Origin of the sequence: Synechococcus sp. A10-1-5-1 (assembly GCF_023115425.1) — a bacterium.
GTDB lineage: Bacteria > Cyanobacteriota > Cyanobacteriia > PCC-6307 > Cyanobiaceae > Vulcanococcus.
This window is the reverse complement of record NZ_CP096032.1, coordinates 1940614-2052627: the sequence shown is the minus strand read 5'-3', so window position 1 is coordinate 2052627 and position 112014 is coordinate 1940614. Positions and strand designations below refer to the sequence as shown.

Here is a 112014-nt window from a genome sequence, read left to right as displayed (position 1 = left end):
GGGTTCAAGCTGCAACGATCAACAACTGAGCTCAGACGCGTGTTCAGTGCTCAAGCGCCCCCTCGGGGGCGCTTTTTTATGCTCAGCCCACAGATCCCAAGCCATGGGCCTCGGCACAACTCTCGGCAGGCAGCTGCGCCAATGGCTGATCCAGAACCCTGAGGCGTTGAAGAGCGGGCGGGCAATCGCCAACCGCCTCATCGATGCCCTGGGTGCTGAGGACGGCCTTAAGGGGCCGATCCGGGACCTCGCCAACCAACCCCTGCTGCTGCAACTGCTCCATGGGGAAGGCGCCAGCCAAGCCAGTGCCCGAGCAAGCTTGGTAGCACACATTCGGCAGACCTACTCACCGGAAGTCCAGGCCGAGCTGGAGGATCTGCTCAACGCGGCCTGTGGCCAAGCTCCACCGCCAAGCGCACCCTCCTCACCACCGTCAGCGCCGAAACCTCAAGCGGTTGAGGGCAAGCTCAGGCCCACCCTGCGCCGGCTCGAACCCCTCGCTCCAGGGCTGGTCCTCTCAGCCTGCGGCGCGCTGGTGCTGAGCTGGTTTGGGCAAGAACTGGACCGGCTGATCTTCGATGGCTGGGGCTGGAGCGGGGGCATGGTCCTGGTACTCGGCCTTGCCAGCCTGAGCATCGGGCCCTGGCGCCAACCCTTGAGACATCGCTGGAGTCTCAGCAGCGAGCAAGCCACGAGGCCAAGGGAGGTCTGGCGCTGGATCAGTGCTCCTTGGGTGCATGGCAACGGCGTGGAGGCCGCGGTGAATCTGACCGTGCTGCTGATCGTTCTGGGGAACTCGCCCCTGCCCTTAGGTCAGGTGATCCTGCGCTACAGCCTCACGGCCCTGGCCTGCCTGACCCTGGCCGCGATCTGCGCCGAACGCTGGACCATCCAACGCACCTGGAGCGGATCTTCAGGTGCGGTCTGTGCCCTGATTGGTCTGGCGGCCGGCTCCAGCCTGCTGCACTGGAAGCTGTTGGTCTTTCGCCCCCTGGGCTTGAGTATTCCGGCCTGGGTGCTACTGCTGCTCGTGGGTGCCCTGCAACTGGGATGGCAACTGCCCCGCCAACAATCCGGTGAAGACAGCACGGCCCTTCAACGGTTATTGGCCTCCAGCTGCAGCTGGGGACTGATCCTGGGCCTGCTCTGGGCCCTGATCAGCCGGCTGCAGGAATGGCTCTAGCGGCACCTTGCATGTAGCGACCCCAGAGGTCCGCCACCAAACCACCGCTCGCTCCGGAGGCGGGACGGTTGTCGTCGTTCCCCATCCAGATCGCCGTCAGCAACTTCAGCGAGGGGGAGTAGCCAATGAACAGGGCATCCACGCCGTTGTTGGTGGTGCCGGTCTTGCCACGGGCGTCCGGGATCACACCGGCCGCACGGCCGGTGCCCCCCTGGACGACCCCAGCCAGCAGTTGGTCCATCGCCGCGGCCACCTCCGGCCGGAGCAGCTGGCGGGATCGCTCCCCAATCGGGGTCGTCACACCCCGGGCCGGGCAACGATCCAGGCTCTTGATCGAACGGCAAATCCCGAGGTCGTAGATGCGGCTAACCCCGTGCACCGGCACCGAGCGGCCGCCGTTGGCCACCACGGCGTAGGCCCGGGCCATCTCATAGAGGTAGGTCTCGCGGCCGCCCAGCATGGTGTTGTAGTCGGCGTCCAGCGGCGTCGTAATGCCCAGCCGGCGCGCCAGTTTGAGCACCTGGGAGAACCCTGCCCGCTCCGCCAGGCGCAAGGCCACCACGTTCTCCGAGCCGGCCAGCCCCGCCGCCACGCTCATGGCCCCCGTCCGTTGGCGGCAGCCCCCGACATAGTCCAGGGGGGCACAGGAGATGGACGCCGACGGGGAGACGCCCGCCGCGAGGGCGGCCAGGAAGGGAAAGAGCTTGAAGGTCGAACCGGGCTGGCGCAGGGCCTGCACCCGGTCAAAACTCGAGCGGCTGTAGTCCCCGCCGCCGACGTAGGCCAGGATGTCGCCCGTCTCGGTGTTCAGGCTGATCAGGGCTCCCTGGGTCAAGCCCGCCGAAGCTGCCGGTCCTTCCAGGAAACGCCTGAGCTGCTCCTGCGCCAACTGCTGGAGTTTGGGGTTGATCGTGCTCTCCACGGCGTAATTCCCTGCCGCATCCGAACCCCTGAGATTCAGGCCAAAGCGGGTGCCCTCGAGCTCCCCGATCACGTAGTCACTGAAGAAGGGATAGCTGCTAAAGCTCGACTCTCGGCAAGCCGAAGGGTCGATGTTCAGGGGCCGCCGCTGGGCATCGACCAGGCCCTGATCGCTCAGCCACCCCTGCTCATGCATCAGCTTCAGCACCAGGTTGCGGCGCTCGAGGCCCGCCCCGGGATCCTTGAGATTGCAGGGGCTGTAGCCGTTGGGGCTGGGGAGCAGTCCGACCAAAAAGGCCGACTGTCCGACGTCCAGATCGCTGGCGGACTGGCGGAAATAGAGCTGAGCGGCCTGCTCAAACCCCTCGGTCCCCAGGCCCAGATAGGCGCGATCGAGATAGAGCTTGAGGATCTGGTTTTTGCTGAAGCCCACCTCCAGCTGCAAGGCCACCGACAACTCCCGAAGCTTGCGGGTGAGGCTCAGATCCCGCCCCACCTCTGGGTAGACCATGCGGGCCACCTGTTGGGTCAGGCCGCTTCCGCCTCCGCTCCCCAGGACCGCCGAGCGCAGGGTGCCGAACAAATCAATGCCGCTGTTCCAGCCAAACCGCGCCTCCTCTGAAGCCAGCAGGGCCTGGCGCAGATGCAAGGGGTAGGACTGCAAGGACGGCAGCGCCGTGGAGGAGCCTTCCTTCGCGTCCACCTGCTGGCCATTGGCCGCAAAGATCTTGACCGGGCCTTCAATGCTCCGGATCCTCGAGCCACCGCCGATGCTGGCCGCCAGGAGCATGCCGCTCACCAAGAGGGCAGAACCCGCCAGGGCACTGATGCCCAGCAGGCGAACCGCCTGTTCCAGAGGGCTGCGGGGGTGGACGTAGCGCAGCTCAGGCGCCTGGCCCTTCAGCGGTGAGCCCAGTTGCACGACATCCCCGTCGCGCAGCTGAATCCAGCGGATGCGCCGGTCCCGGTGGAAGAGCCCATTCGAGGAACCAAAGTCCTCCAAGGCAAAGTCCCGATCGCTGGGACGCTCCTTCTCGAGGATCGCGTGAACCCGGCTCAGGGCCGGGTCGGACAGGGGCAGCTCGCAGGAGGGATCACGGCCGAGGCGATAGCGCTGAGTCTCGAGGTCGAGCTCCTGGAGCTTCTGCTCCCTCACCCAGAGCTCGAGGCGCGGCTGGTGCTGCAGCAGCGCCGGCAGGGTGCGGCGCACCGCATCGGGACGCTCGCGCCAAGGTCCGCGGAAGGCTGCCCGGGCGAATGCTGCCCACGCCTCACGAACGGCCGGCGAGGCAAGGCGATCCAAGCGAGGGGAGGTGCTCAGGCGGGTGATGCAGTCCGGCCATAGGCTAAGACCAGCCAACGTCAGCCCCCTTCGGTGCAGCGTCAACGGGACCCCTGGGAGCCCTTTCGCCTCTGGTTGGCGATCACGATCGGCCTCTATGCGCTGCGGGCCTTCTTTGCCTTCACCTGGGTTGGCGCGATCCCCGGCTGGATCCTGCTGTTGATGGTGCTCGTGGCCCTGGCCCTGGCCAGCAAAGCGGTCCTCTTCCCCGGGCGCGTCCTTCCCTATCGCGAGGGGGATGGCGGCCTCTGGAACGACCTCCGCGATGACTGGAGAATCTGGTGGGCCCGCCGGCGAGGGGAGCGATGAGCGCCCCCAAAGCCCGGCTGGTGCTCGCGAGCGATCCCAGCAAAGCCGCGCCCCTCGATTCCAAACAACCCCTGACCATCGGCAAGGCGCCGAGCAATCGGCTCTGCCTCGCCAGCCAAACCGGGGTCTCCGATCACCACGCCGTCGTCCGGTTCTCGCAAACCCAGGGCTGGTTGGTCTGCGAGTGGCAAAGCAACGACGGGACCTTCCACGAAGGGCAACGGATTCAACAGTGCCGCCAGCTCGAGGACGGTGATGAAATCCGGCTCGGACTCCAGGGCCCCGTGCTGCAGTTCGAGCTGATCGCGGCCACTCCGACCAAGCCAGCGGCCGCCCCAGCCCAACCCAAACCTGCAGCGCCCCGCCGGATCGATGTGGATGGGGAGCCGGTAGAGCTTGCCGAGATCCTCTCAGCGGGGGTGCAGAGCCTGCCCCGCCATCCCCACGTCTTCAGCTGGTGGCTGCTGCTCTGCCTTGGGGGCCTGTTGCTTCTGCCCTTCCCGCTGGTCTTCTGGCCCCTGGAGATCGGTGCCCTGGCCGGCTGGATCCTGCTGGGGTCCCGCAAGGACCACAGCCTGGTGGTGGTGCTTCGCGATGGACGCGCCCTGCGCCATGGCTTTGCCAACCGCCGCACCGCCCTGGCCCACCGCAACGGCATCCGCAAGGCCCTCGGAGCCCAGGCCCGATGAACACCCTGCTGCCGCTGGGGACCCGCCTGACCTTCGATGGCCTGGAGCAGCCCCTGGAGATCGAGCGCTGCCTGGGGGGCGGCACCCAAGGGCAGGTCTACGCCGTGCGCTGCGGCGCTGAGGCGCTCGCCCTGAAGTGGTATTTCCCCAGTTGCGTCGTCCGCGACCCGCTGTTGCGGCAGCGGCTGCAGCGAAGCATTCGCCTGGGGGCCCCCAACGGCGACTTCCTCTGGCCGATGGCCCTGCTGGAGCCCACTGCGGAGAGTCGTCCGCTGCTCCGGAGCCAAGAGCCCGGTTTCGGCTACCTGATGCCCCTACGGCCCAGTGGCTTTCAGGGGGCCCATCTCCACGCCGGCGGACGGATGGAGATCAGCCTGCAGAACATCCTGCGGGCCTGCTTCTTCCTGGCCACGGCCTTCCACGAACTCCACCTCAAGGGGCTCTGTTACAAGGACATCTCCCTGGGGAACCTCTTCCTCAGGCCCAGTGATGGGGCGATCTTGATCTGCGATAACGACAACGTCGCGGTCGACGGCCAGGGCACCGGCAGCGTGCTCGGAACCCCGGGCTTCATGGCCCCGGAGGTGCTGCTGGGCTCAGCCAAGCCCAGTGCCAGCACCGATCAATTCAGCCTGGCCGTGCTGCTCTTTCGGCTGCTCACCCGCCACGACCCCTTCCGCGGTCAACAGGAACTGGCGATCCGCTGCCTCGATGAACCCGCCCGGCGCCGGCTCTACGGCGAGGAGGCCCTGTTCATCTTTGATCCAGTGAATCCCGCGAACCGCCCGGACCCTGAGGAACACGCCGCGGCCCTGATCACCTGGCCGATTTATCCGCGAAGCCTCCAGCAACTCTTCGAGACCAGCTTCGGTGCGGGGCTACGGCAACCCAGCCAACGCCCGCTGACGGGGCAGTGGAAACAGCAGCTCGCGCGCTGCCTGGATCAACGGCAGCTCTGCCACCACTGCGGCGAAGAACGCTTCCAAGACGGCCCCTGCTGGAGCTGCGGTCAGAGCAACCCAGGGGGCTTGCAGCTGCAACTGCCCCAGGGGCGGGTGGCAGCCTGCCCGGGCAATGCCCTGCATCCCCATCACTTCGATAGACGCCGCGGCGAACGCCTCGATCAGCCCCTGGCCCTGCTTGTCGCCCACCCCACGGACGCTGCCGTGGTGGGCCTACGCAACCTCAGCGAAGCCCCCTGGCAGGGGCAGTTGCCCAATGGCCAACGGCTCGAAGTGGAGCCGGGCAAAACCTGTAATGTCGCGGCCCTGCAGCAGCTCAGCACCCCGGCCGGGCCGATCACCCCGATCCGCAGATAAGCCATGCCCTTCCCCAACGTTCGCCTCAGCAACCGCCCGCTGCACTTCATCTACCTCTGCGATTGCTCTGGCTCCATGGCCGCCCAGGGCAAGATGCAGGCCCTGAACCAGGCGATCCGCCAGTCCCTCCCTGGCATGGCGGAGGTGGCCGATCAAAACCCGGAGGCGCGGGTGCTGGTGCGGGCCCTGCGCTTTGCCGACGGCGCCGCCTGGCACCTAGCCGAACCCACCCCGGTGCAGGAGCTGCAGTGGCATGACCTGGAGGCCGGGGGCATCACGGCCATGGGGGAAGCCCTGGAGTTGGTGGCCAGCGTCCTGCAGTCCCCGCCCATGGAGGAGCGGGCCCTGCCGCCGGTCCTGGTTCTGATCTCCGATGGCCAACCCACGGACGACTTCGATGCGGGCCTGGCCAAGCTGATGCGCGAACCCTGGGCGCAGAAGGCCGTGCGCCTGGCGATCGCCATGGGCCATGACGCCGACCTGGAGGTGCTCCAGCACTTCATCGGGCCAGAGCCCAGCGGTGGCGGGAAATCCCCGCGGCGCCCGCTGCAGGCCAGCAATGCCACCACCCTGGCGCAGTACATCCAGTGGGCCTCGACCGCTGTTGTCGGAGCCGCCTCCATGCCCGCCAGCCGGCTGGATGACGCGCCAAACGAGGGAGGCAACATCCCCCTGCCGGATCTGCCCCCGACCTTGCTGGATCCCCTCGATGATGTCGGGCCCCTGGTGTGGTGATGCGCGCCTGGTCTGCCGCCCGCCATTGCAGCGTCATCGGCGCCGCCCACCGGCGTCAGAGCAAGCCCTGCCAAGACGCCTCCCAGGTCTGCGAAATCAGCCCTGACCTCCAACTGCTGCTGGTCTCCGATGGCCATGGCGGCAGCCGCTATCGCCTCAGTGACGTGGGCAGCCGACTGGCCTGTCTGGCAGCAGAGCAGGCAGTGGCGGCGGTGTCCTCAGCACTCTCTCTGAAGGACGAGCAGGGTTGGCGCCAGCAGTTGGAGCGGGAGCTGCCGGCCGCCATCGAGCAGCGCTGGCTTCGCGCGATCGAGGAGCACTGGAGTAGTCAGGCCGAGGCAGCGGAGGCGTCGTTCTCCAGCTCCCTCTACGGCTGCACCTTGGGGATGGTCCTGCTGACGCCCCAGTGGTGGGGCTGCACCGGGATCGGCGACTGGGATCTGGTGGCCATTCAAGCCGGTGGGGAGGCCAGCCTGGTGAACCAAGAGCAGCTGGCCCAAGCCTCCGGCGAAGCCACCCTCAGCCTCTGCCAGAGCCACGCCCTCAGCGCCTGGACTGCGCGGGCTCAACTCCACCCCCACCCCAGCGAAACGGCTTTGGTGCTCTGCACCGATGGGATCCGCAAGTCCTGCGCCACCGATGCGGATTTCCTGCAGCTCTGCCTCCAGATGCTGGAGATCGAAGGGGAGGCCCTGGCCCAGGGACTGAAGGAGATCACGGCCCAAGGCAGCGGGGATGACGTCTCGGTCGCCATCGCCCAGCGGAGCGTCCCAGCCAACATCCAGCGGAGCGCATCCCTGGCCACCCTGGGCGTTGCCGCGGCCGTGCTGGGCGCCGGCCTCTGGTGGTGGTGGCTGAAGCCCAGTGATCCCCTCACCCTCGAGATCCAGCAGCTCTGCGGGCATCCCGAGCGCATTGAGGCCAGCCTCAAGCAACGGCGCCAGCAATTCCAGGCGCTGCTGAGCTCACCGGCCAAGGCACGGGAGCTGTTGGATCACCCCCAGCGGGATCCCCTGGGCGCACTCATTGCCCGTAGTGCCCCAGCGACCCAATCCGCCCTGGAGGTCTGCCCAGCCCTGGAGCAAGCCCTGCGGGCGCAATGGAAGGCGGCAGGCGAGACTCAAGAGCCATCCCGCGCCCCGGCGCGACCATGAACGACTACCAGCTCGGCGTGAAGCTGCGGCGCCAAATCCTGGCGGACTTTGAGCGGGGGATCAGCAGTGATGCGCGCCGCTACCAGGCCCTGCTCAGCGACTTTTGCGGGGACAGCGAACTGCTGCTGCTGCCGGCCCTGAAGCACCTGGTGCAAACCGCCGCCTTCCAGGAGGCAGCGGCCGAGCGGCCGCCCCTTCCCGGCGAAACCCAGCTCAACCTGCGGCTGCAGCAGGAACTCGACGCCCTCTTCGCCCCGGCCCTCTGCCTGCGGATGGCCGAGGTCCTGCGGGGCCTGCTGGGCCTGGCCCCCGATGGACAGGCGATCCCCAGCATTGAGGTCCAAGACGACGTCGTTGATCAGCCGATCACGGCCGTTCCGCGCTCCAACAGCGGTCTGGTGGCGGTGCTGAGCTTCATCGCTGGGGTGCTGGTGGTGGGCGTCGTCGGCGCCCTGACTTGGCTGGTGCTGCTCAACCGATCCCTGACGCCATCCACCGCACCAGCGCCGGCGCTGGTGAGCGCGCCCGAGCCCACCACAACGGAACCGGAGCCGGCCACCACTGAACCCAAGCCGGATCCGGCCCAACTCCAGCTGAACCAGGCCATCGAGACCGTGCGTCAGCTCTATGACGACATCTCCCTGGGAAACAGCGCTGCGGCCAAGCAACTGTTCAGCCCCCAGGCCGCCGATCAATTCGACCCCGCCTTCTTCAGCCAATTCCAACGGGTGGCCGTGGACAGCCTCCAAGAAGTGAGCCGCGATGGATCCAAGATCACCCTCCAGGGGGTCGTGACCTTCGTCTATCCCGATGGCACCAGCCAGGCGGAATCACGATCCTTCACCGTGGACACCGCCACCCAACCGGGGCTCATCACGGCCAGCAGCTTTGATCAGGTGGTCAGTCCGCGCCGTTGAAGGCACAAAAAAACCCCCGCAGAGCGGGGGCTGAAACGAAAGGGGTAGCCGCGAATCAGGCGGTACCGCAGAAGGTGACGTCGGGGAACTTGAGCTTGGCCTCTTCGAGGCTCTTGCCCTTGCCTTCCTCTTGCCAGTAGTTGATCACTTCGGTGGCCTTGTTCAGGACCTCGACGCGCTCGTTATCGGTAATCCAGCTCTTGCCTTCCAGTTCGGACTTCAGGGTTTCCCACGCATCCTCACGGGGCCAGAAGAAGTAGGAGGTCAGGGGGCTGGGACCGCCACCGACAATCTGGTCAACGGCCAGGGCCACGTTGTCCGGCAACCAGAGGATCTTCAGAAGGAAGCGGCCCTCATCGGCCTTCGGGGTACGGCCGGAGGGAACGCCGTTCTCGTCGATGGTGGCGGAAGCCAGGGCAGCGCTGGCACCGCTCAGCACCGGACGGCCCTCGGTGGTCTCCGTCGAGGAACCCTCCGTCGCGGCAGTCGCCACGGCGCTTTCAGCGCTCTCGGTGCTCATGGTGTCCGCGCTCAAGGCTTAATGACAAACAACTAACCTACCAGCCGCTGTTCTCTAGACCCCTGAGTCCGCGCGCTGTTCTCCTGTTCGACATCGATGGTGTGATCCGCGATGTGGGGGGCAGCTACCGCAAGGCCATCGTGGAGACGGTGCACCACTACAGCGGCACACGCCCCCACGCCGAGAGCATCGATGCCCTCAAGGCCGAAGGCTGCTGGAACAACGACTGGGAGGCGTCCTTGGAGTTGCTGCGCCGCCAAGGCGAACAGGAGCTCCCAGCGTTTGAAGCGCTGGTGGAGGTGTTCAACGACTTCTATTTCGGCGGGGATCCAGGCGGCGACCCTGCGGCCTGGACAGGTTTCATCCGCAACGAACCCCTGCTGGTGGAGGCCGCGTTTTTTGCCGAGCTCTCGGCGGCAAATGTGTGCTGGGGTTTTGTCAGTGGGGCCGAGCCGCCCTCGGCCCGCTTCGTACTAGAGACCCGCCTGGGCCTACAGCAGCCGCCCCTGATCGCCATGGGGGATGCCCCTGACAAACCCGATCCCAGCGGCTTCCTGCGACTCGCCAGCGCACTGGCGCCGGCATCGGTACCCGTGGCCTACTTGGGGGACACCGTGGCCGACGTCACCACCGTGGTGCGGGCTCGCCAAGCAAGGTCGGGGCAGCACTTCATCAGCCTGGGAGTAGCCCCGCCGCACCTACAGGACAGCCACCGCCGTGGTGCCTATGAGGAGCAGCTGCGCGCGGCTGGCGCTGATGCGGTCATCGCCAGAACCTCTGATGTACTGGCGGCCTTAGAGCAGGCGATCGCCTAGCGCTCCAGGGCGGCCGGAGCTTTGAGGGCTGCGGCCGTCAGGTTCTCGTGACCGTGCTCGGTCACCGCCACGTCGTCTTCAATCCGGATGCCGATTCCCTTCCAGCGGGCCTCGATCTCCGGCTGCCCCTCGGGGACAGGCAGGCGGTCGCTGACGTAGAGACCGGGCTCCACGGTCAGGACCATGCCGGGCTCCAGGGCCACATGGTGCTCTCCCAAGCGATAGGCACCGACGTCATGGACATCGAGGCCCAGCCAATGGCCGGTGCGATGCATGTAGAGGTGGCGGTAGGCCCCCTGCTCGATGATCCCGTCCACCTCGCCGCGGAGCAGGCCCAGGTCGACCAACCCCTCAACCAGGACGCGAACGGCGGTGTCGTGAACCGCTTCAGCGGTCTGCCCCGGAGCCACGGCGGCCACGGCGGACTCTTGGGCGGCCAACACCAGGTCGTAGAGGGCGCGCTGCTCAGGGCTGAAGCGACCGTTGATCGGGAAGGTGCGGGTGATGTCTCCGTTGTAGTAGTCGTTTAAGGAGCAACCGGCGTCGATCAAGAGCAGATCGCCATCGCGCAGAACGGCGTTGTTCGCCGTGTAGTGCAGAACGCAGGCGTTATCCCCGCCCGCGACGATCGAGCCATAGGCCGGGCCCCGGGCACCTTGCTCGAAGAAGTGCTGCTCGATCACCCCCTGCACCTGCCGCTCGTTGAGCCCCGGGCGAGCCACCTGGCGAGCCAGTTCATGGGCCTCGGCGGAAATACGGGCCGCTTCGCGCATGCGCGCGACCTCCTCGGGGCTCTTGCGCAGCCGAAGGGCATGTAGGAGCGGGCAAGGAGCGACCAGGCCCAGGGCCGCAGCTCCGCTGCGAGGTGCCCGGTCCAGCTGGCCAGCCCAGGCCTGAAGAACGTGGGGCTCCACCTCGGGGTGTTTGCCCACCCGGAAGGCAATGCCTTCGGCTCCGCGCAGGTAATCCGCGAGCCGTTCAGCCAGCTCCTCGCGGGGGTGGGCCAGGTCGGCACCGAAGCGCTCCACGGCCCCTTCGCAGCCCCAACGGAACCCCATCCAGACCTCAGCGCTGGGTTCCTTGGGCTGCACGAACAGGACGAACCGTTCCCCCTCGGGCCGATGGGGCAAAAACAGCGCGACCGCATCGGGCTCATCGAAGCCCGTCAGGTACCAGAAGTCACTGTTCTGGCGAAAGGGCCATTCACAGTCGGCGTGGTGGGTCACCAGCACAGCAGCGGGAATCACCGCGGCGGCGCCACCAAGGGCCTCAAAGAAACGAGCACGGCGCTGGGCAAAGACGTCCGGAGCGAGCGACATGGAAGCGAGCGGTGCTGAGCGCGACGATGGCATAACCGCTTCAATGCATGGCGACCAGGCCCCTGCCCTTGCCTCAGCCCTCCACCGCTGAACGCTGCGCCCTCTTGCTCTCGCAGTGGCGGGGAGACCTGCGCCTGAGCGACCGAGAGCGCTCGCTCCTGGGGCCGGAACTGCGGACCCTGGATCAACAGTTGTTGGCCCTGAAGGAGCGCCGGCTGCGGGTAGCGGTCTTCGGCCGGGTGGGCGTTGGCAAGTCCAGCCTGCTCAACGCCCTGTTGGAGAAAAGCGTTTTTGCAACGGATGTGGCCCATGGCTGCACGCGCCGCCAACAGCGAGAAGCCTGGGGGATCAAGGTTCCCGATCTGAGCCAGGTCGAGCTGGTGGACACCCCAGGCATTGATGAGATCGCCGCCCGGGCCCGGCACCGCCTGGCGGCCCGGGTCGCCCTTGGGGCCGATCTGGTGCTGCTGGTGCTCGACAGCGATCTGACGACGCCGGAGTCCGAAGCGATCGAGCAGCTGCTCAGCGCCGGTAAACCGCTGCTGCTGGTGCTGAATCGAATCGACAATTGGCCCAGCGGCGAGCGGGCGGCACTGATCGAGAGCATCCGCTCCCGCCTCCCCCGCCAGGCGCAGCACCTCGAGATCCTGCCGGTGGCCGCCGCCCCGCGGCGGGCGGTCCTGCTGGAGGGGGGCCGGGTGCGCAGCGAACCAGAACCGGCTCGGATCGGCCCCTTGCGCACGGCCCTGCTGGAGCTACTCCAGGACCAGGGCTCCCTGCTGCTGGGCCTCAATGGGCTCAGGGCAGCGGACCGCTTTAGCCAGAGCCTGCACGCCTGGCGCCTGAAACGCGGCAAGGCCGCAGCCCAGGGACTGATTGGTCGCTATGCGGCGATGAAAGCCACGGGAGTGGCCGCCAACCCCCTGCTACTGCTGGATCTCGCCGGCGGCTTTGCCATCGACACTGCCTTGGTGCTGCAGCTCTGCAAGCTCTATGACCTGGAGATGAGCAGCAGCGGGGCCCGGGCCCTGTTGACGCGGCTCTCCGCCCAGAATGCCCTGCTGGGGGGGACGCAATTGGGCATCCAACTGCTACTGGGGGGACTGCGGCAGGTACTACTCCTGGCGGCCCCCCTGAGCGGTGGACTGAGCCTGGCCCCTGCCGCTCCGGTGGCCATGGCCCAAGCCGCCCTGGCCGTCTACAGCACCCGTCTCACCGGACGCTTGGCAGCGGCGGAGCTGTTGCGCAGCGCCCAACGGGGCCGCTTCCGGCCCGCTTCGCTGTTGCGGCGCCTGGCCGGTCAGGACCCCCAGGTGCGCGACTGGCTGCAGCAGTGGCAGCGCCTGGGTGGGGGCGCGATCGCCTCCGGCAACCTGCTGCCGTGAGCAGGCGCGAACTGGCCCTCTTTGGCACCAGTGCCGACCCACCGACCGAGGGGCATCGGGCGCTGCTGCTCGGCCTCGCCCAGCGCTACGGCCAAGTGGCGGCCTGGGCCAGCGACAACCCCTTCAAGCAGCACGGGGCTCCCCTGGAGCTCCGGGCCCAGTTGCTGGGCACCCTGATCGACAGCCTGGGCACCCCCCAGATCGAACTGGCCCAGGAGCTGAGCAGCCCCAAGGCGATTGAAACCCTGGAGCGCGCAACCAAGCGCTGGCCGGATCTGGAGCCCGTGTTTGTCGTGGGCGGGGATCTGGCCGGACAAATCCCCAGCTGGTATCGGGCCAAGGACCTGCTGCAGCGCTGCCGCCTGACGGTGGTGCCGCGGCAGGGGCAGCCCATGGCGGCCAACGCCCTCGAGCGGCTAGGGGAGCTGGGGGCCCAGGTCGAGCTGCTCGAGCTGCCTGTGCCGGCCACGGCCAGCTCCGCCATTCGAGACGGCCTGGAGAGCAGCTCGATCCCCGAGGCGCTCTGGCCCGTACTGCTCAAGCACAATCTCTATGGCCTGACCTCAAAGATCGCTCGCTAATGCGCATCGCCCTGGCCCAGATCAATCCCTTGGTGGGGGACCTGAGCGGCAATGGCGCCCAACTGCTGGAGGCCTGCCGCGGCGCCGCTGAGGGCGGAGCCGATCTGGTGGTCGCGCCGGAGCTGGCGCTTTGGGGCTATCCCCCGCGGGACCTGCTGCTGCGGCCATCCCTGCGGCAACGGCAGGACGACGTGCTCGATGACCTCGCCCGCGATCTCCCGGCTAAGCAGGCACTGCTCCTGGGGGTCAGTGAAACGGTCCGCGATGGCCAGCAGCCCGATCTGTTCAACAGCGTGGCCCTGGTGGAAGGGGGCTCCTGGCGGATCGTGGCCCGCAAACGGCTGCTGCCCAGCTACGACGTCTTCGATGAACGGCGCTACTTCCGCCCTGCCGAGGAAGCCTGCCTGCTGGAGCTGGAACGGGGCGGCCGCCGCTGGCGCCTGGGCCTGACCATCTGCGAGGACCTCTGGGTCGAAGAACAGCTGCACAACCAACGGCTCCTGGGGGGTGATCCCGTCGGGGACTTGGCGGCCCTGCGCCCGGACCTGCTGATCAACCTCTCGGCCTCCCCCTTCGGCCAAGGCAAACCCCAGCTGCGCCGGGAGCTGGCCAAGAGCGCCGCCCAGCGCTTGAGCGCTCCTGTGATCTACGTCAACCAGGTGGGAGGCAATGACGAGCTGATCTTCGATGGCGGAAGCTTCGTCACCACCGCAAACGGAGTGGTGGGCTGCCAGCTGGCCTTCGGCGCAGCGGATCTGGCCTCCTGGACAGTCGGCGCCGCCGCTGGCGAGACGGAGATCCCCCCTAACGAAGAACTGCTGCTGCGGGCCCTGGTGCTGGGGGTGCGGGATTACGCGCGCAAATGCGGCTTTGGCAAAGCCCTCTTGGGCCTGAGCGGCGGCATCGATTCCGCCCTGGTGGCTGTCCTGGCGGCGGCGGCCCTCGGCGGAGAACAAGTGCAGGCTCTACTGATGCCCTCCCCCTGGAGTTCCGAGGGATCGATCAACGACTCCCTGGACCTCGCCAAGCGGCTGGGCATCAACACCCAGACGGTGCCGATCGAGGGATTGATGGGGGGGTTTGATGCCGCCTTGAGCGATCCCTTGGGGGGAACGCCAGCGGGCGTGACAGCGGAAAACCTGCAATCGCGCATCCGGGGCACGCTGCTGATGGCGGTGGCGAATCAACAGGGGCAACTGCTGCTGACCACGGGCAACAAGAGCGAGCTGGCCGTGGGCTACTGCACCCTCTACGGCGACATGAATGGGGGGCTCGCCGTGATCGGCGACCTCTACAAATCAACCGTGTTTCATCTCTGCAACTGGATCGATTCCGAGGCCGCCCAGGCGGTGCGCCAGGAGCTGGGACTGCCGGCACAAGGGGAACTGATTGGAGCGGCGATTCGCGAGAAACCGCCCAGCGCCGAGTTGCGCCCCGATCAAAAGGACAGCGATTCGCTACCGGATTACGCCGTGCTGGATCCACTACTCAAGGCTCTGCTGGAGGAGCACCAAAGCCCTGAAGAGCTCAGCCAACAGGGCGCGGATCCTGCTCTCGCTATGCGGGTCATGGGTTTACTGCGCCGCGCAGAATTCAAGCGGAGGCAGGCACCACCGGTTTTGAAACTCAGCCAACGGGCCTTCGGGAGCGGTTGGCGAATGCCAATCGCGTCAAAGGGGTGAGCATCTAACTGTGGTGTTGAGACCGGAAGCAGAGGACATTGCCCTGGTCAGGAGCTGAAGACGACGGACGTCAAGGGTTAAAAAGCATGTGAAGCCAGCAATCAGCCCCGTGAGATCTGGCCCAGACCCCTACTGTTCACGAATACAAGTCATTCATTTCGGCCTTGACAATTCCGCAAGCGCGGAAACGCAGAAACGTCACACAAAATGAATCAAACCCACAGATATTCAGCATATGGGATGACACTTAAGAGCGATATAGCCCTGCCAGACCTCACCGAGATCAACGAAGAAACTCCGGAGATTGAGAACATAGAACTTAGAAACACTAATCACACTGCGTGGCCCTTGTTGTTGGATCCCAACCAACACAGCACTCCTTGCATCACGATGGTGCCCCAAGAATGGCGACTCGAGCTAGAGGGGATTGGCTGGTTCAGGGCAACGAACGGGCAGATTTTGGAATGGGAGCGCTGGAACGACAGCGTCAGCGATCGAGACATTCGCACCTTTCTTGTAACAAGTGGGCTTGGGGCATTAGCGATTCAGCGCGGCGAGCTGGTTGTGCATGGGACAGCCTTAGAGCGCGATGGACGCGCGATTGCATTACTTGGCCACCCAACAACCGGGAAATCGACCCTTGCATGGTGCCTTTTGCAGCAAGGCTGGAGGCTGATCAGCAGCGAAGTGACAGTGATTAAGGCAGACCGAACAATCCCCTTAGGACCACAGCACATCAAGCTTTGGCATGATGCAACTCAAAAACTCGGGATCGAAGCAGTAAACCTACCTCTCGTCCGGCGAGGCTTGAAACGCTACCGCATTACCCCAGCATCACAATCGTTGGCGACAGCCCCAACACCACTCTCCGCGATTTACATCTTAAATCGCTCAACGAACGGAGATGCAGACAACAACGACACACTCTCAGGCAAGATCAAAGTCAGCGAAGCACTAAATCAGCAAAGCGGTCTACTTGCGTTGCGCAACCAGGCTTTCCATGCCAGGTTTTATCGGGGCATGAACACCGAAGCACGACTCTTTATGCAGGCGACAGGCTGTGTTCGCTCGACTCCTGTCCATCGGTTACACCTACCGGATGACATACAGGCCATGTCAGAGGGTCTGAAGCAAATGGATTTACTCAACCCAGCTTCCCCCTCAAAGCCAGAACCAAGCGAGCAGGAGTCTTTCAATGACTAAAGATGGCTACTGGTATCTCGCCTCCTATCCCAAATCCGGGAACACATGGTGTCGAGTCTTCATTACTGAATTAAGGCGCTTATCGGGAGAGAGTGAACGCGAAGAACTTCACCTCAATCAAGACATTTCCACAGGCAGCATTGCCTCATCACGGCTATGGCTTGATGACCAACTCGGAATCAATACCTGTGATTTAAGTTTTGGAGAACTTGATCCCCTCCGAGGCAACGCCGGCACAAGTCAATGGGTTTTCGCAGAAGGTGAACGCTTCCACAAGACTCACGATGCATTTCACTCCCCAGATTCGCGTGGAAGACCGGTGGTGAGCACCCAAGGCTGCAATGGAGTCGTTTACCTGTTACGGCACCCCGAAGATGTCGCCATTTCACTCAGCAACTTCTTCTCGTGGCCCATCCAACGTTGCATTGAATTTCTCATCGATTCCGAAGCAGCACTTGTGCCGAGCATGCGCCATGGTGGACGTCAGGTCCGTCAACACATGGGGCGATGGGATCAACATGTACGGTCCTGGGCTGAGCAATCCATCCTCCCAGTCCTCACAATCCGATACGAGGATATGCTCGGCAATGGACAGGAAACGTTTTCACACTTAGCGCAGTTTCTTGGTTTACCCAGCGACTCAAACCTGATCGAACAAACAATCATCAATACATCCATAGAGAAACTCCAGACACTCGAAGCAAAGGTCGGCGGCTTTGCCGAGAAACCAAAAGGATGCAACCGATTCTTTCGATCAGGACGAAGCGGCGAAGGAGCAGAAAAACTGTCTCTTGAGCAGCGCCAAAGATTGGAAGAAAATCTGTCGGCGACCATGAAGCGCTTTGGTTACACGGGACCAACGAATCAATAAGTGACGTTCACCATTGACTACATCTTCGGAGCTATTAATGATGAGCTCAAGTCAGAACTTCGGGAGTTCTGGGATACCAATCGGGAATCCTACCGATCTGAGCTCAGGAGATTCAAAGAATCAACGGCCATCTCAACGATCAATCAAAGATCCATTATTCGACCATTAAGGATACAAGCAGCTACCACATCCCGAGATTCACTTGGCCGGATTACCGGGGTCGTTTTTGTCGCCCTTCGAACACTAGACCCAGAACTGCATCTAGGAAGCCACGCCTACTTTCAAAGAATGTACGTCCTTCCCAGCCATCGCACCCCAAGACTTAGCAATCAGCTCTATACAACATTCCTCAGAGAGTTTAAAAGCGACAACCCAAACAGAGACCATCGAGCAACACATTTATTAACAGAGAATATCAACCCAGGCTTGCGGCAAGCGTCCATGAGGCGCTATTTTGCGCGGCATGGATTCAAGATAATTGGCCAGAATAAAGCCAAGAGCGAAATATGGGCAATAGAGCTAAGAACGACATTCAACTTCTAGGCCTTATCTGCGCCTCTAGTAATAATAATTGCCGCTAGATCACCAAACGCTAGCAATAATTTCTTTTGCGATCGCGATAGAAAGCCACTCCTCTACGCTCATCCGGCACTGCTCAGGAGTGACTTCATATTCCGCCAAGAGTTTTTCACAAATCTGCTCGAGCGTCATAGGCGAATGCAATGCATCCCAGATCGCAGAGCCGGTTTCATTAAGCACTAAGTAGTCACAAGTACTGCTTTGAAATAGAGCAGTTTGACCATCAAGCTCACTGCAAACAACAAGTGGACTTCGCTTAAAGCGCTTGACAAAATCAGAAACACACTCCAACAGGCGCGACCCCCTATTGCAAAATCATGCTAAACGGACGACTGCAACAATAGTCATAAACACATGAAATTGAAAGCATGTATCGCCAGGGCAGCAGCAACTACCGTTTGCATTTGATTTGCGGCTCAATCAAATTCCAGAAGACTGGCATCAGGTGGCGGTGAGATTTAGACGAGCCAATGGCATCCGTGATGGTGATTTACGGCTATTGCTACGGTGAATAAATTGAGGAGATAAGCATATCATTAGAGATCTTGAATGCAGAGGCTGAGCTTACTTTGCCTAAATATTTAAAGTGGAATTAGTTAATATAGAAATCATCAATGGAAGAAATGCTGGCACGATATAGGTACCAGGTATTGGATGGCATTTAGGCGTGATTAGCAAGTGATTAAAGAAATAAAAAGTCCCTGCGCTAGCAAGGGCTTTGGGTGGTTAGGCTCTATCCTTTCAGCGGCACGTTACAGCGCTCACCAAAGAGTATTGAGCTAGAAAAATTTACTCTAATCCCAACAAGCGAAAAAATTTGGAGCCAACCATTCACCGCTCTCACAGTCGTTCACCCGCACATCCCTATTCTTCGCGGTCTCAGTTAATGCCTTGATCGTAGGCTTCTCCCACGCCTTCTTCTGCTTCTCACTTTGTGAAATTCCTGCTGTATTAAAACGCCACTTAATATCAGCAGAGAAGCGTGACTTAAACGCGCTGTCATAAGACAGATTGGTGCCAACCGTTACTCCCTCATTGATGCTGTAAGCCAGTCGCCCCAGCACGCCTGAGCCATCAGCTGTATTGAGGTCGCCATTCTGGTAGTAATAGCCAACGCTCAGCTTCCACTCTGGCGTGATGCTGTAGCCCGCATCAAACCCATACGTATCTAGTGCTCCTCCGTTGTAAGCACTATTCAACCTGTATTCCGTTGTTCCAGTTGGGATCAATCCATAGGCATTGAAGCTCCAGTCATCATTCACTGCCTCCAAGCCAAACGCTGCCTGCTGGAAAAAGACTGTCCGCTGACCAGAGACCGCAACACCCGTATCGGCATCACCCGTTGCCATCGGTCGGGTGTCATACCCACCGTTGACGCCAAACATCCAACTGCGATCACCATTCAGCCAGCGATACCCAAGCCTGGATGACGTGCTGATGGTGGTACCAGCCACCTTGGCATTAACGATGCTGCTGCTGTTGCCCCAGTCCGCGAAGTTCGCATTCGCCAGCACATCAGCAAAGAACACGCTGTTCTCTCCCACCACCAGCGGCATAAAGCCGCCAATGCCTGCCTCATTCGGGGTGCCAGCCGCTTGGGTTTGACCTTGAACTCCAACCTGCGGTTTCACCACATCCTTGAGGCGGATGCTCATCACTCCAAGGTCTTCCGCGCTCCCTTGCGCCACCTGAGCAGGCTTTGCGCTCACCTGAGGCATTGAGGCCAGTGCCAAAGCAGCTGCACCAGTGAGGGAGAGGCTCAGGCGTATGGACTATTGCATTGCGCTCGCGCTCAACTTCTGGCGGGAGTTTCGCCAGGAAATCCCCCATTGCCACTGGGCTTAGAGCACTTCGCTGGGTGGCAGAAAAATGAAAGAAGAGAAGCAGCCACTTCCATAGCCACCACGCTCTCCCAAACCCTGCCCCACGCCTTCTTCTGCCGTCCAGCGGAGGTCGTTGCTCCTGAACTGATTGGCTGCAAGTTGGTGAAACGCCAAACAGGCGACACCCTGCTCTGGGGTGTGGTGGTGGAAACGGAGGCGTATTCCCAGGACGACCCCGCCTGCCACGGCTACCGCCGCCGCTCCCCCAGCAACGAAACGCTCTTTGGTGAGCCAGGACGTTTTTACGTCTATGTGAGCTATGGCATTCACCACTGCGTCAAAAGGGTGGACGTTGAGAGGCATGGCCAAGTGCTGCGCTTCTCGCCAAGCTGAGGTCACCGCAAGCCTGCGACCGCTCCATGGCCGGCTCCATCGCACCCATCTCCAGCATCGGGGTGCCACGGGAAGTCAAACCCGATGAGCAGCGGGTTGCCCTCACCCCCGATGCCGTTCGCGAGCTGGTGAGCCATGGCCTCTCGGTCCGGGTCGAGCACGACGCCGGAGCTGGGGCCGGCATTGAGGACGCGGCCTATATCGCCGCCGGTGCGGAACTGGTCAGCCGCGAGGACGCCTGGGGCGCCCACCTCGTGGTCAAGGTCAAGGAACCCCAGGAAGAGGAATTTCCCTTCCTCCGCGCCGATCAGGTGCTCCTCACCTACCTGCACCTCGCCGCCTACCCCGCTGTCGGGCAAGCCCTGATCGAGGCCGGCACCACGGCCATCGCCTACGAGACCGTTCAGCTCTCCGACGGCAGCCTGCCCCTGCTGGCGCCGATGAGTGAAATAGCCGGTCGGCTCGCGGCCCAGGTCGGCGCCCACCTGCTGGAGAAACCCCATGGCGGCCGTGGGGTCTTAATGGGCGGCTGCACCGGTGTTCGTCCCGCCCGAGTAGTGGTCCTTGGCGCAGGAAGTGTCGGCTGGAATGCGGCCCGAGTCGCAGCAGCCATGGATGCGGAGGTCCTGCTGCTGGATCTCTCCCCCGAGCGGCTACGGCAACTGGAGCCGGCGCGCCAAGGGCGGATGGTGAGCCTGGTCAGCAGCGTCGGTCGCCTGGAGCGGCTCATCCCCAGCGCCGACCTGGTGATCGGTGCGGTGCTGCGACCGGGTGATCGTGCACCCACCTTGGTGAGCGAAGAGCTCGTCCAACGCATGCAGCCTGGTTCCGTCATCGTTGATGTCGCCATCGACCAGGGGGGCTGCATCGCCACCAGCCGGGAGACGACCCACACCGATCCGGTGGTCACCATCCATGGCGTACAGCACTACGCCGTCGGCAACATGCCCGGCGCCGTGCCCTACACCTCCACCGAAGCCCTGGTCAGCGTCACCCTTCCCTACATCCTGGCGATCGCTGGGCGGGGCCTGATCGAAGCCGTCACCGACCGGCCCGAACTGGTCTCAGGCCTGAACACCGTCGGCGGCTCCGTCTGCCATCCCGGTGTGGCCAAAGCTCTGGGGGTGGGCAATCGTCATCCGATGGCCTGCCTGAACTAAGACTCAGCATCCCTCCCTTTCCCGAAGAGGAGAGTTGTCCCTATTTGGGGCTATCTGGATGGCCTTGAGCAAGGCGAAAGTGACACCAACCCCGAAAGGGGGGTGCCTGAAAGACGACCCCCCGCACTTCTTTTGGATCGGGGGGTTTTTCGTATGACAGCACCAGAGAGAGAGACGCGGTTCAACGGTGGCTGGCACCTTGTTCCCTTGGACCAAAGTCCTGAGGACAGCGCCCAGCGGAAGCGCTTTATTCGTCAGTCTCATCAAAGCGAGAAGGCCCAGCCTGAAACCCAGGAGCAGGCCTGACCTCAGTTGCCCCCGCTCAGATGGCGCTGGTCGAATGCGCCTCTCTTTCAGTGATGGCGGACCGGCTTCCACTGAAATCCAACGATTACCCCCATATGGGGGTTCTGAGCTGAACGGAATCGGACGACGATGGCTGCGAAACGTCAGTCCATCCCCCCGGATACCTGCCCGGGGGGATTTTTTATGGGCTGCAGCAACGGATCGGCGACCCACTGCTTGGTGGCGAGGAGATTGGGTCGGGGGCGTCCCGACTCACCAGCCAACAAAAAGCCCCCACCTTGCGGTAGGGGCTTCTGATTCAACCGTCCTCGAGGTTCGAGTAGAAGCTGAATCGTTGGTTGGGTTCAGCCTCAGCCGATGGCGGGAGCTTGCAGAGCCACAGGAGTGGACTCAGCAGCAGCCAGGTCGAGGGGGAAGTTGTGAGCGTTGCGCTCGTGCATCACTTCCATACCGAGGTTGGCGCGGTTCAGCACGTCAGCCCAGGTGTTCAGCACACGACCCTGGGAATCCAGGATCGACTGGTTGAAGTTGAAGCCGTTCAGGTTGAACGCCATGGTGCTCACGCCCAGGGCGGTGAACCAGATGCCAACCACAGGCCAGGCAGCCAGGAAGAAGTGCAGGCTGCGGCTGTTGTTGAAGGAGGCGTATTGGAAGATCAGGCGACCGAAGTAACCGTGGGCAGCCACGATGTTGTAGGTCTCTTCCTCTTGGCCGAACTTGTAGCCGTAGTTCTGGGACTCGCTCTCGGTGGTTTCACGCACCAGGGAGGAGGTCACCAGGGAGCCGTGCATGGCGGAGAACAGGGAACCACCGAAGACACCAGCCACACCAAGCATGTGGAAGGGGTGCATCAGGATGTTGTGCTCAGCCTGGAACACCAACATGTAGTTGAAGGTGCCGGAGATGCCGAGGGGCATGGCGTCCGAGAAGGAGCCCTGACCGAAGGGATACACCAGGAACACAGCGGAAGCAGCAGCCACGGGTGCGCTGTAAGCAACGCAGATCCAGGGGCGCATGCCGAGGCGGTAGGAGAGTTCCCACTCACGACCCATGTAGGCGTAGATGCCGATGAGGAAGTGGAAAACAACCAGCTGGAAAGGACCGCCGTTGTACAGCCACTCGTCGAGGCTGGCAGCTTCCCAGATGGGATAGAAGTGCAGACCAATGGCGTTGCTGCTGGGGATGACAGCGCCAGAGATGATGTTGTTGCCGTAGATCAGGGAGCCGGCAACAGGCTCACGGATGCCGTCGATGTCGACGGGGGGTGCTGCCACGAAGGCAACGATGAAGCAGATGGTGGCGGCCAGCAGGCAGGGAATCATCAGAACGCCGAACCAACCCACATAGAGGCGGTTGTCGGTGCTGGTGACCCACTCGCAGAACTGGTTCCACGCAGAAGCGCCTTGGCGCTGCTGGATGGTGGTCGTCATGAGTACGGGAAAGAAAGGCCTCAACGGACTTGCCGTTGGAGCGGGGATGCAGAACGGCCCATGCGGGCTGTTGCACCTGAAGTTATGAGTGGTGCCCATCAGAAGGGAACCCTTTTGGTGATCGCCTCTAGCGATCACATCAATAACCAGAGCTGATCAGCCTCAGTGCCACTGGAGTCTTGAGGTCGACTTGGACTGAATTGCCCCCAAATGGGGCTATGGCGATCGTCAAGTAGGGCCGGAGAGTATCTGCAGCCCCCGGGAGGGGCACCGAAGAGCAGACGGCCCCCGTTCAACGACGGGGGCTTTTCTTTTGCCTCTGCCGATCAGGGTCTGCGATACAGAGTGGTTTGACCGTTGTGTCAATCAAGCCTCAGCGTCCAGGTAGAGCCAACGGCCCTCGAGCACCTCGCCCTGGCGGCCGAAACGGGAGCACTCCCTCAGCACATTGGTGTGCCCGACCTGGCGGTAGTGGGCCTCAAAGGTCACCGTGCCAGTGAGGTCGCCCGCCTCTCCAGCCTCGGTGGCAGTAATGCGGAGCCGAGTCCAACGCACCCCGCGGTTGCTTGCCTTCAGCGCCTGACGCCGCTGGGCCTGGGGCAGCTCCGAGGGATGGGTCTCAATCAGGTAGTCGATCAGGCCCCGGCTATAGGCGCTGTAGCGCGAGCGCATCAACTGTTCCGCGCTCACCGGACGTGCCTTGCCTAGATGGAACGGCTCACAACAGTTGGCGTAGCGCTCCCCGCCGCAGGGACAGGGCTCAGCCGGCTGGCCAAAGCCGGCCATCAGCCGAGCCGCCCCAGCGGACGCTGCAGGGCCTGGGGGTTGATCCCCTCCCGCAGGGCCAGCAGCAAACCAGCCGCCTCGCTATAGCTGGAGGCCCGGAGCACCTCGATCCCCAGGGCCTCGGCCGTCACCGAGAGGACACAAGGGTTCTCCACCGCGATCACCGGAACACCCTGCTCGGCGCAGGCCAAGACCGCCGCACCCCCCAGGGCACCGGCCGGGGCTACCACGGCGCCAATCTGATCGGGGCGAATCGATCCCGCGGGGGCCTGGGCCGCAGGCCAGAGCGCCGGAGCCCGACTCAGGCCCACCAGGACGCAGGGCAGGAAGGTGTAGCCGAGCTCTTCTCCCGCTGCCCGAGGGTCCAACTGGGGGTCAATCTCCAGGGGGCTCAGGGCTGGGGCATGGGCGCAGGGCAGGTTCAGTTGACGGCTGAGCCAGTGGCTGATCACCGCCTCAGCGCCAGCCAAGGCATCGACGCCGCCCCCTTGGCGGTAGGCCGTCAGGGCGTCGCTATCAGGGTCATCAGGGAAGCGAGCAATCACGGCGATGGCCGTGGCGCAAGCATCCCGCAGGCGTTCCCCGGCCTCCAGCAAGACATCGGGGCGCTCCAGTTGTCCCCAGCTCGCCCCGCTCTCCCCTTGGCTCAGGCTCACCCCGATCGGGGCGGAGGTGATTTCGACAGGTCCGATGCTCAGACCCAGACTGGCGCGGCAACCGTCGGCGACCTGCAGGTGGCGGAGGCGCAGCTCCTCCTCAATCCCGGCATCCAGCAGCAGGCCGATACGCTGGCTGCGAATCGGTTCAAGCGCCAGTTCACCCGAGGCAAAGCGATCCAGGCTGGATCCCTCGACGTAGTGAATGCGCGGGTCGCTCCAGTAGAGCGAGGCCCCATTCATCACGTTGGGATGGGTGATCAGACAGCCACTGGCGGCCGCCAACAGCCGGGCCGCGGGCACCGCATCACCGGCGTAGCCACCCACTTCACAGCCAATGCCCGTGGGCACCACCATCAAGGTGGGCAAGGGCTCCCCAGGACGGGTCATACGAGAAGGGCCGGCTGGTAAACCATCGCTTCGAGGGTCAGCTGGCGCCCGCCATCGGGCCGGCAGGCCGCCTCGGTAATCGCCCAGCGCAGAGGCACGCCGTGGGTCCGCAACGCGGCCTCGATCTGCGGCAACAGCGGACCAGGTTCACAGACGAGCGTGAGCGCCAGGGAGCGAAAACCAGAGAGCCCTGGACTCACTTTTGGTACTGACCGAACTGCGCTTCGTAGAGGGCATCCTCCTGGCCGGCGACCACCTTGAGGTCGCTGCGGGGGAAGGCCACACAGAGCAGCGCGAAGCCCTGTTCCTGCAGATCTGCCTTGACGCCCATGGCGTCGGGCTGATGCACAGAACCCTCTTTGACGACGGCCGCACAGGTCGTGCAGACACCGGAGCAGCAGGAGCTGGGGACAGGCACGCCGGCAGCTTCAGCAGCAGCGAGAACGGTCTGATCGGCGGCGCAGCTGAAGCTATGGCTAGCGCCGTTGAGTTCACAGACAACGGTGTAGGTCTCGCCCATGGATGGAGCTGCTCAGTCCAGAAGGTCCCCATTGTCCAGGATCACGGCTCGCTCAGCGGACTCCACTGCTGCGGATGGGGGGCCAGGTATTCAGGGGGGGCCGCCCCTGGCTGATCGCAGAGGGGAGCGCTGAGGGCCAGATCAAAGGCCAAGGACACCCTGAGGTCATCGTCGTCCTCATTGGCCGTCACGGCGTGGTCGACCTGGGCAGGGAAGAGCACCAGCAATCCAGCCCTGGGTGCCAAATCGAAATGGGGTGCGTTCCAGGTGATCGCACCGTCGAGGGGGCCGCCATGGCCCACCGCCAAGCCCGGCACCAGCTCATTGCACTGACCGGCGGGGTAAAGACGCAAGCAACCGCTCCGTCCCGATCCATCACCGTTGAGATAGACGATGGCGCTCAGGTGGGCATTGGGGTGGTGGTGCCGGCCAACCACCTGCCCGGGTTCACTGACCACCGGCCAGGCCCGCTGAATATGCAGGGCCACCTGGTCGCACTGAAAACCAAGCTGCGCCAGGTACTCCCAGGCATGCCGCCGCACCAGCTCAGTGATGGCCGCAAAGGCCGGGAGCTGGTGCACCTGCCAGACACCGTTGATGTCACCGGTCCAGGCACAGCCTGGATTGGGGTTACCGCTCTCCTCCCCGCGCAAGGCCAAGGCGTCCTGCAACAACAGGACGGAATCCATGGGATCCAAGGGCAGCTGCGCTGTGGCTAGGGCCAACGGGAACAGCGGTTGCAAGGAAAGCGTCATGACAGGCAGGCGCTGTAGTCATCCTGCGATGCCGCACTCCAGCCACAAAAAAAGCCCTCCCCGAAGGGAGGGCTTGGGAGACAACAGAGCAAAAAAGCTCAGGACATGGCGGCGGCGCCACCAACCACTTCCAGGATCTCCTGGGTAATGGCGGCCTGACGCGCCTTGTTGTAGTCCAGGGTCAGGGACTTCGCGAGGGCCTTGGCGTTGTCGCTGGCGTTGTTCATAGCGGTCATCCGGCTGGCGAGCTCGGAGGCGGCCGCTTCCTGCAGGGAACGAAGCAGCTGGTTCTGCAGATACAGAGGCAGCAGGGCGTTCAGCAGCTGATCGGGGCTCTGTTCGAACACCAGATCAGAGGGGAGCGAGGGCTGGTCATTGTTGACCTTGCCGGTTTCAACACCCAGCTGACCATCACGGGTGGTGAGACGGAAAATCTCGTCATCCGCGCTGGCGATGCCCTGGGGGTCCAGGGGCAACAACGTCTGGGAAACAGGCTTGGAGCTCACCAAGTTGATGAACTTGGTGAAGATGATCTCGACGCGATCGGTGGTGCCAGAGAGGAACTCAGCGAGCACCTCGTCGGCGATCTTGCCGGCTTCAGACGCGTTGGGCACCTGTTCGAGCCCCATGAAGGTGGCGCGAATGGTGTACTGGCTGGCGCGGTTCTGGAAGTAGGTGGCGACCTTACGGCCGATCAACACCAGATCCACGTCATAGCCCTGAGACTTCAGCTCAGCGTGACGCTGTTCCGTGCGCTTGATGATGTTGGCGTTGTAGCCACCGCACAGGCCCCGGTCGCCGGTGACGGCAAGCAGGGTGATGGTGCGGACGTCACGGTTCTCGAGCAGCGGCGCATCGGCAGTCTCGAACTGCATACGGGTCTGGAGGTTCTCCAGAACGCGTGCAAGTCGGTCAGCGAACGGACGGCTGCGCAGAACCTGTTCCTGGGCCCGGCGGACCTTGGCAGCTGCCACGAGACGCATGGCCTCGGTGATCTTCCGGGTGTTTTTAACGGAACTGATCCTGTCGCGGATCTCCTTCAGGTTGGCCATGGATTTGGACTCTCCGGATTAACCGTCAGGGATCAGGCCGCAGCCAGCATCGAAGACTTCACTTCGTTGATGGCATCCTTGAGCATGGCCTCAGCGTCTTCGCTGAGCTGCTTCTCGGTCTGGATCTTGGTGATGAACTCGGGCTTGTTGCTCTTCAGATACTCGCGGAGTTCGCGGCAGAACTGAACAACGGACTCGACGGGAACTTCGTCGATCAGACCCTTAACGCCGGCGTAAACGACAGCGACCTGCTCGGCCAGGATCAGGGGGCTGAACTGGGGCTGCTTCAGGATCTCGCGGAGACGCTTACCACGGGCCAGCTGCTGCTGGGTAGCCGCGTCCAGGTCAGAAGCGAACTGGGAGAAGGCCGCCAGTTCGTCGAACTGAGCCAGCTCGAGCTTGAGGGTACCGGCGATCTTCTTGATGGCCTTGGTCTGGGCAGCACCGCCCACCCGGCTCACGGAGATACCCACGTTGATGGCGGGGCGGAGACCGGAGTTGAACAGGTCGGAGCTCAGGAACACCTGACCGTCCGTGATCGAGATCACGTTGGTCGGGATGTAGGCCGAGACGTCACCGGCCTGGGTTTCGATGATCGGCAGGGCGGTCATGGAGCCCTTGCCCATGGCGTCGCTCAGCTTGGCGGCGCGCTCAAGCAGACGGCTGTGGCAGTAGAAGACGTCGCCGGGGTAGGCCTCACGACCGGGGGGACGACGGAGCAGCAGGGACATCTGGCGGTAAGCCTGGGCCTGCTTGGTCAGGTCGTCATAGATGACCAGGGTGGCCTTGCCCTTGTACATAAAGGACTCAGCAATGGCAGCGCCGGTGTAGGGAGCCAGGTACTGCAGAGCGGCGGACTCGGAGGCGTTCGCAGCCACGATCACGGTGTAGTCCAGGGCGCCCTTCTCACGGAGCACTTCCACGACGTTGGCCACAGAAGCAGCCTTCTGACCCACAGCGACGTAGACGCAAACAACGTCTTCGCCCTTCTGGTTGATGATCGTGTCGATCGCGATGGCGGTCTTGCCGGTCTGGCGGTCACCAATGATCAGCTCGCGCTGGCCACGACCGATGGGGATCATCGCGTCGATGGCGGTGATGCCGGTCTGCATGGGCTCATGCACCGACTTGCGCTGAATAATGCCAGGCGCCATCGATTCGATCAGGCGCGTCTCGCTGGTCGGGATGTCACCCTTGCCATCGATGGCCTGGCCCAGGGGGTTCACCACACGGCCGAGCAGGGCGTCGCCAACTGGCACCGAGGCGATCTTGCCGGTGGCCTTGACGGTGCTGCCCTCTTGAATGCCGCGACCCTCACCCATCAACACCGCGCCGACGTTGTCGTCTTCGAGGTTGAGAGCGATGCCTTCGGTGCCGTCTTCGAACTGGATCAGCTCACCGGCCATGACCTGCTCAAGGCCATAGACGCGGGCGATGCCGTCGCCGACCTGCAGCACGGTGCCGACGTTGCTGACGGAAACCGACTTGTCGTAATCAGCGATCTGTTGCTTGAGGATCGCGCTGATCTCGTCGGGGCGGATGGAAACCATGGGAGGCGTTGGGGTTGAGGACGAGGGGTGAGAAAGGGGTTCGGGTGCGGAGCTAGCTCACCTTGGCCAGCGCCAGTCCGAGGCGACGCACCTGACCCGCGAGGCTGGCGTCGATCACCTTGGAGCCGACTTTGACGACGAAACCGCCGATCAAATTGGGGTCGACACTCAGATTGATCTCCAGCTTGTCGGTACCGGCCACGGCCTGAACCTTCTTGCTGAGCTCAGCCTGTTGCTCCTCATTGAGAGCAGAGGCAGAGGTGACAGAAGCGAGAGCGATGTTGCGCTGCTCGCGGTAGAGCTCGAGCGTGCGATCCAGCACAGCGTCGAGCATGCCGATGCGCTGGCGGTCGGCCAGCAGCTTCAGCAGATTGAGGAAAGAGGGCTTGAGTTGATCAGCAAAGAGCTTCTCAATGGCTGCCTTCTTGGCGGCCACCTCCAAAACAGGAGAACCCATGGCTTCCCGGAGGTCAGGCGAGTCGTTCCAAAGGGCAAGAACAGCCTTGGCTTGTTCGATGACCTCGTCGGCTTCATTCCGACTTTCGACCACCTGAAGGAAAGCCTCGGCGTAGGGGGTCGTGACGGTGTTGAGCAGCGGCATCAGGCGTTCCCCAACGTTTTGATGGACTGATTCACCAGCTTTGCCTGACCATCAGCGTTGAGCTTGCCCGGCAGGGTGGCTAGAGCCTTCTCGATGGCCAGTCGGGCTGCCTCACGGCGGAGCTGATTGCTGACACGGGAAGCCTCAGCATCGAGATCCGCAGCAGCGCCCTGCTTAAGACGCGCCATCTCATCGATGGTGCGCTTCTCAGAGTCAAGGCGGATGGCTTCGGCGCGAGCCTTGCCGTCAACACGAATCTGATCGGCCTTCTGCTGGGCAGCGGCCAGATCCTGTTGGGCTTGGGACAAAGCTGCAGTCGCAGAACTGAGGCGCTCTTCAGCGTCCTTCAGATCAGCAAGGATGATCGCGCGTCGGCGCTCAAGAATGCCGCCAAGGAAATTAGGCAGAAACTTGTAGAGCGCGAAAATGACAATCGCGAGGTTGATGATGTTGGTCTCGAACAGGTCGAAGTTGAGACCAAAGCTGCCGTGGGAGGCGAAAAGGCTTGGAAGAGTCATTTTGCAGCCAGCAGACGATCGACGATCAGATCGCCGAGCTTGTCGGCGTCAGACTTGAGCTGACTCAGAGCTGACTCGCGTTGAGCATCAATCTCACGGCGAGCCTGCTCACGGGAAGCATTCGCATCAGCAGTCGCAGCAGCGAGTGCATCCCGGTAGAGCTTGTCGGAATCTTGCTCCGCTTCTTGAATCAGCTTCTGGCTGGCCACTCGGGCCTCCTTCAGCTGATCACGAAGATCTGCTTCCAGTCGCTCGACCTGGGCAAGCTTCTGCTTGGCCTCGGCCCGGCTGGTGATGACGTAACCCTCGCGTTCTTCGACGACACGACCGACGGGACGGAAGAACAGGGAGTTGAGGATGAAGGTGAGGAGAACCACCTGTACTGCCATCAAGGGCAGGGTGGCATCGAGGTCAAAGAGACCTCCCTCCGTTGCACCTAGCAAAAGCCAGCTGGTCATGAGGCGATGGCGCGGGCGGAAGAGAGCGGACGCAAGACAGGGGTCTGAGGCGAAGGTTGGATGGACCGGACGGCTGTCCGGTCCAATTCACCTCAGACGCGATCAGCCAGCGAAGGGGTTGGCGAACAGCAGCACCAGAGCGACCACAAGGCCGTAGATGGTGAGAGCTTCCATGAAGGCCAGGGACAGCAGCAGGGTGCCGCGGATCTTGCCGTCAGCCTCGGGCTGGCGAGCGATGCCTTCAACAGCGGAGCCGGCAGCGGTGCCCTGACCGATACCAGGGCCAATGGCGCCGAGGCCGACAGCCAGACCAGCGGCGATCACGGACGCTGCAGAGGTGATGGAATCCATGGTGGAACTAAGGATGTAGGGCGCTGGGAGAGCGCGGATTGGGACCGGGACGTTATCCCTGCGCCTGGGACATCTGGTGAGACCGAAGATGGGCCCGGATCGAGCCGGACCTGCGCGCAGAGAGTTTGGCAGATCGGGTGACCCCGAACTGACCTGAAGACTGATCAGAGATCAGTGATGTTCTTCGTGGACAGCCTCGCCGATGTAGTTGCCGGCGAGGGTCGCGAAGATCAAAGCCTGGATTGCACTGGTGAAAAGGCCAAGGAACATGGCCGGCAGGGGCACCAGGATGGGGACCAAGAACGCAAGAACTGCGACAACCAACTCGTCCGCAAGGATGTTTCCGAACAAACGGAAGGACAGGGACAGAGGTTTGGTGAAGTCCTCGATGATCTTGAAAGGAAGCATGATCGGAGTGGGCTCCACGTAGTACTCGAAGTACCGGAAACCCTTCCGACTCAGGCCTGCATAGAAGTAGGCCAGTGACACCAACAGAGCCAGAGCAACAGTGGTGTTGATGTCAGCGGTCGGAGCACCAAGCTCACCGTTCGGGAGATGGACCAACTTCCAAGGGACCAGGGCTCCACCCCAGTTGCTCACGAAGATGAACAAAAAGAGGGTGCCAACGAAGGGCAACCAATCCCGATAAGCCTTTTCACCGATCTGCTCTCTGGCGAGGTTACGGATGTAATCCCAGAGGAATTCGATGAGGTTTTGGACACCGCGTGGATCGCGCTCCATCTTGCGGGTGCCCACAAAGATGAAGGCCAGCAGGGCTCCGATCACAACCCAGGAGCTCAGGAACACCTGTCCGTGAATCTTGAGATTCCCAAGCTGCCAGTAGAGGTGTTGGCCCACCTCCAATTCGGCTAAAGGAAGAACGAGTGGCAAGGAACCCATTGGGTCAGCGTTCGGTGTCGCTTTGGCGACGTTGAAAAAGGTAGGCGCTCAAAGATCTGAGAGAGCCTGAAAAATCACGACGGGCTTGTAGAGGAGAAAGCCAAGAAAAATTGGCAGGATCTCGAGCTCAGGCAGACGAATCGCTGCCATCACAAGCACCACGGGGACAAGCAGCTGAAGCTTTCCAACCTTCTTTGAACCTTGAGCAAGCTTTCCGACGCTGCGGGCAAGAAGCCGCATGTAGAGAGCTCCACCGAGGCCGCCAATCAGCACGCTGATGGCAGTGTGAAGGTCGAAGATCAGAGCCGTGATGGGCACTGCAGAAGCAGCAACCAAAACTGTGGCCAGTATCAAGCGACGCTGAAGTCGGTCGAAGTCGTCCAGGGAAGAATCCGCTCCGACGACCATTGGGTCATCAAGAGCGCCATCAGCCTGGTTCAACTCCGTTTCCAGAGAGGTGACCTCCATCGACTGGTCCACCGTGTGCCCCAGGTTCATCGAAACCTCTCGAGGAGAGTCCGAATCGGGTTGAGGCGGTGAAAGAGCCAACAAAGGCGCCTTTGCTCTGAAAAGGCGCGCGGAATCTATCACGCTGCTCCGCCCTGGACTGGACGAAGCAGCAGAACCCGTTGCCTCTGCAGTTCCCTTGCCACAGAAGCGATCTGAGCAGTCGACCAGTCCAATGGGAGCTGACCGATGGCTGTGTCCGGAGGAGACTGCTCGAGCACTTGTAACAGGGTGAACCCCTCGGCACTCACGTCCAGGGGTGCCATGTCGGAATCCAGTAGGGCGCGGCCAGGCCACCCCCAGAGGCAGCGATTCCGGCAGCCAATGGCGGAGAGAAGGCTGCTGTCCTCGTCCCAGCGCTGTTCCCGTACTGGCCCCTTGCTGAGAAAGAACTCAAAGTGACTGATGTCGGGATCCAGATCTTCAACCAAGCGCCATTGCGCCTCCGGGGGAAGGCTCTGAGCCCTCTCCAACAACTCTCCTTGCAGGAGGCGAGCGGGGTTCCAGACCCCTGGATTGGAGAAACCAGCAAATTGCAAATCAGCTGAGGCCACAAAGGCCATCAAGCGCTCCAGGTTGTAGCTGGTCTCCTGTGGGTGGAGATACATGTCCGCGAAGTTCGCGTCGGCAGCGCAGTCGATGGCCCAGCGCTGCTCATGATTGCGACGAAGCCTGTTGTGCTCAGGAAGCTCGCTGAACAACTGACGACCAAGACGCAACCCTTCTTCCCCCGTCCCCACACCCATTGCGCTCAAGGCCCGCTGGGTGCGATGGATTTCCCAACGACCGCCATCTGCATAGAGGAACAGGTGCAGCAAAGCGCCGGGTTTGAGCAGCTGGGACAGGGCCCGTAAGCCCGCCTCCGGTTGCCGCAGGTGGTGCAACACCCCAACGGAGTTGATGTAGTCGAACGGACCCTCTCCAGCCAAGTCCAGCAAGCTCCGGTTTTCAATGCGGACCTGGGCTTGCTCAAAAGCCCCCGAGCGCCGGCAGCGCTCCCGGGCCACCTCCAAGGTGCCCGGCGAGATATCAACGGCCAGGATCTGAGCCCCTGGATTGAGGTGGGCGAGGTAATCGGTGCTGACCCCCGTCCCACAACCGGCATCGAGGATCCGCAGAGGCTCGCCCTCAGGGCGCAGCGGCGGCAGGGCACCGGTACTTGCGGAGTAAGCAGCGTCCACACACCAGCGCCAGTTGTATCCAGGCGGTGGGCCGTCTTGCAGCGGATCGCCTGGATAGGGGAAACGGTCGTAAAAGTCACTCACCACCGGGGTGGCGGCATCGGCAGGGGCCTGGGTCATGGGCTGGCAGCGGGTCTGAAGGGGGGATCCGCAGAGGCCGAGCATTTCATGTCCTGCCGTCCCAGCCGGAGGAAACCCACAACGGGCTGCAAACATTTGTTCATGGCCTGCCAGGACGCCAGAGGGGCAGCCGTAACGTGCCCAGGCCAGGTTCGCTTTCGTCCATGACTGTGACCGCCAGCAGCGGCAGCAGCAGGGTTGCTCCTCAGCGCTACGACACCCTGCCGCTTTCCAGCGTCCGTCAGGCGGAGCAGCAGGACCGCTTCCCAGATGGAGGCGAGCTCAGCAACCTGACGAACTTCTTCCAGAGCGGTCAACTCCGCGTTGAGGCAGCCCGTCGGGTTTCGGCCAACGCCGAAGCCATCGTGGCCCGAGCCGCCAACCGGATCTTTGCCGGTGGCACCCCGCTCTCCTATCTCGATGCACCACTGACCCCAGTCGCAGCGGGTTCGGAAACTCCCCTGGCAGCCGACCAAGCGGCCTTCCAGCGCTCGGTTCAGACCTTCACGGGCACCAGTGATACCTCCAAGCGCGGTAATTTCCTCACTCGACTGCTGGACGGTGGCGGGAGTGATGCCGACGTTCGGGTGATCCTGCCGACCGGCTTCAATCCAATCTCGGTGGCCATCTACGGCACCGAGCGGATGCGGAAATCCATCCGCGACATGGCCTGGTTCCTCCGCTACGTGGGCTATGCCGTCGTCGCTGGCGACCCCAGCATCCTGAGGGTCAACACGCGTGGGCTGAGGGATGTCCTTGAAAAGGGCTGCTCCCTAGCGGCCACCAACGTCGCTCTTCAAGAGATGCGCGCCGGTGCAGCAGATCTGCTCAAGGATCTTCCGGAAGCCCGCCAGCTCCTGATCGGCTGCTTCAACGTGCTGCTCGAGGAGCTGGCCGTCCCAACCCCCTCGGCCCGTCAGCGCCTGGGCAGCCCCGAAAGTCAGGGCCTCCAGCTACCAGCCATCTACGCGCTGGCGGCTCAGGGCAATGTTCAGCGCTTCAACATGAAGCCGGCCATGAGTGGCGCTCAAAAAGCCGAGGTCATCCGGGCCGCCTACCGGCAGGTCTTCGAGCGCGACATCGCGAAGGCCTACAGCCAAGATCCCTGCTCCGTCGAAACCTCCCAGGTCGCCAAGGGCGACATCAGCATGCGCGAGTACATCCGCGCGCTTGGCAAAAGCAAGGAGTACCGCACCCAGTTCTTTGGCCCCTTCTCCAACAGCCGTGCTGTTGAGCTGGCCTTCCGTCATTTCCTCGGCCGAGGCCTTAGCTCACGCGAAGAGTTCAACCGCTACTTCAGCATCGTCAGCGAGCAAGGTCTCCATGGCCTCGTGGACTCCCTGGTCAACTCGATGGAGTACGCCCAGGTCTTTGGTGAAGAGACCGTTCCCTATCTGCGTGACCTCGGCGAAGAAGCCCAAGAGAGCGCTGGCTGGGGATCCAACAGAAAGCTCTTCCGCTTCAGTGCACCGTTTGAGGGTGCACCGCAATACATCACCCTCTACGCCAGCTACCGGCAGCCCTTCGCCGACCAGCATCCCTACGGCGGCGGAAACGATCCGTTGGGCCTCAGCTATGGGGCAATCTTCCCCTCAGGTACGGCCAAGGTTGCGACGCGTCCTGCTCCGCTGAGCTACGACACCCGTCGCCTTCTTGTCGGTAACGGCATGAAGCAACCAGGGCAGATGAATAGCCCGCAATTCAGAAGCGCCACTCCAAGGCGGGTGGGCCCGAAGACCCGTCGCCTGACTCAGATCGCAACGGGTGGAAATTCCACTCCGCGCCGTGGCATCCAAGGGCGTCCCAGCGTGAGGTTCACCGAATCCAGCACCCAGTCCGTCATCAAGGCTGTCTACGTCCAGATCCTGGGCAACGCCGGTTACGCCGGTGAACGGGTGGAGACAGCCGAAAACCGGCTCGAGAACGGTGATATCGGCCTCAAAGATTTTGTGCGGGAGGTCGCACGCAGCGATGCATTCCGCCGCCGCTATTGGAGTGGTCTTTACATCTGTAAGGCCGTCGAAGTGATGCACCGCCGAATCCTCGGCCGGCCCACCTTCGGACGCTGGGAAATCGACAGCTATTTCGACGTGGCAGCACGACAGGGCTTCTATGGCGTAGTCGATGCCATGGTCAACAGCCCGGAGTATCAAGAAGCCTTCGGTCTGGACACTGTTCCCTATGAGCGCTTCATCACCCCTGGCGATCTGAACCAACGCCGCGTCCCGACCTTTAATACGGACTTCGATGCCATTGCTCAACCGGATCTGAGCCTTGGACAGCGACCCAATGCTCGGGTCAAGGACAGCTTGAGAACCACAGCGGACATCACCGCTCGCAATCTGGTTAACCGCCAGCAGACCGTGCGCGGCAGCTGGAGCGCCGAGGTCAGCACCAACGCCCCCGACACCCGTTGGGCGGGGCTGATGCGCACGCAAGGCACACGCACACCCTTCTCTGTTTCAACGCCTACGGGCGCGGGCACTCCCGGACAGGTCACCTGGAAGCCGCCGGCCTCGACTGGTAGCGAAGCTCCCATCTCAAGGATGGCCAACGCGCTTCGCACAAGTGATGCCAGCGGCTATCTCAAGCGCGGCGGTATCGCTGCCGCCACCAAACTCAGCAAAAACAGCACTGAGTCAGAGCTGACAGCAGCCATCAACGCCACCTACAAGCAGCTACTGAACAGGATCCCCCTGGAGTCTGAGCGGCTTGTCACCGCCGAGTCCCAACTGCGCAACCGGGACATCGACCTGAATGGATTCATCGAATCCGTGGCCATGGCCGAGGCGTTCCAAAACCGCCTGTCTCGAATGGCCCCTCTGCGGGCTGCATCCGCAGCGGGTCTCGCCCTTTTGGGCCGAGCAACAACTCCCGAGGAGACCACCGCTTTCCTTGAGACCCGGGCCACGTCCGGACAACCGGCGGCGATCAAGGCACTTCTTGCCGGTCGCGACTCCTCAATCCCAAGGGTCAGCGGATTGGAAACGGCGAATGGGACCACCCAGGCCACAATCCAACGGACAGCAGCTCTCTATCGAGGAAATGCTGGAATGAACCCACCCACGAGCGACAAGATTTAAAGGGATTGAAGAACTAATCCAGCCATATAAAATCCTTAAGCATCACTAAACCAGTGCCGCTCTCACAACAAATGAGGGCGGTTTTTTATGGAAATTCAATAGTCATAAAACAAGCAAGAACCACTCTCTTGCAGGGGATCTCAGGAATACCCAGGCGGCGTGAAGAACTGTTACCCGCCGCCGGCCTCGGGTCGCTTTGCAGCTGAGAATCTTTGGCGTCTCCAGAGCGGGCGCGCCACTTACAACTGTCAGTGTTGACCGTTGTAAACCTGGACGCCCAACTGACTCCGAGAGTCACCCTCAGCTCCTACCCTGAGGCACGATCCAACTTGGATCACCCCCTTCACCCACCCACCGGATACCGGTCTCCGCAAGGCGGCCGCTTGTTTCGAGGCAGAACTGCATGAGCATCGTCTCCAACTCGATCATCAACGCGGACGCCGAAGCCCGCTATCTCAGCCCTGGCGAACTTGACCAGATCAAATCGTTCGTCAGCGGTGGCCAGCGTCGTCTTCGGGTCGCTCAGGTTCTGAGCGAGAGCCGCGAGCGCATCGTCAAGACCGCCGGTAGCGCTCTGTTCCAGAAGCGCCCCGACGTCATCTCCCCCGGCGGCAATGCCTACGGCGAAGACATGACCGCAACCTGCCTGCGGGACATGGATTACTACCTCCGCCTGGTGACCTACGGCTTGATCGCAGGTGACGTGACCCCGATCGAGGAGATCGGCATCATCGGCGCCAAAGAGATGTATCGCTCCCTCGGCACCCCCCTCGAGGCTCTTGCGGAGTCCGTTCGGGAAATGAAGATTGCCGCCATGGGTCTTCTGACTGGCGAAGACGCCGAAGAAGCCGGCTTCTACTTCGACTACGTCGTTGGCGCCCTCTCCTGAGGCTGCTCACTCACTGACATAACCGCCCCTCAGCCAAGAACCCATGCAAGACGCAATCACCAACGTCATCAACCAAGCTGACGTTCAGGGCATGTACCTCGACAGCGCCTCCATGGGGCGCCTGGAGCAGTACTTCGCCAGTGGTGAGCTCCGTGTTCGCGCTGCTGCCACCATCAGCGCCAACGCCTCCGCCATCATCAAGGACGCTGTCGCCAAGGCGCTGCTCTATTCGGACATCACCCGTCCGGGCGGCAACATGTACACCACCCGTCGCTATGCAGCGTGCATCCGCGACCTGGACTACTACCTGCGCTACGCCACCTACGCCATGCTGGCCGGTGATACGTCGATCCTCGACGAGCGCGTTCTGAACGGCCTGAAGGAGACCTACAACTCCCTGGGCGTGCCCATCGGCGCCACCGTTCAGTCCATCCAAGCCATGAAGGAAGTCACAGCTTCCCTGGTTGGTCCTGACGCCGGCCGTGAGATGGGCGTCTACTTCGACTACATCAGCTCCGGCCTGGGTAACTGATCCCCGCCTCTGGCACACCTGAGGATCAAGCCATGCGCCTCTTCAAAATCACCGCCTGCATCCCTTCTCCCGAGAAGACCCGTACTCAGCGTGAGCTGCAGAACACCTTCTTCACCAAGTGGGTGCCCTATGAAAGCTGGTTCGCTGAACAGCAGCGGATCATGAAGCAAGGAGGCAAAATCCTGAAAGTTGAACTCGTTGCTGGTCGCCGTCAGGTGAATCTGGGCAACTGAGCTCTTCAGGTCCAAACCTTCTCCAAAAGCCCGGCTCTGCCGGGCTTTTTTGTTGGCAAGCGCACAAGAAATACGGGATAGTCAGTGTCTGATTTCCGCACCTCCTTGGCCGCAAAGCGACCGTTGCTCCCCGTGCCGTTTGAGCACTGGCCGGCAGAAGCGCGGTTGTTGCTGGGGATGATCGCGATCTGGTGCCTCCTCGGCCTGGCCGTTCTGGGATCCGCCAGTTGGTGGGTGGCCGCCCGGGAGATGGGTGATGCCAGCTACTACCTCAAGCGTCAGGCGCTGTGGATGCTGGTGAGTTGGGGCCTGCTCTATGCCGGCATCAGCATCAACCTGAGGCGCTGGCTACGCATGGCCGGTCCGGTCCTGCTGATCGGGACCGTTCTGGTGGCCCTCACCCTGGTCATCGGCAGCACGGTGAACGGTGCCAGCCGTTGGTTGGTCATCGGTCCGATTCAGATCCAGCCGACTGAACTGATCAAACCCTTTCTGGTCCTCCAAGGGGCCTCCCTTTTCTCCCACTGGAGGCGCATCTCCAGCGATCAAAAGCTGATCTGGCTGGGGGTCTTTGCGGTAACCCTGGGGCTGATCCTCAAGCAGCCAAACCTGAGTACCGCCTCCCTCTGCGGGATTTTGCTCTGGTTAATGGCCCTGGGATCAGGCCTTCCGCTCTGGGCCATGTTCAGCACCGCTGGCGCTGGTCTGGCGGTGGCGGTCGGAAGCATCTCCATCAACGAATACCAGCGCATTCGCGTCACCTCCTTCCTCAACCCCTGGAGCGATGCACAAGGGGATGGCTATCAGCTGGTTCAAAGCCTGCTGGCGATCGGATCCGGTGGTCTCTGGGGAGAGGGCTATGGCCTCTCCACTCAAAAGCTGCAGTACCTACCAATCCAAACGACGGACTTCATCTTTGCGGTCTTTGCCGAGGAGTTCGGCTACGTCGGCTCCCTCTTGCTCCTGGTCTTCCTACTGCTCTTTGGCTTCGTCGGTTTGCGAATCGCGCTGAGCTGCAGAAGCAACCAGCAGCGACTTGTCGCCATCGGTTGCACCACCTTGCTGGTGGGCCAATCGATCCTGAACATCGCCGTGGCCAGTGGGGCCATGCCCACCACCGGCCTGCCGCTGCCCATGATCAGCTACGGCGGCAACTCCCTGCTGTCCAGCTTGCTCACCGCTGGACTCTTGCTGCGCTGCTCACTTGAGGGGGCAGGCCTGGAGCCCAGCAAGCCCCATCGCAAGCGCCGACTTCAAGCCAAGCGGCAGAGCGTGCCGATAGGCTGACCCCCCGCGCTGCGTACCCATTGATGCTGGCTCAGGCCCTAGCGGATTGGGCCCGCAGTGGTGAGCAGCTGCTGAGCAGTTCCCTGGCCCACCCAGGACCTCTCACCGTGGGGTTGGTCTTTGCCGGCGGCTTGATCACCAGCTTGGGGCCCTGCTCGCTCTCTCTGCTACCCGTCACGCTGGCCTACCTGGCTGGGTTTGATGGCGGTGCGCAGCGTCCCTGGGCCCGCAGCCTGAGTTTCTGCAGTGGCATTGTCGGCTCCCTGGTCCTGCTGGGGCTGGGCAGCGGTGCCCTGGGCCGCATCTATGGCCAGGTGCCGGGCTTTGTGCCAACCCTCGTGGCCCTACTGGCGGTTCTGATGGGGCTGAATCTGTTGGGTCTGGTGCCCCTGCAGCTCCCAACGGGACCGGATCCAGAGCAGTGGCGGCAACGGGTCCCACCGGCCCTGGCGCCGATCGCCGCGGGCCTGGCCTTCGGGTTCGCCGCCTCCCCCTGCACCACACCCGTCCTGGCTGTCCTGCTGGCCTGGATCGCGCAATCGGCGACCCCGCTGACCGGCGCACTCCTACTGACGGCTTTTGCCGCTGGACAGGTCATGCCTCTCCTGGTGGCGGGCACCGCGGCGGCCTGGGCACCACGCCTGCTCTCCCTGCGGTCCATCGGCCAGTGGGTGCCGCCCATCAGCGGGGTGGTGTTGCTGCTCAGCGGCTGCTTGACCCTCCTGGCCCGCTGGACCTAACGCCACCTCTCCATCCGACCGGCCCTCCTGACCCCACTGATGAAGCGACTGATCGCCTGGATCTCAGACCTGCGGGTGGCCATTGGCCTCTTGATCCTGATCGCTGCGGCCAGCGGACTGGGAACCTTTGTGCCCCAGAAGGAAGCCGCTGAGCTGTACCACCGGGTCTACGACCCTGAGCCCTGGCTGGGCCTGCTGAACGGCGACGCGATCCTCTCGCTCCAGCTCGATCACGTCTATTCGAGCAGCTGGTTCCTGGCCCTGCTGGCCTGGCTCGGACTCGCCCTGATCCTCTGCAGCTGGCGGCGCCAGTGGCCGGCACTGCAGGCCGCCCTGCGTTGGATCGATTACCAGACCCCAAGGCAGCTGAGCAAACTCACCCTGGCGGAGACCATTGCCGTCAGCGATCCCAAGGCCAGCCTGGCGCGGCTCGAGGTGCTGCTCCAGGACCGTGGCTGGGAACTGCAACCCCATGGCGACCGTCTGGCCGCCCGCAAAGGGGTCCTGGGTCGGGTCGGCCCGCTGCTGGTCCATGCCGGTCTGGTCGTCCTGATGGTTGGGGCCGCCTGGGGCTCGCTTGGTGGCCAGCGCCTTGAACGGTTTCTCGCCCCGGGCAACGAACTGGAGTTGCTGAACAGCCGCGGTGAGACCCAGGTCAGCGTCAGCCTGGAGCGCTTTGGCGTGGAGAGGGACCCGGCTGGACGGCCGGAGCAGTTCCGCTCCCAGCTCAAGTTGACCCCGGGCCAAGGGCAGGCCGAGGCCCCCTCCAACGAGGAAATCAGCGTCAACCACCCGCTGCGTTACCGGGGCATGACCCTGTATCAGGCGGACTGGGCGCTCTCCGCACTGCAGGTACAACTCGGTCGAAGTCCGATCCTGGAGCTGCCGCTCCAGAGCTTTCCCCAACTGGGGGAGCAGGTCTGGGGGATCGTGCTGCCCACGCGGCCCGATGGCAGCAACCCGGTGCTGCTGGCCCTCTCCAGTGAGCTGGGCCCAGTGACGGCCTACTCCGCCGACGCTGACGTCCTGGCCACCTTGATCCCCGGTGGGGAGGCCGTTGAGGTGGAAGGGATCCCACTGCGGGTGGCTGGAGTGATCCCGGCCAGCGGAATCCTGCTCAAGCGGGACCCCGGCGTACCCCTGGTCTACGGCGGATTTGCCATCGCCCTGGCCGGTGGCGCCCTGAGCCTGATCGCGACGCGTCAGATCTGGGCGATCGCCGAGGCCGGCAACCAGAAGCTGCATGTCGCCGGTCTTTGCAACCGCAACCTGACAGCCCTGGCCAATGAGTTACCGGTACTGATCGCGGAGGTTCAGCAGGGCTGACGGGTCCCGTGGCAGGCCCGGATCACCGTATGGACATTCCCACGGGGATTGAAATCCGCCTCCAGCTGCATCCAGACCGGAGCGCAGGCGGCAACGAAGTCATCCAGGATGCGATTTGTCACCTCCTCATGGGAGATCGACTGGTCGCGGTAGCTGTTGACATAGAGCTTGATCGCCTTGAGCTCCATCACCCGCGGACCGGGTTGATAGGTCAGACGCAGTGTTGCGAAATCGGGATACCCCGAGAACGGGCACTTGCAGGTGAATTCCGGCAGGGTGATCGAGACCTCGTAGGGACGCTCAGGCCTGGGGTTGTCGAAACAGATCAGCTCCGCCTCAGCAATGGCACGTTCTCCGTAGAGAGGGGTACGGGTTGTTGCGGTCGCAGTCATCCAAGCGCTCATCCTGGCTTTGGATGCTACGCATCGCAGCCCTTCGGCCACGGCGGTATCAACGGTCACATCGTCGACGCCAGGACTGGGCCGTAATGCCTTCAGAAGGTCCTCAAAAACCTTCCCTCGTCAGATTTTCCTGAGAGAATTCCCTTACTCCAGCCCTGAGCCATGAAAAAAATCGAGGCCATCATTCGCCCCTTCAAGCTCGAAGACGTGAAGCTGGCCCTGGTGAATGCCGGCATCGTCGGTATGACCGTGAGCGAAGTGCGCGGCTTTGGTCGCCAGAAGGGCCAAGTCGAGCGCTACCGCGGTTCTGAATTCACCGTTGAGTTTTTGCAGAAGCTCAAGCTGGAGATCGTGGTGGATGACGCCCGCGTCGACACCGTTGTCAGCGCCGTCCAAGAGGCCGCCCGCACCGGCGAGATTGGCGACGGCAAGATCTTCATCAGTCCAGTGGAGTCCGTCGTCCGAATCCGCACCGGCGACAAGGACAACAGCGCCATCTGAGTTAGCTGGCCAAGGTCTGCTCCACCAACCTCCGAATGCACACCCCATCGGGAGGTGCTTCGGAGGTTTTCTCTTGGTCACTCCATTCACCGGAACGCAGCCAGAGCAGATATTCGTGGTTGCCCGCAGGCCCGGTGATCGGTGAAGCCACCACACCGCAGCCGCGCCACCCCTCGGCTGCCGCCGCTGCGATCACCCCAGCAATGGCATCGGCATGGGCCAGGGGGTCACGGACCACACCGCCTTTGCCAACACGCTCCTTCCCCACCTCGAACTGGGGCTTGACCAACAGCACCGCCTCGCGCCTCGCGCTCTGCAACAAACGACCCAGGGCCGGAAGCACCAGGGCCAGGCGGATGAAGGAGACGTCCGCCACCGCCAAATCAGGCCAAAGATCACCCTCCCCGTAGAGATCTTCAGGTTGGAGGTGGCGCAGATTGGTGCGCTCCTTCAGCACCAAGCGCTCATCGGTGCGCAGGCTCCAGGCCGTTTGGCCGTAGCCCACATCCACCCCATAGACCCGGGATGCACCGTGCTGCAGCAAACAATCGGTGAACCCGCCGGTGGAGATGCCCCCATCCAGACAAATCCTCTGTTCAAGGCCCAAAGGGAAGGCTTCAACCGCCGCCAAAAGCTTTTCGCCACCGCGGGAGACAAAGCGCTGGGGCTGCTCGACCTGGAGCTCCAGTTCCGGCACAACCTCCAGACCGGGCTTGTCGAGGATCCGATCACCACTGCGGACCTTGCCGGCACGAATCAGCTGCTGCGCCTGCTGACGTGAGGCCGCCAACCCCAGCTCCACCAGCTGCAAATCCAAGCGTCGCTTTCGACCCATCGGGCAGCGGCCCAGCACCTCTGCATCGTGCCGCACGCCCGTTTGATCACAAAGCTCAAAGCGAAACGGAATAAAAACCGGTAGTGAAAGGGTTTCCCCGGGAACACTCCTGAGGATGTTTCAAACGAGGTGGACCACCTTGGCCCGTACTCCGAACAACGTGGTCGAACTGCTGCAACCCGGCAGCTTCGTGAAACTGCGCAATCAACCCAGAGACCTACCTCCGTTCCAAGTGCTGCGCTGCCGTGGCGGCCGCTGCTGGGTCCAACAACAAGCTTGGGGCCCCCTGGTGCAGTGGGAGGTCGAGCACCACAAGCTCACCAGCGTCGCCTGAGGCCCCGAAAGGCCATTCCATACATTGGTCTTGATGTGAGCCAGGCGCGGCCTTGATCGAGCGTTACACCCTGCCCGAGATGGGCGCCATCTGGAGCGAGCAGGCGAAGTTCCAAAGCTGGCTCGATGTGGAGATCGCCGCCACCGAAGCCAACTGCGAACTGGGCCGCGTCCCGGCTGAAGCCGTCGCCACAATCAAAGAGAAAGCCAGCTTCAGCGTCGAGCGGATCCTCGAGATCGAAGCCGAGGTCCGCCATGACGTGATCGCGTTCCTCACCAACGTCAACGAGCATGTGGGTGACGCCGGGCGCCACATCCACGTGGGCATGACCAGCTCCGATGTTCTCGACACCGGGGTCGCCCTGCAGATGAAGGCGTCCGTGAAGCTGCTGCGCCAGGAACTCGACCTACTGGCCGAGGCCCTGCGGGTGCTGGCTCGGGAGCACAAGACCACGGTGATGATCGGCCGCTCCCACGCCATCCACGGTGAACCGATCACCTTTGGATTCAAGGTGGCTGGCTGGTTGGCTGAGGTGGTCCGCAACCAGGAGCGTCTGGAGCACCTGGAGGCCGCCGTCAGCGTGGGCCAGATCTCCGGCGCCATGGGCACCTACGCCAACACCGACCCCCGGGTGGAGGAAATCGCCTGCGCCAAGCTCGGCCTGGTGCCCGACACGGCCAGCACCCAGGTGATCTCCCGCGATCGCCACGCGGAATACATCCAGACCCTGGCCCTTGTGGGTGCCGCTCTGGAGCGCTTCTCGACCGAGATCCGCAACCTGCAGCGCACCGACGTGCTCGAGGTCGAAGAGAACTTCGCCAAGGGGCAGAAGGGCAGCTCCGCCATGCCCCACAAGCGCAACCCGATTCGCAGCGAACGGATCAGCGGCCTGGCACGGGTGCTGCGCAGCTATGTCGTGGCAGCACTAGAGAACTGCGCCCTCTGGCACGAGCGGGACATCAGCCACAGCTCCGTGGAGCGAATGATGCTGCCCGACTGCTCAGTCACCCTGCACTTCATGCTCCGGGAGATGACCTCAGTCGTGAAGGGTCTCGGGGTCTACCCCGGCAACATGGCCCGCAACATGAACGTCTACGGCGGTGTGGTCTTCAGCCAGCGGGTGCTGCTGGCCCTGGTGGAAACAGGCATCAGCCGCGAAGACGCTTACCGGATCGTGCAGCGCAACGCCCATACCGCTTGGAACACCGACGGCGGCAACTTCCGGGCCAATCTGGAGGCCGACGCCGATGTGACCTCGCGTCTCAATGCCGAGCAACTGGCGGAGTGCTTCTCCACTGATCTGCACCAGGCCAACCTGGATGTGATCTGGCAGCGCCTGGGGATCTAGTCCATCCCCCTAGGCCTTGTGATACGGCCCGCCCTGCTGAATCGTCATGGCCCGGTAGAGCTGCTCTAGCAGCAATAACCGGGCCAGCTCGTGGGGAAAGGTCAACGGGGAGAGGCTCAGGCGCCAACTGGCGCGGGCCTTCAACGCCGGGTCAAGGCCTTCGGCACCCCCGATGACAAACGCCAGGCGCTCCGAACCGGAGCCCTCCAGCCGCCTGGCCAGGGCCACCGAATCCAGGGTTTGACCCTCCTCCGTGAGGATCACCAAGCGCTCGTCCGGCTTTAGGGCCGCCAGGATGGCCTCTGCTTCCTTGGCCATCCCGGCATCCCGGAGCTCCAGGACCTGCAGTCCCGGTAGGCGTTTGAGGAAGGTGGAGGCCCCCTCCAGCACCCAGCTCTTGCGCAACTTGCCCACCGCCAGGATGCGGATGCGGGACGGATTCATCACGCGGCCACGCTACCGATGCCCATGACTGCAGCCTTCGCCCTGTTCTGGACCCCCTACGCCGATTGGCTCTACACGGTGGGCAGCACGGCCGGGCTCTTACTCATCGTCTGGCTGGTGCTCAGGCCACGGAATTGAGCACCGAGGGATCACCCTTGGGGTCGTTCTGGCGAGCGGTGGCGGGATTGGATCCCCCACCCTTCGCATGGCCCCCATCAATCGGTTCCTGCACTGGGAAACGGTTGATCGCCTTCAGGGCAGCGCGGGCATTGCTGCGCAGCTGCTCGCTGATGGCTTCGCAGTAGGGGATCTGGGCGAGCAGATCCACGGTGCGGCGCATGATCCGCACCACATCACCCTCATCGAGGGAGGTATTGGCAATCAGGTCGCTCCAGCTGACGCCCTTGGCCCAGGCATGGACCAGGCCCATCAACTCGCCTTCAAACCAGACCGGCATCACCACCTTGGCTGCTTCCTGTTGCCGCTGCAGTTCGCGGCGAATCCCGCGCAGGTCGTGCATCGCCTCATCGGCAGCCGGCGGGGGTGGATAGCCGCTCCAGAGGTCTGGGCGATTCACCTCCGTGGAGATGGCTTCAAGCACAGCCGCGAGGTCGGAGGGCTCCAGCTCATCGAGATGGCCGCTCATCAGCGCCATCCCCAGCCAGAGCTCGTTATCCCCCCGCAGGGCCGCCACGGTCCGGCCCACCTCGCTCGGATCCAAGCCCTCATCACCATCAAGGCAACCGAAGAAGCGCAGGATCTCGATCAGCGCCAAGAACGTTTCCCAATGGCGATTGGCGCGGAAATGCAGGATGCGCTGCCGCTCAGCGATCTCCCCCTCCAACTCCTCCATGCGGAAGCGCTGTTTGCGCAGCTTCTTGCGATCGCCAGCGCCATGGGCCGGATGCAGTTCCAGCGCCAGCTCCAGCTCGCGCACCAGATGGGCCTGGGCTTGGACTTCACCAGCCAGGTCGTACTGGGGAGTGACCATGTCGTGGCGACCGGCCATGTGTCCGACGGCCAAGGCCAAGCCGCCACTGGCTTGATCGCCATGGCGTAGCTCCCCAGGCCGATGCAGCTCGGGTATGGCCACATCCTTGACCTGCAGGCAGGTGAGCTCGGCGTGCAGGCTGACCACCGCACTGCAGGGCACCAGCACCCAGACGTTCTCATCGGTGAGGCAGCAGAGGAGCGGGAACTGGCCAGAGCCCTGCTGCTTCTCAACGATCACAGCGGGTGTGACACGGCCGCGTAGGACGGGGGCCTTCAGGCTGACCAGGGTTCCCTCACTGGCAAAGCGGAGGGCCAAGGTGAGTTCGTGGGCCAAGGTTTCCTCGGCCTGCTGCTGCAGGATTCGCAGCAAACGGCGCTCCTCCCGCAGGCGGCCACGCTGCTTCTCGTAGTCCTCGAAATCCTCCCAGTCGACGTTCTCGACGGTCCCGCTTAAGTCACCCAGCTGCTCGCGCAGCTCAGTGATCCGGGCCTCGTCCTCGCTGAGATCCAAGGTCGCCAGATAGCGACCAAAGCTGCGCTCCACCAGCTCCTTGGCCTTGGAGAGCTCATAGCGCTGCAGCAGGTTCAGAACCATGCCGTAGCTGGGGGTGAACTGACTCACCAGCGGGTCCGCGGGACTGGTCGCGAGCTGCCCCGCCTCCCGGACGCCCTCAAAGCGGCTCTGCACGGTGACGACATAGCCCTGGGAGTCGAGACCGCGGCGGCCGGCCCGGCCCGCCATTTGGAGGAACTCGCTGCCCATCAACGCGCGGTGGCCCCGCTCCGTTCGCTTGGACAGCGCGGAAATCACGGTGCTGCGGGCGGGCATGTTGATGCCGGCCGCCAGGGTCTCGGTGGCGAAGACCACCTTCACCAGTCCCTGCTGGAAGAGCTCCTCAATCAACTCCTTCCACGCCGGAAGGACCCCGGCATGGTGCGCCGCAATCCCGCGCAGCAGGGCATCGTCATGGCCCCCATCGCGCACCGCTTCCGGGGTGGCCGCCATGAAGGCATCGAGGCGCTCCTGAATACGGGCCTGCTCGTCAGGACTCACCAGACAGATCTTGCCCAGATCACGAACAGCCTTATCGCAGCCGCGCCTGCTGAAGATGAAATAGATGGCCGGGAGCATGTCCCGATCGGCCATCTGAGCCACGACGAAGCCCAGGGGTGGAGCCTCAGGTTGCGGAGGCCTGGGGGTTTTGGGTCCACGGCGGTTGCGGCCTTTGGGGGCACGCCAGACCTTGCAATTGGGGTGAAGGCCGGTGCCCTCGTCGTTGAGCAGGGGATGAAGGCCCTTGGCGCTGCAGAAGCTGAACTGCAGCGGCACCGGCCGGAAGTCGCTCAGGACCAAGCGTGTTGGCCCATGGACCGCCTCGATCCAGTCAGTCAGCTGCCCGGCATTCGCCACCGTCGCCGAGAGGGCCACCAGCTGCACCACCGGAGGGCAGTGAATGATCGACTCCTCCCAGACCGTCCCGCGCTGGGAGTCGTTCATGTAGTGGCACTCATCGAGCACCACGGCTTCCACGTCGGCCAGGGGGTCATCACCCGCCTCGGCCTCGGCGTAGAGCATGTTCCGGAAGATCTCCGTGGTCATCACCACGATTGAGGCCTCCCGATTCACGGTGAGGTCGCCGGTCATCAGGCCGACGCGTTCAGCCCCGAACTGCTCGCGGAAGTCCCGCAGTTTCTGGTTCGAAAGGGCCTTGAGCGGCGTTGTGTAGAAGACCTTCTGGCCGTGGGCCAAGGCGCGATGAATCGCGTACTCACCAATCAGGGTCTTGCCCGAGCCAGTGGGAGCACTCACCACCACGGAATGGCCCTGGTTCAGGGCTTCAATCGCCTCAAGCTGAAAGTCATCGAGGCTGAAGGGAAACAGCTGCTCGAGCGGCGGCACGTCCGTGGACTGGGCCGGGGTGCCGGGGGCCGATGCGCTGCTGCTGGGCATTAGCAGATCCTATGGGCTCCGGCCAAACGGGCAAACTGAGGACATTCACCCGAGGGCAGAGCTGGGGCGATGGACGCAGCCGATCCATTGGCACCCCTGGCCGCTGATCTGGAGGCCCTCCCCCCGGCGCGCCGCCGCAGTCTCCGCAGCCTGGAGCCGGCGGGCCAAGCCGCCTTTGCCGGTGAGGCCCGGCCCCTACTGGATCTAGCCAGCAACGACTACCTGGGTCTCAGCCGCGATCCAGCCCTGCAGCAGGCCGCCACCGCCGCCATCGAGGCCGTGGGAGTTGGAGCCGGGGCCTCCCGCTTAATCAGCGGCACACGCCCAGTCCACGCCGAGCTCGAGCAAGCCCTAGGCCATTGGCTGGGACGCGAGCGAGTCCTGCTCTATCCCAGCGGGTTCCAAGCCAATATCGCCGCGGTTCAGGCCCTGGCGGACCGACACACCTGGGTGATCGCGGATCGCCTGATTCACCACTCCCTGCTGGTGGGGATCCAAGCCACGGGCGCCAAATTGCGGCGCTTCCAGCACAACAACCTCGCCGACCTGAAAGACCAGTTGGATCGGGCCAGGCGTGATGCCCCCCAGCGCCGGCTGCTGGTGCTCAGCGAGAGCCTGTTTTCGATGGAGGGCAGCTCGCCCGATGTCACCGCCTTGGCGCAGCTCTGCCGAACCCATGGGGCCGCCCTGCTGCTGGATGAAGCCCACAGCCTTGGGATACTCGGCCAAGGGGGCCGCGGCCTGGGCTACGGGATCCCGGAAATCAGCCTGATCAGCGGCACCTTCGGCAAAGCCTTCGGTTCTGGTGGAGCCTTCCTGGCGGGGAACGCCACGGTGGGGGACTGGCTGCTGCAGCATTCCGGGCCATTTCGCTACAGCACAGCCCTGGCACCGCCGCTGGTGGCGGCGGCAGCCGCAGGATTACGGGCCATCCAGGAGCGAGAGCCTGAACGCCAGGCACTGCTGGCGCGGGCTGAGCGCTGGCGTGATGCCCTCGAGGCGGCCGGCTGGCCAAGGCCCTTGGGGAGCGGCCCCATCCTGCCTCTGGTGGTAGGGGGGGACCGCCGCGCCCTAGCGCTGCAAGAGCAGCTCGAGCAGGCAGGCCTCCTGAGCGTGGCCATCCGCCCCCCCACCGTCCCCTCTGGGACGGCGCGATTAAGACTGGTGCTTCGCCACGATTGCCCGCCCGGCACCTTGTCTCGGCTGATCAAGGCCCTCGGGAGACCATGAGCGGCATCCAACTCATCGGCATGCACGGCTGGGCTGGGGATCACCGCAGCTGGGCCCCCTGGGCGGCAGGCGCTGCTGCGCGGGGCTGGTCCTTCTACTGCGGGGAACGGGGCTACGGCAGGGAATCCCCCCTGCAGCCCAACTGGAGCTCTGGAACCCAGCAGCGGGTGGTGATTGCCCACTCCTTCGGTCCCCATCTGCTGAGCGAGGCCCTCTGGCGTGAGGCCACAGCGGCCGTCCTGCTGGCGAGCTTCACACGCTTTGTCCCCGAAGGCCGAGAGGGGCGAGCGATCAGCGCGGCCCTGCGGGCCATGGCGCGCCGCATCCAGGCCGGGGAGGAGCAGGAGCAACTGCGGGATTTCCTGCAACAGGCTGCGGCGCCGCAGTCCAGATCACTGCTGCCAGAGGGGCCCCTCGAGCAGGGCATCAGCAGCGAAGGGCGGGACCGGCTGCTTGAGGATCTCGCTCGTCTGGGCTCCACCGGCGGCCTTCCGGCCGGGTTCCCCAGCGGCATCCCCGTGCTGATTGTGGAGGCCGTGCAGGACCAGATCGTGACCGCCGCCAGCCGGCAAGAACTCAAGCAAGGACTGCCCCATGCCACGGTGTGGACACGCAGCGACCTGGGGCACTCCCTGATCGATCCCGCCTTGCCGGACGCCGTCCTGGATTGGATTGCCGATGTCCAGGCCTGACTCGCCGGAACCGTGCTTTAGCGAGGCGGTCCGCGGCTGCTTCAGCGAAGGAGCCAGCCGCTACCCGAATCGCGCGCGCCTCCAGGCGGCTGTCGCCCAACGCCTGGCGGGCCTGAGCGCCCGCCATGGGGTGAGCTTTCCCCCCGGTCCCCTGGCTGATCTGGGGGCAGGCAGTGGGCTTCTGAGCCGGGCCCTCGCCACCACCCTGGGGCAAGGTCCTTGGCTTCGTATCGATGCCTGCTCGGCCCTACTTGAGCAGGGCGCCAGCGACAACGCCCCCCAGATCCAATGGGACCTCAACCAAGGTCTCCCGCCGATCCTGGAGCAACCCGCGGGCTTGGTCTCGAGTTTTGCCCTGCAATGGCTCGAGCAACCTGAGGAGCAGCTGGAGCACTGGTGCGACCAACTCCAAACCGGGGGCTGGCTGATCCTGGGGCTTCCCACCTCCGGAAGCTTTTCCCTCTGGCACCAGGCCGCTGAGCGTGCCGGGGTCCCCTGCACCGCCCTCGAGCTGCCCAGCGCGCAAGGCTTAATCGCCTGCGCCCAACAACGGTTGGAGCTGAAGGAAGCCCAGGTGCTCCGCTTTAGCCGTCCCAACCGGGGCGGACTCTGGTTCCTGCAGCAGATCAAAGCGATCGGCGCCCAGGCCAGCCGCAGTCCCCAGCTGAATCCAGGGCAACTCCGCCGCCTACTGCGGGCCTGGCCCGGCCCGGAGGAGGCCATTGTTTGGGAGGTGCTGCTGCTCCTGGGACAAAAGCCATGACGCATACCCCTCTCGGTGCGGACCAGCGGTTGGTGATCTGCGGCACAGACACCGATGTCGGCAAGACCGTGGTCAGCGCCCTCGTCGTGCAGGGCCTGAAGGCGACCTACTGGAAGCCGGTCCAGTGCGGTCTGGAGAACGGTGAAGGGGACCGCGAACGGGTTCAGCGCTGGCTCGGCCTTCCAGACGCACGGGTCCTTCCTGAGGCCTATCGCTTCCAGGCCCCGGTCTCCCCCCATTGGGCGGCCGAGCTGGAACCCGGGGACAATCCACCCATTCAGTGCGAGCGGCTGGCCCTACCCGCCGTGGAGGGCCCTTTGGTGGTGGAGACCGCCGGCGGCCTGCTCGTGCCGCTGCGGCTGGATTGGCTGCAGATCGAGCAGCTGCAACGCTGGAACTTGCCGGTGCTGTTGGTGGCGCGCTCGGGCCTGGGCACCTTGAACCACACCCTGCTCTCGATCGAAGCCCTACGCAGCAGGGATCTCTCGATCCTCGGGATCCTGCTCAATGGGGAGCCCCATCCCAACAATGCGGCCACCCTCGAGGCCATCTCGGGGATTCCGGTCCTGGGCTGCCTACCACCGCTACCAAGCCTCGATGCCGTGGCGCTGCAACAGCAGTGGCAGGACCTGGAGCTCGTTCATAAGCTCATGGGGGTCACGAGCCGCCCATGAAACCCTCCTCTGTCGCGGTCATCGCTGCGGTCACGGCCCTCTGTGCAGGGATCCTGGTGCTCTTCACCGACATCGAACTGTCCTTCGTGCGTTGGGTGAACTGCGGACCGTTCTCCACCCTCAGCGAGAAGGAAAGCGAGGTCTGCAAGCGCCGGCTCTAAGGGCCCGCGAAAATCGCAGCCTGCACGTCAGCGCGGGTTAAGCCATAGGGAAAGTGGCGCTCCACAGCCGCAGCACCCTCTCCCCAGCGCACCGTGAGTTCCTCTGCACCCAAAACCAACTCAGCGCGCCAGTCGAGGGTGGTCAGGTCCCATTCACAGGAGTGGTGACCGCGCTGAATCCCTCCGAGCTCAGCCAGCCAACGCTCCAGAACCGGCAGAGGGTGGTTGTACAGCGGGGTCTGAGGTGGCGGCAGATCCGACATCCACAAGCAGCGGACTTGATGCCTCAGTTTGCCCACCAGCCGCAACCCAGCTGGGGGGCTTGAGGAATTCAACCCCGCGGGACCAGGCCAGGCCGACGCCCAGGACCAGGCTGAAGGCCACCGCCAAGACCAGCAGCAGCAGGGCGAACCACTCGCCCCCAGAGAGGGGGCGGCGGACCGGAACCGGCTTCGGCGCCGTCCGAACCGACGGCTGGGGGAGGACCACCCGAAGTGTTCCCCGCAGGGTGGCGTCGTAACTGCGCCTGCGCTCGGGATCACTGAGGGTGAGATAGGCCTGCTGGAGGCGCCGAAAGGCCTCCCTGGCCTCGTCCTCGGGCAGTTCAGTGGTGTCAGGGTGGTAGCGCTTGCTCAGGCTGCGAAAGGCCCGCCGCAACTCCTGGGTGGACGCCTCGCTGGGCACCTCCAGCAGCTCGTAATGATTGGCAGCCGCCAACGCAGGACACCGGTTGGGGAGGATCCTAGAGAGTGTGACGAGATCAGCCCAGGGGATGCCAGCTCCAGCAGACGCACTATGGGAGGCCTTGCACTGGAGACCCAGCGACGAGCAGCTGCAGCGGTTCGTCCAACTCCAGGACCTCCTGCGCGACTGGAATAGCCGGGTCAACCTGACGCGGCTGGTGGAGGGGGACGACTTCTGGATCGCCCAGATCTTCGACAGCCTCTGGCCCCTGGTGCCGCAGTTGCAGCAGAACCCCGATGTCCCGCTGCGCTGCATCGATGTGGGTACGGGCGGGGGCTTTCCGGGCCTCGCGGTAGCGATTGCCTTCCCCCAGGCGCAACTGACCTTGGTGGATTCGGTGGGGCGCAAAACCCAGGCTGTCGAAGCGATGGCCCAGAGCCTCGGTCTGGGGGATCGCGTGGACCTGCGCTGCGAGCGCATCGAGCTCACGGGGCGGCAAAAACGCTGCCGCGGCCAATTTGACCTGGCCATGGCCCGCGCGGTCGCCGCCGCCCCGGTGGTGGCGGAATATCTCGTTCCCCTACTGGCCCCTGGGGGGCAGGCCCTGCTCTATCGCGGACAGTGGGGGCCTGAGGATCAGACCCAACTCGAGAAGGCCGCCAGGCAGCTCAAGGCCCAAATCCAGTCCTGCCGCCAAGAAGAACTGCCCGCAGAGCGCGGACAGCGGACGGCGATCCTGCTGAGCCCAACCGAAACCTGCCCGAAGACCTACCCCCGGGCGGTGGGGATCCCAAGCAAGTTCCCGCTGGGCGATTAGTCGTCCTGCATCAAGCGCTTGACAGGGGTTCCCCCCACCCGCTCCCGCAGACGACGCAGGATCCCTGGAATCTGCTCAACCCAAGGACTGGCCTGCAGCACCGCCTTGAGCTGTGCCTCAGAGACGCTTTGGTCGAGGGCATCGGCATTGGCACCTGGGAACCAGTGACTGGCCGCACCAAGCAAGCCATAACGGGCCTTGGCGTAGCTCTGCAGATCCCAGGCCTCGAGAAGGTTGTGCAGCCAGAGCAGGGTGGGGAGATTGATCTGACCGGGCGTGTCCTGCCAGCTCGGTAATCCCTGCTGCCAACTGCTGATCCAGGACTGGCCGAGGGCCGCGAGACGTGCCTCCTGCAGACGACTCACAATCGGAGGCAACAGCTCAGCGGCCTGGGGCAGCAACGCCACCGCCTCGAGATGCAAGGCCAGATCCTCCGGCCGCGCCGCACCAACACTGATGGTGTGAACCCCGGGATGGGTCAGGCAAAACAGGTCGTTAAAGACGATCGGGTGCAGCGGTGCACACAGCTCCAGCAGTCGCGCTGAGGGGCTGTGAAGATGCCCCCCCTTATCGGTGGGACTGATCACAAAGACCCCCATGTCATGGGAGCGGGCCGCCTGAATCGCTGGGCCGTTCTCTTGGCGAATGAAATACCAATGGAGATTGACGTAGTCGAAGGCATCGCTGTCAATCGCCGCCTCAATCAGCTCGAGGGGGCCATGGGTGGAGAAGCCCACGGAACCGACCCGGCCGTCCTGCTGCCAACGCCGGGCCACCTCCATGCAGCCACCCGGCCTGAGGGTGGCCTGCAGATGCTCGGGGAGATTGATGCCATGGATGGCCAGGCAATCCACCCGATCAACAGCCAAGCGCTCGAAGCTCAGCTGGAGCTCGGCTTCGAAGGCCTCAGGATCGTCCTGGGGCGGGACCTTGGTTTGCAGAATCCGCTCGGGATCGGGGACCTGGGGTAACAACCAACCCAGCTGGCGTTCCGAGCTGCCGTAGTGCCGCGCCGTCTCGACATGGTGGAACCCATGGTCCACGGCCGCTGAGAGGGTAGCCCGCAGATTCTCCTGACTCTTGGCGGTGATTTGATCCGGCGGCAGATCAGACCAGCTCTGCTGGAAGCGCATCCCACCGAGGGACAACACCGGCATGGCCAGTTTGGTACGGCCAAACCGCCGTGTCGGAAGCATCAATGGGGCTCCCGCCTCGGGAAGGTACGCCGGGAGCGGACCGGCGTTGGTAAACCCAGGGGTTGGAGTTCTTGATGACGGGTTTGTTCCTGAAGCTCCGGCAGCTCCTCGTAACTCACCCAATGAATGCAATCGACAGGACAGGTATCGATGGCCTCTTGAATCGTCTCGGTGCTGTCGCCGTCCTGACGGATGGCACGGGAGCGGCCCCAATCAGCTTCCACCACAAAGGTGTTACCCGCCACATGGGCGCAGTAGCGGCAACCAATGCACACCGCCTCATCAACCCAGACTGCTTTCTGGCGAAGGGCTCCACCGAGGACAGGTTCCACGCCACTGCGCTCAATGGCCGGGGCCGCTGCAGCGGAAAACGCAATGGAGGGATCGATCCCCACGGCCGAGTCCTACCGAGGCGTCAGCCGTCCCAGCGGGTGACGACGAGCTCAATCGTGCCGTCCTGCTCTTGGCGCTCCTCGGCCACTTGGAATCCTTCTTGCGCCGAGGCGGCCAGGATGCTGCGCAGGGCGTAGCGCTGGGTGAGCTTGGAGAGGAAGCGCTCGACGGGAACTGGCTGACTCCAGAGGTCGAGATCAGTCACGAGCTCGTAGCTGCCCGTGGCGGCATTCCAACGAAAACCCAGGTCGCCGGCACCCTCAGTCGGGATCGAGAGATCGGCAGTCACGGTTTGACCGCGGTAGCCACGGACTTGGCACTCCCCCTCCATGGGGGTATGGCCCAGATCTTTCAGGGCATCAATCAGAGCGGAGCGATCGCGCAGTTCTGTTTTGACGGTGCTGAAATGCGACATCAGGAGACCTGGGACGAAAGAGTCTGCTCGGGCCGGACTGTTGTGGCTTGGCCCTGGAAGGCTTCGGAGGTGGGCTGGCGTTGTTGAACAACACCCAACTTGTCCTCAATCCGTTCGGTGAGCTGCTCGCAGCCGTGGCCGGCGATGCCCTCCACGACCTCTTCCACGCGGCCATCGGGCCGAATGCGAAAGCGGATCGTCTGCTGGGCCATCCCGAGACACGGGCGGTGCCTGGTGATGCTAGCCGCGAGAGCCGGTTGCTGAGTGGAACAAGGCGCTATGCCAGCAGTCCCTCATCCACCAGGGTCTGCAGACGCTCCAGAACCAGGGGGTTCTCCAGCTGCTCCAGGGCCATCCGGGCCTCATCGCGAACGGCCAAGTCAGCGTCGTGGAGCATGGCGTTCAGCAGGGACTCCACCACCTCTTTTTGGCGGGGTTCCACCAGATCGGCATAGAGGCGACCCAGGGACCAGGCGCTGTTGCTGCGCACCACCGGCTCGCTATCAATTTTGAGAGCCAAGAGCAGCTGACCCGCAGCCTGATCCGCTTTGGCCAGGCCTGTGGAGCCAGCATCGGCCAAGGAACTGGCGGCCCAGAGGCGAACCGCAGAAATATCTGTCTCCAGTGCCCTGATCAACGGGTTCATGATCGGAGCGTCTGGGTAGCTGCTCAGACTCCAGGCCACTGCTTTACGCACATATCCGTTGCTGTCGTTCTGAAGCAACTGGAGAAGAGGCGTCAGCGCTTGCACCGAAGGATTTCGTCCGAGTGCGTAAACAACACTCATCCGAAGAATCGGGCAGCTGGCGTCAAGAAGCGGCAGAAGCTTGGCAGGCGCCCGTGGATCGCGGTGCTCACAAAAAATGCGCAACCCCTGCATCTGCTCATCGTGACCACCCTCGAGCAGGCGCAGTCCAAGGTCACACTCCGCAGCTGCATCAGCGGGGGAGGCCTCTCCTGAATCCAGCTCGTCGAGAGGGTCGCCAAGATCCTCTTCGGCGAGCTCTCGCTCTAGTAATTCAGAGTCGAAATCCAGGTCTGACGAGCCCTTCGAAGACTCGAGCGGAGAGGCTGCCATAGGCCAATCGTAGTGGCCCTGGTTCCCCGCTCAGCAGCTCAGCCAACCGGCGCGGGGGCTGCCATATCGCCGGGTAGCCAGATGCGGGCACTGACTGCAAACAGGGCCAGGCCAAACAACAAAACGATGGCGGCAGGAAGCAGGGTGGAGCGAAGAAACTGCACGGATCAGGCTGAGCGGTATGGCCATCATCCCTCCGCCGGCACACGACCGCTGCCCCGGCGCAGCAACAACGCACCGACCACCGCCAGAACCAAACCACCCCAACCCCAGAACTGCAGCTTCAACAGGAAGCCACCGATTCCAAGCAGGGCACCAAAGAGCAAGGCACAACCGGCGATCAACAACAGCAGCAGGCCTGACAGGGTTTCATCGGCACTCACTCCCGTACGGCGGCGCCACTGGGTCCAACCAGGCCCCGGAGGACGGACCAGCCGAACGAAGCTCTCCAGAACCTCCGGTGATTCCGGCGGGGTCGCCAACATTGCCAGCAGCCACAGCACCGCCGTCAGCAGCGTGGTGACCAGGAGACGAATCCCGTAATCGTCAATGCGCAGAACGGGCACGACAGAGGTGGAGAAGCCAATCAAGAAACCCCCGAGCAACGCCGCCAGTTCAGCCGCAGCATTCACCCTCCACCAGAACCAGCGCAGGACAAGGACCACTCCCGGTCCGGTTCCCATGGCAATCACCAGACGGAAGACCGTGCCAATGCTGTTGCTCATCAGGGCGGTCAGCACACCGCAGACCACCAGCAACACCGAAGCCAGCTGACCAACCAGGAGCAGTTCCTTCTCGCTGGCCTGAGGCCGAACAAAGCGCTGATAAAGATCATGGGTGAGGTAGCTCGCCCCCCAATTCACCGAGGTGCTGACGGTGCTCATGAAGGCAGCCACCAGCGAGACCACAACCAACCCCAGGGCCACGGGGGGCAGCAGCTGCACCGCCAGCAGGGGATAGCTCTGCTCCCAGTCGGTCTGGTTGGGCAGCAAGACCACGGCGGCCAACGCCACCACGATCCAGGGCCAGCTACGCAGGACATAGTTCACCGCGAGGAAGACCCAACCGGCGGTGCGGGCCTCATGCTCATCGCGGGTCGCGAGCAGCCGCTGAATGAATTCGCCACCGCCATCGCTGCGGCGAAAGCTCCACCACTGCAGAGCCAAATAAGAGCTGAAGGTGGCGATCGAAATCCCAGCGCCATCGAGCCACTGCAGTCGTCCCCCCTCGACCTGCCAGGGCACCAGAGAGAGCAACTCCGGCCGAGCCAAACCGCGAATGCTCTCCAGCAGGGCATCCATGCCCCCGGCCGCATGGACCGCCGCCACCGACACCGCGATGGCCCCCATCAAGGCCAGGACGAGCTGGAGCAGGTCCGTGACCACCACCGCCCAGAGTCCCCCCGCAGCGGTGTAGATCAAGACCAGTAGAGCCACGATGGCCAGCAGGGTGACCTTGGCCTGAGGAGTGGGCGCCAAGCCCAGGGCCTCGCTCACCTTGGCCATGGCCAAAAAGGCATAGCCCAGGCCGATGCAGTTGATCGGCAGGGCAAACAAAAACGCCTTGATGCCGCGTAACCAGGCGGCCGTTGCCCCGCCGTAACGCAGTTCCGTTAGGGCCGCATCCGTCAGGACGCCGCTACGTCTCCACAGCGGAGCGAACACCACAGCCATGGCGACGTGGGCCACGCCGAAGCTCCACCACTCCCAGTTACCGGCGAGACCGCGCACCCCCACCAGACCGGCCACATAAAGGGGCGTATCGATCGAGAAGGTCGTGGCCGCCATCGAGGCACCAGCCAACCAACCCTTGAGCTGACGACCCGCGACGAAGTAATCGGCCTCACTCCGATTCCGGCGGGCCAGCCAGAGGCCAACGAAGAGGCTCGCCACCAGGTAGCCGATGACGATGGCCCAGTCGATGCGGGTCATGGACGCCCTTCACTGCGGGCAGTCTCCCTCAGTTGACCGGGTACGGCTACGCGGGCTCGAGGCTTCCTTCGAGGCGGCGCCGCAGCTGACCACAGGCGGCATCGGCATCCAATCCGCGGCTAGCACGAACGCTGACGGCCACATGTCGATCCATCAAGGAGCGACGGAAGGCCTCCACGGCCTGGGGGGTGGGGCGCTGGAACTCTTCTTCCTGAATCGGGTTGTAAGGGATCAAGTTGACATGGCTTTGGAAGCCGCGCAGCAGCTGCGCCAGGGCCGCCGCGTGGCGGGGTTGATCGTTCAAGCCCCCCAAGAGGATGTACTCAAAACTGACCCGGCGGCCGGTGATCTCCACGTAGCGGCGGCAGTCCTCCAGCAATGCCTCGATCGGGTAGGCATGGGCGGTGGGAATCAGCTCTTCTCGCAACCGCTGATCCGGTGCGTGCAAGCTCACCGCCAGGGTGAACTGAGCGCGCCCCAGGCGCTCGAGGGCCAACTCAGCCAAGCGGGGCAGGGTGCGCGGAACGCCAACGGTGCTGACGGTGATCTGACGCTGGGCCATACCCAGGTCAGTGCAGAGACAATCAATCGCAGCGAGGACCGACTCCACGTTGAGAAGGGGTTCACCCATTCCCATGAACACCACATGGCTCGGACGCTGGTCCATCACCTCACGGACGCTCAGGACCTGATCCACGATTTCGTGGACCGCCAAGGAGCGCTGCAGGCCTCCTTTACCGGTGGCGCAAAAGCGGCAGGCCATGGGGCATCCCACCTGGCTGCTGACGCAAACGGTGAGGCGCCCCTCAGCGGGGATGCCGACGGTCTCAATACTCAGGTGATCGTGGGTGCCCAGCAACAACTTGGTTGTGCCATCGCTGGCGACACTGCGATGGAGCTCCCGCGAACGGCCCATCCAATCGAAGGCACCAGAAGGAGGTTGCGCGGTTAGCTCCTCGCGAAACGCCTTAGGCAACACCGAGACCTGCTCAACGGAACGGGCTCCTTTGGCATAGAGCCAGTCGTGGAGTTGCCGGCCGCGAAAGGCCGCCTGGCCGTGCTGCTTGGCCCAGTGCTCCAAAGCAGAGAGGCCCATCCCCAGTAGGGGACGGGCCTCCTCAGGTGGCGTTCCTGGCTGGGGCATCAACCCCAAATCAGGAGAGCGTGCCCAAGCTTGTATTCCACGACGAGCAGGGCAATAAAGCCGAGCATCGCGACACGACCGTTGAGTCGTTCGGTGTGGGTGTGGAAGCCGTAGCGCGGTAGACGGCGCTGGGGAACGAGCTTGGGTTGGATCATGACTCGTCGGCGAGCAGGCCCTCATTTTGGAGGCCTTGAACGGCCTCAGGGTCAGCGATCAGCTCCTCCTCAAGGCCCTCCTCCACCGTGGGGCGGGTGAAGGCTGCGGTGGTGCTGGCGCTGGCCTCGATGCCATGGCGGCTGCGGGTGGCCTCGAGGTCCGCATCGGAGGGATCATCGAGCAGAGCACCGGCGTTAGCAGCAGAGGGAGCTGCCGGCATGTCAACGGTGTAATCGGGGCGCAGATTCTGCAGACGGCGGTAGTTCATCGCGTCCTCGTCGAGGATGTCCGGATGGGGACCGGCCTCGGCGCGCAGCTCCTCTTCGAAGCCGCTGAAACCGGTACCTGCAGGAATCAGGCGACCGATGATCACGTTCTCCTTGAGGCCGCGGAGCCAATCGCTCTTGCCCTCGATGGCAGCTTCAGTCAGCACGCGGGTGGTCTCCTGGAAGGAGGCCGCGGAGATGAAGCTGTCGGTGTTCAAGGAGGCCTTGGTGATACCCAGCAGCACCGGAGTGAACTCCGAAGGCGCACCACCGGTGATCGCCATGGCGCTGTTCACCTGCTCCACCTGACGGAGCTCGATCAGCTCACCAGGTAGCAGGGTGGTGTCTCCAGCATCCTCAATGCGGACCTTGCTGGTCATCTGACGAACAATCACCTCGATGTGTTTGTCGTCAATGGTCACGCCCTGGGACTTGTAGACGTTCTGGACTTCCTGCACCAGGCGGAACTGCAGCTTGGAGATCGCCTCCATCGCCGCTTCCAGGGTTGGCTTGCGGCTGCGCAGGTCTTCGAAGAAGCACTCCAGCAGCTCGTGGGGGTTGATCGGACCGTCGGTCAGCAGCTCACCAGCGGTGACTTGCTGGCTGTCGCTGACCATCACATTCCTTCCAAGAAGGATGGGGTACTCGCTGATGGAGTCGTCGCCTTCGATCACCGTGACGGTGACAGAGTCGTCGTCGTCGCCCTGCTTGATCTCGACGGTGCCGGCCTTGCGGCAGAGCACAGCCGATTCACGGGGACGGCGGGCTTCCAGCAGCTCCTCAATACGAGGCAGACCCTGGACGATGTCACCGGTCTTCTGGCGCTCAAACACCAGCAGAGCCAAGGAGTCACCGCGCTGAACCAGTTCTCCATCGCGAACGTGCAGAACGGAATCGGGCGAGACCATGTAGGGGCGGCCCAGGCGGATGGTGACCTGGCTGCCGTCCACGCTCTCCACCTGACCGCAGCAGGGAGCAGGAACACCCTTAGCCAGTTGGTCGCCATCGACGAAGCGCTGACCCGGCTTGACCTCGGCCTTGGCAGAACCCAGGTCGATGATGCGGGTGTCGCTCGCGCGCTCGACAATCAAACGACGGACCGGCTCGCCTTCGATCACGGCGGGAACCTGAACCACACCGTCTTCCTTGCAGAGGATTTGAGTGGTGGCAACCACCTCACCAGCCTTCACGCTGTCGCCGTCATTGACGGAGAGCTCGGTGTGGGTGGAACCGTGGCTGGCATCGGAGAGGGTGTCGCGACGGACCAGCAGGCTCTCGAGAATGACCAGCTGGAGGCGCTCGATGGTCTTGGCGCGCTTATCCGGGACGGCCTCAACATCCACCGTCATTTGAGGGGTGGTGTCAAAGGTTTCGAGGATCAGCTGCGTGCGCAGCAGTTCAACGCCCTCGACGCTCTTGATGAGCTCGCCGTCCTTGAAGGCCAGACGCTGGGTGGCCTTGAGGCCCAGGCTGGGACCATTCTTCTGGGTGACGCTACCGAGATCGGGCAGGTGTGCTGCATCGGGAATGCGGTATTCCTCGACCGGACGCAGCAACAGGGCTCCACCCTCGGGGGTATCCACAGCCTCCACAAAGACCATGGCCTCGGCCTTCAGACCCTTGGCGATCTCCTCACCAGGGTTCACCATCTTGCCGTCGCTATAGCGCGCAACGACCTTGGCGTCGGAGACGTTGTGCAGCTGACCCGAGCGAACGATGATCTCGCGAAGAATGTCGTTCTTCTGGGTGACGGAGACGATGCCCGCGGTCTGGCTGAAGATGTCCTTCACCACCTCGGTGCCGGCTTCAATCCACTGACCGTCTTCGATCATCAACAGGGAGATGTCCTTGTTGATTTCATGGGTCTCCTGCGGGATCCAGAGCAAGGTGCCGCCCTTGTTGACCTCGTAGCCGTTCTTGGCACTACGCGCCTTCTTGATGGCCAGGCCAGGGGCGAACTTCACGACGCCGCCGGTCTGGGTACGGAAGCGATCGTCCGCGAGTTCAGCGATCACCTCACCGTTGCCAATCTTGGTGCCGGGGTGGGTATTCAGGCGATAGCGAATGTTGTCCTTGCCCTCGAGGTGCCAGAGCTCACCGGCGTGGGTGGATTCACCCAGCAGCTTGCAGTCCTTCAGGGTGAGGCTGGCGGTGACGATCTGAACCTCACGGGAGTCGCCAGCGCTCTCGCGCAGACGAACCGCACCGCCGTACTCGCTGACCAGACGGCTTTCTGCCAGCACTTCGCCCGTGGTGACATTGGTGTTGCCCTCGATCACCGGCTGAGCATTGGGCGGCAGGTTGTAAACGTCGCCGCTGTACACCCACATCCGGCCGAGACGCTGAGCCTTGAAGGTGCTGTTGCCCTGGCGGTCAGTGACCTCCCTCGGCTGGATCGCGTCCTCGTAGCGAACCTGGCCAGCCAGGTCGCAGATCACGTCCTTGGTGGCCTTCTCCACGCTCTTCTTCACGGCAGCGCCGGAAGAGATCTGAGCCAGCATCGTGTCAGCAGCCACCTCAGCTGCGTCGGCGACGAAGAGCAGGGAACCCGAGGTGATGGAGAGCTTCTGGGTCTTGCCGCTGCCGCTGGGCTTCAGGGTCAAGGTGAAGTCGGTCTCAGCGATCTGAGCCTCCACGCCGTGCGGGGTCCGGAACGGACGCACGCGGGCCTTGGCACCGAACTCAATGGTGCCGGCGATTTGAGAGCGGACCACACCCGTCTCAGCGGTGGACACACCACCGGTGTGGAAGGTCCGCATGGTGAGCTGGGTGCCAGGCTCACCGATGGACTGGGCAGCGACGATGCCAACAGCTTCACCGAGGTCCACCAGCTGGTTGTGGGCCAGGGCCCAGCCGTAGCACTTGCGGCAAACCGAACGGGCGGCTTCGCAGGTCAGCGGTGAACGAACCACCACGGTCTGCACAGCGGCTGCTTCGATCTGGGCGGTGATCACGGCGTCGATCTCGCCGTCGCGATCGACGATCACATTGCCTTCGCCATCGAGAACGGGCTCAGCGGCCAGGCGACCAACAAGCTTGGCGGCGTAACGGCCCTTATCGTCAGCGTTAATGGGGATGCCACGGGTGGTGCCGCAGTCGTCTTCGCGGACAATCACGTCCTGGGCAACGTCCACCAGGCGGCGGGTGAGGTAGCCGGAGTCAGCGGTCCGCAGTGCCGTATCCACCAGACCCTTACGGGCGCCATAGGAGGAGATGACGTACTCGGTAACCGTCAGGCCTTCGCGGAAGTTGGTTCGAATCGGAAGGTCGATGATTTCCCCTTGCGGGTTCGCCATCAGACCGCGCATGCCCACCAGCTGACGGACCTGGGACATGTTTCCCCGGGCCCCAGAGTTGGCCATCATCCAGACCGAATTCAGCGGGTCGTTCTCGTTGAAGTTCTTCTTGACTTCTTCAACCAGACGCTCGTTGGTTTCCGTCCAGGTATCGATCACCTTGGTGTGACGTTCCACCTCGGTGATCTCACCCAAGCGGTAGCGCTCTTCGGTGTCGGTGATCTGCTGTTCAGCTTCTTCCAGCAGACGGGCCTTTTCGCCTGGAATACGCAGGTCGTCCACGGAGATGGAGACGGCGGCCTGGGTCGCGTAGTGGAAACCGAGATCCTTGAGTTCGTCAGCCAAGGAGGCGGTGGCCGCGGTGCCGTGGTTCTTGTAGGCCCACGCCATCAAGTTCCGCAGTTGCTTCTTGTCGATCGTGCGGTTACGGAACACCGGAGCCGCCTTGCTCAACGGAGCGTTTGCGGGAGCCGGAGCCGCGGCTTTTGACGACTTCTTGCTGGACTTCTTGCTGGTTTTTTTGGAGGGGGTGGCGGTCATGGCTGCGCGCGATGAAGGGGAGTTAGGGGTTGAAAACGTCCGGGATCTCAGGCGGCTGCCACCGCATCGATGATCGTGCTGTTCATCACCACACGTCCGACGGTGGTCAACAGATAACGGCTGATCACAGCACCGTCCTCGTCGAGACGATCACGACGGAAGCTCCACTGTTCAATCCGAGTCCCATCGCTAAGGGTCTCCTGCTGGAGGGGCTCCTTGGCTTCTCCTTCGGTATCGACTTCACCGTTGAAGCGGACCCAGACCCAGTCATGCATGGTCAGGTGCTTGTCTTCAAAAGCATTCAGCACATCACGCAGGCCAGCGAAGGTGCGGCTGCGGTCACCGAATTCAGGCTTGGTGAGCGAAGGCTGTTCAGCGGTGAGGTAATAAGAACCCAACACCATGTCCTGGGACGGCGTGATGATCGGGTCACCCGTTGCAGGGGAAAGAATGTTGTTGCTGGCCAGCATCAACATGCGGGCCTCGGTCTGCGCCTCGATCGCCAGCGGCACGTGAACGGCCATCTGGTCCCCGTCAAAGTCAGCGTTGAAGGCGGGACAGACCAGAGGGTGCAACTGGATGGCACGGCCATCCACCAGCTTCGGCTCGAAGGCCTGAATACCGAGACGGTGCAGGGTTGGTGCACGGTTCAGCATGATCGGGTGACCATCGATCACCTCCTGGAGCACCTGCATCACCTCATCGTCGGCGCGCTGAATCAGCTTCTTCGCGGCCTTGATGTTGTTGACGATGTTCTGACGGATCAGACGGTGGATCACGAAGGGCTGGAACAGCTCGATCGCCATCTCTTTGGGCAGACCGCACTGATGCATCTTCAGCTTCGGACCCACCACGATCACTGAACGACCGGAGTAGTCAACGCGCTTACCCAGGAGGTTCTGACGGAAGCGGCCCTGCTTGCCCTCAATGATGTCGCTCAGTGATTTGAGCGGACGGTTGTTCGCACCCACCACGGTGCGTCCGCGGCGACCGTTATCGATCAGGGCATCCACGGCCTCCTGCAGCATCCGCTTCTCATTGCGGACGATGATTTCAGGGGCGAGGATCTCCTGCAGGCGAGCCAACCGGTTGTTCCGGTTGATCACACGGCGATAGAGGTCGTTGAGGTCGGATGTCGCAAAACGACCGCCATCGAGCTGCACCATTGGGCGCAGGTCCGGGGGGATAACCGGGATCACGTCCAGGACCATCCACTCAGGACGGGCACCGGTGGCGATGAAGTTGTCGATCACGCGCAGGCGCTTGATCAACTTGGCCCGCTTCTGGCCCTTAGAACCAGCGATCTCCTCGCGGAGCTGTTCGGCAACAACAGGGAGATCGAGATCCTCCAGGAGTTGCTTGAGCGCCTCAGCACCGATGCCAACGGTGGGCTCGTTCTCAATCTCCGAGTCTTCGGCGTAGATCTCGTCTTCAATCTCCAGCCACTCGTCTTCGGTGAGCAGCTGCTTGTAGGTCAGGTCCTTGTGGTCGCCCTGATCGAGCACCACGTAGCAGTTGAAATAAACAATCTGCTCAACATCCCGCAGGGGCATGTCCAGCAGGATGGCCACATAGCTGGGGATGCCCTTCAGGTACCAAACGTGTGAGACCGGAGCCGCGAGCTTGATGAAGCCCATCCGGTGACGACGCACCCGGCTTTCCGTGACCTCCACACCGCAGCGCTCGCAGACGATGCCGCGGTGGCGCACCCGCTTGTACTTACCGCAATGGCACTCCCAGTCTTTGGAGGGGCCAAAGATCTTCTCGCAGAAGAGCCCGTCCATTTCGGGCTTCAGGGTGCGGTAGTTGATGGTTTCGGGCTTGGTGACCTCGCCCACCACCTGACCGTTAGGCAGCGTGCGCTGCCCCCACTGCATGACCCGCTCGGGTGAGGCGAGCGTGATCTTGACGTAATCGAAGTGGTTTTCGGTGCGGAGATTGCTGTTGGTCATGACCTAAGAGCGCGCGGAGAGCTGAAGAAACGAAGGGATCTGACGGTCACCCAAACGGGTGGGCCGGATTGATCAGCAATCAGTCGTCGTCGTAATCCGCGACGCCGAGGGATTCGTAGGTGGGTCGGTTGGGGGTGCTGCGGCGAGGGTTCACGTCCTGCATCAGGTCGACTTCCTCGCCCGCATCGGTGTACACCGCGATGTCGAGACCCAGGGACTGGAGCTCGCGCATGAGCACCTTGAACGACTCCGGGGTGCCAGGACGGGGGATGGGCTTGCCCTTGACGATGGCATTGAGCGCCTCGTTTCGGCCCTGCATGTCGTCGGACTTGACGGTGAGCAGTTCCTGCAGCGTGTAGGCGGCGCCATAGGCCTCGAGGGCCCAGACCTCCATCTCACCAAGACGCTGACCGCCCTGTTGAGCCTTACCGCCCAGGGGCTGCTGGGTGACCAGGGAGTAGGGACCGGTGGAGCGGGCGTGGATCTTGTCGTCCACCAGGTGAACCAGCTTGAGGATGTGGGCATAACCCACGGTCACGGGCTGGTCGAAGGCCTCGCCGGTCCGCCCGTCGATCAACTGGATCTTGCCGGGGTTGTCAGGGTTATAGACCCAGTCCTTTCCGGGCTGAGACTTGGCCGCCTCGAGATAAGCCTGGACGGTGTTCTTGGAGGTTTCAGGGCCATGCATTTCGTCGAAGGGCACCACCTTGACGCGGCAATCCAGGTGGGACGCAGCCCAACCCATCAAGCACTCGAACACCTGTCCAACGTTCATCCGGCTCGGCACACCCAGGGGGTTGAGCACGATGTCGATGGGGGTGCCATCGGGCAGGTAGGGCATGTCCTCCAGGGGAAGGATTCGGCTGATGATGCCCTTGTTGCCATGGCGGCCGGCCATCTTGTCGCCGACCTGGATCTTGCGGCGCTGGGCCACATAGACCCGGACCACCATGTTCGCGCCGGGCGGCAGCTCGTCGCCCTGCTCACGGGTATAGATCCGAACATCGACCACACGGCCCCGCTCAGTGCTGGGAACGCGGAGTGAGTTGTCGCGGACATCGCGGGCCTTCTCACCGAAGATCGCGCGCAGCAGCTTCTCTTCAGGGGGCTGATCGGACTCACCCTTGGGGGTCACCTTGCCCACCAGGATGTCGCCGCTTTCGACGTAGGCACCGATGCGGATGATGCCCATCTCGTCGAGGTTGCCCAGGCTCTCCTCGGCGACGTTGGGGATCTCACGGGTGATCTCCTCAGGTCCAAGCTTGGTCTGACGGGCTTCGATCTCGTACTTCTCGATGTGAACCGAGGTGTAGAGGTCGTCGCGCACCAGGCGCTCGGAGACGAGGATCGCGTCCTCGTAGTTGTAGCCCTCCCAGGGCATGTAAGCGATCAGAACGTTCTGACCCAGGGCGATTTCGCCACCCTCACAGGCAGAACCGTTGGCCAGGACCTGACCAGCGATGACCTGATCGCCGAGCTTGACGATCGGGCGGTGGTTCAGGCAGGTGTCCTGGTTGGAGCGCTGGTACTTCTGCAGGTAATGGGTGTGGTCGTTCCCCTCTTCGTCACGGATGACGATCGCGGTGGCATCCACAAAGGTCACCGTGCCATTGACGGTGGTGATGGGCACCATCCCCGAGTCGCGGGCGACCTGGGTCTCCAGACCGGTACCGACCAGAGGACGCTCGGGGCGCAGCAGAGGCACGGCCTGGCGCTGCATGTTCGAGCCCATCAGGGCCCGGTTGGCGTCGTCGTGCTCGAGGAAGGGGATCAGCGAGGTCGCAACGGAGATCACCTGAACCGGTGAGAGCTGCACGTAGTCGACCTGCTCGGGGGGCACGGTCTCGAAGTCCTGGCGATAGCGCACGGGAACCAGATCGGCCTTGATCCGGCCGTCCGCATCGGTGGCGACGTCGCCAGGGGCAACGCGGCACTCGTCTTCGAGGTCAGCCGAGAGGTAGAGGGGGTCGCCCTGCTTCAGAACGATCCCGTCTTCGACCTTCCAGAAGGGGGTCTCAATGAAGCCGTACTCATTCACCCGGGCGTGGGTGGCCAGGGAGCCGATCAGACCTGCGTTCGGACCTTCAGGGGTCTCAATCGGGCAGATCCGGCCGTAGTGGGAAGGATGGATGTCACGCACAGCAAAGCCGGCGCGCTCACGGGTCAGACCGCCTGGGCCGAGGGCGCTGATGCGGCGCTTGTGGGTCAGCTCAGCCAGAGGGTTCGTCTGGTCCATGAACTGGCTCAGCTGGCTGGAGCCAAAGAACTCCTTGATCGCCGCCACCAGGGGCTTGGGGTTCACCAGCTGCGCAGGGGTCAGACTCTCGGTCTCACCAACGGTCATGCGCTCTTTGATGATCCGCTCGAGGCGGTTCAGACCGACGCGAACCTGGTTCTGCAGCAATTCGCCCACGGAGCGAACGCGGCGGTTACCGAGGTGGTCAATGTCATCAAGGGTGGCGCCACCCACATCGAGCTCAAGGTTGATCAGATAGTCGATCGTGCTGAGCACGTCCTCAGGGGTGAGGGTGCGCGTCGCATCAGGGATGGTCAGGCGCAGCTTCTTGTTGATCTTGTAGCGACCAACCCGGCCCAGGTCGTAGCGCTTGGGATCGAAGAAACGGCTGTGCAGCAGGGTTTGACCACCGCTCACCGAGGGGGGTTCACCCGGACGCAGCTTCTTGTAGAGCTCCAGCAGGGCCTGGTCTTCCGAGGCAATGCCTTCGTCGTTCGCCGCCTCGATGGACTTTTGGTAGTACTCGGGGTGCCGCAGCTTGTCGAGAACGTCGTTGTCGGACAGGCCGATGGCCCGCATCAACACGTGGGCGTTGATCTTGCGGGTTTTGTCGACACGAACGTGCAGCAGGTCGTTCTTGTCGGTTTCAAACTTCAGCCAGGCACCACGGTTGGGGATCAGGCTGGCGTTAAAGGTCTTGCGGCCGTTCTTGTCCTGCTCGTCCTTGAAATAGACGCCGGGGGAACGCACGATCTGGTTCACGATCACGCGCTCTGCACCGTTGATGATGAAGGTGCCGCGCTCGGTCATCAGGGGCAGTTCCCCGATGAAGACTTCCTGCTCCTTGATCTCGCCGGTCTCCTTGTTGACCAGGCGGCAGGTCACATACATCTGGGACGCGAAGGTCGCGTCACGGCGCTTGGCCTCTTCAACGTCGTGACGAGGGCGCTTCAGGCGGTACTCGCTACCGATGAAGTGCAGCTCAAGCTTGCCGGTGTAGTCGGTGATCGGGGAGAAGCTCTCCAGCTCCTCGATCAGGCCCTTCTCCAGAAACCATTTGAAGCTCGCGCGCTGCACCTCCACCAGATCGGGGAGGTAAGTGGCGGTCTTGGCGACCTGAATCGCGCTGCTCATGCGGTGAACCTGCAGGAACGGGTGAAACGGAACGGAGGGCCTGGACAGAAGTTTCAGAACCAGGCGGTGATCAAGACAGATCAGGGGATGTCAGCGCGACACCACCACACAGACGACAGAGCCAGCCGCTCCCGAAGGGGACGGCTGGCCAGCTGAGGCGCCTATTCAGATCGCTTGAACACCGCAGGAAACGACAACTCGCACCGGAAAGACAACGCACCACTGGTCATGGGCTAACTCACCAGATCCCTGGTAAGCGCTCTCGGGCTGCAACGAGCACGGATAAATCACGACTCGCTGCCAGGCCAATGAAACATCATACATTGTGAAGAGCGGGACCAAACAGCGCACATGCGTTGGAGGTGCTCTGTAAGGCGACGGCCTGCAGAGAGTCCTGGCGCAGCTCTGCAACCCGCTGAGCCACGGCCATGACATAGGACGGTTCGTTGCGCTTTCCACGTCGCGGCACCGGGGCCAAGAACGGGCAATCGGTCTCCACCAGGAAGCGCTCAGCCGGAACCGCCTGGGCACAAGCGTGGGTGTCGGTGGCCTTCGGGAAGGTCACGTTTCCGCTGAAGCTGATGTAGAGGCCAAGCTCAAGAAAGCCCTGCATCTCCTCAGGGGTCCCGCTCCAGCAGTGCATCACGCCTTTGGGACAGGCGCCTCGATCCGCACGATCGCGCAACTCGCTCAGCATCGGCTCGGCGGCATCACGGCAGTGAATGATCACCGGAAGATCCAGCTCCACGGCAAGATCGAGCTGGGGCCGCAGCATCGCCAGCTGCTGCTCGAGATTTTTGTCGCGGAAGAGATCCAGGCCGAGCTCTCCGATCGCCACAACCCTGGGGTCGGCCTGCGCCGCCTCCCGCAGCACCTGTTGCGTATCGGGGGCCCAATGTTCCGGGTCCAGGGGATGGACACCGACGGAGTAGCGGAGCTCAGGAAATCGATCCGCTAGCGCTCGAATCGCCGGAATTTCAGAGGGCTCCACACATGCGTGAAGGAGGCGACCCACGCCGGCATCCCGCCAGCGTTGGGCAACCTCCTCCAAGTCCTCGTCAAAATTTCGAAAGACGATGTGGCAGTGGCTATCAATCAAAGGAGCCGAAAGGCTCTCGAGAGCAACGGCAGCTGCCATGGATCCAAGGGTCACCTTGGATCCAACCTAAAAAATCAGGCCTTCGCTGCGGGCTCGATCGCGCTCTTGACAGCAGCGCTCAAACGAGATTTCTGATGGGCACCGTTATTGCGGTGCAGCACGCCGACCTTGACGGCCTTATCAATCTTGCTGAAAGCAGCGCTGAGGCTCGACTGGACGGCCTGCTTGGCGGCGTCGCCAGGCTCCTGGGTGTAGGCCGTGCAAGCAGTGAAGCAACGCTTCATCAGGGTGCGGACCGCAGACTTGTAGGTGCGGTTGTGCAGACGATTGCGCTCAGCAATCTCAATGCGTTTCTTCGACGACTTGTTATTGGCCACAGACGGTAAGGCGCTGATTCGGCAGTTGGCAAGCTTACCCCCTGGCTGGCAACCACTCCCCAGGAGCTGAGCAACTAGCTTGAAGAGTCACCGCAGCACAACGGTTTCGTGACCGCCAGCTCCCCTCCAAGCCGTGCCGAGTCCATCGCGCAGCTGCAGATTGAGCTGCTCCGGGATGCCGAGCAAGCCGGTCAACGGCTTGAGGCCATTGCCGAGCGCACCGGAAGTGGTCAAAGCCGCGACGTTGCTCAACGGGTCGAGTCGATCCTCGAGCAGGTCCAGCACCAGGGCGATGCCGCCCTCTTTGAGCTGACGGAGCGATTCGACGGGGTGCGCCCTGACCCCCTGCGCGTCCCCCAAGAGGAGATCAAGGCGGCATGGGCCGCCACACCCTCGGAGTTGCAGGAGGCCCTGGGCCTGGCCCACCGCCGAATCCTGGATTTTCACCAACGCCAACTCCCCAACGATCTGGCCATCACCGGTCAGCACGGTGAACGCCTGGGCCGCCGCTGGCGGCCGGTGGAGCGGGCCGGTCTGTACGTCCCCGGTGGCCGCGCCAGCTACCCGAGCACTGTTCTGATGAACGCCGTGCCCGCCAAGGTCGCTGGGGTCCAGCGGGTGGTCATGGTCACCCCTCCCGGTCCAGACGGCCGGATCAACACCACCGTCTTGGCCGCAGCCCATCTGGCTGGCATCGATGAGATCTACCGGGTCGGAGGTGCCCAAGCCGTCGGAGCCCTGGCCTACGGCACCGAATCCATCCCCAGGGTCGACGTCATCAGCGGTCCGGGCAATCTCTACGTGACCTTGGCTAAGAAAGCGGTCTATGGCCGGGTGGCCATCGATTCACTCGCCGGCCCCAGTGAAGTGCTGGTCATTGCTGACGGGAGCGCCAACCCCGACCATGTCGCGGCCGATCTGCTGGCCCAGGCGGAGCATGACCCCCTGGCAGCAGCCATCTTGCTGACCACCAGCGAGGACCTGGCGCAAGCCATCCCCGGAGCCATCGAGAAGCAACTAGAGGGGCACCCCCGCGCCACCATCACCCGCCAGGCCCTGAACGACTGGGGCTTGATCGTGGTCTGCTCGAACCTGGACGAGGCAGCCCAACTCAGCGATCGCTTCGCTCCAGAACACCTGGAACTGCAGGTGGAGCACCCTGAGCCCCTGGCCGACCAAATCCAACAGGCCGGGGCCATCTTCATGGGGGCCTGGACTCCGGAAGCCGTTGGCGATTACCTGGCCGGCCCAAACCACACCCTGCCCACCGCGGGGACGGCCCGGTTTGCTGGAGCCCTGTGTGTGGAGACCTTCATGCGCCACACCAGCTTGATTCAGTTCAACCGGCAAGCCTTGGAAGCCACTGGCACTGCCGTTGGCATCCTGGCCGACAGTGAAGGACTCCACAGCCACGCGGAGTCCGTCCGCCGCCGGCTGACCTAACGCCTAAACCAGCGGGCGCGGGTCAGCGCTTGACCAGGTCCCGAACGCCAGCGACGCCATCGGTGATTTCACCGACCAGCACCTGGTCAGTGATGTTCACGAACAGGCCGTTCTCCAGGACACCGGGGAGGTTGTTGATCTCCTTCTCCAAGCTGACGGGATCGCCGATGCCGCCGCTGAACTTGACATCCAGCACCAGGTTGCCCTGATCGGTCACCACCGGGCCGGCCTTCTTGAGCGCCATGCGGAGCTGGGCATCACCACCCATCTCTTTAAGTTGCCCCTGAACCTGACGCCAGGCACCGGGCATCACTTCGACAGGAAGCAGGAAGCCCAGGTTGAGCGTGTCCACAAGCTTGGTGGAATCCACCACCACCACGAAGCGCTTGGCGCGGACCGCCACCAGCTTTTCCTGAACATGGCAGGCGCCACCGCCCTTGATCAGCTGGAAGGAGGGATCCACCTCATCGGCACCATCGATGGCCAGATCGATTCGATCCACCGCATTCAGGCTCTGCAACGGAATACCCAGCTCGGCCGCCAGTACCTCTCCTTGAAAGGAGGTCGTGACCCCAACAATGTCCTGCAGTTCGCCGCTTTTGAGCTTGGCGCCGAGGGCCTGAATCATCAGGGCCGCGGTTGAACCTGACCCCAGGCCCACCACCATGCCGCTCTGGATCTGCTCGGTGGCAGCCGCAGCGACCGCCTGTTTCATTTGATCCTGCAGATCCGCCATCACGCCGTTTTCACTGACCGGCGACCGTAGCTCAGGCCTCACGAATGCGGCATCGCCTCAGGACGGATCGAGAGATCCATCTGTTCCTCACCGCGCAACACCTGGATCGCCAGGACATCTCCAATCTTGGAGGCCTCCACCAAGCGAAGCAGCCCCCCGGGGTCCCGGACCTGTTGATCCGCCGCCTGCACCACCAGGTCTCCGCGGCGTAGGCCCGCACGCTCGGCAGGACTACCTGGAATCACCCGTTGCACCAGCGCCCCATCCCGCTCGGGAAGCTGCAGTAGAGCATTGGGGTCAGCGTTGTTGTCGCGGGCCAACCGTGGATTCAGGGGAACCAGCTGCAGGCCCAGATAGGGATGCAGCACGGAATCCCCTTGGCTCAATTGGGCCGCAACCCCTTTGGCCAAGTTGATCGGGATCGCAAAGCCCAGTCCGGCCCCAGGGCCCGAACGCACCAGGGTGTTAATGCCGATGACCTCGCCGCTGGCATTGATCAGTGGGCCACCGGAATTGCCCGGGTTGATCGCCGCATCGGTCTGAATCAACTCCAGACGCTTATCCGAAAAACCCAGGCTGGTGATGTTGCGGTGCAGGCTGCTGACAATGCCCAGGGTGACGGTGCGCTCAAGGCCGTAGGGCGTGCCCAGAGCGATCGCCCAATCCCCCACCTCCAGTGCACCGGAGTCCCCTAGGGGAGCGGACTTCAAGCCCGGGGTCTTGGCGATCCGGACCACTGCCAGATCGGTCACGGGGTCAATGCCCAAGACCGAGCCCTCCAGTTCTTCACCACTGGCCAGGGTCACCTCAACCCGTTCGGCACCATCCACGACGTGGGCGTTGGTCAGGACCATGCCCTGGCCATCGATCACGATCCCAGAGCCTTGACCGCGTTCGCGGCTGCTGGGGATCTGATCGCCAAACATCTCCCGCAGCAACGGATCACTGAAAGAGGGATCCAGACCGATTCGAGGAATGGTTCTCTCGGTATCGATCCGCACGACCGCAGGACCCACACGCTTCACAGCAGCCGAGACAAAGCTGCGATTGGAGGCGCCCCCGAAATCCGCCCAGGCCGGATCCGCCGGGAGCCACGCCGAACACACGAGCGCCAGGGCCAGCAGAAAGCGCACCACGATCCGCGACACCCCCAAAGTCCGCCAAGGCTAGGCAGATTCCAAAGGAGACCAGCGCAGCAGGGTCGAGACCACCTCTGCGGAATCCTGCAGGGTGAGCCACCGGCCCCCTGGCCAATCCGAATGCCCTAAGGGGCAGGGCTGCACAGCCGCAAACGGCGCCAGCGACGAAGGACACGCCCAAAGGGGAATCGGAGGGCCGCCACCGGCGCGAGGCAGTTCCCCCTGCCAATGCTGATGGACATGGCCAAACAGAACGGCCTTGATCACCGGGGCCTGCTGGAGGCACTGCAAAAGGGGCCCCGAATCCTGCAGCGCGATCGGGTCCAGTCCAGGGTCCCCGATTGGCACCGGGGGATGGTGAAGGGCCAGAACCACGGGCTGTCGAGCAGCCGCCAGCTGGCGCTCCAGCCAGGCCAGCTGCCGAGGATCGAGGGAACCCGCAACACAACCACTGCGGTGGGTCGAGAGCAAGAGCAGGGTCCAGCCACCGCAGTCCAGGGCCGCCGGGGCGATCACCGCCCGCCGTCCCAAGGCCGCGCGAAGCAAGGCCAGATGGTCATGGTTACCCGGGGTCAAGGCCAAGGGCACCTGCTGAAGCGCCTCAAACTGATCCAAAGCGTCCAGCAGACGCCGATAGCCACCCCAACTCTCGTCCTGGCAGAGGTCTCCGGTGATCAAGAGCAGATCCGGTCGCCGATCGATCTGAACCAGGGCCTGCCTGAGGCCATGGACCAAGGAAGTCATGGAGGGGCGACCGCGGCAATAACCACCTGGGTCTGCCAACAGATGGGGATCGCTGAACTGCAGGAGGCCTGGCACACCAATCGACCGGGACTTGCGCCCTAAGTTGCCCCTTCTTTCACGAGCTGGCATGGCCGCTATTCCCTCGGGCACCCGTCAACGCTGCGCGCTTTGCCAAGTGGAGATCCAGGGCCTCGTGGGTGGAGTCGAGCAGGTGCACTTCAGCCAAGGCCAGCCCTCCACCCGCTCCAAGCTCTACGCACGGGTTTGCCAGTTCCTGCGCACCGATGAACAGAAAGCGCAGTGCCTGAATCAGGACCCCAGCTTGAGGGGAGAGACCCAGCCTGGCGATTCCTACATGGAACCCCCGGCCGCAGATCTCAGCGGCATGGGGGCCTGACGCTCCGACGGCGATCGCGTAGGGTTTGCTTGTGCCCGGCGGGCACCTCTGACTGAGCAGTGACGTCTCCTTGGGAGCCACTGACCAGCCAGACAGCAGATCACTGCAGGTGCCGGACGGGTTGCCCGTTCCCCTGTTCACTGTCCAGGCTTTGCCGCATCCCCTGCTCCTCGACCTCCAAAACCTGGCTAGCCAGGTGGCGGAAGCTGCTGGATTCCAGGTCTGCGGCCTTGAACTGCTGACCCACCGGATCCCAATGACGCTGCTAGTTCAGCTGCGTCTAGCCGATGGCGGAGACGTCAGCCTGGACAACTGCGCCAGCTTCAGCGGAGTGCTGGGCGACGCCATTGAGAACAGCGGTCTGCTCGAGGACGCTTATGTTCTGGAAATCAGCAGTCCGGGTGTCAGCGAGGAGCTGCACGACGATCGCGACTTCCGCAGCTTCCGCGGCTTCCCGGTCTCGATCCGCTACCGCGACGCCAAATCGGGGGGCGAAAGCGAGCGTGAGGGCCTCCTGCTCGAACGCGATGGGGAGAACGTTCTCCTCAATGTCCGCGGACGCACGGTTCGAATCCCGCGCCCTGACGTGATCAGCGTGAAGCTGGTCACACCCAAAGAGGCCTAACCCCCTCCTTCCCCCTCTCCATTCCGCACCCAACCACCTGCCATGGCACTGGTCCTGCTCCCCGGTCTCTCCAACCTGATCGAGGACATCAGCGAAGAGAAGAAGCTGCCCCCTGCGGTGGTGGAAGCAGCCCTGCGTGAAGCCCTACTCAAGGGCTATGAGCGTTACCGGCGCACCCTTTATCTGGGGATCAGTGAAGACCCCTTCGAAGAGGACTACTTCTCCAACTTTGATGTCGCCCTGGACCTCGATGAAGAGGGTTATCGGGTGCTGGCCTCGAAGATCATCGTGGAAGAGGTCGAGAGCGAAGACCACCAAATCGCCCTGGCAGAGGTGATGCAGGTGGCCGAAGACGCCCAGGCCGGTGACACGGTGGTGCTGGATGTCACCCCCGAGAAAGAAGACTTCGGTCGGATGGCCGCTGCCACCACCAAACAAGTTCTGGCCCAGAAGCTGCGCGATCAGCAGCGCCGGATGATCCAGGAGGAATTCGCCGACCTCGAAGATCCCGTTCTGACTGCTCGCGTGATCCGCTTCGAGCGACAGAGCGTGATCATGGCCGTGAGCAGCGGCCTGGGTCGCCCCGAAGTGGAGGCCGAACTGCCCCGCCGCGATCAACTGCCGAACGACAACTACCGAGCCAACGCCACCTTCAAGGTCTTCCTCAAGGAAGTCAGCGAAATCCCCCGCCGGGGTCCCCAGCTCTTTGTCAGCCGAGCCAACGCCGGCCTTGTGGTTTATCTCTTCGAGAACGAGGTTCCCGAGATCCAGGAAGGCTCCGTCCGCATCGTCGCGGTCGCCCGAGAGGCGAACCCCCCGTCCCGCTCGGTGGGTCCCCGGACGAAAGTGGCCGTCGACAGCGTTGAGCGTGAGGTCGATCCCGTGGGCGCTTGCATCGGTGCCCGTGGTTCCCGCATCCAGCAGGTCGTCAACGAACTGCGCGGCGAAAAAATCGACGTGATCCGCTGGTCCCATGACCCCGGCCAGTACATCGCCAACTCCCTCAGCCCCGCCCGCGTTGAAGCGGTGCGCCTGGTGGATCCGGAAGGACAGCACGCCCACGTCCTGGTCCCCCCCGATCAGCTCAGCCTGGCCATCGGCCGTGAGGGTCAGAACGTGCGCCTCGCTGCTCGCCTGACCGGCTGGAAAATCGATATCAAGAACAGCACCGAGTACGACCAGACATCTGAGGACGAAAAGGTCTCAGAGCTGATCGCCATGCGCCAAGAAGAGGAGGCACTTCAGGCCGAAGCCGAAGCCCGGATGGAGGCTGAACACGCCCTCCGTGCCGAGGAGGATGCCCGTCTCCGGGAGCTCTATCCGCTGCCTGAAGACGAAGAGGAGTACGGCGACCAGGCCAACTATGACGAAACTGCCTACGAGCAGGAGCCCGTGGCAGAGGCCGTTGCAGAGGTCGCCGAAGAGGTTGTCGAAGAGGCAGCTGAAGAGGTCACCGAGGACGTCAGCGACGAGGAAGGAGCCCGGTGAAACAACAGTCCGTCCTCAGGCGTTGTGTGACCTGCCGAGCACTGCTGGATCGCCAGCAACTGCTGCGGGTCATCCGCCTTGCCGAGGGCGGCATGGCTCTTGACCAGGGAATGGGCCGATCGGCCTACCTCTGCCCGACTGAGAGCTGTTTTGAGGAAGCCAAGCGCCGCAAACGTCTGCAGAAGGCACTCCGGTGCCAAGTGTCAGATTCCATCTACTCGGCCTTGGAGCAGCGCCTGAATGCCACCTCTTAATCAGGCGCTGAGGCAAGATAAATAGTGGCCTCACTGTGGGTGATGGCCCGGTGGCACGTGTTGCCCCCGACCACTTGGAGCACTGAATGACCAGCAGCGGCAAAGTCAGGATTTACGAGCTGTCCAAGGACTTGGGCCTTGAGAACAAGGATGTGCTCGATGCCGCCGAGAAACTGTCGATCGCAGCGAAGAGCCACAGCAGCTCCATCAGCGATGACGAGGCAGCGCAGATTCGCAGCCTGATCAAAGGTGGCGGAAACGGCAGCAAGGCTTCTCCGGCAGCGGCCGAACCCCAAAAAGCCATCCTTTCGGTGAAGAAAGCTGCCCCTGCCGCACCGGCAGCGCCCGCGAAACCCGCGGCGACCAAACCGGCTGCGACAAGCCCTGCTCCGGCTAAGCCTGCGGCTGCGTCCCCTGCTCCTCGGCCCCAGCCTCAGGCCGCCAAGCCTGCTGCTCCAGCTCGCCCAGCTTCACCCACAGCTCCCCCCAGCCGGCCCACTGCAGCACCTGCTCCTGCTGCGAAGCCTGCGGCTGCCAAGCCTGTGGCTCAGCCCGCTGCAAAGCCAGCCGCGAAACCCGCGGCCAGTGCGCCTCCCAGCCGTCCAGCCGCCCCTTCAGCGCCTCCAGCCCGACCCACCGCGGCAAAGCCTGTGGTCAAGCCGGCTGCTGGTGCCCCCCCCAGCCGTCCCGGCGCTCCCGCCCCGAGCCGCCCTGCTCCGGCCATCGTCTCCAAGACCCCCGCAGGTGCTCCGCCGGCTCGGAAGCCAGCCCCTCCTGTATCCCGGCCTGCTGCCGGCAGCCCACAGCGCCCTGGCGCTCCCGCCCGCCCTGCAGGCGGAGGGGCTGGTCGCCCCCAACTGGTCAGCCGTCCTCAAGGCGGTCAAGGCGGTGCGCGTCCTTCCACACCGTCCGGTCGTCCGGCCCTGAGCCAGCGTCCAGGGATGCCCACTCGCCCTGGTGCGCCTGCCCCAACGCGGGTGGGCCAAGGCAGCAAGCCCGCTAAACCGGCCCGCCCTCAGGTGGAACTGGTGGGCAAGCCCATCCGTCGCGATGTGGGCGGTCCTGGCGGCGGAAATCGCCCCGCACCCCCGACCCGTCCTGGCATGCCCGGGATGCGGAAGCCAGTGGCCCCAGGCGAGCTCATGCAGCTCCAGAAGCCCGGAGCACGGCCCAGTGCACCGCCACCACGGCGCCCTGGTGCACCCGGCGCTCCTGCGGGTGCCCCGGGTGGCACGACCGGTGATGCAGCTCGGCCCTCAGCGACTCCTCCCTCGGCACCCCGGCGCCCCAACTTCCGCGCTCCCCAACCCCCGGGAGGTGCCCGTCCCCGCCGCCCCGATTGGGACGACAGCGCCCGTCTGGATGCACTGCGCAGCCGCTCGCCCCAGAAGCAGCGCCAGCGGGTTCACATCATTGGCGAGAACGACGACTCCCTGGCCGCACAAACCGGCGGATACGCCGGTGACACGGACGCAGTGGTGCTGCAGGCCTCCCTCGCACGCCCTGCGAAACCCCGCAGCGCCAGCTCGGGGCAACCCAAGCCGACCGTCGTGGCCCGCAAACGCCGCAAGGAAACGGCACGTCAGCGTCAGCGCCGCCGTGCGATGGAGCTGCGGGCAGCACGGGAAGCCAAGCAACAGCGGCCCGAAATGCTGGTGGTGCCGGAGGGCAACCTCACGGTGCAGGAGCTGGCCGACAAGCTCGGCGTCGAGAGCTCCGAGATCATCAAGAGCCTCTTCTTCAAGGGCATCATCGCCACGGTGACCCAGACCCTCGATCTCTCAGCGATCGAGACGGTGTCCAAAGAATTCGGTGTCCCCGTTCTCGAGGACGACGTCGAAGAAGCGGCCGCCAAGACGGTCGAGATGATCGAAGAGAGCGACCTGGCTCACCTGATCCGTCGCCCACCTGTGGTCACGGTCATGGGCCACGTGGACCACGGCAAAACCAGCCTGCTGGACTCGATTCGCAAAACCCGTGTCACCGCCGGTGAAGCCGGTGGCATCACCCAGCACATCGGTGCCTACCAAGTCGAAGTTCCCCACGCTGGGGAGCAGCGGAAGATCACCTTCCTCGACACCCCGGGCCACGAGGCCTTCACGGCCATGCGTGCACGCGGCACGAAGGTCACCGACGTCGCCGTGCTGGTGGTCGCCGCCGATGACGGCGTGCGTCCCCAAAACCTGGAAGCCATCAGCCACGCCCGCGCCGCCAAGGTGCCGATCGTGGTGGCGATCAACAAGATCGACAAAGAAGGCGCCTCCCCGGATCGCGTCAAACAGGAACTCTCCTCCCACGAACTGGTGGCTGAGGATTGGGGCGGCAACACCGTGATGGTGCCGGTGAGCGCCATCAAGGGCGAGAACATCGACAAGCTGCTGGAGATGATCCTGCTGGTCACCGAGGTGGAGGACCTTCAGGCCAACCCTGATCGCATGGCTCGGGGCACCGTCATCGAGGCACACCTCGACAAGGCGAAGGGACCTGTGGCCACCCTGCTGATCCAGAACGGCACCCTGCGCACCGGCGACGTGCTGGCCGCGGGCCCGATCCTGGGCAAAGTCCGCGCCATGGTTGACGACAACGGCAAGCGTGTCAAAGAAGCCGGCCCCTCCTATGCCGTTGAAGCCCTGGGCTTCAGCGAAGTACCGACGGCTGGTGACGAATTTGAGGTCTACACCGACGAAAAGACAGCCCGTGCTGTGGTCGGCGATCGCGCCACCGAAGCTCGTGCCACCCGCCTGGCCCAACAAATGGCCTCCCGCCGGGTGTCCCTGGCCTCCATGTCTGGCCAGGCCAGCGAAGGGGAGCTCAAGGAACTCAACCTCATCCTTAAGGCCGACGTCCAAGGTTCCGTCGAGGCGATCCTCGGTTCCTTGGAGCAACTGCCCCAAGAAGAGGTCCAGGTCCGCGTTCTGCTCTCCGCACCGGGTGAAGTCACCGAAACCGACGTCGACCTGGCAGCGGCCTCCGGCGCCGTGATCGTCGGCTTCAACACCTCGATGGCCCCCGGCGCAAAGCGTGCCGCTGACGCCACCGGCGTAGACGTGCGTGATTACGAGGTCATCTACAAGCTGCTCGAGGACATTCAGATGGCCATGGAAGGCCTTCTGGAGCCCGAGCTGGTGGAGGAGTCCCTGGGCGAAGCCGAGGTTCGCGCGATCTTCACCATCGGCAAGAGCGCCGTGGCGGGCTGCTACGTCACCAACGGCAAACTGCAGCGCAACTGCAAGGTGCGGGTCTGGCGCGGCAAGGAAAAGATGTTCGAGGGAGACCTCGACTCGCTGCGCCGTGCCAAGGACGATGTCAAAGAAGTCGCCACCGGCTTCGAATGCGGCATCGGCTGTGATCGTTTTGCCAACTGGCAGGAAGGCGATCGGGTGGAAGCCTTCAAACTGGTCACACAGCGACGCACCCTCAGCAACTAATCGTGAATCCGGCAAGACGCGAACCCCTCCTGTGGCTCCAGCTACTCGGGCTCGCGTCCTTGCCGCTCGAGATTCTGTTGCTGTTCCTGCTGTTTGCAGGAGCTGACCCCGGGCCTTTCCCAGGATTTGAACGCCTACTGACCTGGGCGGTCGGTGCTCTGGGGAGTGCCGTTCTGTTCTGGCGACTGCCGCCTGACCTCTGGTCCTTGCTGATCCTGAAGGTGCCCCTTCGGGGTCGACGTCCGGAGCAGTTTCGTCTCAGTGCACTGCAGACCGCACTGCCCCTGAAGGTTGTCATTGCCCTGGGTGCTGCACTGCTACTGCCCTTGACCTGGTGGGCCGACAGCCATGCCGGGATGGCCTGGGCCTGGTCTCCCCTCTCAAGCAGTCCGAGGTTGGTGGTGCTCTTGCTCTGCATCCCCGTCTTGGCATTGATCCAGTGGCAATGGGCCCAGGTGATCCAGGCGATCTGGATGTTGAGCCGGCCCGCCGGCCTGGTGGATCAAACCCTGCCCCTGACCCAAGTCCAGGCTGCCGAGCAACGCCTCAACGCTGGGCTTCCGCTCTTGCTTCTCCCCCCGCTGGCCTTTGCGGAACCCGCGGCTCCTGTCGCTCCAGCACCGAAGGCCGAACCGCAAGACCAACAAGAGCAACCCGAAGCTGTTGCCCCTGAAGCCGAGCAGACCGACTCCCCTGCCGAGACGGTGGCCGTCACCGCAGAATCCCTAGAACCGGCTGCAGAGCTTTTGCAGACTGACCCAGAGGCCGTTCAGAAAGACGACGCCCACGAGTCAAGCGCCGAAGCCGTCGTCTCAGCAGACGTCGAGGTTCCCCAAGAGGAAGCCGAAGACTCAGACACAGAACTAGAAGCCGACGCAAAGCCCGAGGCGGAAGAGGTCGGTCCCGAAGCACCCCAGGACGACCAGGATGCTGAGGAAGCCCCGGCCAAAGACGACAGCGAAGAGGCGTCAGTCGTCGATGCTGGGGGAGCGGTCGCGCCAGAGGAGAAGCCCGAAGAGAGCTAGGGCCGAAACCTGAATCAACAGATCAGAGGTAGAAACCACATCTCCGACAGCAGAGCGCATCGCCATCGTGGCCAGGCCCACCGCTGCCGAGGCCGTGAAAGCCAACCAGAGCCCACGCCGTAAGCCACGCCACGGGGTCCGTGCCTCCTGAAGCAGGCGAGCCTTCAGGGCCGGATCCAAGGGGGGACGGGATTCAGGGGGCATCCGCGCAGCTCAGGCATCGAAGCCTGAATGCTAATTTCACTGGGCTGCCGGTGTAGCTCAGTGGTAGAGCAACTGATTCGTAATCAGTAGGTCGTCGGTTCAAGTCCGATCTCCGGCTTTTCAAGCCTTGGCGCTCTCAAACGAGATAGGACCAAGCAGTCACAGCAAGACATCTGCGCTGATGGCTCTTCACGCTGCATCACCGCAGCCCTGGGGGCTAGCGATACTCAGCTAGTGCAGCTGCTGGATGTTCAGAGGGCGAAAGTTCACTGAGCATTTGAAAGTCATCAAAGTCAAAACCAGGGGCAACTGCACACAGCATCAAGCTCCAACGTCCCAAGCCCCGTGCCGCCTGCCAAACGCCGGCGGGCACCACGACGGTTTGCGCTGACCCCGGCAGAAGACGCCATTCCTGCAGGCCTTCCGGCGCAGGTCCCACCATCAGCAGAGCCAAGGGATCGCCAGCCAGGCAGCACCAACTCTCATCGGCGTGGTTCACCCGATGCCAGCGACTGATCTCCCCTGGCCCCAGCAGAAACAGGATCTGGGTGAAGGCATCACGCTGAGCGCCATCAGCGCGGCGCACCTTCAGGCCGCTGCGGAAGGTCTCGCGATACCAACCACCCTCCGGGTGGGGTTGCAGATCGAGGGCTGCAACGATCTCAGCAACGCTGTGGCGTTCAGGATCCCACTGAGCGAGGTTGTCCTGCGTCATGCCAAAAGCCAAAGCGCGATCCCCTCGCCATGCTTGAGCCAACGGCACGGAGGTGTGATCGATCGCAGCACGATGCAACGTCTCGTCGATGCGGCCCGAGCCGAGGCGGAGCGGGGCTGGAGTGAAGGGGGCATTCCGATCGGTGCTGTCCTGGCCCAAGAGGATGGAACGATCGTGGCCCGCGGGCACAACCAACGGGTCCAAAACGGTGATCCCACCAGCCACGGCGAAACCCAGTGCATCCGCAACGCCGGCCGTCGCCGGGATTGGCGTGAGCTGACCTTGGTCACGACCCTCTCACCCTGTCCGATGTGCGCTGGGACCGCCGTTCTGCTGGGCTTTCGGCGGGTCGTCATCGGCGAACGCACCACCTTTCAAGGGGCTGAGTCCTGGCTCGAGCAGGCCGGCATCGAGGTGAGCTGCCTCGATGATCCAGGCTGCGAGCAGTTGATGCGAACCATGCAGGAGCAGAAGCCTGAGCTCTGGGCCGAAGACATCGGCTGCTGACCGGCCATGAACATCGTCTTGCTGAGACCTGAGGACTGGATCGACGAGCAGCGGGTGCTGCTGAAGGACCAGCGGGCCACCCACATCCGCAAGGTGCTTCGCGCCAGTGCAGGGGACACCCTTCGAGTGGGCCGCCTTGGAGGTGCCTGCGGCCAGGGCCTGATCGAATCCCTCGATGCCCATGGCGTGGTGCTCAGCACGGTCCTCACCGAAGCCCCACCCCCGCGCCACCCTTTCGATTTGGTGCTGGCTCTGCCCAGGCCCAAAATGCTGCGCCGCATCCTGCGCCAATGCGCGGAATTCGGGATCAGCCACCTGCACCTGATCCACAGCGCGCGGGTCGAGAAGAGCTACTGGCAGAGCCCCCTGCTCCAGGCCCGCAAGGTGGAGGAAGCGCTGCTCGCCGGCATGGAGCGCTCCCGAGACACCATCGCCCCACAGGTTCACCTGCACCCACGCTTCAGACCCTTCATCGAAGACGAGCTGCCTGGACTGACTGGAGAACGACCCTGCCTGATCACCGACATGGGCGCCCAGGAGCCCCTTGGGCAGTACGCCGGCACACCAGCACTGGTCATGATCGGGCCGGAAGGAGGCTTTGTTCCCTTCGAGCTGGAGCTCGCCCAAGCCAATGGTGCCCGCCCCGTCCATCTGGGGGAGCGGACGTTGAGTGTGGACACGGCCCTCACCGCGACCCTGGCCCAGGGTTCAGCTGTGCTTGCTCTCCGCCCTGGCTAGGGCCTCAGCGGGATCCCCCTTGAGATCAGCCTCCAGGAAAGCCGGCGTCTCCGGCAGAGCCAGATGCACGTGGTTGTCCATATGCAGTTGCACCGTTAGGTCCTTGGCCTCTAGATCGAGGATGTGACCGCCGTGTTGGTGGTCATCGCTCAGCAGATGTAGGTGATAGCCGGGCACATTGATCGTGCGGGCATAGCTGGGGGTCCAGAACCCCACCAGACTTCCGCGAATGCCGCGCTGGGTGAACTCCGCCTGGTGACTGGTGGCGGTTACCAGATCCGTGCCATGGGCGCTCTTGCAGGCCACGCGGTAGTGGATCCGCTCGAACGTGCCCTCGACCCGAATCGCGCAGAAGAGATTGTCACTGCGGCGCAGCGCATCCAATTGCGCCGTGAGGTCCTCCCAACTGACCACCGACGGCAACGTCGCGGTGCGGTCCGCCGCGAAAAACGTCGTGGCCCAAAAGGGAGCCAAGGCCTCCTCCGGAGCGACCCGCACCGATCCGTCACTGCGGGCCTGCCAGCAGGTGCCGTCCAGCATGATCCCCTCGCCATCAAGACCATCGAAGGTGCCGAGCCCGAAATCCCCGTGGCGCTTGATGTCAGCGACCCGGACACACCCCTGATAGACCCCCTGGACCAGGGCTCCGGACGTGGAGACCTGATAGATCGTGTGGTGATCCACGTCCAGGGTGTCCGCGAGGGAGCGGCGGAGGATGTGGCTGACGCTCTCACCGGTTCGGTCCGCTAAAGCGTGCAGCGCGTCCCAGAGGCCATCCCCGAGCGTGACGTTCAGGTGGTGACCGCTTGCATGCTGCGTGCTCATCGGAATCTGAACGCAATGAAAGGCCTATGGAAGGGCCATTGCCCTGACCTTGAGCGTCAACTAAAGATCTCCACGCAAAATTCAGGGTTCCAACAACAAAAAGCCCCCACCTTGCGGTAGGGGCTTCTGATTCAACCGTCCTCGAGGTTCGAGTAGAAGCTGAATCGTTGGTTGGGTTCAGCCTCAGCCGATGGCGGGAGCTTGCAGAGCCACAGGAGTGGACTCAGCAGCAGCCAGGTCGAGGGGGAAGTTGTGAGCGTTGCGCTCGTGCATCACTTCCATACCGAGGTTGGCGCGGTTCAGCACGTCAGCCCAGGTGTTCAGCACACGACCCTGGGAATCCAGGATCGACTGGTTGAAGTTGAAGCCGTTCAGGTTGAACGCCATGGTGCTCACGCCCAGGGCGGTGAACCAGATGCCAACCACAGGCCAGGCAGCCAGGAAGAAGTGCAGGCTGCGGCTGTTGTTGAAGGAGGCGTATTGGAAGATCAGGCGACCGAAGTAACCGTGGGCAGCCACGATGTTGTAGGTCTCTTCCTCTTGGCCGAACTTGTAGCCGTAGTTCTGGGACTCGCTCTCGGTGGTTTCACGCACCAGGGAGGAGGTCACCAGGGAGCCGTGCATGGCGGAGAACAGGGAACCACCGAAGACACCAGCCACACCAAGCATGTGGAAGGGGTGCATCAGGATGTTGTGCTCAGCCTGGAACACCAACATGTAGTTGAAGGTGCCGGAGATGCCGAGGGGCATGGCGTCCGAGAAGGAGCCCTGACCGAAGGGATACACCAGGAACACAGCGGAAGCAGCAGCCACGGGTGCGCTGTAAGCAACGCAGATCCAGGGGCGCATGCCGAGGCGGTAGGAGAGTTCCCACTCACGACCCATGTAGGCGTAGATGCCGATGAGGAAGTGGAAAACAACCAGCTGGAAAGGACCGCCGTTGTACAGCCACTCGTCGAGGCTGGCAGCTTCCCAGATGGGATAGAAGTGCAGACCAATGGCGTTGCTGCTGGGGATGACAGCGCCAGAGATGATGTTGTTGCCGTAGATCAGGGAGCCGGCAACAGGCTCACGGATGCCGTCGATGTCGACGGGGGGTGCTGCCACGAAGGCAACGATGAAGCAGATGGTGGCGGCCAGCAGGCAGGGAATCATCAGAACGCCGAACCAACCCACATAGAGGCGGTTGTCGGTGCTGGTGACCCACTCGCAGAACTGGTTCCACGCAGAAGCGCCTTGGCGCTGCTGGATGGTGGTCGTCATGAGTACGGGAAAGAAAGGCCTCAACGGACTTGCCGTTGGAGCGGTAGTTAGGGCGACCCATACGGGCTGCCCGAGCGAATGTAAAGGAAGTTTGCGCGCTTTGTAAAGCGATCTTGCTCAGCGCCCTCATCCAGGCGGGTAGCCAAGCCCCAAAACCGCTGCTAGGAGTCGCCTGTCACACCCTCAGCGTCATGCGCCTACCCCTGCTGCTGCTTGCTGCCGCTCTCGTGCTGCCGGGCTGCCAATGGGGAGAACGGCCCACCAAGACAGCCGAGGACGAACGCCTGAACCGACTGGAACTGCGCCTGCAGCAATTGGAGCAAAGGCAAGCCAATCCCGGCGGGGCGGACACCAGCGACCCCACCGGCAAAGCCCCGGCCGGTCCGGTCAAGTCGCTGACTTTCCGAACCGACAGCGCCGATGACCGTCTGCGGATCTATTGGGCTGACGGAAGCACCAGCGACCTGCCCTGCACCAAGGAACAGGGCACCTGGGCCTGCGGTTAGGCCGCCGTCAGCCCCTGCAAGGCTTGAAGCCAGGCAGCATCACTGGACCAGCGCTCCCGGCGACAAAGGCTGAAGGCAATGCCTTTCTCGCCGTAAGCCGCTTCATTGATAAAGACAGGCCAATGGGCCTCAGCAGGGAAGCCCAGGGCATCGGGATCGAAGCGCCAGTCAGCCGGACAACCCTTCAAAGCAGGGTTCCAGAAGAGGGGCTGCCCGAGCCGCAGCGGCTTCCAGTCCTGGCGCTCCAAGGCCGGATGCACACAAGCGATGGCCTCCCCGGTCCCGTCCCGGGGTAGATCAACGCTGCCGCAATGGCGGTAGACCTGAAGCCCAGCGGGCAGGCGAAGCACTCCGGAAGCCGCCTCGGCCAAGACCGCCAAGGCCGCCTCAAGGGCCAGCTGGGTTTGGCGAAGGATGGAGGCACTGAGCAGTCCTTGGGCCACGGGGCCCACTTCAATCACCAGACCGCAGGGCCAACGCTCCACCAGGAAGCCGGTCTGAGCCGCATCCGCCTCATGCAGATAAATCGGTAAACCCAGGCGCCCCTGGATCCCCGCCGCCAGGGCCAAGTCCGCAGGACGGCGTCCGTAGACCACCAGCGAATTCCCCATGCCACTGGTGGTGCTGTGCAGGTCAATCGCCACTGCACAGGAATTGGGGCCCGTCGGTGCAAACTCCGCCAGCAGCTCCCGCGCTCGCTGCATCTCCAACTGCTGGAGGGCGGGATTGGCGAGCAAATCTGGGGCAAAGCAGCGGTTGAGATCGCGATCGATGTAGCGGCGATTCGCCCCAAGGGCCACTGGGTTACCCAGGACCAACTGCACAGGCAGTCCAGCGCGATTCAGGGCCTGGGGCTCGCTCCGCCATCGCTCGAGCAAGGCCGGAGCATTGCGCTCATTGCCATGGGTGCCCGCCACCACCAACACCTGAGCCCGACCCATCCCCTGTTCTCCAGCCCGCAGCTGCGCCAGCCTGGCAGAAGTGTTCCGAACCTCCATGGCCATCCCCCCTGCCGTTGTGGCAGCGGCCCGAACCGGCTGGCATTGGCAGTGGCAGCAGCTGATGGGCGGCCTGGGTCCCGCCGATCCCGAGGGGAACTACAGGCGTCCGGCTGGGGCGTTTGTAGCCAAACCCGAACTTCCTCAATCGGCCGGAGAGCCGGGCGCCCACGTGCTGATCGTGGGCCGAAGCTGCCCCTGGGCCCATCGGGCTTGGCTCGTCAGGCAGCTCAGGCAGCTGCAGCAGAGCATTGATCTGCTGGTGGTGGAGCCTGACCCCAAGGCAGGGCGCTGGCGCTTCAGTACGCCCTTTCGCGGTTGCCAGACCCTCCAGGAGCTCTACCGAGCCGCAGGGGCAGACCCCAACCAACGGGCCTCTGTGCCTGTCCTGGTCGAGCGCCACTCCGGAGCTGTGGTGGTGGGAGAAAGCGCTCGCCTGATGGAGCTGCTGAACAGTTGGCCTGCCCCCAAAGAAGTGCTGGACCTGGAGCCAACCAGCCACGCTCGAGCCATCCAGGATTGGCGCGAGCGACTGCAGTACAGCGTCAATGATGGGGTCTACCGCTGCGGATTTGCCAGGAACCAAGGGGCCTACGACCGTGCTGAATCGGCGCTGTTTCAGACCCTGGCCGAGGCGGAAGCCACCCTCTCTGGCCCCAACGCCTCGCCCTGGCTCTGCGCCGAGACCCCGACCCTGGCGGATGTCCAGCTCTTCCCCACCTTGATCCGCCTGGAATTGGTCTACGCCCCACTCTTTGGGGTCAGCCGCCAGCCGCTCTGGCAATTCCCAGGGCTCTGGCGCTGGCGGCAACGCTTCTTCGCTCTCTCTGGTGTGGCCGAGACCTGCTGCGATCAGGCTTGGCGCGAGGACTACTTCGGCGCCTTGTTTCCCCTCAATCCTTCGGGGATCGTGCCTGCGGGCCCGGCCCTGGCCACACTGGTGGAAGGAACCGTTTCAGCATGAGCGCCCCAGCCGATCCGGTCTTTGAAGGTGTCTATGGCACCTACAGCATTACGGAGACGGACCGCCGCGAGGTCCTGGGGTACCGGCTGGCCCTCTTCGCCGCCGCGGTGGCCCAAGCTGCGCTCTTGATCCAATGGCAGCAGCTGGGAGGGGCCTGGATCTGGCCCTGGCTTCTCCCCCTGGCCGCGGGGGTTGGCCTGGCCCTGCGCTGGATTCACATCTACCTGCGTCCGCTGCACCGTGCCCTGCAGTGGTTGTGGTTGGTGGGATGCGTGGGCTTTCTGGCCTTGCTCCTTAGCGCCGGTCCCCAGGGCATGGCGGAAGCACTGACCGTTGACAGCCGTTGGATCTGGGCGGTGGGGCCGTTCTTTGCCGCCCTCGCGGGAATCGGCTTCAAGGAATTCTTCTGCTTCCGCCGCCCTGAGGCCATCGGCGTGACGTTGCTCCTGCCGATGGCGCTACTGGGGCGCCTCAGCGGCCTCCTGAGCCCCGAAGTCACGGCGACGTTGCTGGCGATCGAAGCCGCTCTACTGCTGGTGCTGACCCTGCGGAAATTCCCGATGGATGCCGCGGCCGATGTGGGCGACAAAAGCGTGTTTGCTTATCTGGAAGCGCAGCGGCATTCCCCCAACCTGTGAGCCTGATCAGCCTGGTGGATGTCCGTAAGGACTTCGGCATCCGCACCCTCTTCGACGGGCTGACCCTGCACATCGGCGAGCGGGAGCGCCTGGGACTGATCGGCCCCAATGGCGCTGGTAAGTCCACCTTGATGCGTGTCCTGGCCGGGCTTGAGCCCACCGGCGGAGGCAGCCGCCGGGTTCTGCCACAAGCCCGGATCGTCCTGGTGAGCCAGGAGCCGGAGATGGATCCGCAGCGGAGTGTCCTCGAGCAGGTCTTCGCCAACAGCGGCGAGAAGATGCAACTGCTGCGCCGCTACACCGAAGTCAGCGAGGCTCTGGCCGCCGCCCACGAGCTAGGCGAGGACGATGCCGCCTTGCTGGCGGAGCTGGGCCAACTCAATGGACGGATGGACCAAAGCCAAGCCTGGGGCTTGGAGCAGCAAATCCGCGAAGTCCTGCAACAGCTCGGAATCGGCGACACCCAACGGCGGGTCGGGGATCTTTCCGGTGGTTACCGCAAACGCCTAGCGCTGGCCGCTGCCCTGGTGGCCGACCCCGATGTCCTGCTGCTGGACGAGCCCACCAACCATCTCGACGCCGACTGCATCCAATGGCTCCAGGGCTATCTGCAGCGCTTCAGCGGATCCCTGGTCCTGATCACCCACGACCGCTATGTCCTTGATCAGGTGACCAACCGGATCGTGGAGGTGGACCGCGGCGAGGCCCGCAACTACAGCGGCAACTACGCCTTTTACCTCGCCCGTAAAAGCGAGGAAGAAGCGGCAGCTGCCGCCAGCGAAGCGAAATTCAAAGGCGTTCTGCGGCGCGAGCTGGAGTGGCTCAAGCGGGGGCCCAAAGCGCGAAGCACCAAACAAAAAGCGCGGATCCAACGGATCGAGGCGATGCAGGAGGCCCCCAAGCGCCAAACCAAGGGGGACCTGAGCCTGACCAGCAACCAACGGCGACTGGGGAAGCGTGCGATCGAAGCCGAGGACGTGCTGGTCTGGGCCAGTGAGGAGGCCCAGACCAGCGGCCAGACACCACTGCTTCGGGACTTCAGCTACGACTTCAGCCCTGAGGATCGGATCGGAATCATCGGGCCGAATGGCTCCGGCAAATCAACCCTCCTGGATCTCATTGCCGGTCGACGCACCCCCCAAGGCGGACGGGTGGAGCTGGGCACCACGGTGAAGCTCGCCTACTTCGACCAGCACAGCCACGCCGTGCTCGATCAGATCGATGCCGCCGGCCGGGAGCGAAAGGTCATTGACGTCGTCAAAGAGGCCGCCAGCAGCGTCGAGCTTGATGGATCCACCCTGAGCGCCTCCCAGTTGCTGGAGCGGTTTCTCTTCCCTCCCGCACAACAACACCAACCCGTCAGCAAGCTCTCAGGTGGCGAGCGCCGCCGACTGCACCTCTGTCGCCTGCTGATCGAGGCTCCCAACGTTCTGCTGCTCGATGAGCCCACCAACGACCTGGACGTCCAGACCCTGACGGTGCTTGAGGATTTCTTGGAGGACTTCCGCGGCTGTGTCGTCGTGGTGTCCCACGACCGCTACTTCCTTGATCGCACCGTCGATCGGCTCTTCAGCTTCGAGGACGGCCAGCTGCAGCGCTTTGAGGGCAACTACAGCAGTTATCTCGAGCGGCAATCCGCCAGTCGACCAGCAACAGCCACTCCAGCACCAACGCCCCCCAAGGAGGAACCTGCGCCCAAGGCCAAGCCAGCGAAGGTCAGGCGCCGCAGCTTTAAGGAGAACCGTGAACTCGAGCAGCTCGACACGAACCTCCCCCTCTGGGAGGTCCGCAAGGAGGAGCTCGAAACACTCCTCGCTGCGGGCGGCAGTGATTACGCCGCCCTCGAGGCCCTGAGCGAAGAGCTCTCCGGCCTCTTGGAGAACATCGCCACAGGCGAAGAACGCTGGCTCGAACTCAGCGAGATGCCCGGATAGAGGCGCTACTGCGCCGGCGGCGATGGGCGTGGGGGAGGAGCTCCGCTGCTCCGCGGGATGGCCTTGCACTGAGATCGCATCGCATCAGTGGAGCGCCCTGACCCAACCAGGGCTGCTGGCGGCAGCGGCCAGAGCGGGCCTCGGCCTCCTTCATCGCCGTTGGCTTGTAATCACTCAGGCTGCGCTGCAGGGCCATCTCATCACCCATGTGCCGCAGGTAAAGATCCAAGGTCCACTGGATCTGGTTGTGCTCAAAGGCCTCGCAGGCAGCCTGCAACGAATGAAAGCGCTGACTGACCAACCCGGTCGGGGAGCATTGCTTCCACTCCAGGGTGTCTTCAAAGGTCAGACCATCGCGCCACTGCCTCTGCTCGGAGAGGTAACAGTGATGGTCAGGGCCGTTGATCCAGAACAAACGACCGGACTCGTCCATGAAGTGACGATCATGTCGCTGCGTGATCCGCGCCATCTCGAAGTCCTTCACTAGCCCTCTGCTAGCCAGAGCTCTCCCATCCGGCCGCGAAGAAAAGCCAAAGACGAAATCAGCAGCCGATCACAAATGGCTCCGTATCCGCCAGACACCCCGTAAGGTGTGCCCGACGTCGAGCAGCCTGATCTCTCCGGCCTCATTCAATGAACACGATCGACGAGCACATCGCTAAGGACAAAAGCGAGATCGAAGCAGCCAAAGCTGCTGGTGATCAAAGCAAGGTGCGTCACCTCGAGGACGAAGTGAAGGGCCTCGAGGAATACAAGAACCACCATCCAGACGAAAAGAAAGACCCCAGCCCCATGGAGGTCTATTGCGACCTGAACCCCGACGCGCCTGAGTGCCTCGTCTACGACGACTGAGCCTCAAAGCTTCGGACGTGAGCCAGGGCACCTTGGTGTTCCTGGCTCACACCCCCAGCTCTTTCCAAACACGCGACAAGAGCTGATCCAAGTTTTTCGATGTCGCAGCTGAGACATCCAGCACCGGTTGGCCGCAGTGGTCGCTAACCAGCTGAATGCGCTCCTTCAGTTCGTCATCCAGCAGCAACTCTGTTTTGTTGAGGGCCACCAAGCAGGGGCGCTCATCCAACCCATTGCCATAGGCGGCCAGCTCCTGCTGCACCACCTGGAAGTCTCTCAATACATCCTCTGAGCTGGCATCAACAAGATGGATCAGCAGGCGGGTGCGCTGGATGTGGCGCAGGAAATCATGACCGAGACCGGCGCCCTGGGCGGCCCCCGCGATCAAGCCGGGGATATCAGCAAAAACAGTGCCATCGCCGCTGGGGCGCCGCACCACCCCCAGGTTGGGAACCAGGGTGGTGAACGGGTAATCGGCAATCTTCGGCCGAGCCGAGGAGAGGACTGAGATCAGCGTGCTCTTGCCGGCGTTGGGCAAGCCAATGATTCCCACCTCTGCCAACAACTTCAGCTCCAGCTGAAGCAGCCACTCCTCTCCATCGCGACCCTCGGTGAATTTCTCCGGAGCACGATTGCGGTTACTCAGGTAATGGGCATTGCCGAGGCCGCCGCGGCCACCGACGGCCACAAGCAGGCGCTCACCCTTCTCTGTGAGGTCTCCCAACAGGATGTGGGTGCGGGAATCGCGCACCTCCGTTCCACAGGGCACCTTGATCACCAGGGGTGAACCACTGGCCCCCGTGGCCTTGTTGGGTCCTCCGCGACGACCATCGTCAGCGGCGAACAGGCGCTTGTATTTGAAATCCAGAAGGGTTTGCAGGTTGGGGTCGGCCTCCAGCCACACATCCCCACCCCGACCGCCATCGCCACCGGAGGGACCACCGGCGGGGACGTACTTCTCACGGCGAAAAGCGGCAATCCCATCGCCGCCGCGTCCTGCCTGCAGTGAGATCCGAGCTTGATCAATGAATTGCATTTGACCAACCCTAAGATCGGGCCGCCGTGAGGCCGGTTCTTGGCAGAGGTTCGCTTCCAGCAGGTCAGCAAGACCTACCCACCGCGACGAGGCGGTGCGGCGGTCGAGGTGCTGCGACAGCTGGATCTCTCCATCCGTGATGGTGAGTTTTTGGTCCTCGTGGGCCCTTCCGGCTGCGGCAAAAGCACCTTGCTACGCCTCCTCGCTGGACTGGAGAGCCCCACCGGCGGCGAGATCGTCGTGGGGGGGCGCCAGGTCACCCATCTGCGGCCCTCCCAGCGGGATGTAGCGATGGTGTTTCAGAGCTACGCCCTCTATCCCCACCTGAGCGTGGCGGACAACATCGGCTTTGGCCTGCGGCGCCAGCGCCAACGGACGACCGTTCAGCAGATCCAAGACAGCCTGCATCGAGCGGGGCGAACCCTGCCCCAGGCCCTGCGGGTTCCCTCGAGCAGGGAGCAACGGATTGAGGGGCGCATCCAGGAGGTCGCGAGCACCCTCGAGCTGGAGCATCTGCTGGATCGGATGCCCAAGGAACTCTCCGGCGGTCAAAAACAACGGGTGGCCCTCGGCCGCGCCATCGCCCGCCAGCCCTCCGTCTTTCTGATGGATGAGCCCCTGAGCAATCTGGATGCCAAGTTGCGCACGGGAACCCGTGCGCAGATCGTCGAACTACAGCGCCGACTGGGAACCACAACGGTCTATGTGACCCACGACCAGGTGGAGGCGATGACCATGGGCCACCGGATTGCGGTCTTGAACCGCGGTTCTCTGCAGCAACTCGGGACGCCAACGGAGCTCTATCAATGGCCCAGCAACCTGTTTGTGGCGCAATTCATCGGCAGCCCGGCGATGAATCTGCTGCCCATCACCGTTGCGGGCAAAGGCCAGCTCCAACTCGGGAACCGGCGCTTCCTCCCCGAAGGCCCCAGTGGGGAGGCCCTGTTGCACTGGCAGGACGCTGGGGGCAGCGAGACCCTCACCGGCGGCCTGCGGGCGGAACACCTGCGCTTGGCCCCAGCCACGAACCGCAACCTGCCGGCCGAGGTGTGCCACGTGGAGGGGCTGGGGAACGAACAATTGCTCACCTGCCGTCTGGAGGAGGGAAGCCATCTGGTCCAGCTGCGGGCTGAACCCAGCGAGCGCCTGACCCCAGGGGAGACCGTTCACTTGGAGATCGATCCGAAGGGCTGGCGGTTCTTTGACGCCAACGGGGAGGCCATCCCGATGGCGCCCGAGCCGATCGCCGAACCCACCGCGGGCCCCGAGCCCGTGCTGCCGTCCCTGGGTTAGGGCGTTACCTCACCCAGATCACACTGCAGCCCTGGCCGCCATCGCCCTGGGCGGCATCGGTGACCCGCTCCACATAGGGAACGCTGGAGAGCCATTCCCTCAGTCCTCTCTTGAGCTTGCCGGTCCCGATTCCGTGGATCACCCAAACCGGGCCATTGGCTCCGCGCAGGTGTTCCTCCACGGCGGCCTCGGCTTCATGCACCCGCATCCCCCGCACATCAATGGTGTTGCGCTCGGTGCGCACCTCCGGCCCCCGGCTGGCGGGATTGCGGCGACTGCGGATCGCCACCTGGGCCTCGGGCGGAGCCGGCTTCTCACCCTGCAGACCCTCAATGGCGGAGAGCTCAAGGTTGAGGCGCATCACCCCACAGCGGACGCTGAGCTCGCGGCCGCCTTCACTGAGGGAGAGGACCTCGCCGGCCTTGCCCAGGGAGAGGACCCGAACGCGATCGCCAACCTTGGGGAGCCAACCCTTGTGGTCCCGGCGCTCGGGTAGCGGGCGATGCTGCTGCTCGAGCTGCTTAAGCTTTTGCCCAGCCCGACGCGCTGATTCTCCAAGTTCGCTGCTGTCATTGCCGCGGCCATGACGCAGGCGCCGAATGATGCGGCGCACCTCCTTTTGGCCATCGCGGATCGAGCGCTCCAGTTGCTGTCGACGCTGCTCCTGGAGCTCTGCGCTCTGCTCCTTCTGCTGCTGCCAGCGCTGCAGGAGCTCTTCGTGCAGCAGCTCGGTGCGGGCCAGCAGCGAAGCCGCCTCTTCCGCCGCGTCCTGCTGGCGTTGCCGTTGGCTTTCCAGCCCGGCAATGACCTGATTGAGCTCACCCTCTCCCCGGGGGGCCAGCAGGGCCTGCGCGGCCTCCAAGACGCTGCCGTCCAAGCCCAGTCGCGTAGCAATGGCCAGGGCGTTGCTGCGCCCCGGGATCCCCCATTGCAGGTGATAGGTCGGCGAGAGGCTCTCGACATCGAAGGCGACGGAGGCGTTCTCAAAGCGCGGGTCGTCGTACTTCAGCGCTTTGAGCTCCCCGAAGTGGGTCGTGGCGATCGTCAACCGGGCACGGTCCGCCAATTGCTTGAGCAGGGCGATGGCCAGCGCGGTTCCCTCGGTGGGATCAGTACCGGCCCCCACCTCATCGAGGAGCACCAGCTGGGCTCCGGGCTGGGTCGCCAGATCACTGCCGGCGGCAGGCAGGGCCTCGAGAATCCGAGCGATTCGGCGCACATGGCCACTGAAGGTGGAGAGGTTCTGCTGCAGCGACTGCTCGTCGCCAATGTCAGCGAGGACCTGCTGACACCAGGGCAACCGCGGAGACCCCTTGCAGGGCAAGAACAGGCCGGCCCGCGCCATGAGCACCGCCAGCCCCACGCTTTTCAGGGTCACCGTCTTGCCACCGGTGTTGGGACCGGTGATCGCCACCACCCGAAGGCTGGTGTCCACGCGAACGCTGACGGGAACCACCGCTTGGCCGCCTTGGCGGCGTTCTTGCCAGAGCAAGAGGGGATGACGCAGGCCTTCCAGCTGAAGCGGCGCCAGGGGATCCGCTTCCAGCTCCGGTCGCACCGCCCCCAGCCAGGCGCTGTAGCGGGCCCGGGCCAAGGCCAGATCCAACTGAATCAGAACCTGCTGAAGGTGTTCGAGCGCCGGCTGCTCTTCCCCCACCAAGGCGCTGAGTTCTCGGAGAACCGCCCGTTCTGCCTCGCGCTCCTCCCCTTCGAGTTGACGGATCCGATTGCCCAGGGGAATCACCGCCTGAGGCTCAATGAAGACAGTGTTCCCCGAGGCGGAACTGTCATGCACAAGGCCTGGCAACTGACTGCCGACACCAGCCTTGACCGCCAGGACCGGCCGACCATTGCGCTCAGCCACCACGTTGTCTTGCAGCAGCGCGGCGTAGCGGCGAATCAGCTCATTGAGACGGTCACGGCGTTCCATCCGCACCGACGCCAGCTGACGGCGCAGTCCGGAGAGGGGAGGGCTGGCGCGATCTGCCACCCGCCCTCCGTCTTCAATGCAGAAGCGCAGGCGCTGCTCCAGCTCCGGGAGGGTGCGCAGGGGCTCCACCAGGGCTGTCGTCACCGGCCGGAGCTCAGGATCATCGATCTGACGACGCAGGCGCCGGGCCGCCGCCAAGGTTGTGGCCACGGCCAAGAGGTCATCACCGCTCGCCACGCCCCCCTTGGCACAGAGCTGCAGGGTGTGGTCCAGATCAGCGGCCCCCTGAAAGCTCAGCCCCCCTTCGATCAGACCATCGAGCGCTAGCAGCTCGGTCGTCTCAGCCAACCAGCCCACACTCTGCTGGCGGGTCTTGGCCAGGGGCAGCTGGGCCGCCACTATGCGACCGGCACTGGTGCTGGCAAAGCTGGAGACGTGCTGGGCGAGGCGCGGCCACTCCAGCAGATCCAGGGCCTCCTGTTGGATTGGGGCGTGCAGCTCAGCCGTCACGAGTAGGTCAGAGGAATCGGCTCAGCTCCGATATTGGAGGGCAGCCCTCCGGCGGGCTCATAGAGCATCTCCAACCAGTTCCCCTCTGGATCCTGCATGTAGAAGGAGGCCGTGCCGTCGCGGTGGTCATGGACCGGGCCGCAGGCGTGCCCCTTCGCCAGCAGCTGCTCACGCACCTGGTCCACTTCGGAGCGCTTCTGGACGTGAAAGGCGAAGTGGGGGCCCGCTGCCTTGTAGTCCGGGCTGAGCAGAGCGATGCCCTCTCCGGTGGGCCACTGGACGTAGCACCAGTCGTCGGCTTCCCAGGTCAGCCGCAGACCTAAGTCGAGATAAAAGCGCTTGGCCCGCTCCATGTCCTGCACCCGCAGGGCGACATGGCCAAGGCGATGGGAGACGGCCATGGCATCCGTTGGCATTAGCTCCATTCTCTGTCGTGCAGGCCCCGGCTGGCGTGGCAACACTGGGCGAGCACCGATCGACCCCCTTGACCAGCAGCCTCTGGGCCACCAATCGCGGGGTGGTGGCGATCTGCTTTCTGGCGCTGGAGCTGGTGTTTTTCTCCACCGACTCCATCGGTGTGCCCGCCCACATGTATGTCAGCGGCGATGTGGGAGGCACGCCCTATCTCGCGGTTTGGTTTCAAGTGGCCTTTCTGGTGCCAGCCGCCTTGATCATGCCCCTTTTGGGCAGCCTGAAAGAGCGGGTCGGGGCCAAGGCCATCGCCACGGTTGGGCCTGGGGTCTTCGGCATCGCCTGCCTGCTCAGCTCCGTCGCGACCGATCCGCAGCTGTTCATCGCGATGCGCGTACTGCAGGGACTCGGAGCCGGGGTGATCCCGGCGGCAGCAGGGGGCTACCTGGGCGGGCAACTGGGGGAGAAATACACGCCCATGGGCAAGGGATTGGTGGCTCTGGCCTTGGTGACGGGCTCCACCATCGGCATTCCACTCTCTGCCTTCGTCACCTGGTATCTCAGTTGGCGGACGCTCTACGCCGGTCTGGGCCTGGCGGCCCTGGCCGCAGTCGCCGTGATCCTGCGGTTGATGCCCGCGACCCCGGGCGACCCGAAAGCGGAGATCGACTGGCTGGGCTATGGGCTGATGGCCGGTGGCTTTGGGCTCCTGAGCCTCTCGCTGGTGGTGGGGAACCAACGGGAGTGGTTCAGCAGCGGGATCTATGTGGTGATGCTCTGGAGCTCATTGCTGTTGCTCGGGCTCTTTGGCTGGCGCGTGGCCACGGTCCCCAAACTGATCAACCTCAAGATCTTTCAGGACATCAATTACTGCGTGAGTGCCGTGAACCTGAGCTCCGTGATGTTCTTTCTGTTCATGGTCTTTGCGATCGTCCCGCGCTTCTTGATGGTTGTCGTCAACAACACCATTGAGAACTACGCCTGGTCCTTTCTGCCCTTTGTCGTTGCGGCGGTCCTCACGGGCCTGATGGTCACTCCGGGGGCCAGCCCCCATCTCATTGCCGCCACCATCCCCGCCAAAAAGAAACTCTGCTCGGCAGCGATCTTCACCTTTGCGTTGACGGCGCTCTGGATGGCTTACACCTCAGCCCAGCAGAGCAACAGCAACGTCACCCTGCAATTGATCCTCGTGGGGATCTGCTTCGCCCTGATCAATTGCCTCGAGATTCAGATGTCGTTCTCGACGATGCCGTCGGAACTGATGACCAGCGCCAGCTCCGTGCTGTTCTTCTGCACGAACATCTCCAAGGCCCTCTCTGGCGGTGTGAGTTCCGCCATCCGCACCGTCAGCACCCAAGGCAGTTGGGAACGGTTTCGAGAACAGATCTACGGATCCAACTGGGGGCTCGAGACCTTCCAAGAACCCTTGAACGGGCAACCCATGGGGATCAGCGGCAACCTCTGGTCCCAAGGCTCCCTTGAGGTGCTCAACAAAGCCATCGCCCAACAGGCCGAAGTGGTGAACTTCATCAACATCGCCACCATGGTGGGGCTCGTCCTGCTGGTGCTCTGCGTGCTGCCCCAGCTCCACCGAAGCCCCCAGGCCACAGCACCAGCCAAAACGAAAGAACAGCCCTAGCCTCCGCAAATAGTGAGGCGAGCCGGGCGTGAGCGCATCAGCGGCACAACCCGCAGGGGAGAGCAAGGTCGTCAGCCCTGAAGAGGCCGCCCGCAAGAAACAGCGCACCCGCCTGATCGCCGGTGGGGCCATCGGGCTGGTGGCGACCAGCCTCGCCTCGTACTTCATCCACGGCTACTTCTTCCCCTACACCGACGACGCCTATGTCCACGCCTACACAGTGACCGTCTCTCCCTACGTGGAGGGCTACATCAAAACGGTCAATACTGAGCCCAATGCCTTCGTGAAAGAGGGGCAGCTGCTCTATGAGATCGTCCCGCTTCCCTTTCAACTGAGTGTCGATCAACAACAGCATCAACTCGATGCCGCCATCGCCCAGAAAGAAGCCCTTGAGCAACAGCGCCTGCAGGCCAAGCAAGCCCTAAAGGACCAACAGGCCAGCCAATGGCTGATTGACCTGAACCAGCAGCGTTACGCCTACCTCCAACAGCAACAGGTGGTCTCCTTAGAGAAGGAGCAGGAATTTCAAGCCGCGAAACTCGAAGCACGAGCCAAGGTCAGGGGCGCCAACCTCGACATCAGCCGATTGGAGAAACAGATCGGTGAGCAGGAAGCCAACATCCGCGCCCTCAGAGCCGCGCTGGGCAACGCCAAGGTCAACTTGAACTACACCCGCTACTACGCGCCGATGGACGGATATGTCAGCAACAACTTCTCAATTCGCACTGGTCAATATGTCAAACCAGGTCAGGCCATGTTCACCCTCGTGGACAACAACCACTGGTGGGTGGACGCCAACTATCTCGAGACCCAAATCCACCGGATCCGCGATGGGATGCCCGCCAAGGTGCAGCTCGACATGTATCCGGGGGTGACCTTCAAGGGCCGGGTCATCAACATCAGCTCGGGCAGTGGCGCCTACTACTCCCTGCTGCCGCCACAGAACGCGACGGGCAACTGGGTGAAGGTGCCGCAGCGCTTCCCGGTGCGAATCCTGATGGAGCAGAACAGCCGCCACCCCCTGCGTGCGGGAGCGACCTCCCATGCGACGGTGAACACGCTGATCAATCCTGCGCGGCCGACAAAGTGATCGGCAAGCTCACCGGCGCATCAAGCGTGGTGGGAACAGGCAACAACTCCCGCAGCAACTGGGCATAGCTGACATTGGCCAAGGTCATCGCTTCGGCCTGCTGCTCCATGGCCGTCGTCAGTGACCGAATCGTGTCCGCCAGGTCGGTGTAATCCGCCAGGCCGAACTCAAAGCGGGCGCGACTATCGCGGTAGGCCTCACGAGCGGCCCTGAAGGAAGCATTCGCCGCAATGATCTGGCTGAGGGCTGCGCGATGGTCGTAATAAGCCGATTCGAGGCGTTGGCGAATCGCATTGCGCTCAGCCGCCTCCATTTGCAGAGTGCGGCCCGCCGCCGCGCGGCTTGCAGCCACCGCCCCAGAGGTGATGCCTGCATCGAAGAGGCGCCAATTGAGCCTCACCCCAGCGGCCCATTCCCCACTCTGTGCATTCAGACCTGGGATGTAGGCCGGACCCTTGCAGCAGCCCTGCAGATCCACCAAGGGCGAGGTGGACTGGGCCGCCAGGTAGCCACCCGTAGCAAACAACCCGAGCCGCGGCAGCAACTCTGCAGCCCGGCGATCCGCCTGACGCAGCAACGCTGTACGGGCTGATTGCAGGGCCTCGAGCTGGGGGTTGTCCTGGAAGCCTCGGACGATGGTCTGTTGCAGGTCCAACGGCCAGGGCGGCTGGAGGCGGACGGCCTCGCTCGCCTCCAGGGTGATCTGGAAGGGTGCATTGACCAGATTGCTCAGGCGCCGCTGCTGTCCTAGCCGCAGGGCGTCGGCCTGCTGCAGGCGAAATCGACTCTGCTGAAGCATCGCCTCAGCACGCAAGAGATCCACCCGGGGCACCAGGCCAGCGATCTTCATCGCCATGACCTGGTCGTAGATGACGGTGTCGTTGTCGACGACGACCTGACGAATGCGGCGCAACTGGTCAGCCAGTTGCAGCTGGTAGTAGGCCTCACTCACATTGAGCTGCAGCTGCCGCAGGCGGTTGCCGTAGCGCTGCTGGGAGGCCTGGAGCTCCGCCTTGACTTCAGCGAGGGCAGCGTTGCGCTCGAAGCTCAGCAGCTCGTAGTCGAGCTGAAGCAGGGCAAATCCATCCCCGACATTGGTCTGGGTGCGCGCCCACCCGCCTGTGGGGACATAGAAGGCGGAATCAACGCCGTAAATGCTCTCGTTGCCCTGCCAGGCGAGGCTGCCCACCTTCTGCTGGCTGTAGCCGCCGCCAATGTTCAGTCCCAGGATCGGGTAGAGCCGACCACGGACCGACTTCAACCAGCCCTGCTGCTCCTGCACGCGGGCGATCTGCTCCTGCAACACCGGATCGTTCTGCACCGCCACAGCGATGACCTGCTGGAGATCCAGCCGCAGCCGCTGCTCAACGGCAACGGCTTCCACTTGGGCCGGCAAGGCTCCGGGCGGCGGGGGGCGCAGCTGTTGCAGCAGCTCTGGTGTGACCTGGGCGGCGGGAACATCCGCTGGGGCGAGCTTCAGGACCCCATCCAGGCGATCGAGGTCCCGGGCATAGGCCTCAAAACTCTTGACCAGCGGCAGCAGCGCCGGCGGGATGTTTTGTTCGCGCGCACCAGCACAGACCGGCAGGAGAACGGCAATGGCGAGCAGAAGGTGGCGTAACGCGCGCAGCCCCATCGCGGCAGCCCGCGGTCAACCCGATAACCCTAGGGAGGTTGCCCCGAAGTGCTTGCGATCAGAGCCGGCTTCAGCCCTGGCGCATCCACTGAGCTGCATCACAGGCGTGATACGTGAGGATCAGGTCAGCACCAGCGCGCTTGAAGCAAAGCAGGGTTTCGAGCACCACGGCACGCTCATCAATCCAGCCCTTCTCGGCGGCCGCCTTGACCATGGCGTACTCGCCACTGACGTTGTAAGCCGCAATCGGCAATTCACTCTCCTCCCGGAGGCGGTGAATGATGTCGAGGTAGGCCAGACCGGGCTTGACCATCATGATGTCGGCGCCCTCTTGCTCATCGAGCTGGGCCTCGGTGATGGCTTCGCGGGCGTTGGCCGGATCCATCTGATAGGTGGACTTGTCCTTGGGGATGGGCTTGCTGGCCACAGCGCGTGGTGCTGAATCCAGGGCTTCGCGGAAGGGGCCGTAGTACGCCGAGGCGTATTTCGCCGTATAGCTAATGATGCCGACGTGCTCGAAGCCTTCCTCATCGAGGGCTTCGCGGATAGCGCCGACACGGCCATCCATCATGTCGCTGGGACCAATCAGATCAGCACCAGCGCGGGCTTGAGCGACGGCCTGTTTACAGAGAAGCGCCACGGTTTCGTCGTTCAGCACCACCCCTTCACCGCTGACGATCCCGTCATGGCCGTCGCAGGAATAGGGGTCCAGGGCGACGTCGGTCATGATCGCCATCCCGGGATGGACCTCCTTCAGGCGGCGGATCGCCCGGGGGATCAGTCCTCCTTCGTTAAAGCACTCGGCCCCGTCTTCAGTCTTCAGGCCATCGGCCACCTTGGGGAAGAGGACCACGCAACGGATCCCCAGCTCCCAGGCACGACCAACTTCCTGCACCAGCCCATCAAGGCTCCAACGCTGACAGCCGGGCATGGCGCCGATCGGCTCATTGCTGGCCCCCTCGTGAACAAACAGTGGATAGATGAAATCGGCGGGGCTGAGGGAGGTCTCCCGCACCATGGCCCGCAGGGCAGGGGAACGGCGCAGGCGGCGGGGGCGGTAGGTGAGCTCCATCAGGGGCTGGCTCAGCGAACTCAAGATGCGGCGGATCCTACGGAGCCTCCTCGAGTTTCACCACGTCGAGGGGACCGCGGCCTTCTGCATTGAGTTCCTGGGCGGCCCCCACGGCCACCTCATGCACATGAAACTGATGGGCCTCAGCGGCAGAGCTCACCACGACCAAGGATTGACCATCCGTCCCGATCGCCAAAAAGCCCTGGCCGTCGACCAAGCGCAGGACATAGCGCTCAGGGTGCAGGCCATTGCGGCCGTGCTCTGGATCGAGATTCGGCGACCAAAAGTGCAGCACGACGCGTTCGCCACAGAATCCCCCCAAAGCTAGAGAGCTCGGCGGGGGCTCACTGGTCTGAGCGTGGTCTCAGCTGGGGCTAATCAGGTTTCGTTCCCGCCAAACATGTCGTCATAGCCCTGGTAGGGGTCAAATTCAGCCCAGCCGGGACTGGCTTCATTGAAGAGGCCGTAGCGGGCCGCCTCGTCATCCAAAAGGGTGTTTCCCGTCGGCCGGGTATCGCAGGTCACGCCTCCATCGGGCGTGGGCTGGCAGTCATCGAAGACCACCCCAGAGCGGGCCAAAGCAGGGAAGAAACAACAGTTCAGAACGAGCAGAGCGCCTGAGAGGATGGGCGCCGCTTGCGCCTTCGCCGCGATGTACACCGACTGGACCTCCGTTGCTCTGCTCTTGCTGACTGCCACACCCTTGTTGGTGGTTGTCGCGACTGCAGCGTTCTTCATCTGGCGGCAGAAGTCGAAGCGCTGATCAACAGAAGAGTGCCCTGGCCCACGCACTGCAAGCAGGTGCGATAGCCGGCAGCTTGGGTGCGCTGAATCCCGCTGCCACCACAACTGGGACAGGGCTGAGAACCCTGTTTCTCAGTCATGTCCCCCCGCTCCTCGGACCTGGCCATGGGCCGCTCCTAGTGATGGGTTCACTTTGGTCGCGGCAAGGGGGTTCGATCCCGAAGGGATCATTAAGACTCGACCCCAAAAGACACGACCTGGGGCTGGCGCAAGAGCCGCCGCAGGCGCTCCAACTGACTCTGCTGCAGAAGCTCTTCAGCGCTGAGCTTGGCTCCCGCGGGCACCAGCTCCAGTGAGGCAGCCAGGCGGCCGATCGCTACATCTGGGCTCAGGCCTTGGTCCTGCCAAAGCGCGAGCCCCAGCCCCCCGTCTCTTTTGGACAAGCGCTGGCCCTGGGCATCCATCCAGAGGGGGAGGTGCCAGTAACGCGGCGGATCGACGCCCAGTTGTTCAAGAACAGCGACCTGAGGACCCGTGGCCGGCCAAAGATCAAGGCCACGGACGACATCACTGATACCCAGGGCCCACTCATCCACCGCGGTCGCCAGGTGATACGCCAAGAAGCCGTCAGCCCGGCGCAGGACCACATCACCCACCTCCCTAAGAGCGTCTAAGCAGCCCTCAGGGCCCAGCTGCTCCTGCCACTGGAGCGAGCCCGGCTCCAAACGCAGACGCCAGCTCGGCAGCCGTCGATCCTTCAGGCCCCAATGCGGAGTGAGGGATCTGCAGAAACCGGGATAGACCCCCGATCGGCCGTGGGGAGCTGAGACATCAGCCAACATCCGGCGGCTGCAACGGCAGGGATACAACTGACCGCTACGACGCAGCGCCGACAGGACAGAGGCGTAGAGACCGCGACGCTCGCTTTGGCGCAGCACCGGGCCATCCCAGAACAAACCCAGCCAGCGCAGGTCGTCTTGAATGCTGGCCTCAGCGCCCGGACGATTGCGCGGAGTATCGAGATCGTCAATCCGCAGCAACCACTCCCCGCCCTGCAGCCGGGTGATCAACCACGAGAGCAAGGCCGTACGGAGGTTGCCCAAGTGAAGTCGCCCCGTGGGGGAGGGCGCGTAGCGACCCCGGCGAGCCGTTGCCCGCAGATCAGCAACCTCGGCCTGCAGGGTCCTGAGGTGGGTGGGTAGCAAGGCGGCCATGGACAAGCGCTAGGACCCCAACACGCGAAAGGGCGACCCGAAGGTCGCCCTCTGCTCTACGCCGCGTGAGACGGGCATAGACGTAGCTGCTGGATCAGCCTTGAACGCGATCCTTGAACAGCTTGCCGGCGGTGAAGGCAGGGACGCGCTTGGCAGGAATTTTGATCTTCTGGCCGGTCTTGGGGTTCAGGCCTTGACGGGCAGAACGCTCGCGGGGCTCAAAGGAGCCGAAGCCCAGGATCGACACTTTTTTGCCTTCGACAACCGAATCGATGATGGTGTCGATAGCCGCGTCGACCACCTGGGCCACGTCGGTCTTGGTCAACTCGGTGCGAGCAGCCACGAGATTGACGAGGTCAGCTTTGTTCATCGGGATGGAAGCCTCTGGGCTCAGTAGCAGCAGGGCGGAGTGATAAAGCCCCGCCACCACTGGTTTCAGCGCGCCAATGGTATGGGGGTTGGCAAGGGGCGGCAACCTCAAAACCCCTTTTCCCATACCGTTTTTGCCACATTTGCTGCCGAAATCAGCGCTTTCGGGCGGTTTTGTGCCCCCGCGAGCAGCCCGCTAGATGGGTTCTTGGCACCGCAGGGCAGCCCAGTCCAGGGTCTCCAACTGCTTCTGAACATCGGCAATCAACGCCTCTCCGCGCAGCGCTCCCAAGCCAGCCCCACTGGCCAAGCCAACGGGAGTTGAACGCGGCAACCAGAGCTGCAAGGCCTCAAGGCTGCGCAACCAGCGGCTCCAATGAAACGATCGGCGGGTGCGCAACGGACGGGCCTCACCCGCAGCAACGGGACTGAGCAGCCGCCCGCTGAACAACAACGGACCGCCATGGAACGCCGTATCGGCAAGCAGCACGGCACTACCGGGGGTAGGACCAGGGGTCCAGCGCAGGCTGTAACCGCGGCCCAGGCAGTGCTCTGACGCGAAGGGCTCGAGTCCGGTCACGGTGGGTAACAGGTAGGCCTCCTGCTCCTGCAGGGAGACCGGCCACTGCAGCTCTTCTTGAAAACGTCGGGTGCGGCCATGGCCATCACGACTGGTCAACACCATGCGGCCTGGGCCGCGCTGCTGGAGGAAAGCGAGGTTGGCCTGGTTCAGACCCGGGCAGTCGATCAGAAGGCCGGAGCATTCCGGCAACTCCGGGGTCTCAAGCCACCAGGCTGAGCCCCCGAGGGTGTCGCGGTTGGGGGCAAACAACCAGAGGTTCTCCAACACCTGGCGAGGCGGACGCCCTTCTGGCAAGGGCTCGGCAAAGACCGAACCTGATGCAGCCAGCTTGGGGTTCTCCTCACTCATGGCAGGCCACATCCGCTCGACCACCTTTAGCTTGTGGCAGCAGCCCGCAGGATCCGTTGGCTTCGATCCACCTCGGACAGCCCTGGCCCCTAGGGGCGCAAGCCACACCCAGGGGGGTGAACTTTTCACTGGCCGCCCCCAGTGCCAGCAGAATTGAACTGCTGCTGTTTCGCGACGGGAGCGCCAGCGAACCGGAGCAGACGATTGAGCTCCACAGCGCGCACCGCTCAGGCGACATCTGGCATGTCGAGGTGGAGGGCGTCGGCATCGGCTGCTGCTATGCCTACCGGGTCTTTGGCCCCCTGCAACCGGGCCAACACGGGTACAACCCCTCGAAGTTGCTCTTGGATCCCTGCGCCCGTGCCATCGCGGGGTGGGACGTCTACAAGCGTGTCGATGCCCTCGGAGGAATGCCGAACACGGCGAAGTGCCTCAAGGGGGTCGTCACCGAACGGGATCGCTTTGATTTCCGCGCTGCTCCGAGACCGCGCCACAGCTGGCAGCGAACCCTCATCTATGAATTGCACGTGGGCGGCTTTAGCCGCGGCCAGGGCAGCCCCGTCAGCCAGGAGGCGCAGGGGACCTATCTGGGATTAATCGAACTGATTCCCTACCTCAAGGGACTTGGGATCACGACGATCGAACTGCTGCCGGTGATGGCCTTCGATCCCCATGACGCTCCCGAGGGGCGGATGAACTACTGGGGCTACAGCCCCCTGAGTTGGCTGGCACCCCATCACGGCTACCAGCAGGGAGACGATCCACTGCAGATCCGCCATCAGGTGCGTCAACTGGTGACCGCGTGCCATCAGGCCGGTCTCGAGGTGCTGGTGGATGTGGTTTACAACCACACCTGCGAGGGCAACCAGGCGGGCCCCACCCTGAGCTGGCGCGGGATCGATGATCGGCTCTACTACCACCAGAATGCCAAAGGCGACTACCTGGATGTCAGCGGCTGCGGCAACTCCATCGCCGCGAACCGCCCCCTGGTGCGGCGCTTGATTCTGGAATCCATGCGCTGTTGGGCCCTAGAGCTCGGGGTCGATGGCTTCCGCTTCGACCTCGGCATCGCCCTGAGCCGCGGTGAAGAACTCGCTCCGCTGGACAAACCTCCGCTGTTTGAAGAGATCGAAGCCGATCCAGAGCTCTCCGATCTGAAGCTGGTCAGCGAACCATGGGACTGTGGCGGGCTCTATCGCCTGGCTGATTTTCCAGCGAGGCGCATCGGCAGCTGGAATGGTCGCTTCCGCGATGACGTCCGACGCTTCTGGAAAGGGGATGAGAAAAGTTGCTGGGCGATGGGACAACGGCTGAGCGGAAGTCCCGATCTCTTCGGCGGCCAACCGGCGGTCCTGGGGCGCAGCATCACCTTCCTGACCGCCCATGACGGCTACACCCTGAATGATCTGGTGAGCTACGGCGGCAAGCACAACCTTGCCAACGGCGAGGACAACCGCGACGGGGATAACCACAACAACAATTGGAATCACGGCGCCGAGGGGCCCTGCAGTGATCCCGAGATCCAGGCCCTGAGAAATCGGCAAGTGCGGAACCTGCTAGCCACGCTGCTGCTCTCCCCTGGGGTGCCGATGCTGCTTATGGGCGATGAAGTGCGCCGCAGCCAAGGCGGGAACAACAACACCTGGTGCCAGAACAACATCCTCGGTTGGATGCATTGGATGCCGGACACTGAGGATCTCGCTTTAAAAGAGTTCCTTCAGCGCCTGATTCAGATCCGCCACAGGTGGGCTGATTTATTCAATCCGGAGGTGCCCCACGCCGAAGCCAAGTCCACTCGCTTCGATCAGCCAGGACATCTCACTCGGCAGTGGCACGGCCCCAAGCTCGGACAACCGGATTGGGCCAGCTGGTCCCACACCCTGGCCTGGAGCCTGAATGATGGCCAGCGCGGTCCCCTGATCTGGTGCGGCATGAACGCCTACTCAGAGGACCTGAGCTTCGAAGTCCCCAAGGGCAGTAGCGGTTGGCTCCAACTCATCAACACCGCTGAAGCCGATGCTGCGCCAGCAGCCCCCCAACCCTGGAGCGGTTCAGCACAGACCTTGAGAAGCCGCAGCTTGGTGCTCTTGGTGGAGCAGAGCTGCTCCTAGAGAAAAGCGGGCTGCGGGAATCGAACCCGCATCATCAGCTTGGAAGGCTGAGGTTTTACCACTAAACTAAGCCCGCAGCAGTACAAACGCACTAGGAGCGTCTGATGCTGAATGCCAGCGGAACGGGTTTCGCGCTGACTGGAGCATTATGACCTGCGTTCGGGACAGCGTCCTTGGCCGCCACGCCTCAAGCCCCTAGCGATGCCGTCGATCTGCGGGGCCGCCCCAGGCAGCGCCTGCTCTGGGCCTACGGCCTGGGGGACGTGGGCACCGGCATGGGTGCTTCCCTCATCGGCTTCTATTTGCTGCGCTTCTATGTCGCAGCAGGCCTCCCCCCCTGGCTCGCCGGCCTGGCCTATGGACTGGGGCGCCTCTGGGATGCCGTCAACGACCCGATCGTCGGCTGGTTAAGCGATAAGACCGTCAACACCCAACTCGGCCCTCGGCTCCCCTGGATCCTCTGGAGCGCCGTGCCGCTGGGTGCCTCCATGGCCCTGATGTGGTGGCTGCCGCCCTGGGAAAGCATCTGGACCAAGTTCTGGGTGTTTCTGGTGGTCTCCGTGGTCGCCAACAGCCTCTACACCTGCGTCAACCTCCCCTACACAGCCCTTGCCGCCGAACTGACGACCGACGTCGGCCTGCGCACTCGGCTGAACACCTCCCGTTTCACAGGCTCGATCCTGGCCACGATCACCGCCGCGCTTCTGGCGGGGGTCCTGGTGGGCAACCTGGGTGATCCCTCCTCCTACCTACCCGTCGGACTGGTCTCCGGCGTGATCATCAGCGCCTCTGGCCTGCTCTGCGGCTGGGGCCTGTTACCGGCCGCCCGCAACTGCCAACGCCCCGAACCCACCCCCGGCACCACCCGCAAGTTGCTCAGGCGGGTTGCCCAGAACGGCCGCTTCCTCATGGTGCTGGGCCTCTACCTCCTGCTCTGGTGTTCCCTGCAGCTGATGCAGGCGGTCTCGCTCTTCTTCCTGCCTGTGGTGCTCCAGGTGCCCGAGGGCCTGAGCAAGCTCATCCTCCTCCCCTTCCTGCTCAGTTCCCTCGGGGGTCTCTGGCTCTGGAACACCGTTTCCCATCGGGCTGGACGCCTGCAAGCCCTGCGCCAAGGGGGGCTGCTTTGGGTTGCCGGTTGCCTGCTGGTGATGGTGCTGCAACCCCTCAATCCGGCCCTACCGGTCATGGCCGCCAGCAATTTGCTCAAGCTGGTTCTACTGGTCCTATCCATCGTCCTGGCTGGGGTCGGGGCCTCCACCGCCTATCTCATTCCCTGGTCCCTGTTGCCCGATGCGATTGATGCCGATCCGGAGAAGCCGGCCGGCCAATACACCGCCTGGATGGTCCTGGCCCAGAAGGTCTGCATTAGTGCGGTGATCGCTCTACTGGGAATGGTGCTCAGCGCCAGCGGTTACGACGAAGCCCTGGCCAATACGGCCCAACCGACCAGCGCCCTGGTGGCGATCCGGCTGTGCATGGGCATCATTCCCGCAGTGTTGGTGGTTCTTGGGTTAGTGGTAACGCGCCGCTGGCCCGAGAGGGGCCTGCATCTTGAAGCCAGCTAGTCACTCCGTCGCATGCCTGCCCGTCGCCTCCCCGCCTGGCTTCTCCCCCGCTGGTTGACCCGCTTGGGCGAGAGCCTGCTGATTGGTGGTCAAGCCGTCTCCGCCCTGGCCAAGGGCCAGATCAACCCCAATGACCTGATCGCCGAATTGATGGAGGCTGGCCCCGGCAGCTTCCTGATCATCTTGATCACGGGTCTAGCGGCCGGCACGGTCTTCAACATCCAAGCCGCCTCCGAGCTGGTTAAACAGGGGGCCGGATCCACCGTGGGCGGGATTCTCGCCCTGGGGCTCGCCCGGGAAATTGCTCCGATCCTCACAGCCACCCTGGTGACGGGCAAGGTGGCGACGGCCTATGCCGCCCAACTGGGGACGATGAAGGTCACCGAGCAGATCGATGCGATCACGATGCTGCGCACCGACCCGGTCCAGTACCTCGTGGTCCCGCGCCTGCTGGCAATGATCGTCATGACCCCGGTCCAATGCCTCGCCTTCTTTGCGGTGGCGATCTGGTCGGGCCAGGTCAGTAGCGCGATCCTCTACAACATCCCGCCCGATGTCTTCTGGAACTCCGTTCGGGGCTGGATGCAGCCCTCCGACCTGCCGGCGATGCTGCTGAAGGCCGTGGTCTTCGGCCTTCAGATTGCTGTGATCGCGTGCGGCTGGGGTCTCACCACCCGGGGTGGCCCCAAGGAAGTGGGCACCAGCACCACCGGTGCTGTGGTGATGATCTTGGTGACTGTCTCGCTGGTGGACGTGGTCTTAACCCAATTGCTCTTCGGCTCATGAGCCCTTCGACCGTGACTGGATCCGGCCCCAACCCAGAGCAGGGCGCCATTCTGGCCCCGCGCATCTGGGTGCCCTTGGGCGTCCTGATCCTGGGCGTGGCCTGCCTTCTGATCAACATCTGGGCCGCAGCGCTAGTGAGTGTCTTTGGTCTCTTCCTGCTGATCCAGAGCCAGATCCTGCGCTTGCAGTTCTGCGCCGAGGCCCTCATCGTCTGGCGCGGGAACACCGTCCTGCGCCGATTTCCCTACAGCGAGTGGCTGAATTGGACGCTGTTCTGGGAGCCCTTCCCTGTGCTGTTCTATTTCCGTGAACAGCAAAGCATTCACTTCCTGCCGGTGTTATTTGATGCCAACAGCCTGCGCGAGCAGCTCAACCGTCACGTGATCGCCCAGCCATGAGCGACGAGGCCACCAACCCAACGTCCCCACAGCCTGAGGACTGGAAGGAGCTCGCCACCAACGAACTGCGTCAGCAGCGCGAGGCCCTGCAGCAGGAGATCAGCGAGCTCACGGGCCGCAGGGATCAGCTTCAGCAGGACATCAACAGCAGCTTCGCGGGGCAATCCGACTCCATCGCCCGGCGGGTGAAGGGGTTCCAGGACTATCTCGTGGGAGCCCTCCAAGAACTAGCGGTGTCCGCCGAACAAATGGAGCTGGTGGTGCAACCCCTGGTGGTGCAACCCTCCCCTCTGGATCAGGCTGCCGCCGCCGAGGCACAGGCAGCAGCGGCAGCTGAGATCCCAGCTCCGGCACCAGCGGGGCTGTTCAGCCATGACGAAGCGCTGATCCGCGATCGACTCGCAGCCTTTCAAGGCCAGGCGGATTTCTATGCGGATCCCTGGAAGCTGCGCCGAAGCCTCGAACCCGGTGGAGCATCCCTGCTGGAGGACTGGTTCTTGGCCCAAGGCGGCCGAGGCGCCCAGCCCAGTTGCGGCAGCCGCAACCGCAATGCCTTAGCGACCGCCGCAGCGATCTCAATCCTGGGTGAGCTCTACGGCGAACGCTTTCAAACCTTGGTGCTGGCTGGGATGCCCGAGCGGCTGGGCGAATGGCGCCGGGGCCTGCAGGATTGCCTCGGGCTGAACCGCGAAGACTTTGGGCCCAACAGCGGCATCGTTCTCTTCGAGCGCGCCGATGCCCTGATCGAACGGGCCGACCGCCTGGAGGAGCGAGGAGAACTCCCCTTCATCGTGGTCGATGCGGCAGAGCCCGCCGTCGAAATCCCGATCCTGCAATTCCCGGTCTGGTTGGCCTTTGCCGGCAGCCCCACCGAACTCGCCCTGGAGGACAGCCTGCTGTGACCGACTTCTTCATCGCGCCTCTGCTCACCCTGGTTCTTGCCTACCTCCTGGGCTCCTTCCCCAGTGGCTACCTGGCGGGGCGTTGGCTCAAAGGCGTCGACATTCGCAGCCTGGGCTCCGGCTCCACCGGAGCCACAAACGTTCTCCGCCAAGTCGGCAAGGGCCCCGCACTGGTGGTGTTCCTGATCGATGTGCTCAAGGGAACCGCCGCCGTACTGCTGGCCAAGGCCCTGCTCCAGCCCGATGGCTACAACGCCCTGAGTGATTGGTGGGTCGTCGCCTCCGGTTTAGCGGCGTTGGCTGGTCACATCTGGCCGATCTGGCTCGGCTGGCGCGGCGGTAAGGCCGTGGCTACTGGGTTGGGAATGCTTCTGGGCCTGGCCTGGCCCGTCGGACTGGCCTGCTTCGGGGTCTTCCTGGGGGTGATCAGCCTCAGCCGGATTGTCTCGCTCTCGAGCGTGCTGGCCGCCCTCAGCTTGCCCCTGTTGATGCTGGCGCGCTTCGCCTCCCTCGGCGAGGCGATTCGTCCGGCCTACCTCAGCCTCTCGGTCGTGGCGGCGGTGTTGGTGATCTGGAGGCACCGGAGCAACCTCAGCCGCATCGCCGCCGGCACCGAGCCCCGACTCGGGGACAAGAAGAAAGAGGCCTAGCCCAGGGCTCGGCTGCGCTCGGCTGCCGCAACCACGGCTTCGATCAAAGCGGAGCGCAGACCCGCACGCTCAAGGGCGCGGACTCCCGCAATGGTCGTCCCGCCTGGGCTCGTCACCATGTCTTTGAGCTGACCGGGGTGCAACTGCTGCTCCTGCAGCAATGCGGCGGTACCGGCCAAGGTCCGGTGGGCC

Annotated in this window: 114 protein-coding genes, 2 tRNA genes and 1 pseudogene (2 of these 117 cut by a window edge); 56 read left to right on the top strand and 61 right to left on the bottom strand. The window is 63.5% G+C overall.

The annotated features are described in order from the left end of the window. Positions 1-29 carry the 3' portion of an ATP synthase F1 subunit epsilon gene (gene atpC, locus MY494_RS10975; RefSeq protein ID WP_247910280.1) on the top strand. It extends 382 nt beyond the left edge of the window, so 29 of the gene's 411 nt are visible here — the last part of the coding sequence; its start codon lies off the left edge, out of view; its stop codon occupies positions 27-29. A 74-nt stretch (positions 30-103) separates the two neighbouring features. Further along, positions 104-1183 carry a rhomboid family intramembrane serine protease gene (locus MY494_RS10970; RefSeq protein WP_247910279.1) on the top strand — a complete coding sequence of 360 codons (1080 nt, stop codon included), beginning with the start codon at positions 104-106 and terminating at the stop codon, positions 1181-1183. Here MY494_RS10970 and MY494_RS10965 read toward each other — a convergent pair. Then, the gene (locus MY494_RS10965; protein ID WP_247910278.1) at positions 1158-3464 is read right to left on the bottom strand and encodes a transglycosylase domain-containing protein; all 2307 of its coding nucleotides are present in this window, start codon (positions 3462-3464) and stop codon (positions 1158-1160) included. The genes MY494_RS10970 and MY494_RS10965 overlap by 26 nt on opposite strands. A gap of 15 nt (positions 3465-3479) precedes the next feature. Here MY494_RS10965 and MY494_RS10960 point away from each other — a divergent pair, with 15 nt between their 5' ends. The 6 genes from MY494_RS10960 to MY494_RS10935 are packed head-to-tail and all read left to right on the top strand — an operon-like array spanning position 3480 to position 8569. Further along, positions 3480-3755 (top strand): hypothetical protein, encoded by a 276-nt coding sequence (locus MY494_RS10960; RefSeq protein ID WP_247910277.1) that lies wholly within the window; start codon positions 3480-3482, stop codon positions 3753-3755. Then, positions 3752-4444 carry an FHA domain-containing protein gene (locus MY494_RS10955; protein ID WP_247910276.1) on the top strand — a complete coding sequence of 231 codons (693 nt, stop codon included), beginning with the start codon at positions 3752-3754 and terminating at the stop codon, positions 4442-4444. Before MY494_RS10960 ends, MY494_RS10955 begins: the two co-directional genes overlap by 4 nt. Continuing rightward, on the top strand, positions 4441-5763 hold the full coding sequence (locus tag MY494_RS10950) for a protein kinase (RefSeq protein WP_247910275.1): 1323 nt from the start codon (positions 4441-4443) through the stop codon (positions 5761-5763). Before MY494_RS10955 ends, MY494_RS10950 begins: the two co-directional genes overlap by 4 nt. Positions 5764-5766: 3 nt before the next feature. Further along, positions 5767-6498, top strand: a complete 732-nt coding sequence (locus tag MY494_RS10945) for a VWA domain-containing protein (RefSeq protein WP_247910274.1) — start codon at positions 5767-5769, stop codon at positions 6496-6498. After that, the gene (locus MY494_RS10940) at positions 6498-7652 is read left to right on the top strand and encodes a PP2C family serine/threonine-protein phosphatase (protein WP_247910273.1); all 1155 of its coding nucleotides are present in this window, start codon (positions 6498-6500) and stop codon (positions 7650-7652) included. The genes MY494_RS10945 and MY494_RS10940 overlap by 1 nt, the downstream gene beginning before the upstream one ends. Then, a complete protein-coding gene (locus tag MY494_RS10935) occupies positions 7649-8569 on the top strand; it encodes a hypothetical protein (protein WP_247910272.1) in 921 nt (306 codons plus the stop codon). The genes MY494_RS10940 and MY494_RS10935 overlap by 4 nt, the downstream gene beginning before the upstream one ends. Positions 8570-8624: 55 nt before the next feature. On the opposite strand, the gene MY494_RS10930 is transcribed toward MY494_RS10935, so the two are convergent. Then, positions 8625-9089 (bottom strand): 30S ribosomal protein PSRP-3, encoded by a 465-nt coding sequence (locus MY494_RS10930; protein ID WP_371820600.1) that lies wholly within the window; start codon positions 9087-9089, stop codon positions 8625-8627. A gap of 101 nt (positions 9090-9190) precedes the next feature. On the opposite strand from MY494_RS10930, the gene MY494_RS10925 reads away from it, so the two are divergent. Next, complete coding sequence (locus tag MY494_RS10925) at positions 9191-9904, top strand: TIGR01548 family HAD-type hydrolase (RefSeq protein ID WP_247910270.1); 714 nt, start codon at positions 9191-9193, stop codon at positions 9902-9904. Here the strand turns inward: MY494_RS10925 and MY494_RS10920 are convergent. Beyond that, positions 9901-11223: an aminopeptidase P N-terminal domain-containing protein gene (locus tag MY494_RS10920; RefSeq protein ID WP_247910269.1), complete on the bottom strand. Its 1323-nt coding sequence runs from the start codon at positions 11221-11223 to the stop codon at positions 9901-9903. The two genes, MY494_RS10925 and MY494_RS10920, sit on opposite strands and share 4 nt — an antisense overlap. A gap of 47 nt (positions 11224-11270) precedes the next feature. Between MY494_RS10920 and MY494_RS10915 the strand changes: the two genes are divergently transcribed. The 5 genes from MY494_RS10915 (at position 11271) to MY494_RS10895 (ending at position 16945) form a co-directional block, all read left to right on the top strand. Beyond that, positions 11271-12608, top strand: coding sequence for a GTP-binding protein (locus MY494_RS10915; RefSeq protein ID WP_247910268.1), 1338 nt, complete (start codon positions 11271-11273; stop codon positions 12606-12608). After that, positions 12605-13189, top strand: coding sequence for a nicotinate-nucleotide adenylyltransferase (locus tag MY494_RS10910; RefSeq protein WP_247910267.1), 585 nt, complete (start codon positions 12605-12607; stop codon positions 13187-13189). Before MY494_RS10915 ends, MY494_RS10910 begins: the two co-directional genes overlap by 4 nt. Then, positions 13189-14871, top strand: coding sequence for an NAD+ synthase (locus tag MY494_RS10905; RefSeq protein WP_247910266.1), 1683 nt, complete (start codon positions 13189-13191; stop codon positions 14869-14871). Before MY494_RS10910 ends, MY494_RS10905 begins: the two co-directional genes overlap by 1 nt. 240 nt (positions 14872-15111) lie before the next feature. After that, on the top strand, positions 15112-16074 hold the full coding sequence (locus tag MY494_RS10900) for a hypothetical protein (protein WP_247910265.1): 963 nt from the start codon (positions 15112-15114) through the stop codon (positions 16072-16074). Next, positions 16067-16945 (top strand): sulfotransferase domain-containing protein, encoded by an 879-nt coding sequence (locus MY494_RS10895; RefSeq protein ID WP_247910264.1) that lies wholly within the window; start codon positions 16067-16069, stop codon positions 16943-16945. The genes MY494_RS10900 and MY494_RS10895 overlap by 8 nt, the downstream gene beginning before the upstream one ends. Before the next feature lie 582 nt (positions 16946-17527). Here the strand turns inward: MY494_RS10895 and MY494_RS10890 are convergent. Both MY494_RS10890 and MY494_RS10885 read right to left on the bottom strand, forming a co-directional pair. Continuing rightward, complete coding sequence (locus MY494_RS10890) at positions 17528-17815, bottom strand: PqqD family protein (RefSeq protein ID WP_247910263.1); 288 nt, start codon at positions 17813-17815, stop codon at positions 17528-17530. A gap of 503 nt (positions 17816-18318) precedes the next feature. After that, positions 18319-19242: a carbamoyl-phosphate synthase L chain gene (locus tag MY494_RS10885; protein ID WP_247912033.1), complete on the bottom strand. Its 924-nt coding sequence runs from the start codon at positions 19240-19242 to the stop codon at positions 18319-18321. Between the two features lie 177 nt (positions 19243-19419). Here MY494_RS10885 and MY494_RS10880 point away from each other — a divergent pair. Together MY494_RS10880 and ald are read left to right on the top strand one after the other, a co-directional pair. Then, positions 19420-19696: pseudogene (locus tag MY494_RS10880) on the top strand (DNA-3-methyladenine glycosylase); the annotation flags it as partial. Positions 19697-19766: 70 nt separating this feature from the next. Beyond that, positions 19767-20900 carry an alanine dehydrogenase gene (gene ald, locus MY494_RS10875; protein ID WP_247910262.1) on the top strand — a complete coding sequence of 378 codons (1134 nt, stop codon included), beginning with the start codon at positions 19767-19769 and terminating at the stop codon, positions 20898-20900. A gap of 656 nt (positions 20901-21556) precedes the next feature. Here ald and psbA (MY494_RS10870) read toward each other — a convergent pair. The 15 genes from psbA (MY494_RS10870) to MY494_RS10800 form a co-directional block, all read right to left on the bottom strand. Further along, entirely contained in the window at positions 21557-22636 is a 1080-nt protein-coding gene (psbA, locus tag MY494_RS10870) for a photosystem II q(b) protein (protein WP_247909500.1), read from the bottom strand. A 366-nt stretch (positions 22637-23002) separates the two neighbouring features. Further along, the gene (locus MY494_RS10865) at positions 23003-23422 is read right to left on the bottom strand and encodes a YchJ family protein (RefSeq protein WP_247910261.1); all 420 of its coding nucleotides are present in this window, start codon (positions 23420-23422) and stop codon (positions 23003-23005) included. Continuing rightward, positions 23422-24468, bottom strand: coding sequence for a DUF3326 domain-containing protein (locus tag MY494_RS10860; protein ID WP_247910260.1), 1047 nt, complete (start codon positions 24466-24468; stop codon positions 23422-23424). Before MY494_RS10860 ends, MY494_RS10865 begins: the two co-directional genes overlap by 1 nt. Beyond that, positions 24465-24668, bottom strand: a complete 204-nt coding sequence (locus MY494_RS10855) for a hypothetical protein (protein ID WP_247910259.1) — start codon at positions 24666-24668, stop codon at positions 24465-24467. The genes MY494_RS10860 and MY494_RS10855 overlap by 4 nt, the downstream gene beginning before the upstream one ends. Then, positions 24665-24988: a 2Fe-2S iron-sulfur cluster-binding protein gene (locus MY494_RS10850; RefSeq protein ID WP_247910258.1), complete on the bottom strand. Its 324-nt coding sequence runs from the start codon at positions 24986-24988 to the stop codon at positions 24665-24667. The genes MY494_RS10855 and MY494_RS10850 overlap by 4 nt, the downstream gene beginning before the upstream one ends. A gap of 41 nt (positions 24989-25029) precedes the next feature. After that, the gene (locus MY494_RS10845) at positions 25030-25743 is read right to left on the bottom strand and encodes a putative 2OG-Fe(II) oxygenase (RefSeq protein WP_247910257.1); all 714 of its coding nucleotides are present in this window, start codon (positions 25741-25743) and stop codon (positions 25030-25032) included. Between the two features lie 98 nt (positions 25744-25841). After that, positions 25842-26795 (bottom strand): F0F1 ATP synthase subunit gamma, encoded by a 954-nt coding sequence (locus MY494_RS10840; RefSeq protein WP_247910256.1) that lies wholly within the window; start codon positions 26793-26795, stop codon positions 25842-25844. Between the two features lie 32 nt (positions 26796-26827). Continuing rightward, on the bottom strand, positions 26828-28345 hold the full coding sequence (atpA, locus tag MY494_RS10835; RefSeq protein ID WP_247910255.1) for a F0F1 ATP synthase subunit alpha: 1518 nt from the start codon (positions 28343-28345) through the stop codon (positions 26828-26830). A 52-nt stretch (positions 28346-28397) separates the two neighbouring features. Next, on the bottom strand, positions 28398-28946 hold the full coding sequence (atpH, locus tag MY494_RS10830) for an ATP synthase F1 subunit delta (RefSeq protein WP_247910254.1): 549 nt from the start codon (positions 28944-28946) through the stop codon (positions 28398-28400). After that, entirely contained in the window at positions 28946-29464 is a 519-nt protein-coding gene (locus tag MY494_RS10825; RefSeq protein WP_247910253.1) for a F0F1 ATP synthase subunit B, read from the bottom strand. Before MY494_RS10825 ends, atpH begins: the two co-directional genes overlap by 1 nt. Continuing rightward, positions 29461-29922 carry a F0F1 ATP synthase subunit B' gene (locus MY494_RS10820; RefSeq protein ID WP_247910252.1) on the bottom strand — a complete coding sequence of 154 codons (462 nt, stop codon included), beginning with the start codon at positions 29920-29922 and terminating at the stop codon, positions 29461-29463. Before MY494_RS10820 ends, MY494_RS10825 begins: the two co-directional genes overlap by 4 nt. Before the next feature lie 102 nt (positions 29923-30024). Then, positions 30025-30273 (bottom strand): ATP synthase F0 subunit C, encoded by a 249-nt coding sequence (gene atpE, locus MY494_RS10815; RefSeq protein ID WP_010310940.1) that lies wholly within the window; start codon positions 30271-30273, stop codon positions 30025-30027. 171 nt (positions 30274-30444) lie between these two features. Then, positions 30445-31173 carry a F0F1 ATP synthase subunit A gene (gene atpB, locus MY494_RS10810; protein WP_247910251.1) on the bottom strand — a complete coding sequence of 243 codons (729 nt, stop codon included), beginning with the start codon at positions 31171-31173 and terminating at the stop codon, positions 30445-30447. A 48-nt stretch (positions 31174-31221) separates the two neighbouring features. Further along, a complete protein-coding gene (locus MY494_RS10805) occupies positions 31222-31641 on the bottom strand; it encodes an ATP synthase (RefSeq protein WP_247910250.1) in 420 nt (139 codons plus the stop codon). 119 nt (positions 31642-31760) lie between these two features. Further along, a complete protein-coding gene (locus MY494_RS10800; RefSeq protein ID WP_247910249.1) occupies positions 31761-32981 on the bottom strand; it encodes a class I SAM-dependent methyltransferase in 1221 nt (406 codons plus the stop codon). 164 nt (positions 32982-33145) lie between these two features. Between MY494_RS10800 and MY494_RS10795 the strand changes: the two genes are divergently transcribed. The 7 genes from MY494_RS10795 (at position 33146) to MY494_RS10765 (ending at position 41071) form a co-directional block, all read left to right on the top strand. Further along, positions 33146-36064: a phycobilisome rod-core linker polypeptide gene (locus MY494_RS10795; RefSeq protein ID WP_247910248.1), complete on the top strand. Its 2919-nt coding sequence runs from the start codon at positions 33146-33148 to the stop codon at positions 36062-36064. A gap of 403 nt (positions 36065-36467) precedes the next feature. Further along, positions 36468-36953: an allophycocyanin gene (locus MY494_RS10790; RefSeq protein WP_247910247.1), complete on the top strand. Its 486-nt coding sequence runs from the start codon at positions 36468-36470 to the stop codon at positions 36951-36953. 43 nt (positions 36954-36996) lie between these two features. Continuing rightward, entirely contained in the window at positions 36997-37485 is a 489-nt protein-coding gene (gene apcB, locus MY494_RS10785; protein WP_247910246.1) for an allophycocyanin subunit beta, read from the top strand. Positions 37486-37517: 32 nt separating this feature from the next. Further along, positions 37518-37718, top strand: a complete 201-nt coding sequence (locus MY494_RS10780) for a phycobilisome linker polypeptide (protein WP_010315303.1) — start codon at positions 37518-37520, stop codon at positions 37716-37718. An 84-nt stretch (positions 37719-37802) separates the two neighbouring features. Then, positions 37803-39005 carry an FtsW/RodA/SpoVE family cell cycle protein gene (locus MY494_RS10775; RefSeq protein ID WP_371820599.1) on the top strand — a complete coding sequence of 401 codons (1203 nt, stop codon included), beginning with the start codon at positions 37803-37805 and terminating at the stop codon, positions 39003-39005. 23 nt (positions 39006-39028) lie between these two features. Then, entirely contained in the window at positions 39029-39745 is a 717-nt protein-coding gene (locus MY494_RS10770; RefSeq protein WP_247910244.1) for a cytochrome c biogenesis CcdA family protein, read from the top strand. Positions 39746-39784: 39 nt separating this feature from the next. Then, positions 39785-41071, top strand: coding sequence for a cytochrome c biogenesis protein ResB (locus MY494_RS10765; protein WP_247910243.1), 1287 nt, complete (start codon positions 39785-39787; stop codon positions 41069-41071). Here the strand turns inward: MY494_RS10765 and queF are convergent. Then, the gene (gene queF, locus MY494_RS10760; RefSeq protein WP_247910242.1) at positions 41059-41463 is read right to left on the bottom strand and encodes a preQ(1) synthase; all 405 of its coding nucleotides are present in this window, start codon (positions 41461-41463) and stop codon (positions 41059-41061) included. The genes MY494_RS10765 and queF overlap by 13 nt on opposite strands. Before the next feature lie 171 nt (positions 41464-41634). On the opposite strand from queF, the gene MY494_RS10755 reads away from it, so the two are divergent. Further along, the gene (locus tag MY494_RS10755) at positions 41635-41973 is read left to right on the top strand and encodes a P-II family nitrogen regulator (RefSeq protein WP_247910241.1); all 339 of its coding nucleotides are present in this window, start codon (positions 41635-41637) and stop codon (positions 41971-41973) included. Position 41974: 1 nt separating this feature from the next. Here the strand turns inward: MY494_RS10755 and MY494_RS10750 are convergent, their stop codons facing one another. Continuing rightward, on the bottom strand, positions 41975-42808 hold the full coding sequence (locus MY494_RS10750) for a TlyA family RNA methyltransferase (protein WP_247912032.1): 834 nt from the start codon (positions 42806-42808) through the stop codon (positions 41975-41977). 115 nt (positions 42809-42923) lie between these two features. On the opposite strand from MY494_RS10750, the gene MY494_RS10745 reads away from it, so the two are divergent. Further along, a complete protein-coding gene (locus MY494_RS10745; protein WP_247910240.1) occupies positions 42924-43142 on the top strand; it encodes a hypothetical protein in 219 nt (72 codons plus the stop codon). A gap of 52 nt (positions 43143-43194) precedes the next feature. Beyond that, positions 43195-44490, top strand: a complete 1296-nt coding sequence (gene purB / locus MY494_RS10740) for an adenylosuccinate lyase (RefSeq protein WP_247910239.1) — start codon at positions 43195-43197, stop codon at positions 44488-44490. Positions 44491-44499: 9 nt separating this feature from the next. Here the strand turns inward: purB and MY494_RS10735 are convergent, their stop codons facing one another. Continuing rightward, a complete protein-coding gene (locus MY494_RS10735; RefSeq protein WP_247910238.1) occupies positions 44500-44934 on the bottom strand; it encodes a 23S rRNA (pseudouridine(1915)-N(3))-methyltransferase RlmH in 435 nt (144 codons plus the stop codon). 121 nt (positions 44935-45055) lie between these two features. Further along, the gene (locus MY494_RS10730; protein WP_247910237.1) at positions 45056-47878 is read right to left on the bottom strand and encodes an RNA helicase; all 2823 of its coding nucleotides are present in this window, start codon (positions 47876-47878) and stop codon (positions 45056-45058) included. Between the two features lie 69 nt (positions 47879-47947). On the opposite strand from MY494_RS10730, the gene MY494_RS10725 reads away from it, so the two are divergent. From MY494_RS10725 to MY494_RS10705, 5 genes are read left to right on the top strand one after another with little or no spacing between them, the layout of a single operon-like run. Beyond that, positions 47948-49108, top strand: coding sequence for an aminotransferase class I/II-fold pyridoxal phosphate-dependent enzyme (locus MY494_RS10725; RefSeq protein WP_247910236.1), 1161 nt, complete (start codon positions 47948-47950; stop codon positions 49106-49108). Continuing rightward, positions 49105-49800, top strand: a complete 696-nt coding sequence (locus tag MY494_RS10720) for an alpha/beta hydrolase (RefSeq protein WP_247910235.1) — start codon at positions 49105-49107, stop codon at positions 49798-49800. Before MY494_RS10725 ends, MY494_RS10720 begins: the two co-directional genes overlap by 4 nt. Continuing rightward, a complete protein-coding gene (locus MY494_RS10715) occupies positions 49787-50563 on the top strand; it encodes an SAM-dependent methyltransferase (protein WP_247910234.1) in 777 nt (258 codons plus the stop codon). The genes MY494_RS10720 and MY494_RS10715 overlap by 14 nt, the downstream gene beginning before the upstream one ends. After that, a complete protein-coding gene (gene bioD / locus MY494_RS10710) occupies positions 50560-51237 on the top strand; it encodes a dethiobiotin synthase (protein ID WP_247910233.1) in 678 nt (225 codons plus the stop codon). Before MY494_RS10715 ends, bioD begins: the two co-directional genes overlap by 4 nt. After that, complete coding sequence (locus tag MY494_RS10705) at positions 51234-51398, top strand: hypothetical protein (protein WP_247910232.1); 165 nt, start codon at positions 51234-51236, stop codon at positions 51396-51398. The genes bioD and MY494_RS10705 overlap by 4 nt, the downstream gene beginning before the upstream one ends. On the opposite strand, the gene MY494_RS10700 is transcribed toward MY494_RS10705, so the two are convergent. Beyond that, positions 51395-51661, bottom strand: coding sequence for a DUF3143 domain-containing protein (locus tag MY494_RS10700; RefSeq protein ID WP_247910231.1), 267 nt, complete (start codon positions 51659-51661; stop codon positions 51395-51397). The genes MY494_RS10705 and MY494_RS10700 overlap by 4 nt on opposite strands. Continuing rightward, positions 51588-52115 carry a DnaJ domain-containing protein gene (locus MY494_RS10695; RefSeq protein WP_247910230.1) on the bottom strand — a complete coding sequence of 176 codons (528 nt, stop codon included), beginning with the start codon at positions 52113-52115 and terminating at the stop codon, positions 51588-51590. The genes MY494_RS10700 and MY494_RS10695 overlap by 74 nt, the downstream gene beginning before the upstream one ends. Positions 52116-52170: 55 nt before the next feature. On the opposite strand from MY494_RS10695, the gene rsmG reads away from it, so the two are divergent. Further along, on the top strand, positions 52171-52899 hold the full coding sequence (gene rsmG / locus MY494_RS10690) for a 16S rRNA (guanine(527)-N(7))-methyltransferase RsmG (protein ID WP_247910229.1): 729 nt from the start codon (positions 52171-52173) through the stop codon (positions 52897-52899). On the opposite strand, the gene MY494_RS10685 is transcribed toward rsmG, so the two are convergent. From MY494_RS10685 to rpsT, 14 genes are all read right to left on the bottom strand, one after another. Then, positions 52896-54095, bottom strand: coding sequence for an aldo/keto reductase (locus MY494_RS10685; protein WP_247910228.1), 1200 nt, complete (start codon positions 54093-54095; stop codon positions 52896-52898). The genes rsmG and MY494_RS10685 overlap by 4 nt on opposite strands. After that, a complete protein-coding gene (locus MY494_RS10680) occupies positions 54095-54490 on the bottom strand; it encodes a ferredoxin (RefSeq protein ID WP_247910227.1) in 396 nt (131 codons plus the stop codon). Before MY494_RS10680 ends, MY494_RS10685 begins: the two co-directional genes overlap by 1 nt. Positions 54491-54510: 20 nt before the next feature. Next, positions 54511-54903: a DUF1257 domain-containing protein gene (locus MY494_RS10675; RefSeq protein ID WP_247910226.1), complete on the bottom strand. Its 393-nt coding sequence runs from the start codon at positions 54901-54903 to the stop codon at positions 54511-54513. Beyond that, positions 54903-55115, bottom strand: a complete 213-nt coding sequence (locus MY494_RS10670) for a DUF2997 domain-containing protein (protein WP_247910225.1) — start codon at positions 55113-55115, stop codon at positions 54903-54905. The genes MY494_RS10675 and MY494_RS10670 overlap by 1 nt, the downstream gene beginning before the upstream one ends. A gap of 65 nt (positions 55116-55180) precedes the next feature. Continuing rightward, positions 55181-55981, bottom strand: a complete 801-nt coding sequence (locus MY494_RS10665) for a HEAT repeat domain-containing protein (protein WP_247910224.1) — start codon at positions 55979-55981, stop codon at positions 55181-55183. Between the two features lie 38 nt (positions 55982-56019). After that, the gene (locus MY494_RS13210) at positions 56020-56145 is read right to left on the bottom strand and encodes a hypothetical protein (RefSeq protein WP_010315253.1); all 126 of its coding nucleotides are present in this window, start codon (positions 56143-56145) and stop codon (positions 56020-56022) included. A gap of 24 nt (positions 56146-56169) precedes the next feature. Continuing rightward, on the bottom strand, positions 56170-57912 hold the full coding sequence (locus MY494_RS10660) for a sodium:solute symporter family protein (RefSeq protein ID WP_247910223.1): 1743 nt from the start codon (positions 57910-57912) through the stop codon (positions 56170-56172). A gap of 46 nt (positions 57913-57958) precedes the next feature. Then, positions 57959-59056 (bottom strand): 23S rRNA (adenine(2503)-C(2))-methyltransferase RlmN, encoded by a 1098-nt coding sequence (gene rlmN, locus MY494_RS10655; protein WP_247910222.1) that lies wholly within the window; start codon positions 59054-59056, stop codon positions 57959-57961. Then, entirely contained in the window at positions 59056-59211 is a 156-nt protein-coding gene (locus MY494_RS10650; RefSeq protein WP_247910221.1) for a chlorophyll a/b-binding protein, read from the bottom strand. Before MY494_RS10650 ends, rlmN begins: the two co-directional genes overlap by 1 nt. Beyond that, the gene (locus MY494_RS10645) at positions 59208-63314 is read right to left on the bottom strand and encodes a DNA-directed RNA polymerase subunit beta' (protein ID WP_247910220.1); all 4107 of its coding nucleotides are present in this window, start codon (positions 63312-63314) and stop codon (positions 59208-59210) included. Before MY494_RS10645 ends, MY494_RS10650 begins: the two co-directional genes overlap by 4 nt. A gap of 47 nt (positions 63315-63361) precedes the next feature. After that, complete coding sequence (locus MY494_RS10640; protein ID WP_247910219.1) at positions 63362-65266, bottom strand: DNA-directed RNA polymerase subunit gamma; 1905 nt, start codon at positions 65264-65266, stop codon at positions 63362-63364. 79 nt (positions 65267-65345) lie between these two features. After that, entirely contained in the window at positions 65346-68636 is a 3291-nt protein-coding gene (rpoB, locus tag MY494_RS10635; protein ID WP_247910218.1) for a DNA-directed RNA polymerase subunit beta, read from the bottom strand. A gap of 316 nt (positions 68637-68952) precedes the next feature. Next, a complete protein-coding gene (locus tag MY494_RS10630; protein WP_247910217.1) occupies positions 68953-69774 on the bottom strand; it encodes a TatD family hydrolase in 822 nt (273 codons plus the stop codon). A 35-nt stretch (positions 69775-69809) separates the two neighbouring features. Beyond that, a complete protein-coding gene (gene rpsT, locus MY494_RS10625; protein ID WP_247910216.1) occupies positions 69810-70112 on the bottom strand; it encodes a 30S ribosomal protein S20 in 303 nt (100 codons plus the stop codon). Positions 70113-70220: 108 nt separating this feature from the next. Between rpsT and hisD the strand changes: the two genes are divergently transcribed. Then, positions 70221-71555: a histidinol dehydrogenase gene (hisD, locus tag MY494_RS10620; RefSeq protein ID WP_247910215.1), complete on the top strand. Its 1335-nt coding sequence runs from the start codon at positions 70221-70223 to the stop codon at positions 71553-71555. Between the two features lie 22 nt (positions 71556-71577). On the opposite strand, the gene rpiA is transcribed toward hisD, so the two are convergent. Genes rpiA through MY494_RS10605 form a run of 3 tightly spaced genes read right to left on the bottom strand, consistent with a single transcriptional unit; the run spans position 71578 to position 74249 of the window. Beyond that, positions 71578-72291, bottom strand: a complete 714-nt coding sequence (rpiA, locus tag MY494_RS10615; protein WP_247912029.1) for a ribose-5-phosphate isomerase RpiA — start codon at positions 72289-72291, stop codon at positions 71578-71580. Between the two features lie 38 nt (positions 72292-72329). After that, the gene (locus tag MY494_RS10610) at positions 72330-73439 is read right to left on the bottom strand and encodes a trypsin-like peptidase domain-containing protein (protein WP_247910214.1); all 1110 of its coding nucleotides are present in this window, start codon (positions 73437-73439) and stop codon (positions 72330-72332) included. Between the two features lie 18 nt (positions 73440-73457). Continuing rightward, on the bottom strand, positions 73458-74249 hold the full coding sequence (locus tag MY494_RS10605) for a metallophosphoesterase (RefSeq protein WP_247910213.1): 792 nt from the start codon (positions 74247-74249) through the stop codon (positions 73458-73460). 52 nt (positions 74250-74301) lie between these two features. On the opposite strand from MY494_RS10605, the gene MY494_RS10600 reads away from it, so the two are divergent. The 6 genes from MY494_RS10600 to MY494_RS10575 all read left to right on the top strand — a co-directional run bounded on the left by MY494_RS10600 (position 74302) and on the right by MY494_RS10575 (position 81391). Then, the gene (locus MY494_RS10600) at positions 74302-74571 is read left to right on the top strand and encodes a hypothetical protein (RefSeq protein ID WP_247910212.1); all 270 of its coding nucleotides are present in this window, start codon (positions 74302-74304) and stop codon (positions 74569-74571) included. A gap of 151 nt (positions 74572-74722) precedes the next feature. Beyond that, complete coding sequence (gene rimP, locus MY494_RS10595; protein ID WP_247912028.1) at positions 74723-75196, top strand: ribosome maturation factor RimP; 474 nt, start codon at positions 74723-74725, stop codon at positions 75194-75196. 42 nt (positions 75197-75238) lie between these two features. Then, a complete protein-coding gene (gene nusA, locus MY494_RS10590; protein WP_247910211.1) occupies positions 75239-76684 on the top strand; it encodes a transcription termination factor NusA in 1446 nt (481 codons plus the stop codon). Next, positions 76681-76938 carry a YlxR family protein gene (locus tag MY494_RS10585; RefSeq protein ID WP_247910210.1) on the top strand — a complete coding sequence of 86 codons (258 nt, stop codon included), beginning with the start codon at positions 76681-76683 and terminating at the stop codon, positions 76936-76938. The genes nusA and MY494_RS10585 overlap by 4 nt, the downstream gene beginning before the upstream one ends. Positions 76939-77024: 86 nt before the next feature. Further along, positions 77025-80366: a translation initiation factor IF-2 gene (infB, locus tag MY494_RS10580; protein WP_247910209.1), complete on the top strand. Its 3342-nt coding sequence runs from the start codon at positions 77025-77027 to the stop codon at positions 80364-80366. A gap of 59 nt (positions 80367-80425) precedes the next feature. Continuing rightward, positions 80426-81391, top strand: coding sequence for a low-complexity tail membrane protein (locus tag MY494_RS10575; RefSeq protein ID WP_247910208.1), 966 nt, complete (start codon positions 80426-80428; stop codon positions 81389-81391). On the opposite strand, the gene MY494_RS10570 is transcribed toward MY494_RS10575, so the two are convergent. Continuing rightward, positions 81335-81595 (bottom strand): DUF3493 domain-containing protein, encoded by a 261-nt coding sequence (locus MY494_RS10570; RefSeq protein WP_247910207.1) that lies wholly within the window; start codon positions 81593-81595, stop codon positions 81335-81337. The genes MY494_RS10575 and MY494_RS10570 overlap by 57 nt on opposite strands. Positions 81596-81641: 46 nt before the next feature. Between MY494_RS10570 and MY494_RS10565 the strand changes: the two genes are divergently transcribed. Then, positions 81642-81713 (top strand) — tRNA-Thr (locus MY494_RS10565). 99 nt (positions 81714-81812) lie between these two features. Here MY494_RS10565 and MY494_RS10560 read toward each other — a convergent pair. After that, positions 81813-82310, bottom strand: coding sequence for a cupin domain-containing protein (locus MY494_RS10560; protein ID WP_247910206.1), 498 nt, complete (start codon positions 82308-82310; stop codon positions 81813-81815). A gap of 54 nt (positions 82311-82364) precedes the next feature. On the opposite strand from MY494_RS10560, the gene MY494_RS10555 reads away from it, so the two are divergent. Continuing rightward, positions 82365-82817: a nucleoside deaminase gene (locus MY494_RS10555; RefSeq protein WP_247910205.1), complete on the top strand. Its 453-nt coding sequence runs from the start codon at positions 82365-82367 to the stop codon at positions 82815-82817. Positions 82818-82823: 6 nt separating this feature from the next. Further along, complete coding sequence (locus MY494_RS10550; protein WP_247910204.1) at positions 82824-83555, top strand: 16S rRNA (uracil(1498)-N(3))-methyltransferase; 732 nt, start codon at positions 82824-82826, stop codon at positions 83553-83555. Here the strand turns inward: MY494_RS10550 and budA are convergent. Both budA and psbA (MY494_RS10540) read right to left on the bottom strand, forming a co-directional pair. Beyond that, positions 83526-84380: an acetolactate decarboxylase gene (gene budA, locus MY494_RS10545; RefSeq protein WP_247910203.1), complete on the bottom strand. Its 855-nt coding sequence runs from the start codon at positions 84378-84380 to the stop codon at positions 83526-83528. The genes MY494_RS10550 and budA overlap by 30 nt on opposite strands. Before the next feature lie 183 nt (positions 84381-84563). Next, the gene (psbA, locus tag MY494_RS10540; RefSeq protein ID WP_247909500.1) at positions 84564-85643 is read right to left on the bottom strand and encodes a photosystem II q(b) protein; all 1080 of its coding nucleotides are present in this window, start codon (positions 85641-85643) and stop codon (positions 84564-84566) included. A gap of 191 nt (positions 85644-85834) precedes the next feature. On the opposite strand from psbA (MY494_RS10540), the gene MY494_RS10535 reads away from it, so the two are divergent. After that, positions 85835-86149 (top strand): hypothetical protein, encoded by a 315-nt coding sequence (locus MY494_RS10535; protein WP_247912027.1) that lies wholly within the window; start codon positions 85835-85837, stop codon positions 86147-86149. On the opposite strand, the gene MY494_RS10530 is transcribed toward MY494_RS10535, so the two are convergent. Further along, complete coding sequence (locus MY494_RS10530; RefSeq protein ID WP_247912026.1) at positions 86146-87090, bottom strand: aspartoacylase; 945 nt, start codon at positions 87088-87090, stop codon at positions 86146-86148. The two genes, MY494_RS10535 and MY494_RS10530, sit on opposite strands and share 4 nt — an antisense overlap. A 55-nt stretch (positions 87091-87145) precedes the next feature. Between MY494_RS10530 and MY494_RS10525 the strand changes: the two genes are divergently transcribed. From MY494_RS10525 to MY494_RS10515, 3 genes are read left to right on the top strand one after another with little or no spacing between them, the layout of a single operon-like run. Next, a complete protein-coding gene (locus MY494_RS10525; RefSeq protein WP_247910202.1) occupies positions 87146-88111 on the top strand; it encodes a glutathione S-transferase C-terminal domain-containing protein in 966 nt (321 codons plus the stop codon). Continuing rightward, positions 88108-88749 (top strand): DUF2301 domain-containing membrane protein, encoded by a 642-nt coding sequence (locus tag MY494_RS10520; protein WP_247910201.1) that lies wholly within the window; start codon positions 88108-88110, stop codon positions 88747-88749. Before MY494_RS10525 ends, MY494_RS10520 begins: the two co-directional genes overlap by 4 nt. Further along, entirely contained in the window at positions 88746-90683 is a 1938-nt protein-coding gene (locus MY494_RS10515; RefSeq protein WP_247910200.1) for an ABC-F family ATP-binding cassette domain-containing protein, read from the top strand. Before MY494_RS10520 ends, MY494_RS10515 begins: the two co-directional genes overlap by 4 nt. Here MY494_RS10515 and MY494_RS10510 read toward each other — a convergent pair. Continuing rightward, on the bottom strand, positions 90664-91116 hold the full coding sequence (locus MY494_RS10510) for a hypothetical protein (RefSeq protein ID WP_247910199.1): 453 nt from the start codon (positions 91114-91116) through the stop codon (positions 90664-90666). The genes MY494_RS10515 and MY494_RS10510 overlap by 20 nt on opposite strands. 200 nt (positions 91117-91316) lie before the next feature. Here MY494_RS10510 and MY494_RS10505 point away from each other — a divergent pair, with 200 nt between their 5' ends. Beyond that, positions 91317-91535, top strand: coding sequence for a CP12 domain-containing protein (locus MY494_RS10505; RefSeq protein ID WP_247910198.1), 219 nt, complete (start codon positions 91317-91319; stop codon positions 91533-91535). A 46-nt stretch (positions 91536-91581) separates the two neighbouring features. On the opposite strand, the gene cgtA is transcribed toward MY494_RS10505, so the two are convergent. After that, positions 91582-92571 (bottom strand): Obg family GTPase CgtA, encoded by a 990-nt coding sequence (cgtA, locus tag MY494_RS10500; protein ID WP_247910197.1) that lies wholly within the window; start codon positions 92569-92571, stop codon positions 91582-91584. Positions 92572-92610: 39 nt separating this feature from the next. Here cgtA and MY494_RS10495 point away from each other — a divergent pair, with 39 nt between their 5' ends. Further along, on the top strand, positions 92611-93864 hold the full coding sequence (locus MY494_RS10495) for an ABC transporter ATP-binding protein (RefSeq protein ID WP_247910196.1): 1254 nt from the start codon (positions 92611-92613) through the stop codon (positions 93862-93864). Positions 93865-93868: 4 nt separating this feature from the next. On the opposite strand, the gene MY494_RS10490 is transcribed toward MY494_RS10495, so the two are convergent. Next, on the bottom strand, positions 93869-96304 hold the full coding sequence (locus MY494_RS10490; protein WP_247910195.1) for an endonuclease MutS2: 2436 nt from the start codon (positions 96302-96304) through the stop codon (positions 93869-93871). After that, positions 96301-96705, bottom strand: coding sequence for a VOC family protein (locus MY494_RS10485; protein ID WP_247910194.1), 405 nt, complete (start codon positions 96703-96705; stop codon positions 96301-96303). The genes MY494_RS10490 and MY494_RS10485 overlap by 4 nt, the downstream gene beginning before the upstream one ends. An 83-nt stretch (positions 96706-96788) precedes the next feature. Here MY494_RS10485 and MY494_RS10480 point away from each other — a divergent pair, with 83 nt between their 5' ends. Continuing rightward, entirely contained in the window at positions 96789-98354 is a 1566-nt protein-coding gene (locus MY494_RS10480) for an MFS transporter (protein WP_247910193.1), read from the top strand. Positions 98355-98382: 28 nt separating this feature from the next. Continuing rightward, positions 98383-99444 carry an HlyD family secretion protein gene (locus tag MY494_RS10475; protein ID WP_247910192.1) on the top strand — a complete coding sequence of 354 codons (1062 nt, stop codon included), beginning with the start codon at positions 98383-98385 and terminating at the stop codon, positions 99442-99444. On the opposite strand, the gene MY494_RS10470 is transcribed toward MY494_RS10475, so the two are convergent. From MY494_RS10470 to MY494_RS10440, 7 genes are all read right to left on the bottom strand, one after another. Then, a complete protein-coding gene (locus tag MY494_RS10470) occupies positions 99419-101080 on the bottom strand; it encodes a TolC family protein (protein WP_247910191.1) in 1662 nt (553 codons plus the stop codon). The genes MY494_RS10475 and MY494_RS10470 overlap by 26 nt on opposite strands. A 70-nt stretch (positions 101081-101150) precedes the next feature. Next, a complete protein-coding gene (gene hemB / locus MY494_RS10465; protein ID WP_247912025.1) occupies positions 101151-102152 on the bottom strand; it encodes a porphobilinogen synthase in 1002 nt (333 codons plus the stop codon). A gap of 37 nt (positions 102153-102189) precedes the next feature. Next, positions 102190-102447, bottom strand: a complete 258-nt coding sequence (locus MY494_RS10460; protein ID WP_247910190.1) for a hypothetical protein — start codon at positions 102445-102447, stop codon at positions 102190-102192. A gap of 83 nt (positions 102448-102530) precedes the next feature. Continuing rightward, positions 102531-102812, bottom strand: coding sequence for a hypothetical protein (locus tag MY494_RS10455; RefSeq protein ID WP_247910189.1), 282 nt, complete (start codon positions 102810-102812; stop codon positions 102531-102533). A gap of 314 nt (positions 102813-103126) precedes the next feature. Continuing rightward, positions 103127-104110 carry a tRNA glutamyl-Q(34) synthetase GluQRS gene (gene gluQRS / locus MY494_RS10450; RefSeq protein WP_247910188.1) on the bottom strand — a complete coding sequence of 328 codons (984 nt, stop codon included), beginning with the start codon at positions 104108-104110 and terminating at the stop codon, positions 103127-103129. Between the two features lie 94 nt (positions 104111-104204). Beyond that, a complete protein-coding gene (locus tag MY494_RS10445) occupies positions 104205-104480 on the bottom strand; it encodes an HU family DNA-binding protein (RefSeq protein WP_010315164.1) in 276 nt (91 codons plus the stop codon). Between the two features lie 195 nt (positions 104481-104675). Beyond that, positions 104676-105410, bottom strand: coding sequence for an MBL fold metallo-hydrolase (locus tag MY494_RS10440; RefSeq protein WP_247910187.1), 735 nt, complete (start codon positions 105408-105410; stop codon positions 104676-104678). A gap of 56 nt (positions 105411-105466) precedes the next feature. Here MY494_RS10440 and MY494_RS10435 point away from each other — a divergent pair, with 56 nt between their 5' ends. Then, complete coding sequence (locus tag MY494_RS10435) at positions 105467-107521, top strand: glycogen-debranching protein (protein ID WP_247910186.1); 2055 nt, start codon at positions 105467-105469, stop codon at positions 107519-107521. A 5-nt stretch (positions 107522-107526) separates the two neighbouring features. On the opposite strand, the gene MY494_RS10430 is transcribed toward MY494_RS10435, so the two are convergent. Beyond that, positions 107527-107597: transfer RNA gene (locus MY494_RS10430), tRNA-Gly, on the bottom strand. A gap of 97 nt (positions 107598-107694) precedes the next feature. Here MY494_RS10430 and MY494_RS10425 point away from each other — a divergent pair. Genes MY494_RS10425 through plsY form a run of 5 tightly spaced genes read left to right on the top strand, consistent with a single transcriptional unit; the run spans position 107695 to position 111822 of the window. Continuing rightward, on the top strand, positions 107695-109086 hold the full coding sequence (locus tag MY494_RS10425) for an MFS transporter (protein ID WP_247910185.1): 1392 nt from the start codon (positions 107695-107697) through the stop codon (positions 109084-109086). Positions 109087-109098: 12 nt separating this feature from the next. Continuing rightward, positions 109099-109872, top strand: a complete 774-nt coding sequence (locus MY494_RS10420; RefSeq protein WP_247910184.1) for an ABC transporter permease — start codon at positions 109099-109101, stop codon at positions 109870-109872. Next, entirely contained in the window at positions 109869-110270 is a 402-nt protein-coding gene (locus MY494_RS10415; protein WP_247910183.1) for a DUF3119 family protein, read from the top strand. The genes MY494_RS10420 and MY494_RS10415 overlap by 4 nt, the downstream gene beginning before the upstream one ends. After that, positions 110267-111172, top strand: coding sequence for a DUF3086 domain-containing protein (locus MY494_RS10410; RefSeq protein WP_247910182.1), 906 nt, complete (start codon positions 110267-110269; stop codon positions 111170-111172). Before MY494_RS10415 ends, MY494_RS10410 begins: the two co-directional genes overlap by 4 nt. Further along, positions 111169-111822, top strand: a complete 654-nt coding sequence (gene plsY, locus MY494_RS10405) for a glycerol-3-phosphate 1-O-acyltransferase PlsY (RefSeq protein WP_247910181.1) — start codon at positions 111169-111171, stop codon at positions 111820-111822. Before MY494_RS10410 ends, plsY begins: the two co-directional genes overlap by 4 nt. On the opposite strand, the gene proC is transcribed toward plsY, so the two are convergent. After that, on the bottom strand, positions 111819-112014 hold the 3' end of the coding sequence (gene proC, locus MY494_RS10400; RefSeq protein WP_256463409.1) for a pyrroline-5-carboxylate reductase. Its footprint extends 614 nt past the window's final position; 196 of the gene's 810 nt are visible here — the last part of the coding sequence; its start codon lies beyond the right edge, outside the window; the stop codon is at positions 111819-111821. The genes plsY and proC overlap by 4 nt on opposite strands.

Bases quoted from the DNA above. Each gene is read 5' to 3' on its own strand.
- MY494_RS10970 (WP_247910279.1), top strand. From the start codon at position 104: ATGGGCCTCGGCACAACTCTCGGCAGGCAGCTGCGCCAATGGCTGATC.
- MY494_RS10955 (WP_247910276.1), top strand. From the start codon at position 3,752: ATGAGCGCCCCCAAAGCCCGGCTGGTGCTCGCGAGCGATCCCAGCAAA.
- MY494_RS10950 (WP_247910275.1), top strand. From the start codon at position 4,441: ATGAACACCCTGCTGCCGCTGGGGACCCGCCTGACCTTCGATGGCCTG.
- MY494_RS10945 (WP_247910274.1), top strand. From the start codon at position 5,767: ATGCCCTTCCCCAACGTTCGCCTCAGCAACCGCCCGCTGCACTTCATC.
- MY494_RS10940 (WP_247910273.1), top strand. From the start codon at position 6,498: ATGCGCGCCTGGTCTGCCGCCCGCCATTGCAGCGTCATCGGCGCCGCC.
- MY494_RS10935 (WP_247910272.1), top strand. From the start codon at position 7,649: ATGAACGACTACCAGCTCGGCGTGAAGCTGCGGCGCCAAATCCTGGCG.
- MY494_RS10930 (WP_371820600.1), bottom strand. From the start codon at position 9,089: ATGAGCACCGAGAGCGCTGAAAGCGCCGTGGCGACTGCCGCGACGGAG.
- MY494_RS10920 (WP_247910269.1), bottom strand. From the start codon at position 11,223: ATGTCGCTCGCTCCGGACGTCTTTGCCCAGCGCCGTGCTCGTTTCTTT.
- MY494_RS10915 (WP_247910268.1), top strand. From the start codon at position 11,271: ATGGCGACCAGGCCCCTGCCCTTGCCTCAGCCCTCCACCGCTGAACGC.
- MY494_RS10905 (WP_247910266.1), top strand. From the start codon at position 13,189: ATGCGCATCGCCCTGGCCCAGATCAATCCCTTGGTGGGGGACCTGAGC.
- MY494_RS10900 (WP_247910265.1), top strand. From the start codon at position 15,112: ATGACACTTAAGAGCGATATAGCCCTGCCAGACCTCACCGAGATCAAC.
- MY494_RS10895 (WP_247910264.1), top strand. From the start codon at position 16,067: ATGACTAAAGATGGCTACTGGTATCTCGCCTCCTATCCCAAATCCGGG.
- MY494_RS10885 (WP_247912033.1), bottom strand. From the start codon at position 19,242: ATGCCTCAGGTGAGCGCAAAGCCTGCTCAGGTGGCGCAAGGGAGCGCG.
- ald (WP_247910262.1), top strand. From the start codon at position 19,767: ATGGCCGGCTCCATCGCACCCATCTCCAGCATCGGGGTGCCACGGGAA.
- psbA (WP_247909500.1), bottom strand. From the start codon at position 22,636: ATGACGACCACCATCCAGCAGCGCCAAGGCGCTTCTGCGTGGAACCAG.
- MY494_RS10865 (WP_247910261.1), bottom strand. From the start codon at position 23,422: ATGGCCGGCTTTGGCCAGCCGGCTGAGCCCTGTCCCTGCGGCGGGGAG.
- MY494_RS10860 (WP_247910260.1), bottom strand. From the start codon at position 24,468: ATGACCCGTCCTGGGGAGCCCTTGCCCACCTTGATGGTGGTGCCCACG.
- MY494_RS10850 (WP_247910258.1), bottom strand. From the start codon at position 24,988: ATGGGCGAGACCTACACCGTTGTCTGTGAACTCAACGGCGCTAGCCAT.
- MY494_RS10845 (WP_247910257.1), bottom strand. From the start codon at position 25,743: ATGACGCTTTCCTTGCAACCGCTGTTCCCGTTGGCCCTAGCCACAGCG.
- MY494_RS10840 (WP_247910256.1), bottom strand. From the start codon at position 26,795: ATGGCCAACCTGAAGGAGATCCGCGACAGGATCAGTTCCGTTAAAAAC.
- atpA (WP_247910255.1), bottom strand. From the start codon at position 28,345: ATGGTTTCCATCCGCCCCGACGAGATCAGCGCGATCCTCAAGCAACAG.
- atpH (WP_247910254.1), bottom strand. From the start codon at position 28,946: ATGCCGCTGCTCAACACCGTCACGACCCCCTACGCCGAGGCTTTCCTT.
- MY494_RS10825 (WP_247910253.1), bottom strand. From the start codon at position 29,464: ATGACTCTTCCAAGCCTTTTCGCCTCCCACGGCAGCTTTGGTCTCAAC.
- MY494_RS10820 (WP_247910252.1), bottom strand. From the start codon at position 29,922: ATGACCAGCTGGCTTTTGCTAGGTGCAACGGAGGGAGGTCTCTTTGAC.
- atpE (WP_010310940.1), bottom strand. From the start codon at position 30,273: ATGGATTCCATCACCTCTGCAGCGTCCGTGATCGCCGCTGGTCTGGCT.
- atpB (WP_247910251.1), bottom strand. From the start codon at position 31,173: ATGGGTTCCTTGCCACTCGTTCTTCCTTTAGCCGAATTGGAGGTGGGC.
- MY494_RS10805 (WP_247910250.1), bottom strand. From the start codon at position 31,641: ATGGAGGTCACCTCTCTGGAAACGGAGTTGAACCAGGCTGATGGCGCT.
- MY494_RS10800 (WP_247910249.1), bottom strand. From the start codon at position 32,981: ATGACCCAGGCCCCTGCCGATGCCGCCACCCCGGTGGTGAGTGACTTT.
- MY494_RS10795 (WP_247910248.1), top strand. From the start codon at position 33,146: ATGACTGTGACCGCCAGCAGCGGCAGCAGCAGGGTTGCTCCTCAGCGC.
- MY494_RS10790 (WP_247910247.1), top strand. From the start codon at position 36,468: ATGAGCATCGTCTCCAACTCGATCATCAACGCGGACGCCGAAGCCCGC.
- apcB (WP_247910246.1), top strand. From the start codon at position 36,997: ATGCAAGACGCAATCACCAACGTCATCAACCAAGCTGACGTTCAGGGC.
- MY494_RS10780 (WP_010315303.1), top strand. From the start codon at position 37,518: ATGCGCCTCTTCAAAATCACCGCCTGCATCCCTTCTCCCGAGAAGACC.
- MY494_RS10770 (WP_247910244.1), top strand. From the start codon at position 39,029: ATGCTGGCTCAGGCCCTAGCGGATTGGGCCCGCAGTGGTGAGCAGCTG.
- MY494_RS10765 (WP_247910243.1), top strand. From the start codon at position 39,785: ATGAAGCGACTGATCGCCTGGATCTCAGACCTGCGGGTGGCCATTGGC.
- queF (WP_247910242.1), bottom strand. From the start codon at position 41,463: ATGACTGCGACCGCAACAACCCGTACCCCTCTCTACGGAGAACGTGCC.
- MY494_RS10755 (WP_247910241.1), top strand. From the start codon at position 41,635: ATGAAAAAAATCGAGGCCATCATTCGCCCCTTCAAGCTCGAAGACGTG.
- MY494_RS10750 (WP_247912032.1), bottom strand. From the start codon at position 42,808: ATGGGTCGAAAGCGACGCTTGGATTTGCAGCTGGTGGAGCTGGGGTTG.
- MY494_RS10745 (WP_247910240.1), top strand. From the start codon at position 42,924: ATGTTTCAAACGAGGTGGACCACCTTGGCCCGTACTCCGAACAACGTG.
- MY494_RS10735 (WP_247910238.1), bottom strand. From the start codon at position 44,934: ATGAATCCGTCCCGCATCCGCATCCTGGCGGTGGGCAAGTTGCGCAAG.
- MY494_RS10730 (WP_247910237.1), bottom strand. From the start codon at position 47,878: ATGCCCAGCAGCAGCGCATCGGCCCCCGGCACCCCGGCCCAGTCCACG.
- MY494_RS10725 (WP_247910236.1), top strand. From the start codon at position 47,948: ATGGACGCAGCCGATCCATTGGCACCCCTGGCCGCTGATCTGGAGGCC.
- MY494_RS10720 (WP_247910235.1), top strand. From the start codon at position 49,105: ATGAGCGGCATCCAACTCATCGGCATGCACGGCTGGGCTGGGGATCAC.
- MY494_RS10715 (WP_247910234.1), top strand. From the start codon at position 49,787: ATGTCCAGGCCTGACTCGCCGGAACCGTGCTTTAGCGAGGCGGTCCGC.
- bioD (WP_247910233.1), top strand. From the start codon at position 50,560: ATGACGCATACCCCTCTCGGTGCGGACCAGCGGTTGGTGATCTGCGGC.
- MY494_RS10705 (WP_247910232.1), top strand. From the start codon at position 51,234: ATGAAACCCTCCTCTGTCGCGGTCATCGCTGCGGTCACGGCCCTCTGT.
- MY494_RS10700 (WP_247910231.1), bottom strand. From the start codon at position 51,661: ATGTCGGATCTGCCGCCACCTCAGACCCCGCTGTACAACCACCCTCTG.
- rsmG (WP_247910229.1), top strand. From the start codon at position 52,171: ATGCCAGCTCCAGCAGACGCACTATGGGAGGCCTTGCACTGGAGACCC.
- MY494_RS10685 (WP_247910228.1), bottom strand. From the start codon at position 54,095: ATGCTTCCGACACGGCGGTTTGGCCGTACCAAACTGGCCATGCCGGTG.
- MY494_RS10675 (WP_247910226.1), bottom strand. From the start codon at position 54,903: ATGTCGCATTTCAGCACCGTCAAAACAGAACTGCGCGATCGCTCCGCT.
- MY494_RS10670 (WP_247910225.1), bottom strand. From the start codon at position 55,115: ATGGCCCAGCAGACGATCCGCTTTCGCATTCGGCCCGATGGCCGCGTG.
- MY494_RS10665 (WP_247910224.1), bottom strand. From the start codon at position 55,981: ATGGCAGCCTCTCCGCTCGAGTCTTCGAAGGGCTCGTCAGACCTGGAT.
- MY494_RS10660 (WP_247910223.1), bottom strand. From the start codon at position 57,912: ATGACCCGCATCGACTGGGCCATCGTCATCGGCTACCTGGTGGCGAGC.
- rlmN (WP_247910222.1), bottom strand. From the start codon at position 59,056: ATGCCCCAGCCAGGAACGCCACCTGAGGAGGCCCGTCCCCTACTGGGG.
- MY494_RS10650 (WP_247910221.1), bottom strand. From the start codon at position 59,211: ATGATCCAACCCAAGCTCGTTCCCCAGCGCCGTCTACCGCGCTACGGC.
- MY494_RS10645 (WP_247910220.1), bottom strand. From the start codon at position 63,314: ATGACCGCCACCCCCTCCAAAAAAACCAGCAAGAAGTCCAGCAAGAAG.
- MY494_RS10640 (WP_247910219.1), bottom strand. From the start codon at position 65,266: ATGACCAACAGCAATCTCCGCACCGAAAACCACTTCGATTACGTCAAG.
- rpoB (WP_247910218.1), bottom strand. From the start codon at position 68,636: ATGAGCAGCGCGATTCAGGTCGCCAAGACCGCCACTTACCTCCCCGAT.
- MY494_RS10630 (WP_247910217.1), bottom strand. From the start codon at position 69,774: ATGGCAGCTGCCGTTGCTCTCGAGAGCCTTTCGGCTCCTTTGATTGAT.
- rpiA (WP_247912029.1), bottom strand. From the start codon at position 72,291: ATGGCGGATCTGCAGGATCAAATGAAACAGGCGGTCGCTGCGGCTGCC.
- MY494_RS10600 (WP_247910212.1), top strand. From the start codon at position 74,302: ATGGCCGCTATTCCCTCGGGCACCCGTCAACGCTGCGCGCTTTGCCAA.
- nusA (WP_247910211.1), top strand. From the start codon at position 75,239: ATGGCACTGGTCCTGCTCCCCGGTCTCTCCAACCTGATCGAGGACATC.
- infB (WP_247910209.1), top strand. From the start codon at position 77,025: ATGACCAGCAGCGGCAAAGTCAGGATTTACGAGCTGTCCAAGGACTTG.
- MY494_RS10570 (WP_247910207.1), bottom strand. From the start codon at position 81,595: ATGCCCCCTGAATCCCGTCCCCCCTTGGATCCGGCCCTGAAGGCTCGC.
- MY494_RS10560 (WP_247910206.1), bottom strand. From the start codon at position 82,310: ATGACGCAGGACAACCTCGCTCAGTGGGATCCTGAACGCCACAGCGTT.
- MY494_RS10550 (WP_247910204.1), top strand. From the start codon at position 82,824: ATGAACATCGTCTTGCTGAGACCTGAGGACTGGATCGACGAGCAGCGG.
- budA (WP_247910203.1), bottom strand. From the start codon at position 84,380: ATGAGCACGCAGCATGCAAGCGGTCACCACCTGAACGTCACGCTCGGG.
- psbA (WP_247909500.1), bottom strand. From the start codon at position 85,643: ATGACGACCACCATCCAGCAGCGCCAAGGCGCTTCTGCGTGGAACCAG.
- MY494_RS10535 (WP_247912027.1), top strand. From the start codon at position 85,835: ATGCGCCTACCCCTGCTGCTGCTTGCTGCCGCTCTCGTGCTGCCGGGC.
- MY494_RS10530 (WP_247912026.1), bottom strand. From the start codon at position 87,090: ATGGGTCGGGCTCAGGTGTTGGTGGTGGCGGGCACCCATGGCAATGAG.
- MY494_RS10525 (WP_247910202.1), top strand. From the start codon at position 87,146: ATGGCCATCCCCCCTGCCGTTGTGGCAGCGGCCCGAACCGGCTGGCAT.
- MY494_RS10520 (WP_247910201.1), top strand. From the start codon at position 88,108: ATGAGCGCCCCAGCCGATCCGGTCTTTGAAGGTGTCTATGGCACCTAC.
- MY494_RS10510 (WP_247910199.1), bottom strand. From the start codon at position 91,116: ATGGACGAGTCCGGTCGTTTGTTCTGGATCAACGGCCCTGACCATCAC.
- MY494_RS10505 (WP_247910198.1), top strand. From the start codon at position 91,317: ATGAACACGATCGACGAGCACATCGCTAAGGACAAAAGCGAGATCGAA.
- cgtA (WP_247910197.1), bottom strand. From the start codon at position 92,571: ATGCAATTCATTGATCAAGCTCGGATCTCACTGCAGGCAGGACGCGGC.
- MY494_RS10485 (WP_247910194.1), bottom strand. From the start codon at position 96,705: ATGGCCGTCTCCCATCGCCTTGGCCATGTCGCCCTGCGGGTGCAGGAC.
- MY494_RS10470 (WP_247910191.1), bottom strand. From the start codon at position 101,080: ATGGGGCTGCGCGCGTTACGCCACCTTCTGCTCGCCATTGCCGTTCTC.
- hemB (WP_247912025.1), bottom strand. From the start codon at position 102,152: ATGGAGCTCACCTACCGCCCCCGCCGCCTGCGCCGTTCCCCTGCCCTG.
- gluQRS (WP_247910188.1), bottom strand. From the start codon at position 104,110: ATGGCCGCCTTGCTACCCACCCACCTCAGGACCCTGCAGGCCGAGGTT.
- MY494_RS10445 (WP_010315164.1), bottom strand. From the start codon at position 104,480: ATGAACAAAGCTGACCTCGTCAATCTCGTGGCTGCTCGCACCGAGTTG.
- MY494_RS10440 (WP_247910187.1), bottom strand. From the start codon at position 105,410: ATGAGTGAGGAGAACCCCAAGCTGGCTGCATCAGGTTCGGTCTTTGCC.
- MY494_RS10420 (WP_247910184.1), top strand. From the start codon at position 109,099: ATGCCTGCCCGTCGCCTCCCCGCCTGGCTTCTCCCCCGCTGGTTGACC.
- MY494_RS10415 (WP_247910183.1), top strand. From the start codon at position 109,869: ATGAGCCCTTCGACCGTGACTGGATCCGGCCCCAACCCAGAGCAGGGC.
- MY494_RS10410 (WP_247910182.1), top strand. From the start codon at position 110,267: ATGAGCGACGAGGCCACCAACCCAACGTCCCCACAGCCTGAGGACTGG.